At 70.6% G+C, this 113,490-nt stretch carries 98 protein-coding genes and 7 pseudogenes (2 of these 105 running past the window's edge); 61 read left to right on the top strand and 44 right to left on the bottom strand.

The window, feature by feature from the left end; genetic code table 11:
* Together ACFY2B_RS28505 and ACFY2B_RS28500 are read left to right on the top strand one after the other, a co-directional pair.
* A protein-coding gene (locus tag ACFY2B_RS28505) for a nitroreductase family protein (RefSeq protein WP_390765920.1) crosses the window boundary here: on the top strand, window positions 1–502 show its 3' portion. It extends 188 nt beyond the left edge of the window; only the last 502 of its 690 coding nucleotides appear in the window; its start codon lies off the left edge, out of view; the stop codon is at window positions 500–502.
* 343 nt (window positions 503–845) lie between these two features.
* Window positions 846–1,514, top strand: a complete 669-nt coding sequence (locus tag ACFY2B_RS28500) for a response regulator (RefSeq protein ID WP_390765919.1) — start codon at window positions 846–848, stop codon at window positions 1,512–1,514.
* Window positions 1,515–1,921: 407 nt separating this feature from the next.
* Here the strand turns inward: ACFY2B_RS28500 and ACFY2B_RS28495 are convergent, their stop codons facing one another.
* Complete coding sequence (locus tag ACFY2B_RS28495) at window positions 1,922–3,157, bottom strand: DUF418 domain-containing protein (protein WP_390765918.1); 1,236 nt, start codon at window positions 3,155–3,157, stop codon at window positions 1,922–1,924.
* A gap of 278 nt (window positions 3,158–3,435) precedes the next feature.
* On the opposite strand from ACFY2B_RS28495, the gene ACFY2B_RS28490 reads away from it, so the two are divergent.
* From ACFY2B_RS28490 to ACFY2B_RS28460, 7 genes and pseudogenes are all read left to right on the top strand, one after another.
* Window positions 3,436–4,536: a sensor histidine kinase gene (locus ACFY2B_RS28490; RefSeq protein WP_390765942.1), complete on the top strand. Its 1,101-nt coding sequence runs from the start codon at window positions 3,436–3,438 to the stop codon at window positions 4,534–4,536.
* A gap of 138 nt (window positions 4,537–4,674) precedes the next feature.
* A complete protein-coding gene (locus ACFY2B_RS28485; protein ID WP_390765917.1) occupies window positions 4,675–5,844 on the top strand; it encodes a flavin monoamine oxidase family protein in 1,170 nt (389 codons plus the stop codon).
* 16 nt (window positions 5,845–5,860) lie between these two features.
* A pseudogene (locus ACFY2B_RS28480) lies at window positions 5,861–6,127 on the top strand ((2Fe-2S)-binding protein); the annotation flags it as partial.
* A 13-nt stretch (window positions 6,128–6,140) separates the two neighbouring features.
* A pseudogene (locus tag ACFY2B_RS28475) lies at window positions 6,141–6,316 on the top strand (xanthine dehydrogenase family protein subunit M); the annotation flags it as partial.
* Between the two features lie 51 nt (window positions 6,317–6,367).
* Entirely contained in the window at window positions 6,368–7,000 is a 633-nt protein-coding gene (locus ACFY2B_RS28470; protein ID WP_390765941.1) for an FAD-dependent oxidoreductase, read from the top strand.
* Window positions 6,924–7,463: an FAD-dependent oxidoreductase gene (locus ACFY2B_RS28465; RefSeq protein WP_390765916.1), complete on the top strand. Its 540-nt coding sequence runs from the start codon at window positions 6,924–6,926 to the stop codon at window positions 7,461–7,463. The genes ACFY2B_RS28470 and ACFY2B_RS28465 overlap by 77 nt, the downstream gene beginning before the upstream one ends.
* Before the next feature lie 98 nt (window positions 7,464–7,561).
* The gene (locus tag ACFY2B_RS28460) at window positions 7,562–8,035 is read left to right on the top strand and encodes a hypothetical protein (protein WP_390765915.1); all 474 of its coding nucleotides are present in this window, start codon (window positions 7,562–7,564) and stop codon (window positions 8,033–8,035) included.
* Between the two features lie 138 nt (window positions 8,036–8,173).
* On the opposite strand, the gene ACFY2B_RS28455 is transcribed toward ACFY2B_RS28460, so the two are convergent.
* Complete coding sequence (locus ACFY2B_RS28455) at window positions 8,174–11,542, bottom strand: phosphodiester glycosidase family protein (RefSeq protein ID WP_390765914.1); 3,369 nt, start codon at window positions 11,540–11,542, stop codon at window positions 8,174–8,176.
* A gap of 756 nt (window positions 11,543–12,298) precedes the next feature.
* Here ACFY2B_RS28455 and ACFY2B_RS28450 point away from each other — a divergent pair.
* The 4 genes from ACFY2B_RS28450 (at window position 12,299) to ACFY2B_RS28435 (ending at window position 15,883) form a co-directional block, all read left to right on the top strand.
* Window positions 12,299–13,087, top strand: a complete 789-nt coding sequence (locus ACFY2B_RS28450) for a ribonuclease BN (protein WP_390765913.1) — start codon at window positions 12,299–12,301, stop codon at window positions 13,085–13,087.
* 145 nt (window positions 13,088–13,232) lie between these two features.
* Entirely contained in the window at window positions 13,233–13,637 is a 405-nt protein-coding gene (locus ACFY2B_RS28445; RefSeq protein WP_390765912.1) for a nuclear transport factor 2 family protein, read from the top strand.
* A 222-nt stretch (window positions 13,638–13,859) separates the two neighbouring features.
* Window positions 13,860–14,747 carry an NAD-dependent protein deacetylase gene (locus tag ACFY2B_RS28440; protein WP_390765911.1) on the top strand — a complete coding sequence of 296 codons (888 nt, stop codon included), beginning with the start codon at window positions 13,860–13,862 and terminating at the stop codon, window positions 14,745–14,747.
* Window positions 14,748–15,064: 317 nt separating this feature from the next.
* The gene (locus tag ACFY2B_RS28435; RefSeq protein ID WP_390765910.1) at window positions 15,065–15,883 is read left to right on the top strand and encodes an SDR family oxidoreductase; all 819 of its coding nucleotides are present in this window, start codon (window positions 15,065–15,067) and stop codon (window positions 15,881–15,883) included.
* A 434-nt stretch (window positions 15,884–16,317) separates the two neighbouring features.
* On the opposite strand, the gene ACFY2B_RS28430 is transcribed toward ACFY2B_RS28435, so the two are convergent.
* Window positions 16,318–17,229: an SDR family oxidoreductase gene (locus tag ACFY2B_RS28430; RefSeq protein ID WP_390765909.1), complete on the bottom strand. Its 912-nt coding sequence runs from the start codon at window positions 17,227–17,229 to the stop codon at window positions 16,318–16,320.
* A 109-nt stretch (window positions 17,230–17,338) separates the two neighbouring features.
* On the opposite strand from ACFY2B_RS28430, the gene ACFY2B_RS28425 reads away from it, so the two are divergent.
* From ACFY2B_RS28425 to ACFY2B_RS28410, 4 genes are read left to right on the top strand one after another with little or no spacing between them, the layout of a single operon-like run.
* Window positions 17,339–18,094 (top strand): enoyl-CoA hydratase family protein, encoded by a 756-nt coding sequence (locus ACFY2B_RS28425; protein ID WP_390765908.1) that lies wholly within the window; start codon window positions 17,339–17,341, stop codon window positions 18,092–18,094.
* Window positions 18,091–18,963 carry a CoA transferase subunit A gene (locus ACFY2B_RS28420; protein ID WP_390765907.1) on the top strand — a complete coding sequence of 291 codons (873 nt, stop codon included), beginning with the start codon at window positions 18,091–18,093 and terminating at the stop codon, window positions 18,961–18,963. The genes ACFY2B_RS28425 and ACFY2B_RS28420 overlap by 4 nt, the downstream gene beginning before the upstream one ends.
* On the top strand, window positions 18,960–19,730 hold the full coding sequence (locus ACFY2B_RS28415; protein WP_390765906.1) for a CoA-transferase subunit beta: 771 nt from the start codon (window positions 18,960–18,962) through the stop codon (window positions 19,728–19,730). The genes ACFY2B_RS28420 and ACFY2B_RS28415 overlap by 4 nt, the downstream gene beginning before the upstream one ends.
* Window positions 19,727–20,800 carry an NAD(P)H-dependent flavin oxidoreductase gene (locus ACFY2B_RS28410; protein WP_390765905.1) on the top strand — a complete coding sequence of 358 codons (1,074 nt, stop codon included), beginning with the start codon at window positions 19,727–19,729 and terminating at the stop codon, window positions 20,798–20,800. Before ACFY2B_RS28415 ends, ACFY2B_RS28410 begins: the two co-directional genes overlap by 4 nt.
* A gap of 65 nt (window positions 20,801–20,865) precedes the next feature.
* Here ACFY2B_RS28410 and ACFY2B_RS28405 read toward each other — a convergent pair whose 3' ends face one another.
* The 4 genes from ACFY2B_RS28405 to ACFY2B_RS28390 form a co-directional block, all read right to left on the bottom strand.
* Window positions 20,866–22,023 (bottom strand): acetyl-CoA C-acetyltransferase, encoded by a 1,158-nt coding sequence (locus ACFY2B_RS28405; RefSeq protein ID WP_390765904.1) that lies wholly within the window; start codon window positions 22,021–22,023, stop codon window positions 20,866–20,868.
* Window positions 22,024–22,054: 31 nt separating this feature from the next.
* On the bottom strand, window positions 22,055–22,675 hold the full coding sequence (locus ACFY2B_RS28400; protein WP_390765903.1) for a TetR/AcrR family transcriptional regulator: 621 nt from the start codon (window positions 22,673–22,675) through the stop codon (window positions 22,055–22,057).
* Between the two features lie 14 nt (window positions 22,676–22,689).
* Window positions 22,690–23,475 (bottom strand): SDR family oxidoreductase, encoded by a 786-nt coding sequence (locus tag ACFY2B_RS28395; RefSeq protein WP_390765902.1) that lies wholly within the window; start codon window positions 23,473–23,475, stop codon window positions 22,690–22,692.
* Between the two features lie 107 nt (window positions 23,476–23,582).
* Complete coding sequence (locus tag ACFY2B_RS28390) at window positions 23,583–23,822, bottom strand: hypothetical protein (RefSeq protein ID WP_390765901.1); 240 nt, start codon at window positions 23,820–23,822, stop codon at window positions 23,583–23,585.
* 46 nt (window positions 23,823–23,868) lie between these two features.
* Here ACFY2B_RS28390 and ACFY2B_RS28385 point away from each other — a divergent pair, with 46 nt between their 5' ends.
* Genes ACFY2B_RS28385 through ACFY2B_RS28375 form a run of 3 tightly spaced genes read left to right on the top strand, consistent with a single transcriptional unit; the run spans window position 23,869 to window position 26,233 of the window.
* Entirely contained in the window at window positions 23,869–23,991 is a 123-nt protein-coding gene (locus tag ACFY2B_RS28385) for a hypothetical protein (RefSeq protein ID WP_390765900.1), read from the top strand.
* Entirely contained in the window at window positions 23,991–25,160 is a 1,170-nt protein-coding gene (locus tag ACFY2B_RS28380; protein WP_390765899.1) for an acyl-CoA dehydrogenase family protein, read from the top strand. Before ACFY2B_RS28385 ends, ACFY2B_RS28380 begins: the two co-directional genes overlap by 1 nt.
* Window positions 25,160–26,233 (top strand): acyl-CoA dehydrogenase family protein, encoded by a 1,074-nt coding sequence (locus ACFY2B_RS28375; protein WP_390765898.1) that lies wholly within the window; start codon window positions 25,160–25,162, stop codon window positions 26,231–26,233. Before ACFY2B_RS28380 ends, ACFY2B_RS28375 begins: the two co-directional genes overlap by 1 nt.
* Before the next feature lie 34 nt (window positions 26,234–26,267).
* Here ACFY2B_RS28375 and ACFY2B_RS28370 read toward each other — a convergent pair whose 3' ends face one another.
* Entirely contained in the window at window positions 26,268–27,197 is a 930-nt protein-coding gene (locus tag ACFY2B_RS28370; protein WP_390765897.1) for a helix-turn-helix domain-containing protein, read from the bottom strand.
* Window positions 27,198–27,325: 128 nt separating this feature from the next.
* Between ACFY2B_RS28370 and ACFY2B_RS28365 the strand changes: the two genes are divergently transcribed.
* Window positions 27,326–27,865 (top strand): peptidoglycan-binding protein, encoded by a 540-nt coding sequence (locus tag ACFY2B_RS28365; protein WP_390765896.1) that lies wholly within the window; start codon window positions 27,326–27,328, stop codon window positions 27,863–27,865.
* On the opposite strand, the gene ACFY2B_RS28360 is transcribed toward ACFY2B_RS28365, so the two are convergent.
* Entirely contained in the window at window positions 27,790–28,755 is a 966-nt protein-coding gene (locus tag ACFY2B_RS28360; RefSeq protein ID WP_390765895.1) for a helix-turn-helix domain-containing protein, read from the bottom strand. The genes ACFY2B_RS28365 and ACFY2B_RS28360 overlap by 76 nt on opposite strands.
* A gap of 239 nt (window positions 28,756–28,994) precedes the next feature.
* Between ACFY2B_RS28360 and ACFY2B_RS28355 the strand changes: the two genes are divergently transcribed.
* Window positions 28,995–29,582 (top strand): hypothetical protein, encoded by a 588-nt coding sequence (locus tag ACFY2B_RS28355; RefSeq protein ID WP_390765894.1) that lies wholly within the window; start codon window positions 28,995–28,997, stop codon window positions 29,580–29,582.
* 193 nt (window positions 29,583–29,775) lie between these two features.
* Here the strand turns inward: ACFY2B_RS28355 and ACFY2B_RS28350 are convergent, their stop codons facing one another.
* Entirely contained in the window at window positions 29,776–30,396 is a 621-nt protein-coding gene (locus ACFY2B_RS28350) for a CGNR zinc finger domain-containing protein (RefSeq protein WP_390765893.1), read from the bottom strand.
* 136 nt (window positions 30,397–30,532) lie between these two features.
* On the opposite strand from ACFY2B_RS28350, the gene ACFY2B_RS28345 reads away from it, so the two are divergent.
* The 3 genes and pseudogenes from ACFY2B_RS28345 to ACFY2B_RS28335 all read left to right on the top strand — a co-directional run.
* Window positions 30,533–31,081 carry a carboxymuconolactone decarboxylase family protein gene (locus ACFY2B_RS28345; protein ID WP_390765892.1) on the top strand — a complete coding sequence of 183 codons (549 nt, stop codon included), beginning with the start codon at window positions 30,533–30,535 and terminating at the stop codon, window positions 31,079–31,081.
* Window positions 31,082–31,188: 107 nt separating this feature from the next.
* Complete coding sequence (locus ACFY2B_RS28340) at window positions 31,189–31,728, top strand: pyridoxamine 5'-phosphate oxidase family protein (protein WP_390765891.1); 540 nt, start codon at window positions 31,189–31,191, stop codon at window positions 31,726–31,728.
* A gap of 213 nt (window positions 31,729–31,941) precedes the next feature.
* Window positions 31,942–32,376, top strand: a pseudogene (locus ACFY2B_RS28335) (LysR substrate-binding domain-containing protein); the annotation flags it as partial.
* A 281-nt stretch (window positions 32,377–32,657) separates the two neighbouring features.
* Here ACFY2B_RS28335 and ACFY2B_RS28330 read toward each other — a convergent pair.
* Together ACFY2B_RS28330 and ACFY2B_RS28325 are read right to left on the bottom strand one after the other, a co-directional pair.
* Window positions 32,658–33,539: an alpha/beta fold hydrolase gene (locus ACFY2B_RS28330; RefSeq protein ID WP_390765890.1), complete on the bottom strand. Its 882-nt coding sequence runs from the start codon at window positions 33,537–33,539 to the stop codon at window positions 32,658–32,660.
* A 214-nt stretch (window positions 33,540–33,753) separates the two neighbouring features.
* Window positions 33,754–34,332 (bottom strand): TetR/AcrR family transcriptional regulator, encoded by a 579-nt coding sequence (locus ACFY2B_RS28325; protein ID WP_390765940.1) that lies wholly within the window; start codon window positions 34,330–34,332, stop codon window positions 33,754–33,756.
* Window positions 34,333–34,429: 97 nt separating this feature from the next.
* Between ACFY2B_RS28325 and ACFY2B_RS28320 the strand changes: the two genes are divergently transcribed.
* A complete protein-coding gene (locus tag ACFY2B_RS28320) occupies window positions 34,430–34,900 on the top strand; it encodes a DUF1348 family protein (RefSeq protein ID WP_390765889.1) in 471 nt (156 codons plus the stop codon).
* A 243-nt stretch (window positions 34,901–35,143) separates the two neighbouring features.
* On the opposite strand, the gene ACFY2B_RS28315 is transcribed toward ACFY2B_RS28320, so the two are convergent.
* The gene (locus tag ACFY2B_RS28315; protein WP_390765888.1) at window positions 35,144–36,052 is read right to left on the bottom strand and encodes an alpha/beta fold hydrolase; all 909 of its coding nucleotides are present in this window, start codon (window positions 36,050–36,052) and stop codon (window positions 35,144–35,146) included.
* Between the two features lie 164 nt (window positions 36,053–36,216).
* On the opposite strand from ACFY2B_RS28315, the gene ACFY2B_RS28310 reads away from it, so the two are divergent.
* Both ACFY2B_RS28310 and ACFY2B_RS28305 read left to right on the top strand, forming a co-directional pair.
* Complete coding sequence (locus tag ACFY2B_RS28310; RefSeq protein ID WP_390765887.1) at window positions 36,217–36,729, top strand: CGNR zinc finger domain-containing protein; 513 nt, start codon at window positions 36,217–36,219, stop codon at window positions 36,727–36,729.
* 397 nt (window positions 36,730–37,126) lie between these two features.
* Entirely contained in the window at window positions 37,127–37,813 is a 687-nt protein-coding gene (locus tag ACFY2B_RS28305) for a DJ-1/PfpI family protein (protein WP_390765886.1), read from the top strand.
* A gap of 312 nt (window positions 37,814–38,125) precedes the next feature.
* On the opposite strand, the gene ACFY2B_RS28300 is transcribed toward ACFY2B_RS28305, so the two are convergent.
* Both ACFY2B_RS28300 and arsM read right to left on the bottom strand, forming a co-directional pair.
* Window positions 38,126–38,347 carry a hypothetical protein gene (locus tag ACFY2B_RS28300; RefSeq protein ID WP_390765885.1) on the bottom strand — a complete coding sequence of 74 codons (222 nt, stop codon included), beginning with the start codon at window positions 38,345–38,347 and terminating at the stop codon, window positions 38,126–38,128.
* A gap of 142 nt (window positions 38,348–38,489) precedes the next feature.
* Window positions 38,490–39,314, bottom strand: a complete 825-nt coding sequence (gene arsM / locus ACFY2B_RS28295) for an arsenite methyltransferase (RefSeq protein ID WP_390765884.1) — start codon at window positions 39,312–39,314, stop codon at window positions 38,490–38,492.
* Between the two features lie 30 nt (window positions 39,315–39,344).
* Here arsM and ACFY2B_RS28290 point away from each other — a divergent pair, with 30 nt between their 5' ends.
* The 3 genes from ACFY2B_RS28290 to ACFY2B_RS28280 are packed head-to-tail and all read left to right on the top strand — an operon-like array spanning window position 39,345 to window position 41,243.
* Window positions 39,345–39,710, top strand: a complete 366-nt coding sequence (locus tag ACFY2B_RS28290) for an ArsR/SmtB family transcription factor (RefSeq protein WP_390765883.1) — start codon at window positions 39,345–39,347, stop codon at window positions 39,708–39,710.
* 2 nt (window positions 39,711–39,712) lie between these two features.
* A complete protein-coding gene (gene arsB / locus ACFY2B_RS28285; protein WP_390765939.1) occupies window positions 39,713–40,825 on the top strand; it encodes an ACR3 family arsenite efflux transporter in 1,113 nt (370 codons plus the stop codon).
* A gap of 10 nt (window positions 40,826–40,835) precedes the next feature.
* Complete coding sequence (locus ACFY2B_RS28280) at window positions 40,836–41,243, top strand: arsenate reductase ArsC (protein ID WP_390765938.1); 408 nt, start codon at window positions 40,836–40,838, stop codon at window positions 41,241–41,243.
* Window positions 41,244–41,513: 270 nt separating this feature from the next.
* Here ACFY2B_RS28280 and ACFY2B_RS28275 read toward each other — a convergent pair whose 3' ends face one another.
* Window positions 41,514–43,190: an FAD-binding oxidoreductase gene (locus ACFY2B_RS28275; RefSeq protein WP_390765882.1), complete on the bottom strand. Its 1,677-nt coding sequence runs from the start codon at window positions 43,188–43,190 to the stop codon at window positions 41,514–41,516.
* A gap of 266 nt (window positions 43,191–43,456) precedes the next feature.
* Here ACFY2B_RS28275 and ACFY2B_RS28270 point away from each other — a divergent pair, with 266 nt between their 5' ends.
* The 11 genes from ACFY2B_RS28270 (at window position 43,457) to ACFY2B_RS28220 (ending at window position 53,789) form a co-directional block, all read left to right on the top strand.
* The gene (locus ACFY2B_RS28270; RefSeq protein ID WP_390765881.1) at window positions 43,457–43,903 is read left to right on the top strand and encodes a flavin reductase family protein; all 447 of its coding nucleotides are present in this window, start codon (window positions 43,457–43,459) and stop codon (window positions 43,901–43,903) included.
* A complete protein-coding gene (aroH, locus tag ACFY2B_RS28265) occupies window positions 43,900–44,256 on the top strand; it encodes a chorismate mutase (protein ID WP_390765880.1) in 357 nt (118 codons plus the stop codon). The genes ACFY2B_RS28270 and aroH overlap by 4 nt, the downstream gene beginning before the upstream one ends.
* A 50-nt stretch (window positions 44,257–44,306) precedes the next feature.
* Entirely contained in the window at window positions 44,307–45,758 is a 1,452-nt protein-coding gene (locus ACFY2B_RS28260; RefSeq protein ID WP_390765879.1) for an FAD-binding oxidoreductase, read from the top strand.
* Between the two features lie 12 nt (window positions 45,759–45,770).
* Window positions 45,771–46,943, top strand: a complete 1,173-nt coding sequence (locus ACFY2B_RS28255) for an acyl-CoA dehydrogenase family protein (RefSeq protein WP_390765878.1) — start codon at window positions 45,771–45,773, stop codon at window positions 46,941–46,943.
* Window positions 46,944–46,993: 50 nt separating this feature from the next.
* Complete coding sequence (locus tag ACFY2B_RS28250; protein ID WP_390765877.1) at window positions 46,994–47,965, top strand: methionyl-tRNA formyltransferase; 972 nt, start codon at window positions 46,994–46,996, stop codon at window positions 47,963–47,965.
* Window positions 47,966–48,038: 73 nt separating this feature from the next.
* Window positions 48,039–48,542: a quercetin 2,3-dioxygenase gene (locus ACFY2B_RS28245; protein ID WP_390765876.1), complete on the top strand. Its 504-nt coding sequence runs from the start codon at window positions 48,039–48,041 to the stop codon at window positions 48,540–48,542.
* A gap of 37 nt (window positions 48,543–48,579) precedes the next feature.
* Window positions 48,580–49,332, top strand: a complete 753-nt coding sequence (locus ACFY2B_RS28240) for an SDR family NAD(P)-dependent oxidoreductase (RefSeq protein WP_390765875.1) — start codon at window positions 48,580–48,582, stop codon at window positions 49,330–49,332.
* A 362-nt stretch (window positions 49,333–49,694) separates the two neighbouring features.
* Complete coding sequence (locus ACFY2B_RS28235) at window positions 49,695–50,849, top strand: prephenate dehydrogenase (protein WP_390765874.1); 1,155 nt, start codon at window positions 49,695–49,697, stop codon at window positions 50,847–50,849.
* A 151-nt stretch (window positions 50,850–51,000) separates the two neighbouring features.
* A complete protein-coding gene (locus ACFY2B_RS28230) occupies window positions 51,001–51,561 on the top strand; it encodes a TetR/AcrR family transcriptional regulator (protein WP_390765873.1) in 561 nt (186 codons plus the stop codon).
* 81 nt (window positions 51,562–51,642) lie between these two features.
* Window positions 51,643–52,839: an MFS transporter gene (locus tag ACFY2B_RS28225; RefSeq protein WP_390765872.1), complete on the top strand. Its 1,197-nt coding sequence runs from the start codon at window positions 51,643–51,645 to the stop codon at window positions 52,837–52,839.
* A gap of 44 nt (window positions 52,840–52,883) precedes the next feature.
* Window positions 52,884–53,789, top strand: coding sequence for a zinc-binding dehydrogenase (locus ACFY2B_RS28220; protein WP_390765871.1), 906 nt, complete (start codon window positions 52,884–52,886; stop codon window positions 53,787–53,789).
* Window positions 53,790–53,935: 146 nt separating this feature from the next.
* On the opposite strand, the gene ACFY2B_RS28215 is transcribed toward ACFY2B_RS28220, so the two are convergent.
* From ACFY2B_RS28215 to ACFY2B_RS28195, 5 genes and pseudogenes are all read right to left on the bottom strand, one after another.
* Window positions 53,936–54,703, bottom strand: coding sequence for an SDR family NAD(P)-dependent oxidoreductase (locus tag ACFY2B_RS28215; RefSeq protein WP_390765870.1), 768 nt, complete (start codon window positions 54,701–54,703; stop codon window positions 53,936–53,938).
* Window positions 54,704–54,925: 222 nt separating this feature from the next.
* Window positions 54,926–56,341 carry an oxygenase MpaB family protein gene (locus ACFY2B_RS28210; RefSeq protein WP_390765937.1) on the bottom strand — a complete coding sequence of 472 codons (1,416 nt, stop codon included), beginning with the start codon at window positions 56,339–56,341 and terminating at the stop codon, window positions 54,926–54,928.
* A gap of 92 nt (window positions 56,342–56,433) precedes the next feature.
* Entirely contained in the window at window positions 56,434–57,147 is a 714-nt protein-coding gene (gene uppS / locus ACFY2B_RS28205) for a polyprenyl diphosphate synthase (protein ID WP_390765869.1), read from the bottom strand.
* A 328-nt stretch (window positions 57,148–57,475) separates the two neighbouring features.
* Window positions 57,476–57,595: pseudogene (locus ACFY2B_RS28200) on the bottom strand (SDR family oxidoreductase); the annotation flags it as partial.
* Between the two features lie 34 nt (window positions 57,596–57,629).
* Window positions 57,630–58,202: pseudogene (locus ACFY2B_RS28195) on the bottom strand (SDR family NAD(P)-dependent oxidoreductase); the annotation flags it as partial.
* Here ACFY2B_RS28195 and ACFY2B_RS28190 point away from each other — a divergent pair.
* Complete coding sequence (locus ACFY2B_RS28190; protein ID WP_390765868.1) at window positions 58,201–58,428, top strand: acyl-CoA thioesterase; 228 nt, start codon at window positions 58,201–58,203, stop codon at window positions 58,426–58,428. The pseudogene ACFY2B_RS28195 and the gene ACFY2B_RS28190 overlap by 2 nt on opposite strands.
* 94 nt (window positions 58,429–58,522) lie before the next feature.
* On the opposite strand, the gene ACFY2B_RS28185 is transcribed toward ACFY2B_RS28190, so the two are convergent.
* Window positions 58,523–59,233 (bottom strand): FadR/GntR family transcriptional regulator, encoded by a 711-nt coding sequence (locus ACFY2B_RS28185; RefSeq protein ID WP_390765867.1) that lies wholly within the window; start codon window positions 59,231–59,233, stop codon window positions 58,523–58,525.
* A 192-nt stretch (window positions 59,234–59,425) separates the two neighbouring features.
* Here ACFY2B_RS28185 and ACFY2B_RS28180 point away from each other — a divergent pair, with 192 nt between their 5' ends.
* Complete coding sequence (locus tag ACFY2B_RS28180) at window positions 59,426–59,998, top strand: TetR/AcrR family transcriptional regulator (RefSeq protein ID WP_390765866.1); 573 nt, start codon at window positions 59,426–59,428, stop codon at window positions 59,996–59,998.
* Between the two features lie 9 nt (window positions 59,999–60,007).
* On the opposite strand, the gene ACFY2B_RS28175 is transcribed toward ACFY2B_RS28180, so the two are convergent.
* Window positions 60,008–60,532: a CoA transferase gene (locus tag ACFY2B_RS28175; protein ID WP_390765865.1), complete on the bottom strand. Its 525-nt coding sequence runs from the start codon at window positions 60,530–60,532 to the stop codon at window positions 60,008–60,010.
* 95 nt (window positions 60,533–60,627) lie between these two features.
* A pseudogene (locus tag ACFY2B_RS28170) lies at window positions 60,628–60,795 on the bottom strand (CoA transferase); the annotation flags it as partial.
* Between the two features lie 166 nt (window positions 60,796–60,961).
* Between ACFY2B_RS28170 and ACFY2B_RS28165 the strand changes: the two are divergent.
* The 3 genes from ACFY2B_RS28165 (at window position 60,962) to ACFY2B_RS28155 (ending at window position 63,651) form a co-directional block, all read left to right on the top strand.
* The gene (locus ACFY2B_RS28165) at window positions 60,962–62,143 is read left to right on the top strand and encodes an acyl-CoA dehydrogenase family protein (RefSeq protein WP_390765864.1); all 1,182 of its coding nucleotides are present in this window, start codon (window positions 60,962–60,964) and stop codon (window positions 62,141–62,143) included.
* On the top strand, window positions 62,143–62,901 hold the full coding sequence (locus ACFY2B_RS28160; RefSeq protein ID WP_390765863.1) for an SDR family NAD(P)-dependent oxidoreductase: 759 nt from the start codon (window positions 62,143–62,145) through the stop codon (window positions 62,899–62,901). Before ACFY2B_RS28165 ends, ACFY2B_RS28160 begins: the two co-directional genes overlap by 1 nt.
* A 315-nt stretch (window positions 62,902–63,216) precedes the next feature.
* Window positions 63,217–63,651, top strand: a complete 435-nt coding sequence (locus ACFY2B_RS28155; RefSeq protein WP_390765862.1) for an NAD-binding protein — start codon at window positions 63,217–63,219, stop codon at window positions 63,649–63,651.
* Between the two features lie 41 nt (window positions 63,652–63,692).
* On the opposite strand, the gene ACFY2B_RS28150 is transcribed toward ACFY2B_RS28155, so the two are convergent.
* Window positions 63,693–64,544, bottom strand: a complete 852-nt coding sequence (locus ACFY2B_RS28150) for a LysR family transcriptional regulator (RefSeq protein WP_390765861.1) — start codon at window positions 64,542–64,544, stop codon at window positions 63,693–63,695.
* An 80-nt stretch (window positions 64,545–64,624) separates the two neighbouring features.
* Here ACFY2B_RS28150 and ACFY2B_RS28145 point away from each other — a divergent pair, with 80 nt between their 5' ends.
* The 3 genes from ACFY2B_RS28145 to ACFY2B_RS28135 all read left to right on the top strand — a co-directional run bounded on the left by ACFY2B_RS28145 (window position 64,625) and on the right by ACFY2B_RS28135 (window position 66,942).
* Window positions 64,625–65,119 carry a cupin domain-containing protein gene (locus ACFY2B_RS28145; RefSeq protein ID WP_390765860.1) on the top strand — a complete coding sequence of 165 codons (495 nt, stop codon included), beginning with the start codon at window positions 64,625–64,627 and terminating at the stop codon, window positions 65,117–65,119.
* A gap of 77 nt (window positions 65,120–65,196) precedes the next feature.
* On the top strand, window positions 65,197–65,559 hold the full coding sequence (locus ACFY2B_RS28140) for a DoxX family protein (protein WP_390765859.1): 363 nt from the start codon (window positions 65,197–65,199) through the stop codon (window positions 65,557–65,559).
* Between the two features lie 414 nt (window positions 65,560–65,973).
* Complete coding sequence (locus ACFY2B_RS28135; protein ID WP_390765858.1) at window positions 65,974–66,942, top strand: zinc-binding dehydrogenase; 969 nt, start codon at window positions 65,974–65,976, stop codon at window positions 66,940–66,942.
* A gap of 116 nt (window positions 66,943–67,058) precedes the next feature.
* On the opposite strand, the gene ACFY2B_RS28130 is transcribed toward ACFY2B_RS28135, so the two are convergent.
* Entirely contained in the window at window positions 67,059–68,375 is a 1,317-nt protein-coding gene (locus ACFY2B_RS28130; RefSeq protein ID WP_390765857.1) for an MFS transporter, read from the bottom strand.
* 41 nt (window positions 68,376–68,416) lie between these two features.
* Here ACFY2B_RS28130 and ACFY2B_RS28125 point away from each other — a divergent pair, with 41 nt between their 5' ends.
* The gene (locus tag ACFY2B_RS28125) at window positions 68,417–68,917 is read left to right on the top strand and encodes a citrate/2-methylcitrate synthase (RefSeq protein WP_390765856.1); all 501 of its coding nucleotides are present in this window, start codon (window positions 68,417–68,419) and stop codon (window positions 68,915–68,917) included.
* On the opposite strand, the gene ACFY2B_RS28120 is transcribed toward ACFY2B_RS28125, so the two are convergent.
* From ACFY2B_RS28120 to ACFY2B_RS28110, 3 genes are all read right to left on the bottom strand, one after another.
* On the bottom strand, window positions 68,893–69,015 hold the full coding sequence (locus ACFY2B_RS28120; protein WP_390765855.1) for a hypothetical protein: 123 nt from the start codon (window positions 69,013–69,015) through the stop codon (window positions 68,893–68,895). The two genes, ACFY2B_RS28125 and ACFY2B_RS28120, sit on opposite strands and share 25 nt — an antisense overlap.
* A gap of 88 nt (window positions 69,016–69,103) precedes the next feature.
* On the bottom strand, window positions 69,104–70,051 hold the full coding sequence (locus ACFY2B_RS28115) for a DUF5996 family protein (RefSeq protein ID WP_390765854.1): 948 nt from the start codon (window positions 70,049–70,051) through the stop codon (window positions 69,104–69,106).
* Between the two features lie 417 nt (window positions 70,052–70,468).
* Window positions 70,469–73,201 (bottom strand): AAA family ATPase, encoded by a 2,733-nt coding sequence (locus ACFY2B_RS28110; RefSeq protein ID WP_390765853.1) that lies wholly within the window; start codon window positions 73,199–73,201, stop codon window positions 70,469–70,471.
* 223 nt (window positions 73,202–73,424) lie between these two features.
* On the opposite strand from ACFY2B_RS28110, the gene budA reads away from it, so the two are divergent.
* From budA to ACFY2B_RS28095, 3 genes are all read left to right on the top strand, one after another.
* Window positions 73,425–74,228: an acetolactate decarboxylase gene (gene budA, locus ACFY2B_RS28105; protein WP_390765852.1), complete on the top strand. Its 804-nt coding sequence runs from the start codon at window positions 73,425–73,427 to the stop codon at window positions 74,226–74,228.
* A gap of 31 nt (window positions 74,229–74,259) precedes the next feature.
* Window positions 74,260–75,945 carry an acetolactate synthase AlsS gene (gene alsS / locus ACFY2B_RS28100; protein ID WP_390765851.1) on the top strand — a complete coding sequence of 562 codons (1,686 nt, stop codon included), beginning with the start codon at window positions 74,260–74,262 and terminating at the stop codon, window positions 75,943–75,945.
* Between the two features lie 384 nt (window positions 75,946–76,329).
* Window positions 76,330–76,470 (top strand): hypothetical protein, encoded by a 141-nt coding sequence (locus ACFY2B_RS28095; protein ID WP_390765850.1) that lies wholly within the window; start codon window positions 76,330–76,332, stop codon window positions 76,468–76,470.
* A gap of 132 nt (window positions 76,471–76,602) precedes the next feature.
* Here the strand turns inward: ACFY2B_RS28095 and ACFY2B_RS28090 are convergent, their stop codons facing one another.
* Window positions 76,603–77,040: a helix-turn-helix domain-containing protein gene (locus ACFY2B_RS28090; protein WP_390765849.1), complete on the bottom strand. Its 438-nt coding sequence runs from the start codon at window positions 77,038–77,040 to the stop codon at window positions 76,603–76,605.
* Window positions 77,041–77,615: 575 nt separating this feature from the next.
* Here ACFY2B_RS28090 and ACFY2B_RS28085 point away from each other — a divergent pair.
* From ACFY2B_RS28085 to npdG, 4 genes are all read left to right on the top strand, one after another.
* Window positions 77,616–78,119, top strand: a complete 504-nt coding sequence (locus ACFY2B_RS28085) for a MarR family winged helix-turn-helix transcriptional regulator (protein WP_390765848.1) — start codon at window positions 77,616–77,618, stop codon at window positions 78,117–78,119.
* Between the two features lie 344 nt (window positions 78,120–78,463).
* Window positions 78,464–79,003, top strand: a complete 540-nt coding sequence (locus ACFY2B_RS28080; protein ID WP_390765847.1) for a YbhB/YbcL family Raf kinase inhibitor-like protein — start codon at window positions 78,464–78,466, stop codon at window positions 79,001–79,003.
* Between the two features lie 137 nt (window positions 79,004–79,140).
* Entirely contained in the window at window positions 79,141–80,136 is a 996-nt protein-coding gene (locus ACFY2B_RS28075) for an LLM class flavin-dependent oxidoreductase (protein WP_390765846.1), read from the top strand.
* An 85-nt stretch (window positions 80,137–80,221) separates the two neighbouring features.
* A complete protein-coding gene (gene npdG / locus ACFY2B_RS28070) occupies window positions 80,222–80,947 on the top strand; it encodes an NADPH-dependent F420 reductase (RefSeq protein ID WP_390765845.1) in 726 nt (241 codons plus the stop codon).
* A gap of 194 nt (window positions 80,948–81,141) precedes the next feature.
* Here npdG and ACFY2B_RS28065 read toward each other — a convergent pair whose 3' ends face one another.
* A complete protein-coding gene (locus ACFY2B_RS28065; RefSeq protein ID WP_390765844.1) occupies window positions 81,142–81,915 on the bottom strand; it encodes an SDR family NAD(P)-dependent oxidoreductase in 774 nt (257 codons plus the stop codon).
* A 121-nt stretch (window positions 81,916–82,036) separates the two neighbouring features.
* Here ACFY2B_RS28065 and ACFY2B_RS28060 point away from each other — a divergent pair, with 121 nt between their 5' ends.
* Window positions 82,037–82,624 carry a TetR/AcrR family transcriptional regulator gene (locus ACFY2B_RS28060; protein WP_390765843.1) on the top strand — a complete coding sequence of 196 codons (588 nt, stop codon included), beginning with the start codon at window positions 82,037–82,039 and terminating at the stop codon, window positions 82,622–82,624.
* 340 nt (window positions 82,625–82,964) lie between these two features.
* Here ACFY2B_RS28060 and ACFY2B_RS28055 read toward each other — a convergent pair.
* A pseudogene (locus ACFY2B_RS28055) lies at window positions 82,965–83,318 on the bottom strand (transposase); the annotation flags it as partial.
* 26 nt (window positions 83,319–83,344) lie between these two features.
* On the bottom strand, window positions 83,345–83,992 hold the full coding sequence (locus tag ACFY2B_RS28050) for a hypothetical protein (RefSeq protein ID WP_390765842.1): 648 nt from the start codon (window positions 83,990–83,992) through the stop codon (window positions 83,345–83,347).
* Between the two features lie 96 nt (window positions 83,993–84,088).
* Here ACFY2B_RS28050 and ACFY2B_RS28045 point away from each other — a divergent pair, with 96 nt between their 5' ends.
* Window positions 84,089–84,655, top strand: coding sequence for a TetR/AcrR family transcriptional regulator (locus ACFY2B_RS28045; RefSeq protein WP_390765841.1), 567 nt, complete (start codon window positions 84,089–84,091; stop codon window positions 84,653–84,655).
* Between the two features lie 149 nt (window positions 84,656–84,804).
* On the opposite strand, the gene ACFY2B_RS28040 is transcribed toward ACFY2B_RS28045, so the two are convergent.
* The 6 genes from ACFY2B_RS28040 to ACFY2B_RS28015 form a co-directional block, all read right to left on the bottom strand.
* Window positions 84,805–86,793: a SpoIIE family protein phosphatase gene (locus ACFY2B_RS28040; protein WP_390765840.1), complete on the bottom strand. Its 1,989-nt coding sequence runs from the start codon at window positions 86,791–86,793 to the stop codon at window positions 84,805–84,807.
* Window positions 86,794–87,070: 277 nt separating this feature from the next.
* A complete protein-coding gene (locus ACFY2B_RS28035; RefSeq protein WP_390765839.1) occupies window positions 87,071–90,196 on the bottom strand; it encodes a discoidin domain-containing protein in 3,126 nt (1,041 codons plus the stop codon).
* 341 nt (window positions 90,197–90,537) lie between these two features.
* A complete protein-coding gene (locus ACFY2B_RS28030) occupies window positions 90,538–91,419 on the bottom strand; it encodes an alpha/beta fold hydrolase (RefSeq protein ID WP_390765936.1) in 882 nt (293 codons plus the stop codon).
* Between the two features lie 323 nt (window positions 91,420–91,742).
* The gene (locus tag ACFY2B_RS28025; RefSeq protein WP_390765838.1) at window positions 91,743–92,621 is read right to left on the bottom strand and encodes a TauD/TfdA dioxygenase family protein; all 879 of its coding nucleotides are present in this window, start codon (window positions 92,619–92,621) and stop codon (window positions 91,743–91,745) included.
* Window positions 92,622–92,825: 204 nt separating this feature from the next.
* Window positions 92,826–102,197, bottom strand: coding sequence for an amino acid adenylation domain-containing protein (locus ACFY2B_RS28020; RefSeq protein ID WP_390765837.1), 9,372 nt, complete (start codon window positions 102,195–102,197; stop codon window positions 92,826–92,828).
* A complete protein-coding gene (locus ACFY2B_RS28015; RefSeq protein WP_390765836.1) occupies window positions 102,197–106,177 on the bottom strand; it encodes an amino acid adenylation domain-containing protein in 3,981 nt (1,326 codons plus the stop codon). Before ACFY2B_RS28015 ends, ACFY2B_RS28020 begins: the two co-directional genes overlap by 1 nt.
* A 579-nt stretch (window positions 106,178–106,756) precedes the next feature.
* On the opposite strand from ACFY2B_RS28015, the gene ACFY2B_RS28010 reads away from it, so the two are divergent.
* Window positions 106,757–107,218 carry a hypothetical protein gene (locus ACFY2B_RS28010; protein WP_390765835.1) on the top strand — a complete coding sequence of 154 codons (462 nt, stop codon included), beginning with the start codon at window positions 106,757–106,759 and terminating at the stop codon, window positions 107,216–107,218.
* 10 nt (window positions 107,219–107,228) lie between these two features.
* On the opposite strand, the gene ACFY2B_RS28005 is transcribed toward ACFY2B_RS28010, so the two are convergent.
* From ACFY2B_RS28005 to ACFY2B_RS27985, 5 genes are all read right to left on the bottom strand, one after another.
* Window positions 107,229–108,494: a Zn-dependent hydrolase gene (locus ACFY2B_RS28005; protein ID WP_390765834.1), complete on the bottom strand. Its 1,266-nt coding sequence runs from the start codon at window positions 108,492–108,494 to the stop codon at window positions 107,229–107,231.
* 10 nt (window positions 108,495–108,504) lie between these two features.
* Window positions 108,505–110,370 carry a hypothetical protein gene (locus tag ACFY2B_RS28000; RefSeq protein WP_390765833.1) on the bottom strand — a complete coding sequence of 622 codons (1,866 nt, stop codon included), beginning with the start codon at window positions 110,368–110,370 and terminating at the stop codon, window positions 108,505–108,507.
* A complete protein-coding gene (locus ACFY2B_RS27995) occupies window positions 110,367–111,635 on the bottom strand; it encodes an ATP-dependent carboxylate-amine ligase (RefSeq protein WP_390765832.1) in 1,269 nt (422 codons plus the stop codon). Before ACFY2B_RS27995 ends, ACFY2B_RS28000 begins: the two co-directional genes overlap by 4 nt.
* A 61-nt stretch (window positions 111,636–111,696) precedes the next feature.
* Window positions 111,697–112,707 (bottom strand): TauD/TfdA family dioxygenase, encoded by a 1,011-nt coding sequence (locus ACFY2B_RS27990; protein WP_390765831.1) that lies wholly within the window; start codon window positions 112,705–112,707, stop codon window positions 111,697–111,699.
* Window positions 112,700–113,490, bottom strand: partial view of an amino acid adenylation domain-containing protein gene (locus tag ACFY2B_RS27985; protein ID WP_390765830.1) — the end only. 3,421 nt of this gene lie beyond the right edge of the window; only the last 791 of its 4,212 coding nucleotides appear in the window; its start codon lies off the right edge, out of view; the stop codon is at window positions 112,700–112,702. The genes ACFY2B_RS27990 and ACFY2B_RS27985 overlap by 8 nt, the downstream gene beginning before the upstream one ends.

Below are 113,490 nucleotides of genomic sequence, written 5' to 3'. Positions count from 1 at the left end.
CAGGCGCGAGCGCCTGGCGGATGCCTTGCAGGCGGCCCATGCGGAACAGCGCACCTCGGTCGACGTCCCGTACTCCGAGGGCATGTACGCACCCGTCCACCGGGAGCGGCGGGCGGCGTTCGGAGCCGACCTGTACGGAGCGCTGCGTATCGCTCCCGACGATCACCTGGCCCGCGCGGCCTACGTCGCCGAGAGCCTGCGCTTCTACGGCGCACCCCATGTCGCGTTCCTGTTCGTCACCGGCGACGGCGGGGTACGACTGGCCGCCGACGTCGGCGCCTACATGCAGACGCTGCTCCTCGCCATGGCCGCATACGGAGTGGCCAGTTGCCCGCAGGGCCTGCTCAGCTTCTACGCCGACACCGTCCGCACCGAACTCGGCGTGACCGGGGGAAAGCTGCTTGTGGGCATCTCCTTCGGCTACGCCGACGAGAGCGCGCCGGTGAACCGCGTCACGACCGAGCGGGCCGCTCTCGAAACAACCACCGCCTTCCACGCTTGAGGGCCGTGGTCCGGTTCAGCGAGTGAACCAAAGGGAGGCGCCCGCGGTGTGGGGTCCGTGCTCGGAGGCCAGGTCGGACAGTTCGCGGCGGCGGCCCTCAGCGAGGCCGGCCCGGCCGCCGAGCGGGCATTCCCTGAGACGAACCGGTGACGAGTCACGCCTCGGCCCGGTACAGCCCCGGCGGTCCCCGGTGGCCCATCGGCGGTCTCCCTTCCCCTTTTGGTCCCCCGGCTGGCTGGAGGGGCCCCGCCTACTGGCTGCCGCGCACCGTACGGTCACTGCCTCGTGTCCTGGGGCCATAGCCTTACGGGGACATCTCTCTGCAAGGTACGGAGGAACACCTGTGATCCGCGTAGTGGTCGTGGACGACGAGGCGCTTGTGCGGTCCGGGTTCGAGCTGATCCTCAACGCCGCTGACGACGTCGAGGTCGTCGCGACGGCGGTCGGCGCCGACGCGGTCGGCACGGTGCGCAAGGCATGCCCGGACGTCGTGCTGCTCGACATCCGTATGCCCGACGTCGACGGGCTCACCGTGCTGCGTGCCGTGCAGGCCCTGCCCGCCCCGCCGGTGGTCGCCATGCTGACCACGTTCGACACCGACGAATACGTACTGACGGCGCTGCGGTCCGGCGCGGCCGGGTTCCTGCTCAAGGACACCGATCCCGCGCAGTTGGCACAGCTCGTGCGTACCCTCGCGGCGGGCGGTGTGGTCATGTCACCCAGGGCGTCCCACGCGGTGCTGCGTGGTCACCCCGCGCTGGACACAGCCGCCGATGAGGACGTGGCCCGGATGGGCCGTCTCACGGGGCGCGAGCGCGACGTGCTGGTGCTGATCGCGGAGGGCCTGTCGAACGGGGAGATCGGCACCCGTATCCATCTGAGTGTGGGCACCGTCAAGGACCACGTCAGCGCGATCCTGAGCAAATTGCGGGTCGGCAGCCGCGTTCAGGCCGCGCTCCTGGCTCAACGGGCCGGGCTGCTGGAACCGGGCGGTGGCCGAGGCGGGCACTGACCCGCTGGAAGATGCCCCCTCGACGCCATCGGCACGGTGCCGGTGGCGTCGACGGTTTTCGACGTCCAGTGGAACCGGGACACGCAGGACATCGGCAGCGTCACGGACCGGATCGTCGCCGCCCTCGCCACAACGGCAGACCGAGGCCGAAGCCGACACCGAGGAGCCCGCGAGCCGCCCCCGGCGCCGGCACGCCCGTCCGTCACCTCACGGCGACGAGTCCGGCGTCATCCTCACCACCACCCTGTGTCCCCGCCTCCCCCGCTTCCGCTGCCCGGCTCGCGCGCCACGGCCTTGATCGGCATCGCCGAGCGCGCCGCGCTTCTGCGGGATTCCGTACGGCCCGCCCGGTACCCGACGGCGGATTCCGCGTCGTCCGCGGGTTTCCGCCCCGCACCGAGCGGGTGTCACCGGATGAGTTCGGCCGGCTTGGTGGCCAGGCCCAGCAGCCACTCCAGCGGGCCGCGTCGGAACAAGCGTGACCAGAGCATGGCGAAGACGGCCATCGCCACGACGAAGGCGAGGAGTACGTACAGCGGGGAGCCCGGCAGTTCCTCGATGCCCAGCATGCCGATGGCGATCACGTGCAGGACGTACGCGGTCAGTGACATCGAGCCGACCGCGATCACCGGGCGGGCGAGGCGGCGAAAGCGGGGGAAGGCGTCGACGGCGGCGAGGCAGCCGGCGAGGACGATGATCGCCACACCGGTGTTGGCCAGGATCGACAGGGTCGTCTCGCTGTGCGGAGAGGCCACCAGCAGGGTCCGCGGGGTGCCGACGACGGGGTACCCCCACGTGTCGGACCACCAGGCCGAGGCGACCGGGCCGCCCTCGGCGCCGTCCGACCAGGCGATCGCCGACATCGCGCCGGGAACCATGTGCAGCGCGAGCCAGGAGCCCCCATGGCCGAGCACGGCAAGGCCGAGGCCGGTGATCGCCAGGCGGATGCGGACCGCGGTGGCAGCCAGGTCGAGGCGGGCCACGGCCATGCCGGCGATGACGAAGGGAAGCCAGGCGAGGGCCGGGTAGCCGCCGGTGAAGAGGAGCGAGAGGATGCCGTCGGCACCGGCGGGCCAGGTCCAGATGCCGCCGGGCTCACGCGTGGCCAGGACATGCTGGACGGCGTAGAGGAGCTGGGGCAAGAGCAGCGCGCCCACACTCGCGATGACCATGAGCGGGCCTGCGCTCAACCGGTGCAACGGCAGGACGAGCAGGAAGAACAAGCCGTAGAACGCGAGGATCACCTCTACCGGGGTGCCGTAGAGCGTGAGCGCGGTGCCCACGGCCAGCAGTACCAGGGCCCGGATGACGATCTTGGCGACCGCCTGTCGGCCCGCGCGGCCCGATTTCGGGGTACGGCGGCCGGTGATCAGCATGATCGAGAAGCCGGCCAGGAAGGCGAACAGGGCGGAGGCGCGGCCGTGGCTGAGTTCCATGAGGAAGCCGGTCGTGCCGCCCTGGGCGGGGTCCGGTCCGACGTGTGCCGCGTACATGCCGAAGACCGCGAGGCCGCGGGCCAGGTCCACGCCGATCAGGCGTCCCGTGGAGGGCCGCTCGGTGTGCCGGCTCTCCGTTGCTCCAACGGGTTCCGGGCGGGCGCACGCCGCGATGGCGGACGTTGTCTCGTAAGCGTTCTGGCTCATGTCTCCACGCTGGGCAGGAGCCGGGACCGTGCATATCCGCCAGTCGTCCGGTTCTCCCCGCCACTTGGTTCGGGATCGCCCCCCGGCCGACGGTATGCCGCACCGCTCGGCCTGCTCGACAGGCTACAACATACGGTGGGAGCAGGCGTGCGGCCACAGACGCACTGCCGTGAGAGCGAGGCGGAACAGACGTGATCCGTGCCATGGGCGGCATGCGCCTGTCCACGCCCCGCGCGGAGCCGGGGCGATGGATCGCCCGCCGGCCGCGGTGGGTGCGGATTCCGGCCCCGGTCGTCGACGGCCTGGTCGTCGTGGTCGCCGCCGCGGATGTCGCGGTGAACCTGTGGGACGCGCACACACCCGTGACCACTGAGCTGGTGGCCGCGCTCGCCTGTGCCGTGCTCGTGGTCCGTCGGCGTCTCCCGCTCGCGGTGTTCCTGCTGACCCTGCCCGCGAGCCTGATGCTGGGCATCGTGTTCGCCCCGTTCGCGGCCCTGTTCACGCTGGCCGAACGGTCCCGCAACCGGTACCTGCTCGCCGTGTGCGCCCTGCTGTTCGCCGCTGCCTCCGCCGCGCCCTGGCCGTTGGACGGCAGCGAGTGGGACGGCCGTGCCTGGACAACGGTCTACTTCTGCTACACCCTCGCCACCGCGGCCGCCCCGGTCCTGTTGGGCCAACTCGTCCAGGCCCGCCGCGATCTGGGCCGCCGCCTGGCCGAGATCGAGGAGGCCCGCGAACACGAGCGCCTGCTCCACGCCCAGGCAGTCCTGGCCCGCGAACGCGCCCAGCTCGCCCGGGAGATGCACGACGTCGTCTCCCACCAGGTCAGCCTGATCGCCGTGCAGGCAGGCGCCCTCCAGGTCGCGGCGAAGGAGCCGGCCGCCCAGGACGGTGCCCGCACCATCCGCTCCCTGAGCGTGGACACCCTCAACGAGCTGCGCCACATGGTCACCCTGCTGCGCGCGTCCGGGGGCCACGCCACCGAACTCACCCCGCAGCCGACCCTGGCCGACCTGCACCGGCTCGTCGCGAGCAGCGGCATCGAGACCGAGCTGACCGGGGAACTGCCCCCGGACGTCAGCACACCTGCGCAGCGTGCCGTCTACCGCACCGTGCAGGAAGCCCTCACCAACGTCCGCAAACACGCCCCCGGCGCCACGGCCACCGTCCGCCTGTGGCACGCCCCGGACGCGTACGGCGTGACCGTCACCAACACGCCCCCGACCCGCCCGTCGCTCTCCTTGCCCGGCTCCCGTCATGGCCTGATCGGCCTGAGGGAACGCGCCGAACTCCTTGACGGCACCCTCGAATCCGCACGTACTCCCCAAGGCGGCTACGAGGTATGCCTGCGCATTCAGAACGGCGCTGTCGCACCCTGACGAGTGGCACGTCCAGCCGACCGGCGGGTGGCCGACCGCTGGCCGGGGGATGCCGGACGCCGTGCCGGAGCGGACATCGTGAATCGTGCGCAACTCACTGCGCGTACACACGATTCACGGAGGGAAGGCACAGGCAGCATGCACCACGCCAGTCCCCGCATCGGCCGTCGCGGCCTCCTCGCCACAGCCGCCGCGGGCCTCGTGACCGCTTCCCTCGCCTCCTGCGCGGCGAAGGAACGCCCGGCCGGCGCAGCGGCACCGAGCGGTACCCGGACGGGCTCGGCGGGCGAACCCGATGTCGTGGTCATCGGCGCCGGAGTCGCCGGGCTGACATGTGCCCGGCACCTCGCGGACGCCGGGAAGAAGGTCGTCGTGGTGGAGGCCCGGGGTCGGATCGGCGGCCGGATGTGGACCGACCGGACCGGGATGTCCATCCCGGTCGAGCGCGGTTGTGAGCTGGTGCACGGGCCGGAGGTCTCGACCTGGGAGGTGATCCGCCGTCGGCGCATCAAGACCCACGCGCTGACCGAGAACCTCTCCCGCTCCCGGCGCGGCGGTCCGTGGAGCCGGAGCAGGGACTTCGAGCCCGACTTCCGCGTCATCGGCGGATGCGACCAGGTCCTCGTCCCGCTCGCCCGAGCCCTGTCGATCGAACTCAACACCGTGGCGCGGCGCGTGGAGTACTCCGGGACCGGGGTCGTCGTCCACGCCGAACGACACGGGCGCGCGGTGACCTACCGGGCCCGTGCCGCGGTGGTGGCCCTGCCGGTCGCCGTTCTGGCCGCCGACACCGTCGAGTTCTCCCCCGCGCTGCCCGCCTCCAAGACGGAAGCCCTCAAGGCCGTCCCACCGACCCCGGTGTCCAAGGTCCTCATGGAGTTCGACCGGCGGGTGCTCCCGGAGCATGCCGACACCGTCGACAGCCCCGGCCTGCCGTCGTTCCTGTGGAACGCCTCCAAGGGCGTGCCCGGCTACTCGGGCGAGGTGGTGGTCTGCTGGGCGGACGGCGAGCAGGCCGAGGAACTGTTGGCCATGCCCGCCGTACAGCGGCATCGCCGAGTCCTGGACACCGTCCGGGACATCGCCGGCGACCGCAGGCTCGAACCCGTCAAGGTCAGCGAGCACGAATGGGCCAAGGACCCCTTTGCGCGCGCGGCCTACTCCGACGACACACCGGGCGAACAGCAGATCTACCAGCCGGTCGGCAACACCCTGTTCTGGGCCGGCGTCATCACCAATCAGGTCGACTACTCCTACACCAGCGGCAAGGAGACCGCCGCCGAACTGCTGACGCAGGTCGGCGCCTGACCGGCGGCACCGTTCGCGAAGGGAAGGGGCCGAGGTCACCACCATCGAGGGCCTGGCCGACGGCGAGCGGCTCCACCCGCTCCAGCAGGCGTTCATCGATCAGGACGCCTTCCAGTGCGGCTACTGCACGCCCGGCCGGATCCTGTCCGGCGTGGGCTGCCTTCAGTAGGGGCACACCGGCTCACCGGAGGAGATCCGGGAGGGGATGAGCGGCACCATCTGCCGCTGCGGCTGCTACGTGAAGATCGTGCGCGCGGTCGAGCGGGCCGCGGGCCGGACGTGAGGTGCGGCCCGCCGTGCATCCCTTCTGCTACCGCAAGGTCACCGATGTCCAGGAGGCGCTCGACGCGGGCCGCCGCAGTGGCCGCCACATCGCCGGCGGCTCCACGCTGGTCGACCTGATGCGGGAGACCGTCGAGCGCCCGAGACCCTGGTCGACATCGCGGCTCTGCCGCTGTGCGAGATCGGGATTCCCGACCCGGTTCACTGTCTGAGGACGTCGTGGTCCACCGATCCGTACGCCTTGTGTTCCTACTCCTACCTCGCCCCGAGCGAACTGGGGACCCGGGTGCGCCCCCTGCTGGCAGAGCCGGTGCAGCGGCTGCACTTCGCCGGCGAGGCCGCCTCCTCGGAGGCGCCCGCCACGGCACACGGCGCGCTGGAGAGCGGGCTGCGCACCGCGCAGGAGATCCTCGACTCCGGTGCGGCATCGGTCGTGGTCATCGGTTCCGGGTTCGCCGGAACCGCCTGTACGCGCAAGCTCGCTGCCAACGGCGTGGACGTGACGGTGCTGGAGGCCCGCGACCGCGTCGGCGGACGCATCTGGACCGAACACATCGGCGGCGTACCGGCCGAGTCGGGTGCGTCCTGGATCCACGGTCACAAGCAGAACCCGATGACCGATCTGCTCGACGCGACCGGCGACCACCGCTATCCGTTCGACTACGACGACGTCGCCGGACGCGACGAGGCCGCCCTCGACCGGATGGAGAAGTACCAGGACAAAGTCCTGGGACGTCGTGGATCCCTGCACCACGCCGGTGTCCGCGGTGTTCCCGATGCCGCTGCCGCCGGGCCTGATGTACGCGACCAACCTGACCTGCTCGATCGAGTTCGGGGCCGACATCGATCAGCTCGCGGCCTACGCGGACGATGAAGGCCGCGAGATGCTCGGCGGCGACCTGCTGCTGCCCGACGGCTACAACCGGCTGCTGGACCGTCTGCGCTGCGACATCGAGGTCCGCACCGGCACCGTGGTGACCGCCGTCCGCCAGGACGCCGACGGGGTCGGCGTCACCCTCCGCTCTGGCGAGACCGCGCGGGCCGGCCGGGTCGTGCTCACCGTTCCCATAGGCGTACTCAAAGCAGCCTCGATCGGCTTCGACCCGCCGCTCCCGCAGACCAAGAAGCAGACGATCGACGCACTGGGCGCCGCACTGCTGGACAAACCGTGGCTCGAATTCCCCAAGGTGTTCTGGGACAAGGACGTCCACGTCATCGAGTTCCACGACCCGCGCAAGCCCGGCCGTTGGTCCATGTGGGTCAACGGCTACAAGGTCTTCGGCAAACCCGTCCTGCTCGGCTTCAACGGCGATGTCCGTGGCGCGCTGGGTCAGTGAGTTCACCGGTCTCGGGCGGGCTCCTGGTGCGCCCTGGTCGACGAGGCGCAGGAGCTGTGGGCCTGGTCTGTCGGATGCGACCAGTAGCCTCGGCCACCATGGGCATTGAGATCACTGCAGTGGTGAGTTACCCGATCAACGACGAGATGGAGAGGGTGCTCGGGTTGGCCGAGGCGGTCGGCGAGCCCGTCACTGTCACGTTCATCTGGGAGCGGCGCGCACAGGCGGAACGCGCGGTACTGGTGCCCGCGGCCACGCTGGCGCTCTGGGAGCATTGGGCCCCCACCGCCTACCCGACGAGTGACGCCGAGGACGAGGACCAGGCCGCGGCGGAGGAGCCGGAACTGGCCCACCCGACGGAATTCGGCGCGTTCACGCTCCTTCGTCGTCGCGTGGGAGGGCGTACGGCGGTTGCGCGCGAAGGCGTGGTGGTCGCCGAACTCCTGGACCCCGACGAGGCGCACTGGCTCCAGGAGAAGGCCCGCAATGTCCGCCAGGGCTTCATGGATCCGAAGCAGAAGGCGGCGTTCGAGGAGTTCCTTGCCCGGCAGGCATCCGTGGGTGAGCAGTGAGGCCCGGGAACGGATTCCCCTGCCGCCCGGCCGTCCGGGTCGGGACCCGGACGGCCGGGATCGCCATCGGCGAGGCCGCCACGCGCGTCAGACCTCAGGAGCCGGCCTGAGCGGGCTTGGGGCCCACGCAGGCCACGGTCACTGTCCGCCGTGCTCGGGCGGCTTCGGGCCGTGTGCGGACGGTACGACTGTGATGGTCTTCGAGGTCGTGACCGGCGCGAGCGAACTGTCGTCGGTGTAGGCACGCATCGAGTCGTTCGTCACGGATACGGTCACCGAGCCGGGGCGCAGCGCGGTGAGCGTGCGGGTCCACGGGTCGAGGATGGCGACCTTGCCCTTGTGGCGGGCCTCGTCGACGGCTGCCTTGCCGCTGCCGACGGCCAGGTTGGACAAGCCGCCCCAGTCGACCGACATCGGGTACCGCAGCGGCACCGCACGCGTGCCGGTCGACACGCCCTCCGGCTGCACGATGCTGCCCGAGAGCTGCGCGGTCCTGCCGACCTCCAGCGAGTCCGGGGTGTCGAGCGTGATGGACTGCGCGAAGGCGCGCACGTCCGCCTCAACCCACTGCTGGTCGGCGCTACGGCGCGAGTCGACCGACCAGTCGACCCACCCGGTGAAACCGCCGCGGTCCGGCGTGCCGTACGGGTCCTTGCCCGACGAGGGCAGCACCGTGTACGGGACGCCCTCGATCCGGTGGACGTCGGCGATCTGGGCGTGGGATCCGACCATCGCCGCGCCCTTGCCCGTGGAGGTGCGGAAGTCCGTGAGCATCCTCTCGACGAGCGCGGCCTCGTCGCGGTCGCCGAGCCGGCTGGCCTTCCCCTCGCCGGGGTCGTCCACCGGGTGGTGCGCGAACACCATGACGTTGTGCACCGACCGGTCCTTCTCGGCGTCGGCCAGCGCCTTCTGCATCATCGGCAGTTGGTCCCACGCCGTCCCGCGCAGCGACCCGAGGGAGCTGACGAGCAGGATGAACCGGGTGCCCTTGTGGTCGAACGTACGGTACGGCCGGCCGAACTCCGCGGTGAAGTTCGTTAAGTCGCTCTGGACGTTGTTGAGGCCGTAGGACTCGTGGTTGCCCGGCACGTAGTAGCACGGGACCGAGCCGGCTTTCGGGTCCGGCGTGCTGTTCTCCGACGGCTCCTGACCCACCGGGACGAGGTCGCACCCGGCGTCGGTGAGCACCTTGCGGGCGAGAGCGAGGTCCTGGGGCAGGCCGCGGTCGGTGACGTCACCGTTGAGGACGATGAGGTCCGGACGGGTCTTGCGGATCCGCTGGAGGGCGGCCGTCGCGACCTGGGTCAGCGCCGGGTTGTCGGCGGTGAACTGCACATCCGACAGCGTGGCGAACTGCCATGTGTCACGCCCCTGGAGCAGTGAGCCGTCGTCCGAGACGAGCGGGTCGGGCCGCAGTGCGGGCTGGGCGGGCAGGTCGACCGGCGTCGGAATGTCAGCCTCGACACGGTCGAGGACGAACCGACCCGCCTTCTGATCGGCGACGTTCGTGTTGATGCCCTGGAAGCTCGTGAGCGAGATCGGGAACGCCGTGTTCGCCGGCAACGTGAAGGTCGCGTACTGCCGGTCGTCGCTCGCGGTCAGTCCGGTGCCGTAGATGCCGCCGCTCTTGCCGGCCGCATCGACGTAGCCGAGGTAGGTCAGGCCGCTCGGCACGCTGATGCTCGACTTGATCCGCACGCGCACCCGCAGCGGCTGGCCGGGCATCTGGATGCGCTGGGCCGACGAGGCCGCCGCGATTCCCACGTTGCGCATCGCGTTGAAGTCGATCCGCAGGCCGTCGGGGTCCACCGAGAACGACGTGGCCGCGGTGCTGTTGTTGCGCCAGCGGGCCAGCACGTCGTCGTCGAAGTCGTAGACCGTCTTGGTCTGCACGCCGACGGTGATCGGGAGCTGGATCGACTGGCCTGCGACCGACACCGTGAGGATCGTGCTTGAGCTGCGCAGCGGGGTGACCTTCAGTTTGCCGTCCGCGGACCGGATGTCGACGACGCTGTGGTCATAGTCCAGGGACAGGTCCCGCGGGTCGATCGGGGCCGTGAAGCCCTGCCCGTCGCGGCCGGTCACGGACACGGTGGCCGCGGCGCCGGGTGTCGCGTCAGGGATCGACAGGAGCCGGGAGGACAGTTCCACGCTGTTGAGCGGGCCGAGGACGGTGACCGTCTTCCGGGCCTTCTCGCGCCCTGCGTGCGCATCCACGGTGATCGTGCCGTGCGCCTTGGCCGACGTCCTGAGCGTGCCGTCCTTGACGGGCCCTCCCGGTGCGGACCAGCGCACGGACTTCGGGTCGACCGTCACCGGCGCCTCGTGGTCGTCGACGCCCTCAGCGACGAGCGTACGACTCAGTCCCGGGAAGACCTTCACCCCGCCGTCGGCCGCCGCCGCGCCCGGCGCGGGCTTGACGAGGAGTTGGTGCAGCCTGCCGTCGCCCTTCGCGACGAACACACCGACGCCGTTCGGGTCGTTGCGCTCGTGACCGTCGGAGGGGGCGTTGCGGAGGGTGGCGTCGTCCTCGCCGAGCGCGCGGGCGACCACCGTGGTCGAGCCGCCTCCGTCGAGGTTGACGGCCGTCTCCACGCCCATCGCCGCGAGGTCGCGCGCCTCCTTGTCGATCCCGACGCCGCCCTTTCCGGTACCGCCCGGTCCGTCCCAGGTGGCCAGCACCAGCGTCTTGCCGCCGTCCTTGAAGCCGAGAGCGGTACGCGGGGCGACCGAGGTGTCGAGGCCCTTGACGACCTGGCCGCCGGAGACGATGGTGCCGCCGTGGCCGAGCGCGAACTTCATCTTCTTGGCCGCCTGGTCGGCGAGCGCGTAGCTGAGCGCCGCCGGGTCGCCGGGCTGTAGCGCGCGCAGCGCGGTCGCCGCGGCGCCGCGCCCGACGAGCACGAAGCCGTCGTCCGGTACCGTCCCCGAACCGGCGGGGCCGTTCGCCTTCACGGACACGACCTTGCCGTTCTCGACGAGCGCCTCGGCGATCTGGTCGTCGGTCACGCCCGTCAGACCGCGGTTGCGGCTGTAGTCGCCCCAGGCGGACGTGAACGCGACCATGCCGTCCGCCGGGATCCCGCCGCCGTTCGCGGCGTTGATGGACAGCACCTTGTGGTCCGTGCCCGCGAACTTCGCGGTGGCGTCCACCGTGAGGTCCACGAGCTGGGCGATGCCGTTATCGCTGACGCCGACGTGCTGGCGGCCGCTGATGTCAGCGGTCTTGAGGAACTTCCCGTCCTGGACCTCGCCGCCCAGCGCCGCGTTGGAGTTGCCGATGTCGAAGAACTCGCCGTTGACGCCCGCGACGGCGCCGGCCCTCTCGGCGGCCGCGCTGAGCGGACCGCCGCACGCGACGGGTCCGGAGGTCAGCAGGTCCGTGCTGACCGCCCTGTTCGACAGGTCGACGGTCAGGAACCGCCCGTCGCTCCAGCCTTTCTGGTCGAGCGCCTTCACGTGCTGGAGGTTGATCCCGGGGCCGATCTTCTCAGTCGTGTCGATCAACGGGATTCCGCCGGTGGATGACTCCGTAACGAGCCTGTGGTAAATCTTCGTTGTCGTTTGCCTCTTGCTGTCCGGACCAGCGCGACAGTTGACCGTGTGCGCTGTGCCAGTGACGGCATGTCAGTTCTGGCCGGCGATCTGTGCGGCGCCGTCGTGATGCGGTTTCCGGGCTACGTGACGTCGCTGAGGTTCCCGTCGGGCGGCACACCTTTGCCCAAGCCACTCCGCGGCCCTTCCCTCCTCCGCGCGGATACGCCGGTCGTCACGCCCCAGCGGCGCGCTGCCGGGGTCTGCTGGGTCTGCCGGGGCGGCTCACCCAGGCCCCCGAGCCGCGCGATCGGCGCGGCCGGCCCCGTGCGCCCGTGGTCGTGCGCGTGCCGACGCCCACCCGATGCCACCGCGCCGAGGCCGACAAGCCCCGTCACTGCCCGCCGCTCGCCTCCGGAAGAGACGACCTCCGTCTCGTCGTGTCGCGGTGTGGCGCGACCCATGGGCCGTCGGTCGCTGATCAAATACAGGGGAAAAGTCGCACCGCCGGCACATCGATCCCCCGGAGTCTCCCGGAGCAAGTCCCTCACACCCATCTGTCAAGCCCAGGCCGAGCGGAGTAACAGCAGGAACCCCCGGGCGTCATCGCCCTGCCCCCTCACCGACCACAGGTGCACCGCCGATGCTGCACAACGCCAGCCGACCGCTGAGCCCTACCTTCGACGGCGCTGTTCACACGAACGTGCTCCGCCGCGCGCGGAGCCGGCCATGAGGCGCGTCCTGCTCGCTGCGCATCGCGGATGGGACCGGTTGAAAGCGTACGAGCTGATCCGGCGCGGCCGTGACATCGAACTGATGCACCGGGCACTCGGATTCGCCACCCTGTCCCTGGTGACCCTGGCCCCCCTGCTCATCGTGGTGGCCGCCGCGGACCCCCTCGGTGGCGGCGGTTTCGCGTCCTGGCTGGCCGACGGCATGGGACTGTCCGGACGGTCCGCCCACGCGGTCACCGACATCACCACCCCACCGCCCCGCGTCCTCAGTACCACCAGCGTGTGGGGCGGGGTCCTGCTCGCCGTGTTCGGGGTGGCCTTCGGCGGGAGCGTGCAGAACGGCTACGAACGGATCTGGAACCTTCCTCCCGGCCCATGGCACCGAGTCTGGCGCCAGGCCACCTGGCTGCTCGTGCTCACCACTTACCTGTACCAGGAGGTGCAGAACCATACCGCGCTGCACGGATGGCCGCGCGTCACCGTGTCGCTGGCCACCGGAGCGCTGTTCTTCTGGTGGGGGCAGCATTTTCTCCTCGGTGGTCACATCCGCTGGCGCGATCTGCTGCCCGGCGCGATCGCCACCATGGCGGGGCTGGTCGGCCTGCGGGTCTTCTCCTCCCTGGTCTTCATGCCGCTCATCGTCACCAACGCGGTCAGCTACGGAGCGGTCGGCGTCGTGCTCATCATCGAATCGTGGCTGACCGGGGTCGGGTTCGTGGTCTACGGCGGTGCGCTGTTCGGCCGCTGGATCTGTGCACACCATGTGCATCGGAAACCGGTGTAATGATGCCGAAGGCCGAGCCGCTGCATTGGGCGGTCTACGCTGCGGCCGTATCCCATTACGTTCAACGGCCCCGCGTACCGGGGAAACCTCGACGTGCTCCCGCCGTTCTCGATTCGCTCCTGCCGTCCACCGAAGGGACAACGCGATGGATTCTGATATCCGGATCAGGGCCGCACTGGAGGAACACTGGCGGGCATCGGAACGCGGCGACATCGAAGCCGAGCACGCCATCTACGCCGCGGACGCGATCCTCGACTACCCCCAGTCAGGTGAACGATTCCGGGGCCGCGCAAAGATTTCGGCGCAACGTGGCGGGCACCCTGCCAACCGGCACTTCACCGTCCACCGGATCGTCGGCAGCGGGGACCTATGGGTGAACGAGTGTGTCATCACGTACGACGGGGTGCCCACCTATTCAGTAAGCATCATGGAATTCACCCAGGGGCGTGTAGTGCACGAGACGCAGTACTTCGCGGACGCCTTCGGTGCGCCTGAATGGCGGACAGCACTCGCGGAACCGATGCCGGGCAGGGATATCACCAGGGCCTGACCCGGGCCGGCCTCGGTCGTTCATGAACCACCGGCGATGGCCCGCACCACGCTGATCACCGGCGAACGTTCCGGCAGCACTCGGTGAGACCGGTACCGTTCATGGCTCGGTACCGGTAATAGCTCGGTCGGCACCGGTAACGGCCCGGTCGGTACCGGTCACGGCTCCGTGCCGGTCGAGGGCGTCGAGCGGTGTCTCACCCGTACGCCGTAACCTGGCGGCATGCGCATGCGCCCCACGCTGAGCTGGACCCCCACCGACGACCTGCCGCCGGGCGGCACGGACCCGGGGCCGGTGGCCGACGCGCTGGGTGCCGGCGGTGTGCTGGTGCTCAGCGGGGCGGGAATCTCCACGGAATCGGGCATCCCCGACTACCGGGGCGAGGGCGGGAGCCTGAGCCGTCACTCCCCGATGACCTACCAGGACTTCACCGCCGACGCCCAGGCCCGGCGTCGGTACTGGGCGCGCAGCCACCTCGGCTGGCGCACCTTCGGCCGTGCCCGCCCCAACGCCGGGCACCGGACCGTGGCCGCGTTCGGCCGGCACGGCCTGCTCTCGGGTGTGATCACCCAGAACGTCGACGGCCTGCACCAGGCCGCCGGCAGCGAGGACGTCGTGGAACTCCACGGCAGTCTGGACCGGGTCGTCTGCCTTTCCTGTGGCGCCTTCAGCCCGCGCCGGGAACTCGCCCGGCGGCTGGCAGAGGCCAATGCGGACTTCGCTCCGGTGGCCGCCGGACTCAATCCGGACGGCGACGCGGACCTCACCGACGAACAGGTCGGAGACTTCCGTGTGATGCCCTGCGCGCTCTGCGGCGGCATCCTCAAACCGGACGTCGTGTTCTTCGGTGAGGCCGTACCGCCGGGGAGCGTCGAGCACTGCCGTCGCCTGGTCCGTGAGGCGGCCTCGCTCCTCGTCCTCGGCTCCTCCCTGACAGTGATGTCCGGGCTCCGGTTCGTCCGGCAGGCGGACCAGGCCGGAAAGCCGGTGCTGATCGTCAATCAGGGCCCGACCCGGGGTGACCGCCACGCCGCCACCCGGATCGCGCTCCCGCTGGGAGCAGCGCTCACCACCGTGGCCGACCGGTTGGGCATCCCCGTCGACAACTAGGGTCCTTCTTTCGGACGGCCGGCCGTAGCAGCCGGGGAACACGTGGAACCTGAAGGCGATCCCCGGGTCCTGCTCTCCAGCCGCTCGACCAGGGCGAGCGCCTCCGCGAGAACGGCCCGCGCGTGGAGCGTTCCTCCGGGGGCTGAGGGCCCACGCCCTTGCGGCCGACGAGTCCAGGCCCCTCGCCGAAACCGCGTCCTGCCCTGCCAGTTCCCCTCCCCGTGTTCGGGATCGTCCGTGCCCGCCCGTCGCCCGGCTGCTTCAATCGGGGCGGACGACGACGGGCGCCGGGCCCCTCCCGGCGGGGAGGGCGGATCATGAACATCGGCAATCCACTGGACTTCACGGGCCGGGTCGTGGTGGTGACCGGCGGGACGAAGGGCATCGGCTTCACGATCGCCGAGACGTTTCTCGCCGCCGGGGCGCACGTCGTGGTCTGCGGGCGGGGCGAGCCGCGCTCGCTGCCGTCCGCGAACTCAAGGCGGGCGGTGTTCCTCGCCGCCGACGTGCGTGACCCCGAAGCCGCGGGCGGGCTGGTCGACGGGGCGGTCGCCCGGTTCGGGCGCCTGGACGTGCTGATCAACAACGCGGGCGGCTCCCCCGACGCCGACGCGGCGACCGTCTCGCCGCGCTTCGTCGAGAAGATCGTCGCGTTGAACCTGCTCGCGCCCTTCTACACCGCCCAGGCCGCGAACCGTGTGATGCGGGACCAGGGCGAAGGCGGCTCGGTCATCAACATCGGCAGTGTCGCCGCGCACGACCCGCAGCCGGGCACCGCCGCCTACTCGGCCGCCAAGGCGGGGCTGCTCGGCCTCACCCGGGCCCTGGCCCTGGAGTGGGCGCCCAAGGTCCGCGTCAACCACATCACCACCGGTCTGATCCGCACCGAGAGCGCCGCCTCCGTGTACGGCGAGGACGGCGGGGCCGCCGTCGCGGGCGTGATCCCGATGGGGCGGATGGCCCTTCCCGAGGACGTCGCCCGGACCTGTCTGTACCTGGCCGGGGATCTGGCCCGCTACGTCAACGGCGCCGACGTGGCGGTGCACGGCGGCGGCGAGCTGCCCGCCCGTTACCTCGTGTCGAAGTCCTCCGCAGCGGTTCGGGATGCACCACGGGTCCGCCCGGCAGAGAAGTGATCAGGGCGATCCGCAACCGTCCGGGATCGTGCCATGCGCAGGCGGCGGCCGATCCCCGCTCGAACCGTCGCGCGAGTCCTCCGGGTTCCGGGGGTTGCGGGGGCCGGACCGTACGGCGTCGGCCCGGTACTGGCGTTGAGACCGAATTCGGGGCTGGTGGTGGTCCCGAGGACGACCATGCCGACGTGTCGGAAGCGCTTGACGAGTTCACTGCCGGCGTGTCGGTAGCGCTTGGCGAGTTCGCTGCCGCGCGCGGACTCACCGGGAGCGCCGAAGGCCGACGCCGGGACCGGGACCGGAAATTCGCCCCGGCGGTGGCCGGGCCGCGGGCCCAAAGGTCCGAACCCTGGGACACCGGAACACCGGGAGCCGGGGCCCGGGGCCGCCCGTGACCCCAGCGAAGGCCGGAGCCCGGGGCGGGCTCGGGCCGTCGGCTACCGGGCGCCGTACACCGGCTGCGGGGGCACGGCGTCCGCCAGGAGCTTCCGTGCGGCCTCACCCGCCTCGGCCGGGGACCAGCGGGCTTTCCTGTCGGCGGTCGGTCCGGGGCGCCACCCCTCCATGACGGTGATCCGGCCGCCCTCGGTCTCGAACACCCGGCCCGTCACCCCGGCCGAGGCGGCGGAGCCCAGCCAGACGACGAGCGGCGAGACGTTCTCCGGGGCCATCGCGTCGAATCCGCCGGGTCCGGGCGCGGCCATGGTGTCGGCGAAAGTCTGCTCGGTCATGCGGGTGCGGGCGGCCGGGGCGATGGCGTTGACCTGGACGCCGTAGCCGCCCAGTTCGGCAGCGGCAACGAGGGTCAGGCCCACGATCCCGGCCTTGGCCGCGGAGTAGTTGCCCTGGCCGACGCTGCCCAGCAGCCCGGCCCCAGAACTGGTGTTGATCACGCGGGCCTCGGGCGCGCGGCCGGCCTTCGCCTCGGCGCGCCAGTGTGCGGCGGCGTACTTGAGCGGGAGGAAGTGGCCCTTGAGGTGGACGCGCACGACGGCGTCCCAGTCGTCCTCGTCGAGGTTGACGAGCATCCGGTCGCGCAGGAACCCGGCGTTGTTGACGAGGGTGTCGAGGCGGCCGAACGCGCCGACGGCGGTGGCGACGAGGGAGGCCGCGCCGTCGGCGGTGGCGATGTCACCGGCGTGGGCGACGGCCTCTCCGCCGCGCGCCCGGATCTCGTCGACGACCTCATGGGCGGGTCCGGCGGCGCCGCCGGTGCCGTCCACTCCGACGCCGAGGTCGTTGACGACGACCTTGGCGCCCTCGGCCGCGAAGGCGAGCGCATGTGCGCGCCCGAGTCCGCGGCCCGCTCCGGTCACGACGGTGACGCGTCCGCTGCACAGTCCGGTCATGTGGGGTGGAGTCCCTTCTCGTCGAGGCATCGGGATGCCTTCCCGCGGTGTGTGCACCGCTGCTACATTCACCTAACAAACGTTTGGTGGAAAGGTAGCTGATCTGCTCATGGGTGTCTCCACCTCCGCCCCGGACAAGGGCGTCGCCGTCATCACCGTGGACTTCCCCCCGGTCAACGCCCTGCCCGTACAGGGCTGGTACGACCTGGCCGTCGCGGTCCGTGCCGCCGGAAGCGGCCAGGACGTGCGCTGCGTGGTGCTCACCGCCGCCGGCCGGGGGTTCAACGCGGGCGTCGACATCAAGGAGATGCAGCGCACGGCCGGACACGAGGCACTCATCGGCGCCAATCGCGGCTGCGCCGAGGCGTTCGCCGCGGTCTACGACTGCCAGGTCCCCGTGGTCGCCGCGGTGCACGGTTTCTGCCTGGGCGGGGGCATCGGCCTGGTCGGTAACGCGGACGCGATCGTCGCCGCCGACGACGCGACCTTCGGCCTGCCGGAGCTGGACCGGGGTGCGCTCGGCGCCGCCACCCATCTGGCCCGGCTGGTCCCGCAGCACCTGATGCGGACGCTGTACTACACCTCGCGCACCGTGACCGCACGGGAACTGCACCGGCACGGCTCGGTCTGGCAGGTGGTGCCGCGCGAACAGCTCCTCGACACCGCGGTGGAGCTGGCGCGCGAGATCGCCGCCAAGGACGGCTGTCTGATCCGCCTGGCCAAGGCCGCCATCAACGGCATCGACCCTGTGGACGTCCACCGCAGCTACCGCTTCGAACAGGGCTTCACCTTCGAGGCCAACCTCAGCGGTGTCGCCGACCGGGTGCGCGACACCTTCGGCACGGACCGGGAGAAGCAGTCATGAGCAGGGACAAGACCATGACCGTCGAGGAGGTCGTCGGCCGGCTGCGCAGCGGCATGACGATCGGCGTGGGCGGCTGGGGATCGCGGCGCAAGCCGATGGCCCTGGTACGGGCGCTGCTGCGCTCCGACGTCACCGACCTGACGGTGGTGTCGTACGGCGGTCCCGACGTGGGCCTGCTGGCGGCGGCCGGCAGGATCCGCAAGCTGGTGGCCGCGTTCGTCACGCTCGACTCGATCCCCCTGGAGCCGCACTTCCGCGCCGCCCGGCAGCGCGGCGAGCTGGAACTGGCGGAGCTGGACGAGGCGATGTTCATGTGGGGGCTGACCGCCGCCGCGCACCGGCTGCCGTTCATGCCGATCCGCGCGGGACTCGCCTCGGACGTCATGCGGGTCAATCCCCGCCTGCGGACGGTCACCTCGCCGTACGAGGACGGCGAGGAGCTCGTCGCCGTGCCCGCGCTGCGCCTGGACGCCGCCCTCGTCCACCTGAACCGCGCGGACGTGCACGGCAACGCCCAGTACCTCGGCCCCGACCCCTACTTCGACGACCTGTTCTGCGAGGCCGCCGACACCGCTTACGTCTCCTGCGAACGGATCGTGGACAGTGGCGAACTCCTCAAGGCGGCCGGCCCGCAGACCTTGCTCGTCAAGCGCGCGTTCGTCAACGGCGTGGTGGAGTCCCCGAACGGCGCGCACTTCACCTCCTGCTCCCCCGACCACGAGCGCGACGAGGCGTTCCAGCGCGCCTACGTCCGCGCCGCCGGCGACCCGGAGTCCTGGGCGGCTTTCACCGAGCGGTTCCTCTCGGGCGACGAACAGGCGTACCAGGACGCGGTGACGGCGTTCCACGAGAAGGAGACGGCGGCATGAGGGACACCGGCACGACGACGGTGACGCGGGCCGAGTACTGCGTGGTGGCCTGCGCCGAGGCATGGCGCGGCGCGGGTGAGGTGCTGGCCAGCCCGATGGGCACGGTCCCGACGGTCGGGGCCCGGCTGGCAAGGCTGACCTTCTCCCCCGACCTGCTGCTCACCGACGGAGAGGCGCTGCTCATGGCCGATGTGCCGGCAGTCGGCGCCCGCGCGGAGGTCGTGGAGGGCTGGCTCCCCTACCGGCAGCACCTGGCCCTGGTGGCGAGCGGGCGGCGGCACGTGATGATGGGCGCCTCCCAGATCGACCGCTGGGGCAACCAGAACATCTCCTGCATCGGCGACTGGGCCCGGCCCGAGCGGCAGTTGCTCGGGGTGCGCGGCGCGCCCGTCAACACCCTGAATAATCCGACGAGTTACTGGGTCCCCCGGCACTCGCCGCGGGTGTTCGTGGAGAAGGCCGACATGGTCTGCGGCGTCGGCTACGACCGCGCGGCCGCCGCCGGGCCCTCCGCCACCCGCTATCACCGTGTTCCCGAGGTCATCAGCGACCTCGGCGTCCTCGACTTCGAGACCCCCGACCACTCGATGCGGCTGCGCTCGGTGCACCCCGGCGTCACGGTGGAGCAGGTGGTGGCGGCCACCGGGTTCCCGCTCGTCGTCCCGGACGAGGTGCCCCTCACCCGCGACCCCACCGCCGAGGAACTGCGGTTGATCCGCGAAGTCGTCGACCCGGCGGGGGCCAGGGACCGCGAGGTCCGCTCATGAGCGGCGTCGACGGCGCCGCATTCACCACGCCGCTGACCGAACTGGTCGGCGTGCGGTACCCGATCGTGCAGACCGGCATGGGCTGGGTGGCCGGTCCCCGCCTGGTCTCGGCCGCGGCCGAGGCCGGCGCGCTCGGGATCCTGGCCTCGGCCACGATGCCGGTGGACCGGCTCCGCTCCGCCGTGCGCGAGGTCGCATCCCGAACCGACGCGCCGTTCGGCGTCAACCTGCGGGCCGACGCCTCCGATGCCGCCGAACGAGTGCGGGTCATCATCGAGGAGGGCGTGAAGGTCGCCTCGTTCGCCCTCGCGCCGTCCCGGGAGCTGATCGCCCGGCTCAAGGACGCGGGTGTCGTCGTCATCCCCTCGATCGGCGCCCGCCGGCACGCCGAGAAGGTCGCCGCGTGGGGTGTGGACGCCGTGCTCGTCCAGGGCGGCGAGGGCGGCGGCCACACCGGCAACGTGGCGACCTCCGTCCTGCTTCCCCAGGTCGTCGACGCCGTCGACATCCCCGTCGTCGCCGCCGGCGGTTTCCGCGACGGCCGCGGCCTGGTCGCGGCACTCGCCTACGGCGCCGCGGGCATCGCCATGGGCACCCGCTTCCTGCTCACCTCCGACAGCACCGTCCCCGACGCGGTCAAGGCGAGGTACCTGGCCGCGACCGTCAAGGACGTCACGCTCACCACCAAGGTGGACGGGCTGCCCCACCGGATGCTGCGCACCGAAATGGTCGACGGCCTGGAGCGCTCGGGCCGGGCGACCGCCCTGTTGCGGGCGGTGCGGCACGCCGCGGCCTTCCGACGGGAGTCCGGCATGAGCTGGGCGGGGATGATCCGTGACGGTCTCGCCATGAAGCACGGCAAGGACCTGACCTGGGGCCAGGTTCTGCTCGCCGCCAACACCCCCATGCTGTTACGGGCGTCCATGGTGGAGGGCCGCACCGACCTCGGGGTGATGGCCGCCGGGCAGGTCGCGGGAGTCATCGACGACCTGCCCTCCTGCGCCGAGCTGGTCGACCGCGTCATGGCCGAGGCGTGCGCCGCCCTGCGCACACTGCCGGCCGTGGGCTGAGCGCCCGTGCGCTCCGGGGAGCGGATCCGGGCTTTCCCTGTCGAAGAAGCATGCGTGACGGCGTGTCAGAGGCGTTCTATGACGGTGACGTTGGCCTGACCGCCGCCCTCGCACATCGTCTGCAGCCCGTACCGTCCGCCCGTGCGTTCCAGTTCGTGCAGCAGCGTGGTCATCAGCTTGGTCCCGGTGGCGCCCAGCGGATGCCCGAGGGCGATGGCACCGCCGTTGACGTTGACCTTCGCGGGGTCGGCGCCGGTCTCCTTCAGCCAGGCCAGGACGACGGAGGCGAACGCCTCGTTGATCTCGACCAGGTCGATGTCGTCGAGGGACATGCCGGCCTTCTTCAACGCGTACGCCGTGGCCGGGATCGGCGCCGACAGCATCCGGATGGGGTCCTCGCCGCGCGCCGAGAGGTGGTGGACGCGGGCCCGGGGGGTGAGCCCGTGCTCGCGCACGGCCCGCTCCGAGGCGAGCAGGACCACCGACGCTCCGTCGGACACCTGCGAGGAGACCGCGGCGGTCAGCCGACCGCCTTCGACGACGGGTTCGAGGGATGCCATCTTCTCCAGCGTGGTGTCGCGGCGCGGTCCCTCGTCGGCGGTCACGTCGCCGTAGGCGACCAGCTCGCGGTCGAAGCGGCCCTCGTCGACGGCCCGCACGGCCCGCTGGTGGGAGCGCAGCGCGAACTCCTCCATGTCCTCGCGGGTGATCCTCCACTTCTCGGCGATCATCTCGGCGCCGGCGAACTGGTTGACCGGCTGGTCCCCGTAGCGGGCGCGCCAGCCCTCGGAGCCGGCGAAGGGCCCCTGGGTGAGTCCCAGGGGCTCGGCGGCCTGCCGGGAGGCAAAGGCGATGGGAATCATCGACATGTTCTGCACGCCCCCGGCGACCACCAGGTCCTGGGTGCCCGAGAGGACTCCCTGGGCGGCGAAGTGCAGGGCCTGCTGGGACGAGCCGCACTGCCGGTCCACGGTCACCCCGGGCACCTCCTCCGGCAGACCCGCGGCCAGCCAGCAGGTGCGGGCGATGTCGCCGGCCTGCGGTCCCACGTTGTCCAGGCAGCCGAGGACGACGTCCTCGACCGCCGCCGGGTCGATGCCCGAGCGCGCCACGAGTTCCTTGAGCACGTGGGCGCCCAGGTCGGCCGGGTGGACGGCGGACAGTCCGCCGTTCCGGCGGGCGATCGGGGTGCGGACCGCTTCGACGATGTATGCCTCGGCCATGCCTGCTGCTCCTTCTGTGACGTCTACCGTGTCAGGTCCGCACGGCGATGCCCTCCAGCACCATCGACAGGTACTGGCGGGCGATCTCCTCCGGACTGTGCTGTCCGCCGGGCCGGTACCACGACGCGGCGACCCACACGGTGTCGCGCACGAAGCGGTAGGTGAGCCGTACGTCCAGGTCGGCGCGGAAAGTGTGGGTGGCCACACCACGTTCCAGCGTCCCGAGCCAGGCGCTCTCGAACTTCTGCTGGGAGTCGGCGAGATACGCGAACCGTGGCAGGCTCTGCAGGTGCTTGGACTCCTTCTGGTAGATGGCGACGGCGGCGCGGTGCCGGTCGATCTCCCGGAAGGACTCGGTGACCAGGGCTTCGATGGTCTCCCGCGGCCCCGACCCCGCGGCCAGGACGGCGTCGTAACGTTCCCAGAGTTCGCCCAGGAAGGTGGAGAGGATCTCGTCGACCATCGACTCCTTGGAGTCGAAGTGGTAGTACAGGCTGCCCGCGAGCATCCCCGCCGCGTCCGCGATCTTGCGTACGGTGGTGGCGTTGTAGCCCTGGGCGGCGAACACCTCGGCGGCGGTGGCGAGGATCTCCTGGCGCCGCTCGGGCGGCGGTGGTGTCGCCTTCTTCTTGCTGCTGTTGACTTTCGGCACCCGCTCATCCTCGCTCAGGCGTGCTGGCTGCTGACGGACAGGACCTCGCCCGTCAGGTACGAGGAGTAGCCGCTGGCGAGAAAGACGATCGTGTTCGCGACCTCCCAGGGCTCGGCGTGGCGTCCGAACGCTTCCCGGGAGGTCAGCTCGGCCAGCAGTTCGGGGGTGGTGACCTTCACCAGGTGGGGGTGCATGGCCAGGCTCGGCGCGACGGCGTTGACCCGCACCCCGTACTCGGCCGCCTCCAGTGCCGCACAGCGCGTGAGCGCCATCACCCCGGCTTTGGCCGCGGCGTAGTGGGACTGCCCCTTCTGCGCCCGCCAGCCGATCACCGAGGCGTTGTTGACGATCACACCGCCGCTGCCGGCGGCTCGCATCCGGCGCAGCGCGGCGCGGGTGCAGCGGAAGGTTCCGCCCAGGGTGACGTCGAGGACCCGGTCCCACTGTTCGTCGCTCATGTCGGCCAGGTCGGCGGTGCCGCCGAGCCCGGCGTTGTTGACGACGACGTCCAGCCGGCCGTGTCGCTCAGCGGCGAGGTCGAAGAGCGCGCCGACCTGGGACTCGTCGGTGACGTCGCAGGCCAGCGCCGTGACCCGGTCCGCACCGAACTCGTCGGCCAGCCGCGCCCGTGTCTCCCCCAGCCTGCGGGCGTGGGCGTCGGAGATCAGCACGTCGGCGCCTTCTTCGAGCAGCCGCCGGGCGGTGGCGCCGCCGATGCCCGCGCCCGCGGCGGCGGTGACGACGGCGGTCCGGCCCGCAAGGAGGGCGTGGCCGGGGACGTAGACGGGTTCGGTGGTCATGGTCGGGCCTCTTCCGGGAGACCGAGCACCCGCTCGGCGATGATGTCGCCGGACCCGAGGAGCCGCTCGCCGATGCGGCCGACCCGGTCGGGGACCTCCGCGAGGGCTTACTCCTCATGGAAGGCGACCTGCTGTTCGAGGGCGACCGCGCAACCGCCGTACTCCGTCGGCCGGTCCACGCGCCTCCAGCCGGCGGCGGCCGTGTGGCGCTCCCCGGCTAGCCGTTCGGGGAACGCCTCGTGCGCCCGGTGGGGCCCGCCGCGCCCTCGCAGGGCGGTGAACTCGCCGCTGAGGTCGGCCCGCAGCCGGCCGCGGGCCCCGGTGCGGAACTCCTCGACGCCGGTCATGCCCGTACGTTAACCTACCAAACACTTGTTAGGGAAGGAGGGGCGGATGTCCGTTGCCCACGAACAGGCGGCCGAGCGCCCGCAGGCACAGGACACACACCGCGCCGAGACCGCGGCCTCCCTGATCGGCGGCACGGACATACGCATGGTGAAGGAGGACTCGGCCTGATGGACCTCGACCTCACCGCCGCCGACGACGCCTTCCGTCGCGAGGCCCGCGACTGGCTGCGCGCGCACGTCCCCACCGAGCCGCTGCCCTCTCTGGAGACGGCGGAGGGCTTCGCCGATCACCGGGCGTGGGAGCGCACCCTGTTCACCGACCGCTGGTCGGTGGTCTCCTGGCCGGAGGCGCACGGCGGGCGGGGCAGCTCGCTCCTGCAGTGGCTGATCTTCGAGGAGGAGTACTACGCGGCCGGTGCGCCCGGCCGGGTCGGCCAGAACGGCATCAACCTCCTCGCCCCCACCCTCTTCGAGCACGGCACCGACGAGCAGCGCGCGCGGGTCCTGCCGCCCATGGCGAGCGGCGAGGTGATCTGGGCCCAGGCGTGGTCGGAACCAGAGTCGGGCTCCGACCTGGCCTCGCTGCGCTCCACGGCCGTCCGTACCGAGGGCGGCTGGCTGCTCAGCGGCCAGAAGACCTGGTCGTCGCGGGCCGCCTTCGCCGACCGCGCCTTCGGCCTGTTCCGCAGCGACCCGGACGCGGACAGGCCGCACCGGGGTCTGACATACCTGATGTTCCCGCTGGACGCCGATGGTGTGACCGTACGGCCCATCGGCCGGCTCGACGGCAAGCCCGCCTTCGCCGAACTCTTCCTCGACGAGGTCTTCGTGCCCGACGAGGACGTGATCGGCGAACCCGGTCAGGGCTGGCGGGTCGCGATGAGCACGGCCGGCAACGAACGCGGTCTGACCCTGCGCAGTCCGGGCCGCTTCACGGCCGCCGCCGAGCGGCTCACCGCGCTGTGGCGCTCCGCCGCGGACCCGGCCGACACCGCCCTGCGCGACCGGGTGGCCGACGCCGTCGTCGCGGCCCGCGCCTACCAGCTGTTCGCGTACGCGAGCGTCTCCAGGATCGCGGCGGGAGAGGCGATCGGCGCCGAGTCCAGCCTCAACAAGGTGTTCTGGTCGGAACTGGACATCGCGCTGCACGAGACCGCCCTCGACCTGCTGGGGTCCTACGGCGAGCTGTCCGACGGGGCCGCCGACGCCCCGGCGCACGGCGGCTGGGCCGAGGGACACGCCTTCTCCCTCGCGGGCCCCATCTACGCGGGCACCAACGAGATCCAGCGGGACATCATCGCCGAGCGGCTGCTCGGCCTGCCGAAGGGACGCCGGTGATGCGGTTCCTCCTGACCGACGAGCAGCGGGAGTTCACCCGGGCGCTGGACGGCATGCTGGCGGCGTCCGGGACTCCCACCGTCGTACGGGCCTGGGCCGCCGGTGACACCGCACCGGGGCGCGCGCTGTGCTCGAGGCTCGCCGCCGCGGGCGTCTTCGCCCTCGCCGTGCCGGAGCGGCACGGCGGTGTCGGCCCCCTGCCGGTCGAACTGGCCGTCGCCTTCACCGAACTGGGCCGTCACGCGGTGCCGGGCCCGCTGGTGGAGACGGTGGCCGCGGCGGCCTTCCTGGACCGGCTCGACGACGAGGCGGCGGCCGCCGCCTGGCTCCCGGCCATCGCCTCGGGACAGTCGGCCGTCTCCTTCGCCCTGCTCTCCCCCGACGCCCCCTACGCGCTGGACGCCGCAACGGCGGACGGCGTGTTCGCCGTAAACGGCGACACCGTCCGCCTCGCGGAGTCGGCGGGTGCCGTCCAACCGTCCACCGACCCGGCCCGCCGACTCGCCCGTCCGCTCGGCGGCGCCGTCCTCGCCCGGGGCCCGGCCGTGACGGCGGCCGCCCGGTACGCCACGCACATCGCCCGGCTGACGACCGCGGCGCAGTCCCTCGGAGTGGGACGCACGCTGCTCGCGCACACCGTCGACTACGTCGGACAGCGCACCCAGTTCGGGGCCGCGATCGGTTCTTTCCAGGCGGTCAAGCACCGACTGGCCGACACCCTGATCGCGCTGGAGTTCGCCCAGCCGCTGGTCCACTCCGCCGCGCTCGCCCTCGCCGCGGACGATCCGTCCGCCGACCGCGAGATCGCCGCGGCGAAGGTCGCCGCGGGGGAGGCGGCCTACGGCGCGGCGCGCACGGCGCTGCACCTGCACGGCGCTCTCGGCTACACCGACGAACTCGACCTCTCCCTGTGGATCCGCAAGGCGCGGCCCCTGCGGGACGCCTGGGGAACCCCCGCCGTGTGCCGCGGCCGGGTCCTCGCCGGACTCGCCCCGACGTCCGAACTCGAACCCGAACGCGCATCCGCATCCGCATCCGCATCCGCATCCGCATCCGAGCAAACCGAGTCGTGATCGGTCGGTTCCGATCACCCGTTCCGCCCTGGTCTCACCCGCCGGGTGAGGAAGGCGAAACGGAGACGGGCGGATCGGGAGGCGGGGTAAGCCGGATCGTGCCACCGGGCTTCGTGCAGCCGTGGGCGCCGGAGGTGAGGACTGTGCAGGCCCTGGCGTCGGACGGGGTGTCGGCCCCGACCATCGGGCTGTAGACGTCGGTGTCGTAGTGCACCCTGTCCTGCTCGGTCGTGCCGCTCGCACCCACGACTCGGGCGATGTCGCCCACGCCTGACCAACTGATCCGTGCCCAGGCCGCCTTGCAGGAGTCGCTGTAGCGCAGCTCCACGTAGACGCCGTCGATCCGGGTGAGGGCGGAGGTCCAGGGGTCACCGCACCCTTGTGCCTTGGGGTCCATGCCGGTGCAACTCTGCTCGAAACAACTGACGTGGAGCGGTTTCGTGCCGGAACCGCCCGTGGCTGCGGGCCGTTCGGAAACCGCCGAGGCGTTCGTACGGTGCGTCGTCCACAGCGCGATGGCGGCCCCACCGACGACGAGCACCAGGGCAGCGGCAAGCACGAGCCATCTGCGTGTGGGCCGGCCGGTCCACGGCTTGCGCGACCCGGCGGACCCGGGCGGTGCAACGGGGGCGGTGTCCTCCCCTCGCATCGGCCCTGTCCCTGTCCCTGTCCCTGTCCCTGTCCCTGGCGAGTCCTGTCGGCTCCAGGCCCGTGCCGCCAGTTCCCACTGCGCTGCGAGCCGGGCCGGATCCGCGCCGACCAGTCGGCCCAGGGCATCTACGGCCTGCCGGGGAGGCGCTGACTTGCCGTTGAGGTACCGCTCCCATGACGACTTGCTGTGCAATGTGCGTTCGGCCAGCGCCGCCAAGCTCAGGCCGCTGCGGTCCTTGAGCCGGCGCAACTGCTCGACGAGGGCCCGTGCGTCCGGTTCAAGAGTGTCGGGCAGCGGTTTCCACTCAGCCATGTTCTCCCTCGGTCACTCTCCCCACCCTGGCGGAGCCTTGAGCGCATCCGCCAGAGGTGGATCGCGCCAAAGCCGTAAGTAATGGCAAAACCGTGACGGAGGGCCGGGGATCGGGGTATTACACGTCCATGAAATCGTCCGGCGGCGCCAGCCGACGGAAGGCCCTGTCGGCCGTCGTCCGTCTGGTCGCCGTAGCCGCGACGTGTGCCGCGAGCGCGTCGCCCACCGCGAGCACACCACCACCCGCCGACCGCCCGGCGTACGTCACCGGCTCCGGTGCCTATGCCGACGACTGGAGTGACGAACCGCTCCTGGAGGCGGGCGGAACGCCGCACAGCGATCTGATCGGGCTGTGGCAGGCGATCCTCTGGGCGGACGGCTATCTGCCCGGTTCCGGGATCACGTGCGCGTTCGACGCCGCCACGGGCGGCGCCACCCAGACGTGGCAGGCGAACCACGGCCTGGGCGCCGACGGGATCGTCGGCGCGGCGACGTTCGGCTTCGCGGCCCGGCGGCTCGTCTCGACGCCGCCCTGGACGGCCTACCGCGGCGAGAAGTACACCCTGCCCCTGCGCCGTGGTCGAGGCGGGATCTACGAGGTGTACGACGCCGGCCGCTTCCACGGGTTGCGGACGGATGCGGTCACCCTGGCAAGTTGCCGCCGGTGACCGACCGCTTCCACCCAGCTGTCGTACTCCGTCACACAGAGCTGGTGACGGTTCGAGATGACCAGGCAGGCCAGCGCTCCCCCTGAAGGGGCCACGGTCATCGTGGTACGCGAGGCGCCGGGACGCGCCTGCTGGGGCGCGGCGCCCTGGGCGGTGACGAGCAGCCGCTCCGTTCCCCGGGCCGGTTCCGCCTCGGCCCACACCGCGTGGCAGGGCAGGCTCTGCCGGAGCGTGAGGACGGTGCCGTAGGCGCGTAGTGCGTGCACGACCGTGCTGAAGCGGTCGCACCCCTGCCGGTAGGGGTCCTGCCCCTGGCAGCCCTGGCCCCGGCAGCCCACGCCCACCGACGTGGCTTCCGACGACCGCAACGGCCAGGGCCACGTCGGCGCACCCGCCGGTGCCCCGCGTGGTACGGCCGCTCCCCCGTGGCCACCGGTCCACGGCTGGACGAGGGCCAGTACGACGAGCAGCGCGCCGGCCCCGAGGACGACACCGGCGATCACCGTCCTTCGACTCACGACGGTGACGGCCTCCCTCCGAAAAGCTCTGGGACCTCTCGCGCCCTGCGCCGGTCCGGCAGTGAGCACGTCCCCGTCGGCTGTCCCGCCCCGGTCACCGGTCCCGTCCTGCCAGGCGATCGCCGCCGACTCCCAGAGAACGCGCAGACGCCCACGGTCGGCCTCGGCGAGCCGGCCGAGCAGTTCGACCGCCCGCCACGGGGGCAGCTTGCGCCCGTTGAGGTAGCGGTGCCAGGAGGTCGTGCTGTAGGCGGTCTTGGCCGCGAGCGAGGCGAGGCTCAGTCCCGCGCGGTCCTTGTACAGTCGCAGTTCCTCGACCAACCTTTGTGACTGGGGCGGGAGTTCACCCGGCAGTGGCTGCCATCGGCTCATCATCGCCCCTCACCGGCTCCGACTTCCCAACCCCATCAATGTCCCACCCGGCGTCCCGCGCTGTCCCGGCACTTCACCAGACGGCTCGGCCTTCCCGCAGGTCGTCGCATGACACGTCCCGGGTTTTTCCCGCTGCCCCGGTCTCTGTGGCGGGGTCCAGGACGGGCCCCGCACTGTCGATGACGCAAGGACGCGACATCGCTCGACCGAAGAACGCAAACGGGGAGGTTCCAAGAATCATGAACACGCGCAAGAACACCGCCCGGAAGAGGGTCGTCCTCGCTGCTGCCGCCGTCGCGCTCGGCACGGGACTGGCCGTCGCCCCCTCGGCAACCGCCGCGACGAGCGGCATGAACCCCCATGCCGTCCCGCTCAGCGCGGCCCAGGCGTCCGCTGCGAACGCGCGCATCGCCGTGCAGGTCAAGGCGGGCAATCCGGCGGTCAAATCCCTGGCGGAGAAGCGCGGCTGGAAGTACAAGACCTACCAGGCCACGGCCTGCTACGGCTACAAACACCCCTTCTGGGGGAAGGTACGCCACACCGCCGGCTGCGACGTCGCCCACTTCTCCCTCTCCGGTGAGGTCGCCTACAACGGCAAGCAGGCATGGGGCCAGTGGATCAGCTACGGCACCGGCCACGCCTACGGCGTATCCGTCAAGAAGACCTGGCTCGGGTACTGGAACAACGGCGCGAAGAAGCATCCCTACTACATGGACCTCGGCGCCAACGGTCACGTGAGCGTCAAGTTCTGGGAGAGCCACGACTTCTATCTGCGCATCGACGTCCACCGCAACGGCACCGCGGGGCTGCGCGGCGGCAAGGCATAGGCCGACCGACCTCACGGTCCGGCAAACGGCGGAGCGGGAGAGGCAGATCACCCTGCCTCTCCCGCTCCGCCGCGCGAACGTAGGTTTGCAGCATTCCTACCGTCGGCGGCCGGCTCCGCTCGGTATCCGCCCACTGGCTGGTCGTCCGAGCCGGTGGCCGACGGCGGTACCGCGACGACGAAGAACAGAAAAGTCAGACGGTGGTCCGGCGGTGGCGCTGGTAGTGGCGGGCGGAACGGGCGCGGTTGCCGCAGCCCGCAGAGCACCACTCCCTGCGTGGATGATTCTTGAGGAAGTACAAGACGCATCCCGGCGCCAGGCAGGCGCGCAGTTCGTGCCGGGTGTCCTGGCTGAACATCGTGATGGATTCCTCGGCGATGGCGGAGACGGCAGCCGATGTCGTCTGCCCGCCGGTGCAGGCGTGACGTGAGGGTTCCTGGCCGGGTGTCCAGGACAGAGCCGACCAGCTTGATGTGTCGCCGGCCGCCCGGTTGAGCACGGCCACGGCTTCATCGAGTTCGCGGGTGTCGGACGCGGCTGATGGGCGGGGGTCCCCGGTGGCCTCCGCGGCGAGCCGGCGCAGTGCGTCACGCAGGCCGGTCAGGCGGCTTCCGAGACGGTCGAGGTCGGACCCGGAGAGGGCTTCGAGATCGCGTCGGACCAGCAGGTCCATCCGGGGAGAGACGGCGAGCAGCCACGCCCGGATGCCGTCAGGATCGCGCAGCGCGTCGTGCACGCCGCTCCGGTCGGCCCAGATGGTGTTCATCAGCTCCACCGGGAGCGGCTCGCCCAACAGGATGGCGTTCGTGTCCATGCCGTCGAGGCTACCGCACTTCTGACGGTTAGAGGTCTCCCCTTCCGTTGACTTGTGCAGCAGTACGCGCCATGGCGATTCTAACGGTTACTTTCACCGTTAGACATTAGAAATCGAGCTAAGGAGTGCTGCCCTGATGACCGGTTTCGCCCTCGTAGAGCCCGCCACCGCGACCGGCAAGGCCGCCGAACTGCTGGCCGACGTACAGAAGACGCTGGGCCTCACGCCGAACATGACCAAGGCGATGGCCAACAGCCCCGCGCTGCTCAAGGGCTATCTGGCCTTCTCCGGCGCGCTCGCCGGCGGCGTGCTGCCTGCCGGTGTCCGTGAGCGTCTCGCGGTCGCCACCGCCGAGTACAACGGCTGCGAGTACTGTCTGTCGGCCCACACCTACATCGGCGCGAACCTCGCCAAGGTCGACGCCGACGAGCTGGAGGCGGCCCGGGACGCCAAGGCTTCGGACCCTCACACCCAGGCGCTGCTGACCCTTTCCGACGCCGTGGCCCGCCGTCACGGCCAGGTCGACGAAGCCGACCTGCAGGCCGCGCGCGACGCGGGTGCCACCGACGCCGAGATCGGCGAGGTCGTCGGCCACCTGGCCCTGAACGTCCTCACCAACTACTTCAACATCCTCGCCAAGGTCGACAACGACTGGCCCGTGGTCACCCCCCGCACCACGGTCTGACCCGCGCCCACCCCGCCGGCCCGGCCCAAGCGGACCAGGGCCAGGCCGGCGGCCCCACCGCCACCGCCCGACGGTGACACGACCGGCGACGTGCGGAAGGAAAAACGATGACCGACCCGGCACGTCCCACTCCCGCGGGCTTCCACGGGGGCGAACTGACCGTGCAGCGCCGAGCGGGCGTAGCCAGGGAAGCGGCCCGGCTTTCGGGCATGCTGGCGCCCGCCCAGCTGCGCGGTGGCGTGGCACGGTTCCTGGCCGAGCAGACCTTCGCCGCGCTCACCGCTCGCGACCTGCACGGCACCCTGTGGGTCTCTCCCCTCACCGGCCCGCCCGGGTTCCTCCAGGTCACCTCTCCGGCCGGTCTCGACATACGGGCGGTGCCCGTCGAAAACGATCCGCTGCATCACCTGTCGGCGCCCCAGCAGGTCGGGTTGATCGTGATCGATTTCGCCATCCGAAGACGCCTGCGGATCAACGGCACCCTGTCGGCCACCGGAAGCGACGGGCTCGATGTCGACGTGAAGCAGGCGTACGGCAACTGCCCCAATACATCCGAAGCCGGCATCTGCGCGCCACGGCCACGGCCACCCCCTGCGCGGGGCCGGTCCGGCTCGGCGACGCCCTCGACACGAGCGACATCGGCCTGATCCGCCGGTCCGACACCTTCCTGATCGGCACCGCCCACCCCAGCCGCGGCAACGACGCATCCCACCGCGGCGGACCCCCTGGATTCGTACGTGTGGCGGACGGACGACTGTGGTGGCCCGACTACTGGGGGACCGCCCCGACAACCCGCCCCTGACCGACCGACCCAACGCACGCTGAAGGCCCCCGCCGACCATGAGCGGCGGCCCGCACCCTCCACAGCCCTGTTCACCGAGACCCTCGCCCTGGTCACCGGCACCAACCACGCCACCACCGACCGGCCCGGCCCGCTGCCCGCGCTAGAGCTCGCCACTCGACAACTGGCCCTGCTCAGCGGTGATTTCGCCACTCGCGGCCACATCGACGCCTATCTCCGGCAACACCGCGTCAGCCCACGCATTGCCGTCGAGGCCAACTCCATCCAGGCCCTCACCGAAGTCGTCCAACGCACCCCACTCGCCACCGTCCTCCCCGACGCCATCACCGACGGCCACCCCCGCCTCACCCCCATCCCGCTCGACCCCGCCTTCCCCACCCGCACCGTCATCCTCCTCCACCGCATCGACGCCCACCGAAGCGCCGCCACCCGCGCCTTCACACACCTCGCCCACGGCCTCGTCCGCACCCGCGGATACACCCCGGCCTCCTGAACACACCCTCGCCCGCCCAACGCCCAGCAGGCACGGGCCGAAGTGCTCCCCAGCGCTGGCCACACCGACCCACCGTCTCCGGGACGACCGGAAGAAGCAGGAAGCAGCCGGAAGCAGCCGGTCCAGCAGATCACCGACCCGTTCGGCGTGCGCCGCTCGACGGCGTACGGGCACCCCCGACCGCGGGAAGACCATGCCCGGAGCCGAAGAAGCCCACGTCAGCCGCGTCTTGTGCAGTAGGTCGGGCCGACCATCACCATCGGCTCGGACGGTACGGATGTCTAGCGCGGGGCGATGCGGTGCAGCAGCGAACGCAGGACGGTCTCCGTGTGCGTCCACAGCAGTGCGCTGCCCGCGTTCGGTACGACGAAGCGCCGCGCCGTGGGCATGCGCTGGGTAAGGAACGTTCCGAGGTCCGGGGAATGCAAAGGATTCACGTCCTGCTCCCCGTACCAGAGATCGACCGGGACCCGGATCGCTGACGGGTCGAACGGCCAGCGGCTCAGGGCGAGCACCGTCTCCCGCGCGTACCCGGCGCCGCCCTGCGCGAAGCCGTCCGCGAGTGCCCGCCGGTAGCTCCGATCGAACGCCGGGTCGGCGTACACGCGCCGGTCGGCGCCGTGGCTCGGGCCGACGACAGCTTCCCGGAGAGCGTCGGCGTCGGCCGCGCCCGCGAGGAGGAGTTCCAGACCCGAGGCGTTGGCCGCCGTTTGTTTCACCAGCATGGCGATCTCCGGCTCAAGCACGGGCGCCAGTGCAGGACAGGCCAGCTCGTCCGTGGCCGAGACCAACGAGACGCCGGTGACCACCCGCTCGGCCGCACATGCCAGCGCGAAAGGCGCACCCACCGAGAAGCCGACGGCCGCCATCCCCGCCAATGCCCGTGCCTGGGCGAACTCCTCCACGACGAGCGCCCAGTCGTGCAGGGTCCACCCGTCGGCCGCGCTGGACGCACCCAGCCCTGGGCGGTCGACAGTGATCAGCCGGACGCCGAGTCCGCTGATCGCATCGACCGGAAGTCCGAGCCATCGACTCGTCGCCGATCCGGAGCACAGCAGGACAGGCGTGCCTGAAGGCGACCCCCACTCCGCCCACCCGAGTCGGCGGCCACCCGCAAGACGCGTCTGCCCCAGCCGCTCCGGCGGAGTCACGTTGATGACCATGTGGGGATCTGTCCTTCCTCTCCTGCCTGGTCATGGCGTAGCACGGACGGCCCGCCGGGCGGGGTGGGCCGGGCGAGGGGTTCGGCTCGGCGCGTGCGCTGGTGTGCCGGCGGCGGGAACGTGCGCCGCACCGGGAGCGGGAGCGCAGGACTGGCCGCGCCGGCCGTCCCGCCCCGTCAGCCTCCCGCACCGCGACGGCGCCCACGGCTTGCGGCTACGGCAGGGAGGCAGGGCGAGTGCCGAGCGCCAGCAGAAGCTGCGCCGCCTGCTTGGCCTGGCGGGCCGACGCGGGTGTGCCGGAGATCGCGGCGGTGGTCATGGCTCCCTCGGCCAGCAGGGCGATCTGGGTACCGGTGTCCGCTGCCGCTCCCGCAGCCGCCGCGAGTTCCCGCAAGTAGGCGTGGAAGAGGTCCTTGTGATGGCGGGCCGCGGCAGCGACCTGGGGTGATGTGCCGCCCAACTCGCCGAAGGAATTGACGAAGGCGCACCCGTGGAAGTCTGGCTCGGAGAACCAACTCTCCAACCAGTCGAAGACGGCGAGCAGCCGCTCCTGTGGAGCTTCCGCGGCCGTGTCGACATGAGTCGTGAGGCTTTGGAGCCAGCGGGTGTCCCGGCGGGCCAGGTAGGCCGCAACGAGGTCGCCCTTGGAAGGGAACGTCTGATAGAGACGCCGCAGCGTGACGCCCGAGGCGTCACGGATCACGTCCAGGGGGACCGCCTGGATGCCTCGGGCGTAGAAGAGGTCTTCCGCGGCGTCCAGGATGCGCTCACGAATCAGATCGGTGTCCAAGATTTCTACCCCTTGCATGAGAACCATCGTTCTCCTAGTGTAGGAGACATCGCGAGAACGTTCGTTCTCACCGTCGCACAGCTTCCCTGAGGAGGGTGTCATGTCCGAGCAGCGTCCCCCGTTCCCGCCGTTCACCCGGGAAACGGCGATCACCAAGGTCCGTCAGGCCGAAGACGGCTGGAACAGCCGCGACCCCGAAAAGGTCGTCCTGGCCTACACCCCCGACTCACGCTGGCGCAACCGCGTGGATTTCGTCACCGGCCGCGACGAGATCGTGAAGTTCCTGACCCGCAAGTGGAACCGGGAACTGGACTACCGCCTCATCAAGGAACTGTGGGCGTTCGACGGGAACCGTATCGCGGTGCGGTTCGCCTACGAGTACCACGACGACTCCGGCCAGTGGTTCCGCACCTACGCCAACGAGAACTGGGAGTTCGAGGACAACGGCCTCATGCGCGCACGCCACGCGAGCATCAACGAAATGCCCATCGCCGAGGAAGACCGCAAGTTCCACTGGCCGCTGGGCCGCCGCCCCGACGACCACCCGGGCCTCTCCGACCTCGGACTGTGAAACCCCCAACCATCGGCCGGCCAGGAGCACGGTCACGTCCGGGCAACCAGGGCCGCGTGCCCGTCGGCCTCTCCCCCGGGGCCGTCTGACACAACCCGAGCGGACAACCGCACTGGAGCGGCCGGCGCCCCGCCCCGACCGCGAGCGACCGCCGATCACCGCCGCCCTGCCCCGGGGCGTGATCATCCCAGGGCGGGGCGGCGGTGCATACAGGAAGCCCAGCTCAGGGGCGCCCATGCCGCCTCAGACTTCTCGGCCGACGACCGTCCGACGTCCCGAACGTCCGGCGGTGACACGGGCGAGGAAGTCGCGGATGTACTCGGTGATGGTCTCAAGGTGGCTTTCCAGGGCGAAGTGCCCCGACTCGAGCAGGTGGATCTCGGCAGCCGGCAGGTCCTGGCCGAACGCCGTCGCTCCGTCGGGGCCGAAGATCTCGTCGCCCGCCCCCCAGACCGCCAGCAGCGGCACCTGGGAGTCACGGAAGTACTGGTGGACCTGCGGATAGAGGTCCACGTTGGTGACGTAGTCGCGGAACAGGCTGAGCTGGATCTCGGCGTTGCCGGGGCGATCCAGCAGCGCCTGGTCGTGAACCCAGTTGTCCGGGCTGACCAGGCTGGGGTCGGCGACGCCGTTCACGTACTGCCAGCGCGTGATCTCGGGCGTCAGGGCGGCGCGCAGCGGGGCTTCGGTGTCCGGTCCCGGTGACTTGGCGTACGCGAAGACACCGTCCCAGAAAGGTTTGACGAAGCCCTCTTCATAGGCGTTGCCGTTCTGGCTGATGATCGCGGTGATGCGGTCCGGTGCCTGAAGGGCCAGCCGCCAGCCGATGGGGGCGCCGTAGTCCTGCACGTACACGGCGAACCGGCCGATGCCCAGCTTCTTCAGCAGGCCGGAGGTGACCTCAGTGAGGGCGTCGAAGGTGTACGGAAAGTCCTCCGGAGCGGGCATCGCCGACTGGCCGAATCCAATGTGGTCGGGAGCGATCACATGGTAACTGTCGGCAAGCGCCGGGATCAGGTGGCGGAACATGTGTGAGCTGGTCGGGAAGCCGTGGAGAAGAACCACAGCGGGCGCTTTCGGATCGCCGGCCTCCCGGTAGAAGACCTCAAGACCGTTGACAGTGGCGGTGCGGTGATGGACTGCGTGGACCATGCCCCTAACCTCCTTCTCACTCTTTGGTGGTTATACATCCAGTCGAGCACACGCAATCTATCCAGTCAAGACGGATTTACTGGTTAGACATGAGCTACACGTGCCCAGGGAGAGGCGGCTGATGTAACCTGCCAGGCGAGGCGAATCGGTTAGGAGGTGCGAGGGTGAGCGGCCAGGAACGACAGGACACGCTGCTTGAACTCCTCAACAGCACGCCCGTGATCAACGGCGTCGTCCAGGATCAGCTGGCAGATCCAAAAGCGGCCAGGTCCTGGCAACAGACCCACGGCGGCACCGGAACCCCTGCCGAACTCCGCCATCTCATGCAAGCACGCACCGCCCTCCAGGACGTGATACGCGGAAGCCGACCCGCCACATCACTGGCCCCCCTCCTGAAAGATGTCACCTCCCGCCCATACCTCTCACCCACGGGGGTGTCGTGGGAACTGGATGCCCCCGCGGAGCGCCGGATGGCGATAGAGGCGGTCATGGCCTGGAGCGCGGTGCAGCAGACGACGCCCGGCCGACTACGGCCGTGCGCCAATGAGGAATGCCGCCTGTTCCTCATCGACCGCAGCAAGACGAATAAGGCCCGCTGGTGCTCGATGGCAGTCTGCGGCAATCGCATGAAAGCAAGGCGCCACTACCAGCGCACCCGCGACACCACAGGCGAGTAACTCGTACGACGGACGCCCGGGGGTCGGTGCACGCCGGTCCATGTGGCCTCGCGTCCACGGCGGAACACGCGACGAGCCACAAGGAACCGGCAGGACCTTCGACGCCCCCGGCTACCGACCGGGCGAGAACGTCGGCCGCGGCGATGTGAATCGGCCCGATGACTGAACTGTGGAGCCGCGGTCGTTCGCGCGCTTCCACTGGCGCCCACAGCCCCTCCCCTTGCTTGAGAACCATCGTTCTCCTGGAGTGGGAGTCAGCTTGAGAACGGTCGTTCTCACTGTCGTAGAGCTTAGTCACAGGCGGCTCCGACCATGGATGCCGCCACCGAAGAAATGGCCACCACGAACCTGGTTCCCGGGGGTTCGGGTACCGCTAAGTTCAAGAAAGGTACATGTCATGGAGTTGATGCCAAAGTTCGTGCCGAGCGGCGTGAAAACACTTGCCCTGGTGGGAGATTGGGTCGAGGACTATGAGGCCATGATCCCCATCCAGGCGCTGGAGACCATGAGGATCGAAGTGGATGTGGTCAGTCCGGGACGGCGTGCGGGCGACCTCGTGCTGTCCTGTGTCCACGACTTCGACCGGTCCGGCATCGATGGCGCTCAAGGCGCCGTGTTCCAGAACACCCTGGGAATTTTCGACGGCCAAGTCCGCCAGTTCCAGGCGGTGAGCGAACGGGTCGGACACGCGGTCCTGGTCACGAAGGATTTCGACGATGTCGATCCGGCTTCCTACGCCGGCCTGATCTGCCCTGGGGGCCGGTCACCGGAAACCCTTCAAATGGACGCGCACATCCTTGAGTGGGTCCGACACTTCTTCGATCACGACAAGCCGGTCGCGTCGATCTGCCATGGGATTCAGATCCTCGCCACGGCCGGTGTATTGTCCGGCCGCACATGCACCGGCCACCCCTGCTGCCGGCCTCAGGCGGAGTCCGCGGGGGCGACCTGGGAACCGACCAATCTGGTTGACACCGTCATGGACGGCAATCTCATCACGGCCGCCGAGTGGACGGGAACTCCAGGCACGCTCCGCGAGTTCGCGCTCGCCACGGGGCAGAAGGACATCGCGTCAGCTCGGTGAGCCCACCGCAGCGCTGGCGCCGCACGACGAGGCCGGACCGGTTTCGGTTTCCATGATCTGTTGAGCTGCTCGGGGAGGTCAGGGCAGCTCAACAGAACATGGCAAGCCCATTGCCTGGGTCGTGGGGTCGTATATGTGAAACGTTCCGTTACCGCCAGCGGCAGCGCCGTCGAATGGGACAGCCATGCCGCAGGCTCCCGGTCCGCCACTACGAGACGACTGGCCTCGTGGCGGCAATCAACGAACTACCACGAACAACGCGTGCGGACACGGCAGTTGGCCGCCCCGGTGAAGATGTGCCGAGTGGTGGGGCTATCCCTTGACCGGATCGGCGCCCGGCTGCTTGACGATTCGGTCACCGACCGCAATCGACTTCCAGAGCCGGCCGCCGATCCGGACCTTCGTGGACTGTCCGTCGGCGAGGCGGACTTCGATGAAGTGGTACAGGTTCGAGCCGTCGAGCATGCCCCGGGACTTGTCGGTCACGACACCTTCCCAGGATTCGTTCCGCCCTGCCTTGCGGGATTTGAACATGTTGTGGATTCTACGAGGATCGGCAGCCGACCCTGCAGTGCCTCGGCGCATGTCCTGGGGATGACAGTTGTCATGCCGGTGCACTCAATCCGCTTGGGTGCGCCTCCTCCGAACTGGGCGGCGGAACCCCCTGCCGGTGGAGTCAGGGCCTCGTGGTGTGCTCAGCCGGAACGCCGGCGCTCACCGCGGTCGACGGCTTCGCGGCACGCACGATCGCGGAGTGCATTCCATTGGCGACCGCGTGGGTCGGGGCGATCTCGACATCGGTGAACCCGGCGTCCGTCAGCCCCGCGCGGTATTCGGCGAAGGAGAGCGCGCCGGCGATGCAGCCGACGTAGTCGCCGCGCTCGGCCCGCTGTGCGGCGGTGAGGGTGTCGTCGGCGACGACGTCCGAGACGCCGATGCGGCCGCCGGGCGTGAGTACACGGAAGATCTCGGCGAACACCGCATGCTTGTCGACGGACAGATTGATCACGCAGTTGAAGATCACCACGTCGATCGTGTTCGCGGAGAGTGGGACGGCTTCGATGGTGCCCCTGAGGAACTCCACGTTCGTGGCGCCCGCCTTCGCCGCGTTGGCCAGGGCCAGGGCGAGCATCTCCTCGGTCATGTCCAGGCCGTATGCCTTGCCGGCCGGTCCGACGCGGCGCGCGGACAGGAGCACGTCGATGCCGCCGCCGGAGCCGAGGTCCAGGACGCGCTCCCCCTCGCGCAGGTCGGCGACCGCGGTGGGGTTGCCGCAGCCGAGGGAAGCGGCGACAGCAGCGGCCGGGAGGACGTCGCGCTCATCGGCAGCGTAGAGGGCGCTGCCGAAGACCTCGTCGACTTCGACCGGCGCCGGACCGCAGCACCCGCTCCCACCCTCGATGACCTGGAGGGCGGATGCCGCGTACCGCTGACGGACGGTCTCGCGCAGGTGGTTCTCGATCCAGCGCCCAGCCTTGCATTCTGCATCGATTGCCGTCAATATAGAAGTACGTCGAAACAAGGGTTGACGGTGCTCGGCCAGGATGACGGCGGGTGCTGCCCGACGCTTCTTGCCGCGCCCATGGACGAGGAACAGGCCGTCGAACTCGCCAGGGTGTTCAAGGCCCTGGGTGATCCGGTGCGGATCCGGTTGCTGTCGATGATCGCGTCGCGGTCCGGCGGGGAGATCTGCGTGTGCGACCTGCCCCCGGCCTTCGATCTGTCGCAGCCGACGATCTCCCACCATCTGAAGCTGCTGAAGCAGGCCGGGCTCATCGACTCCGAGCGGCGCGGCACTTGGGTGTACTACCGACTCGTCCCCGAGACCACCGACCGCCTCGCGGCCGTTCTGACCCGCCCCGCTGAGACAGCCGACGCCACCGGAGCCGCTTCGTGAACGTGGCGGCCGTCCCGGAGGCCGGGCCGGTCGCGGGCAGGCTGTCGTTCGTCGATCGCTACCTGGCAGTATGGATCCTTGCCGCGATGGCCGCCGGTCTCGGCCTGGGCCGTCTGGCCCCCGGGCCGGGAGACGCACTCGCGACATTCACGGTCGCCGGCGTCTCGCTGCCGATCGCGCTCGGCCTGCTCGTGATGATGTATCCGGTGCTGGCCAAGGTCCGTTACGACCGCCTCGGCACCATCACCAAGGACCGGCGTCTGCTGCTGCCTTCGCTCCTGCTGAACTGGGTCGTCGGCCCAGCCCTGATGTTCGCCCTCGCCTCGATCTTCCCGCCGGAACTGCCCGCCTACCGCACAGGTCTGATCGTCGTGGGCCTGGCCCGCTGCATGGCGATGGTCATCATCTGGAACGACCTGGCCTGCGGCGACCGCGAGGCCGCCGCCGTGCTGGTCGCCCTCAACAGTGTCTTCCAGGTCCTCGCGTTCGGCTTCCTCGGTTGGTTCTATCTCTCCGTCCTGCCCGGGTGGCTCGGCCTTGACCAGACCGTGCTGGACGTCTCCGTAGGGGAGATCAGCCGCTCGGTGCTGATCTTCCTCGGTATCCCGCTCGCCGCCGGGTTCCTCACGCGCCGCCTCGGCGAGAAGGCCAGGGGCCGCACCTGGTACGAGACGAAACTCGTCCCGCGCATCAGTCCGTTCGCCCTCTACGGACTGTTGTTCACCATCGTGCTGCTCTTCGCGCTCCAAGGCGACGCCATCACTTCCCGGCCGCTCGACGTCATCCGCATCGCACTGCCCCTGCTGGTGTACTTCGCCCTCATGTGGACGGGGTCCATGGCGCTGGGCCGGGCCGTCGGGCTGGGACACCCCCGCGCGACGACGCTGGCGTTCACCGCGGCGGGCAACAACTTCGAACTCGCCATCGCCGTCGCCATCGCCACCTTCGGCGCCGCTTCCGGCCAGGCCCTCGCCGGGGTCGTGGGCCCGCTCATCGAGGTACCGGTCCTGATCGGCCTCGTCCACGTCGCCCTCGCCACCGGCAGGTTCTTCCCCGCCGACTCCGTCCGGGCAGCCGGACGGTCCGCGGGCCAGAAGGGATCCGTCCGTGTCTGACTCCCCTGCCATGAAGCCATCGGTGCTGTTCGTCTGTGTCCACAACGCAGGCCGCTCGCAGATGGCCGCCGCCCGGCTCACCCACCTCGCCGGCGGCCTGGTCGAGGTCCGCTCGGCGGGCTCCGCGCCCGCCGGCTCCGTCAACCCGGCGGTCGTGGAGGCGATGCAGGAGGTCGGCATCGACATCTCCGCCGAGACCCCGAAGGTCCTGACCACGGATGCGGTGCGGTCCTCGGACGTGGTGATCACCATGGGCTGCGGGGACGCCTGCCCGGTCTTCTCCGGGAAGCGGTACCTCGACTGGCAGTTGGACGACCCGGCCGGGCTGGGTGTCGAGGCCGTCCGGCCAATCCGGGACGCCGTGGAGCGACAGGTGCGCGGTCTGCTCAGCGAGTTGGGCATCCCGTCCTCTGCCTGACCGTCGAGTCAGGCCCGTCGTCGCGCGGCGACAGGGGTGCGTGACGTGGTGTCAGGGCCTGGCGGGCGGGGCGGATCCGCGGCCTGGTAGGCCGCCCAGCGGGACCCGGTGGCCTGGCGAGGCACTGCGTGCCGCACGCCGAATCGGTGGCACCGTCGACGGTCAGTGCGCCGCGGCCGGCCCGCGCTGGAACACCGGGCCGGCCCGGAACCGGGCAGTGGAGCGGGGGCCGGGCACGGTCGGCCCCCTGGTGGTGCTAGCGGCCGGAAGTCATCGCCTGGGGACGATCGACATCGAGTGGTGGAACACGTTGGCCGGGTCGTAGGCCGCCTTGATCCGCTGGAGGCGGGCGTAGTTGTCCTTGTAGAACAGCTCGGTCCAGGGGATGCCCGAGGTGTTGAACTCGGGCTTGGTGAGGTCGACGTCCGGATAGTTGATGTAGCAGCCGTCGGTCACGCCATTGGTCGCGGGGACGCCCTTCGTCTCGGCGTAGAAGTCCGCGTACCAGTCGCGGAGGAACTTCAGGTAGTGCGCGTCGTCCTGCTCGTCGGACCAGATGCACTGGAACATCGCCTTGAAGCCCGAGTCCCGTTGCGGAATGGCCCTGGCGTCGGCGGCCAGTTCGTTGATCTTCCCGCCGAAGGAGAACAGCACCAGCGCGGTCTCGTCGTTCGTGAGGTCGTCACGGGAGAGGAACTTGAAGGCGCTGCGCAGTTGGTGCTCGGTGAAGTTCTCGCGGAAGTAGCCGTTCTTGAAGCCGATGCGTGCCGTGGGGTTCGCCCCGGTGGGGTCGGAGGCTCCGAGCATGCGCACCGCCCGCAGCCAGGGCAGCTCCGTCGGCTCGAAAATGCCGGGCATCGCGGCGAGTTCGCCGGACGGCTTCGTCATGGGTACCGGGGTGATCCCGGTGTCCTTCTGGAGCGCCGCGAGATACGTGTCGAGCTTCTCCCGGGCGTCGGGGACGGTCGCGTCCGTCTGGCTGTAGAGGGACAGACCCCCGTGGTGCTTGAAGTTTACGTTGAACAAAGAACAGATGTCCCGGTAGGGGGAGTCCGGGTGTTTGTTGGCCTCGTGCCAGGCCCCGTAGTTCAAAAGGAGCCTTACGAAACCGTCTTCCGTGATCTGGTCCCACGGGAAGTGCAGCGCGCTGACCAACACCGTGCCGGGCGGGGAAACGAGCTGGTCCGACGGATTGCTGCCCTTCGCACCCGGGGTGCGGAACCAGTATTTGGTCACAAGGCCGAAGTTTCCTCCGCCGCCGCCGGTGTGCGCCCACCACAGGTCCCGATGCGGATCGTCCGCTTCCCGGGTAGCGACAATGGTACGTACACCCTTGCGCGCGTCGACCGTGGTGATCTCCACGGCGTAGAGATGGTCGACGACCAGTCCGAGGGACCGGGAGAGCATTCCGTAGCCGCCGCCCGCGACATGTCCGCCGACGCCCACGGAATGGCAAACTCCACCCGGCAGCGTTACCCCCCAGCCCTTGTAAAGGGCCTGGTAGACGTTGGATAACTGGGCCCCGGGCTCGACAGAGAATGCCCGCATGCGCACGTCGTAGTCGACGTGGTTCATTTCGGAGAAGTCGAGGACGATCTGGACTTCGGGGTTGTAGGTGAAGTTCTCCAGGCAATGCCCACCGGAGCGAACGGATATTCGCTTGCCGGAGCGCACCGCGTGGGACAGGGCGTCTCTGGCGTCGGCCGCGGAGCGGATCATCTTGATGGCTTCCGGGCTGCCGAGAAAGCGCTGGTTGGAGCCCTTGATCAGGGCCGGGTAACGGGGGTCGCCGGGCGTGATCACGGGGCCCGCGGCAGGGAACGAGGGGGTTGCCCGGGCTTCGCCCGAGGCAGCCACGACGCCCGCGGTCGCGGCGGTCGTGACGCCCGCGGCAACCGCTGCGGAACGGATGAGGAGTTCTCGACGATCTACGTGGTTGCTGTTCACTCAAGTGATGCTAACAGCCTCGGAGTTGGAGACTAGGGGGAGAAAATAGGGGGTGGTGCCCATGCTTCGGGTCTGATAGGTTCGGCATTAGTGGACTGATTGTTTCAAAAAAATGACGGCACATTTCTTGATCACTCGGGAGACCGGGACTTGCCGTCACGCTGGTCGAACTCCAAGCATTTGGGTCCTCGGTACAGGAAGGAACGTTAAGGATGCCTGGGATTGCGCCTAGTCGCGCCCCCGCCGAACCCGACTTACGTTCTGTCATGCGGCTGTTCCCCACGGGAGTGGCCGTGCTCTCCACAGGTCGCGACGAAGCGGCCGTAGCGACGACCATCAACTCGCTCACCTCCGTCACCCTGGACCCTCCGACGGTTCTGGTGTCGTTGCAGGTGAATTCGCGAGCGCACACAGTGGCGTTCGCCACACGGGAGTTCTGTCTGAGCTTCCTCTCCGGCCGGCAGGCCGACCTCGCGGCTGTCTTCGCCGCCAAGAACAAGCCCACCGGCAGGGATCTGGCCCCGCACTTCACGGCGAACCGCCACGGGCATCTCATTCTCGACGGGGCGATCGCCAGCCTGCACTGTGCCGTGACCACCGTGCACCGCGAAGCAGACCACTGTTTGTTCCTCGGTCGTGTCACCGCCACTTATCCCGGCGAAACCACGCAAGGCACGTTGCTGTTTCATCAAGGCCGCATGGCCACGGCGTGAATCACATCCTCTCGCGTGCAATTCGCGGTGCCATCGGTGTCGCCAAGAATTCACCTGCCGATATCGCGCACGCCACCGTCACCCTCGTCGAAGCGGTGCTGCGGCAAAACACCCTGGAGCCGTCCGACGTCGAGGCTCTGATCTTCACGATGACCCCGGATCTGACGGCGAATATCCCACCCCTCGCCCTGGGCGAAAAAGGCGTGCTCGACGTGCCGTGCCTGTGCGTGGCGGAGCCGCGCTGGGACGGGGAGATGCCGCGGGTGATCAGGCTGATGGCCTTCGTCCACCGGGAACGGAACACACCCGTCGAGCACGTCTACCTGAACGGCGCGGCACCCACGAGGCCCTGACCCGGCCCCGGCTCGCGCCCGCATCCACTGTCCGAGGAGGAAGTCCTCACATGCCCGAAAACGCGCTGGCGACGGCGCTGCGGGAGTCCGCACGCCTCTTAGGCGAGGACAGCGCACGCATCCTGCGCCCGGACCAGCCGGGGGTGAACGTGTCCATGTTCGAGCCCCGGCGGGTTGCGGCCGTCATCCGCCCCGCCCGGGCCGACCAGGTCCCCGGCATCGTGCGCGCCTTCGCCCACCCCGACGCGCCGCCGCTGCATGCCGTCTCCACCGGCAGGAACTGGGGGCTCGGCTCCCGCGAAGCCGCCGACCACGGCACGGTCCGGGTCGAACTCGACGACCTCGACCGGATCCGGGACCTCGACACCGACCACGGATGGGCCGTCATCGAACCCGGTGTCACCCAACTCCACCTGTCGTCCCGGCTGGCGGGCAGCCCACGCATGCTCAACGTCACCGCCTCCTCCGGACACACCAGCGTCCTCGGCAACGCCCTCGACCGCGGCGTCGGCCTGCGCAGACAGCGCACCGCCGACCTGGCAGGTCTGGAAGTCGTACTGCCGGACGGTGAACTCCTCCACGTCGGCTGGTGGCCGCGCCGGGACACGGCCACCGCGCCCAATCCCCACGGCCTCGGGCCCTCGCTGCTCCACCTGTTCACCCAGTCGTCCCTGGGCATCGTCACCGCGGGTGTCGTACGGCTGCTGCCCCGCCCCGAGGTCCAGCGCGTCGTCCGCCTCACCTTCGGCCACGACCACCTCGGCCCCGCCGTCGACGAACTGCGCCGCTGGCACGCGCAGGGGCTCGTCCACGGCGTACTGAAGATCTACGACACCACCTCCGCCACCTCCTACGGGACCGACAGCGGCCGAGGCGGCTACCTGGCGCACCTCTCCCTCGGCGGCACCGCCACCGTCGTCGACGCGCTGACCGAGGGGGTTTTCGAACTGGCCGAGGCGTCAGGACTGTTCACGAGTGTCGCGCGCTCCGACAAGGAGCCGCCGGCCGAGGACGACGTCGTCTCCCGCGTCGTCCAGCACGGCTACGCGGGCAGCGTGGCCCACCACGAGGAGATGCTCCGCTCGGCGGTCGGACAGCACGCGGCGCGGGTCGACCAGGACGGCGGCGGCTGGCTCTTCTTCCTCCCGCTGGTCCCCTACAGCGGGGAGCACGTCACCGCCGCCCTGGGCCTGCTCGACCGCGTCCACGCCGAGACCGGCATCCGGCCCGGAGCCACCGTGAACGCGCTCGACCCCGACGTCATCGACCTCGTCGTCTCGCTCAGGTTCGCGCGGACACACGAGGAGACCGTCCGCGCCCACACCGCGCTCGATCTGCTCCACGAACTCTTCATCTCGGCCGGCTACCTGCCCTACCGCCTCGACATCGACCACGCGCGGTGGACCGAGCGCCTGCTCGACCCGGCCGCCCTCGCCCTCAGCCGCCGCCTGCGCGAAGTCGTCGACCCCCACCACGTCATCGCCCCCGGGCGCTACGCATAGACGGGACCAATCATGATCACCACAGCGGTACCCAACACCGCGGACGACATCATCCGACGGGCCGAGGAGATCCAGCCCCACCTCAGGGAGAGTTCCGCCCGGATCGAGGAGCACCGGCGGCTGCCCGGGGACATCGTCGAACTCCTGCGCAACACGGGCGTGTTCCGGGCCGCGATGCCCCGGGCCTGGGACGGTCCCGAGCTGACGTCCATCGAGCAGACCCGGCTGATCGAGACCATTTCCTACGGGGACGTCTCCGCCGGATGGTGCTCCATGATCGGCATGGACTCCGGGATCTACTCCGGGTTCATCGACCAGGACGCCGCCCGCAAGCTCTACCCCGTGCTGGACCTCGCCCAGTCGGGCTGGATCTACCCGCAGGGCACGGCCGAACGGGTCGACGGCGGCTACCTGGTCTCCGGGCGGTGGCGGTTCGGTTCCGGCGCCACCCACTGCGACATGCTCGCCGCCGGCTGCGTCGTCCACGAAGGAGGCGAACCGGTCACCGACGAGGCGACCGGGAAGGGCGAATGGCGGGTGATGCTCGCCACCCCCGACAAGTACCAGCACCTGGACACCTGGTACACCACCGGGCTCGCCGGCTCCGGCTCCATCGACTACGCGGTCGAGCAACTCTTCGTGCCGGCCGAACACTCCTTCTCCTTCACCGAGCCGGTACGCAGCGGCCCGCTGCACGACGCGCCCGACGCGATCCTGCGGAAGATGGCCGGCATCCCTCTCGGACTCGCCCGCGCCGCCCTCGACCACGTCCGCGAGCTGGCCGCGGACCGCGTCGACCGGGAGACGGGACTGCCCTGGCCGCGCGACCACCGGGTGCAGGAGACCATCGCCGAACTGGAGATGGAACTGCTGGCCGCCCGCTCCGCCGTGTACACGACCCTCGAACGCCAGTGGACCGCGCTGGAACAGGGTGCCGAACGCGGCGCCGACGAGCGCGTCGAGACGGCTCTCGCCCGCTACCACGCCTTCCGCACCTCCCGCCGCATCGTCCACCGCCTCTTCGACCTGGTGGGCGGCGCCTCGGTCTACCGGAAGAGGTCGCCGCTCGACCGCTGGCTGCGCGACGCCAACACCATGAACCAGCACGCGGTGGCCCAGAGCTCCATCCTCCAGCTCACCGGGAACGTGCTGCTCGGCGGCAGGTCCGCCTCTCCCTTCTTCTAGGTCCCCGGGGACCTTGCCATCCGCGGTACGTACGGAAGGAACCACCGCACATGACATCCCCGATACGGGTGGTGCTGTTCTCGGAGGTCAACTCCAAGCTCGGCGCCCCCTTCCTCGACATGCTCCACGGCCATCCGCTCGTGGACCTCGCCGCCGTCGTCACCAGCCCCGCCGGCCGCCTGTGCGACTACTTCGTCGCCGACGCCGAGCAGGTCGACCTGGAACAGCGGGGCAAGGCGCTCGGCGTTCCGGTACTGCGCCCCCAGAAGATCAACGACCCCGCCTTCGTCCGGCAGGTCCGGGATCTCGCACCCGACTACCTGATCGTGGGCAACTTCCAGCGCATCCTGAAGGAGGAACTGCTCGCCACGCCGAAGGTGACGTGCGTCAACTTCCACCCCAGCGCGCTGCCCCGCTACGCGGGCCTCGCGCCCTTCTACTGGATGGTCCGCAACGGCGAGCGGGACGGTGCCGTCACCGCGATCGAGATGGCCCCGGGCCTCGACACCGGCGCCATCATCACCCAGCACCGAACGCCCCTCACCGGCCGCGAGACCGCCCTCGAACTGCGCACGATCCAGGAGCGCGCCAACGTCCTGATGCTGCTGGACCTCATTCCGCAGCTGGTGTCGCGCCGCTTCCCCCGAATCCCGCAGGACCCCTCGGAGCGCACGTATTTCAGCCGTCCCGGCGAGAGCGACTTCCGACTGGACTTCGCGCACTCCACGCACAAGGTGGCCTGCCACATCCGCGCCGGCTACCGCAGTCCGGGCGCCTTCGCCGAGGCCCCCGGCGGCGAGCGCGTGACGATCCTCTCCTCGGACGACACCGTCCCTTCGGACACGCCCCTGGAGCCCGTCGGCACCGTACGGCACTTCGCGGACGGCGTCTTCGTCGCCTGCCGCGACGGCTGGCTGCGGCTGCTCACCGTCGAACGGGACGGCATCGAGGTGCCCGCGCAGGCGCATCCCGCGCTGCGTGACAGGACCCTCCTGTCCGCCACCGCACTCACCCCCGCGTGAAACCTCCGGGCCGCGCGCCCTCCCGGCGACGTGGGAAGCCGCAGCACACCCCCGACAGAAGGAGAACTGCCACGTGTCGCTGAGAGAACAACAGGCCACCGACAAGCCCCCGGTCGTACGGAAGGTGCTACACGTGCCCGCGGGCCAGGGACCCGCCGTGTGGCTCAACGGCGACGTGTACTCCGTGAAGGTCGGTCACGAGGAGTCCGCCGGCTCGCTGGCCGTCCTGGAGGCGTCGGTGCCGCCCGGCGGCGGACCGCCCCTGCATGACCACCAGCACGAGGACGAGGCGTTCTACCTCCTCGAAGGCGAGTTGGAGATCCATGCGGGCGGCGAGACCTATCAGGTACGGGCCGGGGACTTCGTCTTCGTGCCGCGCGGCACGGTGCACGGCTTCCGGAACACCGGTCTGCACACCGCGAAACAGCTGCTGCTGTTCACCCCGGGCGGGTTCGAGCGCTTCTTCCTGGAGGCCGGGGAGCGGGCGGTCAGCGGCGAGAACATCCCTCCCTTCGATCCCGCCGACAACCCCGCGGCCGCCCGGATCGCGGAGAAGTACGGCTCATTCCAGTTATGAACACCCCGAAATCACTTGAAAAGAGGCTGACGACATCATGAGTGGAAAGCTGAGCGGGAAAGCGGCCCTGGTCACCGGCGGCAGCAGGGGAATCGGCGCGGCCATCGCGCAGCGCCTCGCCGAGGAGGGCGCCGATGTCGCCATCACCTACCAGGGGAACAAGGACGCTGCCCAGGCCACCGTCGAGCGCATCACCGAGAGCACCGGCCGACGCGCGCTCGGCATCCAGGCCGACGCCGCCGACGCGGACGCCGTCGCCGCGTCAGTGGAGCAGGCCGTGCGGGAGCTGGGCCGGCTGGACATCCTGGTCAACAACGCCGGTGTCAACGACATGGCCCTGCCGAACATCGTGGACACCCCGGTGGAGACCATCGACTGGATTCTCGACGTGAACACCCGGGGATCGATCCTGGCGGCCCGCGCGGCGGCCCAGCACCTCCCGGAGGGCGGCCGGATCATCAACATCGGCTCCTGCCTCGGCGAGCACGTCCCGGCCGCGGGCTTCGCCACCTACGCCGCCAGCAAGGCCGCGATCACCGGGCTGACCAAGGGGCTCTCCCACGACCTCGGGCCGCGCGGCATCACGGTGAACGAGGTCGCGCCCGGCTCCACGGACACCGACATGAACCCTGAGGACGGCCCGGCCTCCGCGTACCAGAAGGGGCTCTCCCCTCTCGGCCGATTCGCCAAGCCGCAGGAGATCGCGGCGGCGGTGGCGTATCTCGCCTCCCCGGAGGCCGCGTTCACCACCGGCACCCGCATCGGCATCGACGGCGGCGTCAACGCCTGACGCGCCCGTTCCCGAACGGCCCCGGCCGGCCCTCCCTCGTGGAACGGGCGGGCCGAGGCCCCGGCCTCGCCCGGGAATGCATCATGCTCTCCCCCACCCCCGGCCTTCCTCACGCCCGCCCGACCGGGACCCTGCCCCGCATGACCGCCCCGCACAGGATCCCGGCCCCCGTCGCCACGGGCCCGCACCGAGCCGACGGGACGTACCCGCGCCACCGCCACCCGCTCGGCCTCCGCCCTTCGAGCCGACCCCCCGAGACCCACGCCCCCACTTCAGCCGGGCCCTCGGCGTCGGCTTCCCGGCCGGGGAGATCGCCCGTGGCCGGTGCCATGGCGCCCGCTTCCCAGAGCCACCGCCCACACATGAGACAACCCGAGTCGAACGAAGGGGACGACCCCGTGATCCGCACGATGGCAGTAGTCGGGACAGGGCTGATCGGCACGTCCGTGGCGCTGGCGGCGCGGCGCGGGGGCGTGGCGGTCCACCTGCTGGACGCCGACGAGGCGAACGCCGCCACGGCGGTGGCGCTCGGCGCGGGGGTGCTCGGCCCGCCGCGGGAACCCGTCGACCTGGCGGTGCTCGCGGTGCCGCCCAGCGCGGTCGTGACCGTCCTCGCCGAACAGCGCGCACGGCATCTGGCCGAGGTGTACACCGACGTGGCGAGCGTGAAAGGGGCGGTGGCGCGGGCCGGGGAAGCACCGGGCGACTTCATCGGCGGCCATCCGCTGGCCGGGCGGGAGCGGTCCGGGCCCCTGGCGTCCCGGGCCGACCTCTTCGAGGGGCGCCCCTGGGTGCTCGCCCCGTCCCCCGAGACACCCACGCCGGTCCTCAACCGCGTACTCGAACTCGTCTCGATGTGCGCGGCGATCCCCGTACTGATGGGGAGTCAGGACCATGACGCCGCCGTCGCCCTCACCTCCCACGTGCCCCATCTGGTCGCCTCGCTGACGGCGGCACGCCTCCAGGGCGGTTCGCACGACGCGCTTCGCCTGGCGGGACAGGGCCTGCGAGACGTGACCCGCATCGCGGCCGGCGACCCACGTCTGTGGGCCGACATCCTCCAGGCCAACGCCCTCGGTGTGGCGACGGTCCTGCGGGAGCTGACCGGTGACCTCGCCCGGGTCCTGGCCGCGCTCGACGAGTTGGCCGCCGTGGGTCCGACGGACGCGGAGGAGTCGGCCAAGACCCTGGTGGAGGTGCTGGAGCAGGGAGTGGCGGGCCTCGACCGGATCGGACCCCGCACGGCGCGGCCGGGACCGCACGTACAGCTGCGGGTCAGTGTGGGAGGGCGGCCGGGGGAACTCGCCCGGCTGCTCGCCGCGCTCACCGAGTCCGGCATCACGGCCGATGACCTGACACCGGTCCACTCGCAGCGGCAGGGGACGCTGGCCGTGCTGTTCGCGGTGCCTCTGGCCCCGGCCCGGCGCGTGATCGCCGGCCTCTCGGAAGAGGGATGGCAGGCCGAGATCTGGGACCCGCAGACCGCGCCGAGGACGCCGACGGGATGCGGCTCGTGACGTGTCGCCGCGTGCGCGGGCGCCGCTGCGGACGCCCGCGCGCCGCCGCCGAGCGGTCCTGACCGGCGCCGTTCTCGTATTGTTCTGACTGTTCCATAAGCTGTATGGTGGAGTTATGGGCCGACCGCGATTGTTCGACGAAGATCAGGCAGTGGAAGCTGCGTGTCGCGTCTTCTGGGCCAAGGGCTACGAGGGCGCGACCACCGAGGACCTCTGTGAGGCCACGGGACTCGGTCGCAGCAGCGTCTACAACACGTTCAAGTCGAAGTCGCACCTCTTCCGCAGGTCTCTCGATTACTACGTCCACATGATGACTGCCCGTCAGATCGCCGTGCTCGGCGAAGACGGTCCGAACGCCCTGGAGCGCGTCCGGGGGCTCCTCACGGTCGTCATCGACGGGGAGATGGAGAGCCGTCGGGAGGGGTACGGGTCCGGTTGCTTCACGGTGAACACCATCACCAGTCTGGCCTCGAAGGACCCGCTCGTCGCGAAGATCATCGACACCGACCTGGAGCGGCGGCTGTTCTCACTCCGGTCCGTGATCAAGAGCGGAAGACTGGACGGATCCATCTCCTCACCCCGGGACGCGCAGAGCCTGGCCTGGTATCTGGTGTCCGTGATCTACGGAATGCGCGTCGCCGCCCAGTCCGGCGTCGACCGGCAGATACTCGACGACATCGCCACCACCAGCCTGGACGCGCTGACCACCTGACCCCTTCCTCCGCCACCCCGGCGCTCACGCATGTCCAATTTTGGAATGCGCAATACAAAACATCGGGAGAGACCACATCTCATGCCGAAGTCCGTCTATCTCATGGCCCTCGGGATCTTCGCCATGGTCACCAGCGAGTTCCTCGTCGGTGGTCTCATGCCGCAGATCTCGGACGACCTGAACGTCTCAATCCCTCAAGTCGGATACCTCATCACGGCCTTCGCCGTGGCCATGGCCGTCGGAGGCCCGTTCGCCGCCGTGGCGGTCCTGAGGTTACGTCCGAAGCGCGCCCTGCTCGTGCTGTTCGTCGTCTTCCTCGCGGGCAACGTCCTCGCCGGGATCTCCACCACCTACTGGCTGATGGCGGTGGCCCGGGTCATCACCGGCACGGCGTCCTCGGCCTTCTTCGGCGTCTCGCTCTCCGTGGTCGCGCAGATCACCAAGCCCGAGATCCGGGGCCGCGCCATCGGACTCGCCATGCAGGGACTCATGGTCGGCACCCTGCTCGGCCTGCCCATCTCCACACTCGTGGGCGAACAGTGGGGCTGGCGGGCCGGGTTCGTCGCCGTCGGCGTCATCACCGTGCTCGCCGCCGTCGCCACCATGATCGTCCTGCCTCCGCTGGAGCACTCGGCGGACTCCGGGGACTTCCGCGAGGAGGTCCAGGTGTTCCGGGCGCCGAAGCTCTGGCTCGTGCTGTGCACCTCCACGCTCATCATCGGTGCCACCTTCGCCGCCTTCTCCTACTTCACACCGATCTTCACGGAGGTCACCGGATTCTCCCGTGGCATCGTCCCGCTCCTGCTGCTCGCCTACGGCGCGGCGACGGTCATCGGGAACGGGGTCGTCGCCCGGCTGGCCGACGCGCACACCATCCGCGTCCTCGTCACCGGCCTGACCCTGAACACCCTCTTCCTGGTGGCCTTCGCGACCCTCGCCGAGATCAAGATCCCGGCGGTCCTCGCCATGCTGGGCATCGGCTTCGTCGGCGTCACCATGAACCCCGCCATGATCAGCAGGGTGCAGCGCATCGCCAACGCCCGGCCGCTGGTCAACACCATCCACTCCTCCTTCATCACCCTCGGCGTGGTCATCGGTTCCTGGATCGGCGGCATCGGCATCAACCACTACGGGCTCACCGCGCCCCTCTGGCTGGGTGCGATCCTCGCCGTCCTCGCGCTGGTGGCCCTGATCCCCGACCTGGGGCAGCTGCGCCGTGCCGGCAAGCCCACCGAGACCGCGCTGCCCACCCCGGAGCACCAGATGGAAAGCGCCTGAGGGACCCGAGGAACCCGGCAACCCGTACCACTGGAGGCAACACCATGCGTGCCCTGGTCGTCGACCACAAGGAGCCCGGGCGGCTCGCGCTGGCCACCGTGCCCGACCCCGTCCCCGGTCCTGACGATGTCCTGGTCAGGATCTCCGCCATCTCGCTCAACTACGGAGAACTCCCCCGCTCCGACGACATCCCGGCCGGGACCGTGCCCGGCTGGGACGCGGCGGGGACCGTCGAACGGGCCGCGAGCAGCGGCCCGGGGCCGAGGCCGGGTGACCGCGTCGTCACCTGGGGCTGGGGCAGCGGCTGGGCGGAGTTGCGGGCGGTTCCCGTCGGCGAACTCGCCGTGCTGCCCGAGGAGGTGTCGTTCGTCGATGCCGCCACCCTGCCCGTCGCCGGCATCACCGCGCTGCGTGCCCTGCGCGTGGCACAGGTCCTGCCCGGCCGGCGGGTCGCCATCACCGGGGCGTCGGGGGGCGTGGGACGGTTCGCGGTCCAGCTCGCACACCTCGCCGGGGCGGAGGTCTACGCACTGGTGGGCCACACCGCCCGCGGCGAGGGTCTACGGGAGCTGGGGGCGGACCACGTCATCACCGGTGCGGACGAGATCGACGCCCCGTTGGACGTCGTCCTGGACAACGTGGCCGGGCCGCAACTGGCCGAGTTGCTCGACCACATGGCACGTGGCGGGGTGGTGGTCTCGATCGGGTCCGCCTCAGGGGCCCCGACGACCCTGCGCCCCTCCCACCTCCTGGCTCGGCGCCTCACCCTGATCGGCTACCAGGACGCCGGTGACTCCGCCGCCGACCTCGCGTACCTCGTGGGTCTGCTCGCCGAGGGCAGACTGCAGGCGAGCGTGGACCTCGTCGGTGACTGGAAGACGGCCGGCGACGCGGCGACGGCACTGCTGGACCGTCGTATCCGCGGCAAGGCGGTGCTCACGCTCGGCTGACGGGAGACCGGAAACGCACGACGCCCGGCCGGGAACTGCCTGTTCCCGGCCGGGCGTCCTGCGTCACGCGTCCTACTCGGCGTCATGACGCCGGTCCGCCCAAAATCGGCGGTGACGGTCGAGGTGGGTCCCGTGTCCCCGTCGCGTCAGGCCAGATAGCCGCCGTCGATGTTGAGGACCTCACCGGTGACGAAGGAGGCGGCGGGACTGGCCAAGAAGAGCACACCGGCCGCGATCTCCTCCGGACGGCCGTAGCGGCCGAGTGCGTTGGCCGCCCGCTGGGCATCCGCGGAGGGGCCGGTCGGCGGATTCATGTCGGTCGCGACGGCGCCGGCCTGGACAACGTTGACGGTGATGCCCCGGTGCGCCAGGTCACGCGCGGCCCCCTTGCTGTAGCCGACCACGGCCGCCTTGGTCGCCGCGTAGTCGGCCACCCCCAGAAAGCCCGCGCGGCTCGCCAGCGTGGAGCCGACGGTGATGATGCGGCCCCCGTCACCGAGCACCCGGACGGCGGCCCGGGTCGCGGCGAAGACGGCGTTCATGTTGACGGTGAGCTGCCGCTCGAAGGACACATCGTCACGCTCGGCGTCGTCGATCGAGCCGTTGATCGACACTGCCGCGTTGTTGACGAGGATGTCCAGGCCACCGTGTGCCCGCGCCACCGAGTCGATGAGGGCGACGACGCGTGTCGGCTCGCTCTGGTCCGCCTCGTGGGCGACCGCGTAACCGCCCGCGTTCTCGATGTCCTTGACGACGGACAGTGCCTTCTCCTTGGAGGCGGCGTACGAGAAGGCGACCCGTGCGCCCTCGGCGGCCAGTGCCCGCACAATGGCCGCCCCGATCCCCCGCGATCCACCCGTCACCAGGGCGACCTTGCCGCGCAGTGTCTTCTCCGATTTCCCCGTCCGGTCCATCAGCTCCCCAAGCGTGTGTGGTTGTCCTTGCTGTTTCGAGGGAGAGTATTGGATCTTCCAGTTCACAATTCGGTGGACAATCCGTGGGGTGAACGGACGGATTCCCGGTCCTGTGCGGGAAAACGAGGCTGCTCGCGCCCTCATCCCCACCGGAACGAGTGAGGACTTCCATTCGACGCGAGTTGACGCCGGTGGTCTGGCGGCGCTGCGCCGGGAAGCTGGTCAGGCTTCGGCCAGCAAGGGGTCGTACGGCGTCGAACGCCCGCGACCGGACATGAAGGCCAGGAAGTCCCGTACGAAGGCGCTGCGCGTGTAGGTGCCCTCGGCGCCGGTGATGTCGCGGTGAAACGCAGTCCGGAACAGCGCTCGGTATTCGTCCGCGTCGATGTGCTGGTTGCCGTCTTTGTCGGTGACGTCAAAGAGGACCTCGGAGAGCCTGATCAGTGCGGGACCCGCCATGGACGGAACTGCCGCCACGTATTCCGCGGCGCTGATCCGGCCGTCGCCGTCGGTGTCGCATTCCGCCTGGAGTTCGCGCCACCAGTCGGCGAAGGCGTTGTAGAGACTTGTTTCTTCCGGTTCGTCCAGGTCGAGGCGGCCGGACAGTTCGCGGGCCATGGCGGCGAGGTCCGGCCAGTCCAGGTAACGGTCGCCGGTCTGGTCCAGCACGTCCTGGAAGAATTCCTCCGCACTGCGCCGCGTACCGGTGCTTGCGGTGGGTTCCGGTGGCGGGGGAAGGGGGGTGACGAGCCTGAGCAGGGCACCGGCTCGCTGCATCCTGTCGCGCAGAGCGGTGATCTTCCGTGCGCGCGGGTCGTCGCTGTCGGGAGAGAGGGCCAGCAGTTCGGCGATGCCTTCTGCCTGGATCCAGTTGTCGGGGAGGAAGCGGGCCAGGCCGGCGGCCAGGTACGCGCTGTGCATCAGGGTCTGAGCGCCGGGCATGTCCGGCAGTCCGGCCCGTCTGCGAAACGACTCCGGGAGGGACGCCACGGTGATCGCCCCGATGACCGGGCCGGCGACGGCGCGGCCGGTCGCCCAGAGCGTGGGCAGGCCGTTCAGCAGAGGGGGAACGGGGAGGTGGTCGAAGAGCTTGTAGAGAATGATCCGCATCGCGTCCGTGTTCTCCAGTTCCTCCTCGACCACGCGGTCGTAGTACCGCCAGAAGTCATGGAGGGTGTGCGGCAGGTGACCGGGCTCGTCTCCCATGGCCGCGAGGAACGCCTGGAATTCCAGGTACAGGCGCTCCATGACGCTCTGTTCGAGGGGCTGTCCGCTGAGCCGGCACATGGTGACAGCGCTCTCGAACAGCGTCGCGACCACCCAGGCCCGGGCGCCGGGGTCCATGGCGTCGTACGGCCGGTGCTGTGCGTCGGTCCCGTTCAGCCGTGCGTGCAGGCGGTTGAGCCGTCCCGCCTCCTTGAGCCGTACCTGGTCGTCGGCGCCGAACATGCGCTGCATGCTCATGAAGGTGTTGCGCAGCCGCCGCCAGGGATGGGCGACGAAGGTGGAGTTCTCGATCAGTGCCGCGCCGATCTGTGGGTGGGCCGCCTCCAGTACGGTCGCCCGGACCATCGCCAGCGCCCAGCGCGGGTCGTCGAAGAACTCGTCGAACTGCGAGCCGGGGCCGAACAGGGGCATCGGCCCGCCTGCGGCGTCGGGCCGTCCGGAACCGCCGTCACGATCGGTGGCGCCTGCTCCGCCGCTGCTCGGGTGGCCGCCGTCTGCGTGGGTCAAGATCGGGATTCTCCGTTCCGGTCGGGCAGCACGCCGCCGAAGCGACGATCGCGTTGCTGATAGGCGTGCAGGCACTCGATGAAGTGCGGCGCGCGGAAGTCCGGCCACAGCACCGGCGGGAAGACCCACTCGGCGTAGGCGACCTGCCAGAGCATGAAGTTGGAGATGCGCTGTTCACCCGAGGTACGGATGACCAGGTCCACATCGGGGGTGTCGGGAAAGGGCAGGTGAGCCGCGAAGCTCTGCTCCGTCACCGCGTCGGCCGGCACTCCACTGCGGATCAGTGATCGCGCGGCCTCGACGATGTCCCTGCGCCCGCCGTGATCGAACGCGACCGTCAACGTCATGCCCCGGTTGCCACCGGTCACCGTCATCAGGTCGGCGAAGTCCCTGGCCAGTTCCGACGGAATCCGTGGGTCCGTCACGCCGAGGAAGCGGCAGCGAATCCCACGGGCGTGCAGGAGCGGGGCGTGCTTGCGCACCACACGGCGTACCAACTGCATGAGAAAGTCGACCTCGTCGCTCGGCCGACGCCAGTTCTCGGTGGAGAACGCGTACAGGCTCAGCCATTCGACCCCCGCGGTCCTCGCCGCCTCCATGACGTCGATCACCGTTGTCTCCGCGGCGCGGTGCCCCGAGGTCCGGGGCAACGACCGCTGCGCCGCCCAACGGCCGTTGCCGTCCATCACGCAGGCGACGTGACGCGGCACTCCGCGTGGACCCCGGTCGTCCCGGCAACGAGGAACAGGGGAAACTGCGGCACCGTCGGTGGCCTGCTCAACTGCCAAGTCCGCTCCCTCAGCACGCGTTGGACGCCTTGCCCTCTCGCACGAGTCCTGCCCCGACGGCCCGCCCGCCGCCGTTCACGGGCCGCCCGCTGCTCGACGTCACCGCCGTCGCGTTGGCTCCCCGGTGACCAGGTACCCCAGCAGGGTGACAGCACCGGATCCCGCGCAGCAGGCGAGTCACACAGGTTCACCCTTCGCGTGTATGTCGTATTTGATGTTCCCGCGGGCGAAAGGTCGCGTCGGGCTCGGTCTACATGAAGGCGCCGCCGTCGACGTGAATCGTCTGGCCGGTGATGTGACGGCTGGTCTCCTGGCACAGGAAGACCACCGCCTCCGCGATGTCGGTGGGTTCGCCGCCCGGTGCCCAGGGCGTTCGCCTGTGCGGAGTCGGAGACCGCCACCCGCATCTGTTCCCGGCTCCAACGTCGTCTGCTCATGGGGGTGTCGACGATGCCCGGCGAGATCACGTTGCAGGTCACTCCGTGTGGGCCGCCGTCGATCGCCAGCACCTTTCCCAGGGCGGTCACGGCGGCTTTGCTCGCGGCATAGCCGGCCCCGCCCGCCATCGGCCGGACGGCGGCGTCCGAGCTGATCAGGACGATGCGGCCGGACCGTCGCGCGCACATGGGTCCGAGGACGCGACGAGCGAACCGAAACGTTCCCGTCAGGTTCACTGCGAGCAGCCGGGCCCAGAGGTCATCGGGAAAGGCCGAGACCGGCGCTCCGCCGGAGGTGCCGGGCGGCGTGACCAGGATGTCGGCCGGTCCCAGCCTTCGTTCCGCTGCTGACGTGGCTGCCTCGACGTCCTCCGCCGACGTCACGTCGCACCTGATGACAGTGTCGAAGCCGTCCTCGACGGTGGCGTCGGAGGTGTCGAATACCGCCACCTGTGCCCCGGCGTCCCTCAGCGAGCGGGAGAGCGCACGTCCGATCCCGCTCGCACCACCGGTGACCCAGGGCCGTTTTCCCGTTGTGATGACGATACGGAGTGCTGGTATGACGACGCTGAGCCTGGACCACGGCGTCTGGTTCCATGCGGCGTTCCGGGTGGACCAGCGGCTGTACTACGAGCAGGAGAGTCACTGGGCCGGCCGAGCACGTGCGCTGTGCCGGGGCCGGTTCTACGACCGGGGCGGCACGCTCGTCGCCAGTGTCGTGCAAGAAGGGCTGGTCCGGCCGCTCGCCCGGGAGAGTGCCACGTGACGCAGCGGCCCACCGCCCCAGGAATGCGGCGGTGGGTCCGGGCGGATCGGTGGCCGATCGGTGGCGCCGCCGTGGACGACGGCACCGCACCGGCTCACTCCACCAGCTCGACGATGGAGAGTTCGTCTCTGCTGGAGAGCAGTTTCTTGCCGACCTCGGCCATGTGCTCGGCCCAGAACCGCTCAGCCTCCGCACCCGACCGCTTCTCCAGCAGGCCGACCAGCTTCTTGTGCGCGCGGTAGGCGCTGTCCCGCTGCCGGTCCCCGTCGGCCCACCGCAGCAACGCCGCCTGCGCGTGCCGCTTCGAAATGCGCTCAAGGGTCTCCGCGATCACCGTCATGGTGACATTGCCGGAGAGCCCGGCCAACGTGGTGTGCAAGCGCCAGGCGACGTCGGGGAACCGGCCGGCGTCGCCGCGCACCGCGTTCTCCTCGTCGAGCAGTTCCCGCAGCCGGGCGAAGTCGTCGTCGGTCGCCGTCTCCGCGGCCATCCGTACCGCCACCGGCTCGAAGAACATCCGAAACGCATAGATGTCGGCGAGCGTGCCCTGGCGCAGCTGCAACAGCATGCTGAAACTGCGCGCCGTCACCGAGGTGTCCGGGTGACTGACGACCGGCCCGCGGTGCGAGCCGCGCCGCACCGTGATGAGCTGCTGGGCCTCCAGCAGGCGCAGTGCCTCGCGCAACGTCGGCCGCGAGACGTCGTACTCCTCGACCAGCGAGGACTCAGACGACAACGAGTCACCCGGCTGCAGCTCACCACTGAGGATCTTCTGCCGCAGCTCCGAGGCGACGACCTCGGCCATCTTCGGCAGCCGTCGACGCCCTACGGGAGTTCGCTGATCGTTTCGTTGAGTGTCCGGCACGTGTTGCCCCATCTCCGGGATGTTCCGCTACAAACCCTGCACGATGAGCTGCGGCTTGTTATAGCGACATACTTGCCTTAGCCATCTTCACAGTGGTCACACCCCGCGAAGGGGAGAAGCTACGCTGAGATCATGCCATCGACACGTCGTACCGCGCGCCAGACCGATCTGCTGGAGCGACTGGTCGCGCTGTTGACGGCCGAGGGTTTCGCCTCGTTCACCCTCGACGAGCTGACCGAGCGGCTGCGGTGCTCGAAGACAACGTTGTACCAGCTGGCGGGGAGCCGACCGGAATTGGTCCGGGAAGCGGTCAAGCACTACTTCCGGAAAGCCACCGAGGCCATCGAGAAGCAGGTGGCGGACGCCTCGGAGCCGTCGGACCGAGTGGTGGTCTACCTGAACGCGGTTGCCGAGCAGCTCAAGCCGCTCTCCAGGCAATTCCTCGACGACATGGCCCATTTCGAACCGGCCCGCGAGGTGTACGAGGCCAATACGCGCATCGCCGCCGGCCGGATCAGGCAACTCATCACCGAGGGCGTCGCCGCCGGCGCCTTCCGTGACGTCCACGCGGCGTTCGTGGGCGAGGTCGTCGCCGCCACCATGCAGGAGATCCAGCGCGGCGAGATCTCCACCCGGACCGGGCTGTCCGACTCGGAGGCGTACGCCGAGCTGGCGTCGCTCATCGTCCACGCGGTGTCGCCCTGACCCGGCCGGTCACAGGTCGACGCCCCAGTCGCCCAGCACCTCCTCGGAGTCCGCGCCCGGCGCTCCCGGGGCCGACGGCCGTCCGCCGGGGGTGCGGGAGAAGCGCGAGGCCGGTGCCGCCTGGAGCACGCCGTCGGCCTCGACCAGGGTCCGGCGGGCCACCAGATGCGGGTGCGCGCCCGCCTCGGCGAAGGTGAGCACGGGGGTCACACAGGCGTCCGTGCCGACGAAGTGCGCGGCCCACGCGTCACGCGTGCGGGAGGCGAACAGCTCCGTGAACCGTGCCCGCAGCGCCGGCCAGCCGCTGCGGTCGCCCTGCGCGGGTACCCGGGCGGGGTCGACGCCCAGCCCGTCGAGCAGGGCCGCGAAGAAGTGCGGTTCGAGCGCCGCGACGGCGACGTACTTGCCGTCGGCGCACACATAGGTGTCATAGAAGGGTGCCGCTCCGTCGAGGAGGCTGGAGCCGCGCTCGTCCGACCACTCCCCCATGCCGCGCAGCGCGAGCGCGCCCGAGCCGGTGATCCGGGCGTACACGAGTCCCGGATTCCGTCTGCCGCACTCGTCGGGGCCGATCCCCAGCCGCTCGGCAAGGACGGCCGCAGCCCCTCGACGACGACGTCCGTGCGGGCGGCCAGGGCGAGTACGAGTGCCCGGCCCTCGGGCTGTTCGAGATCCGCGAAGACCGACCGGCGGCCTCTCAGCACTATGTCGGTCGCACCGGCCGGGCCGAGCTGGAGCGCGCGCCCGGCGGGCCGCTCGACGCGGACCACGTCGGCCCCGAGATCGGCCAGCACCATCGCCGCGTGCGGAGCGGGTCCGAGTTTGGCCAGTTCAAGAACGCGCAGGCCGGCTAGCGGACCAGCAGATCCACCCCTGGGAAGCATGGCATTACCGTACCCCAGACGATACTCTTGTATCGCTTGGCGTATCAAAAATCCGCAGTGCCAGGACCGAGGGGTTCACATGCCCGCTACCCGAACACTTCCCACAGCGGAAGCCGTCGACCTGATCGACCTGACCCGCGAACTCGCCGAGAAGGAGCTCACGCCCCGCGTCGGCGAGGCAGAAGCCGAGGAGCGGTTTCCCCGTGAGGTCTTCCGCACCCTCGGCCGTGCCGGGCTGCTGAGCCTGCCCTACACCGAGGAACACGGCGGCGGTGGCCAGCCGTACGAGACCTACTTGCAGGTTCTCGAAGAGATCGCGGCCGTGTGGTCCAGCGTCGCGGTCGGTGTCTCGGTCCACGCCCTGTCCTGCTTCGGGCTCGCCGCCTTCGGCACCGAGGAGCAGAAGAAGGAGTGGCTCCCCGACATGCTCGGCGGCGACCTGCTCGGCGCCTACTGCCTGTCCGAGGCGCACGCCGGTTCCGACCCCGGGGCGATGCGCACGCGGGCCGTCAGGGACGGCGACCACTACGTGCTCAACGGCGCCAAGGCGTGGACCACGCACGGCGGGTACGCGGACTTCTACACGGTCATGGCGCGCACGTCCGAGGACCGCTCGCACGGCATCTCGTGCTTCCTCGTACCGGCCGACACCCCCGGAGTGGTCGCCGACCCTCCCGAGCGGAAGATGGGCCTCACCGGTTCCGCCACCGCCACCGTCCGCCTGGAGGAGGTACGCGTCCCGGCGAACCGCAGGCTGGGCGAGGAAGGCCAAGGGCTCAAGATCGCCCTGGCCGCGCTGGACTGCGGACGGCTCGGCATCGCGGCGGTGGCCGTCGGACTCGCCCAGGGGGCGCTGGACCACGCCGTGCGCTACGCGCAGGAGCGGGAGACCTTCGGCCGGCCCATCATCGACCACCAGGGCCTGGCCTTCGTCCTCGCGGACATGGCCGCGGCGGTCCAGTCCGCCCGCGCCACCGTGCTCGCCGCCGCGCGGCTCAAGGACCAGGGGCTCCCGTTCGGCTGTGAGGCGTCCGTCGCCAAGCTGGTGGCCACCGACAACGCCATGAAGGTCACCACCGACGCGGTCCAGGTGCTCGGCGGCTATGGGTACACCCGTGATTTCCCGGTCGAGCGCTACATGCGCGAGGCCAAGGTCATGCAGATCTTTGAAGGCACCAACCAGATCCAGCGCCTGATCATCAGCCGTGCGCTGAAGAAGGACGACCGCGGCGCCCTCAGGGTGCGGAACCAGGAGAACTGATGCGCATCGACAACACCGCCGCGATCGTCACCGGTGGGGCTTCCGGCCTTGGCGCGGCGACCGCGGCAGCCCTCGCGAAGCAGGGCGCGCAGGTCTTCGTGCTGGATCTCGCGGCCGGCATCGAGCGCGCCGCGGACGTCGAGGGCGTCACCTACATCGCGACCGACATCACCGACGGCGCCGCGGTGCGGGCGGCCGTCACGACGGCCGCCGCCGGCGACGCGCCACTGCGCACCGTCGTGAGCTGCGCCGGTATCGGGCCCTCGATGCGGATCCTCGGCAAGAAAGGCGTGCACGACCTGGACCTCTACGCCAGGGTCGTACAGGTCAATCTCATCGGCACGTTCAATGTGCTCGCGCTGGCCGGTGAGGCCATCGCGCAGACCGAGGCCGACGAGCACGGCCAGCGCGGGGTGATCGTCAACACCGCCTCGGTCGCCGCGTACGAGGGCCAGATCGGGCAGGCCGCCTACGCCTCGGCCAAGGGCGGCATCGTCGGCCTGACCCTGCCCGCCGCCCGTGATCTCGCCCAGTACGGCATCCGGGTGTGCACCATCGCGCCCGGCATCGTGGAGACCCCGATGCTCGCGACCATCTCCGAGGAGTTCCGCGCCGGGCTCGCCGCCGGTGTCCCCTTTCCCCGGCGTCTGGGCCGCCCTGACGAATACGCCCGGCTCGCCCTGGCCATCATCGAGCACGACTACCTCAACGGCGAGACCATCCGCATGGACGGAGCCCTCCGCATGGCCCCGCGCTGACCCGGATCGGGTGACGGGGACGCCGGAGAACAGCCCGTCGGGCGCGGCCCGGTCCGCACCGAGCCTCTTCCCCGCCGCGTCCCCGCTGTGCCACCACCGCGGCCGATCGGCTCACGCGGCTCCGGGCGGCCGAAACGGCGCGAACCCGCGCCGCCTGCGGGACGGATGTGCCGGTGGCCGGAGCCGCGCGAGCCGCGGGTCTGCGCCTGCCGCGACCGGGGCCCTGGCTGAAACCCCTCTCGGTGCCTGGACCGGTCCCAAGCGCCCGCCCGATCCGCGTGTGGCTTCCCCGGTCCCCTCGCCAGCGGGCAGCGGATGAAGGCGCTGAACAACGCGCTGGGCAACGCGACCGGTCGGCTCGCGAGCATGGCGGTCGAGGTCGGTGTGCGACTCGGCCTGGACGCGGACCGGGTGATCGAGATCCTTCGGAGCGGCAGTGCGAGCAGCGCGCCGATGGCATCGATGGCCGACCGTCTGATGCGTGATCCGGAGTTCGCCGAGCTGGCCGCGCGACTGATCGTGAAGGAAACGGCGCTGTTGAAGACACCCGAGCAGGCCGCCGCTACGTCCTTGCTCCTGGCCCCCTGCCCGCTCACCGTGGGGGTCACCGACGCCTACTACGACAACTGCCGTCCGGCGCGCACGGTCACCGGCGACTCCGGGCCGGGTGGCGTGGCCGCCCACGCCGTGGACCCCGACAACACCGGCCGGCTCTGGGCCGTCACCCAGCAGTTGCCCGACGGCGCCTGAACACGGCGACGCGCGCCACGGCGGCGGGGCGGGTCAGGCGCTCAGTCGCGGTAGGCGGCGATCGCGAGCCGGACGAACGAGTGGAGCAATGGATTCGTGTCGCCCTCGTTCCAGGCCACCACCACGCGGCTCGGCGGCATGTCGGTCAGCGGCACCACGGTGAGCCCTTGTCCCGGCTTGTGGTCGAGGGGAGTCATCCCGACCGTGCCGTTCCAGAGGACGGCCTGCCGGCATTCCTCGACCGCGCGCACCACCGGGCCCTCGCGGGGTTCTCCGCCGTTCCAATAAGACTGCCAGTGGCGGTCGGTGCCCTCCGGGAACCGGAACCAGCGCCGGTCGGCCAGGTCGGTCAGCTTCAGCCTGTCGTGGCGGGCCAGCGGATCGTCCGCGCGCAGCAGAACTCCCACCGGGTCGGCGCGCAGCTCCCGCACGGCCAGGCCGGTCTGGTCGAACGGGCCTCGGGTCAGGGCGACGTCGACCGCTCCGGCGTGCAGCCCGCAGGTGGGGTCGGTCAGGTCGACGTCGCGGATGCGGGCCTCGACGCGCGGGTGCCGCTGGTGGTAGGCACGGGCCAGTCGGGTGGCGCCGGGATCGGAGCTGTCGCCCAGGATGCCGACGGTGAGGATGGTCGCGCCGGCTGCCGCGGCCACCCGGACCCGTGCCCGGTCGGCCTGGTCGAGCAGGGCGTGTGCCTCGTCGAGCAGTACCGCTCCCACCGGGGTGAGCGCGACACCGGCGGGCGACCGGTCGAAGAGGGCGGCTCCGACCTCGGTCTCCAGCTGCTTGATCGCCCGGCTCAGGGGAGGCTGGCTCATGTGCAGCCGGGCGGCGGCCCGCCCGAAGTGGAGTTCCTCGGCGACCGCCACGAAATAGCGCAGCGTGCGTAGCTCCATGGTGCGACGATACCTGCCCGGTATCGAGGTGCCGGAACGGGTCTTGGACAGTCGCGGTGCCCTGGCTGTGGGATCGGAGCATGACTGATGAACCGAAGGCCGCCGAGCCGATCGCCGATCCCGCCGTGTCAGTGGTCGGTCCGGACGACGGGGAGACGATCGTCCTGGGCACCACACGCATGCGCGTCCTGGAGGACGGCAGCACCACGGGGCACCGGCTCGGGTTCGCCGAGTCCGTGCTCGCTCCGCACACACCTGGCCCGCCGCAGCACCGTCACGCCCAGCACGACGAGGGTTTCTACATCGTCTCCGGCACGGTGCGGTTCACGGTCGGGGACCAGGACCACGACGCGGCGGCGGGCACGTTCGTGATGGTTCCGCCGGGAGCCCCGCACACGTTCGCCAACGTGACCGACCGACCCGCCGTCATGCTCAGCACGTTCACACCCGCCCAGTACGTGCAGTACTTCCGAGAGCTGCGGGACCTGATGGCCGACGGCCGGGCGCTGACCCCTCAGGCCAGCATCCGGACGATGAGCCGTTATGCCACCGAACCCGCCACCGACTTCGCCTGACGGTCAGGACGGCAACGCCGCTTGGCAACATCGCTGGTGACGGTGAGTCACCTGCGTCCGACCCGGAAAAGGGAATTGTGAACGTCGCTTATTGGATCGTCGCCGGGCTGCTCGCGCTGTTCTACCTCTACGGAGGCGGGATGAAAGTGGTGCAGAGCCGTGAGCGGCTCCGCCCGATGATGGCCTGGGTGGACAGCACGCCGATGCCGGCCGTCAGAGCCATCGGACTGATCGAGGTGCTCGGCGCGATCGGGCTGGTCCTTCCGCCGCTGACCGGCATCGCGCCCTGGCTGGCCCTGGCGGCGGCCATCGGGTTCGTGGTCCTGCAGATCGCCGCGACCGGGGTCCACCTGAGGCTCGGGGACCGCCGGATCGCCCTCAATCTCACGCTGGCTCTCTCCGCTGTCGTGACACTCTGGTTGGCGACGACGTGGACGTGATCACCCGACGCCCTCATCCTCAGGAATCTCACCGGACACCCGCTGGTCCTGGCCCACCGGCGCGGAGGGCGTGGACGACGGCACCCGACGGGCCATTCGGTGTCGGGCACCGGCCCGATCGGCACGAGGACCGCCTCGGCCTCATGGACGGATGGTCGAGCGGGAGTCAGTCGAAGTGAGTCGAAGGAGCCTTCACCACTCTCACTTCGCCTGGCCGGACAGGGCCGTCCGTTAGCGTCGCGGCGAAGACCTCGCACCTGCGCGGGACATCCCCTCCTGACAGCGGGACGTCCCCTCCTGGGACAGACCGGGCGGGGCGAGGACCGGCGGCGCGTATGCCGCCGCGGCTGCGGACGAGGGCTGTTCGTTCCCCCCTGGGCACGGCCGCCGGTCCGTCAGAGAGGATGAGAGCAGATGAAGGCAGTATCGGTCCGCGCCTACGGCAGTCCCGACGGGCTGGAGGTGGTGGACCTCCCCGTTCCGGTGCCCGTTACCGGACAGGTGCTGATCGCCGTCGAGGCGGCCGGCGTCGGCGGTGTCGACACCTTGGTCCGCAGCGGTGCCCTGGCCGCCTACGGCTACCAGGAGGGCCACATCCTGGGCGGTGAGGTGGCGGGCACCGTGACCGCGGTCGGCGACGGCGTCGACGCCACTTGGACAGGCCGTCGGGTCTGGGGCTTCACCGGCACCGGTGGAGGCTACGTCGAACAGGCCGTCGCGGCCGTCGAAGACATCGTCTCCCTCCCTTCCGGCCTCTCCGCCGTCGACGCGGTGACCCTCGGCAGTTCCGGAGTGGTCGCCCACTTCGGGCTCTCCCGCGCCCGCTTCGCACCCGGGGAGACCGTTCTGGTGCGGGGCGCGGCCGGCAGCATCGGGATCACGGCCGTACAGCTCGCGGTCCGCGGTGGCGCCGCCGCGGTGGCGGTCACGACCTCCTCGGCCGAGCGCGGCCGACGGTTGCGCGGGCTCGGTGCGACCCATGTGCTCGACCGCTCCGGCGAAGGCGGCGCGGACGCCCCCGTGGGCTATGACGTCATCATCGACGTGGCGGCAGGCCCCCACCTGCCCTCGTTCTTCGACCGCCTCGATCCCAACGGCCGCATGGTGGTCGTGGGAGCTGTCGCGGGCCGGCCCCCCGCGGACTTCGGCATGCGGATGATGACCGACTTCCAGAAGTCGCTCTCCTTCTCCGCCTTCAGCGCCGCCACCGTCACCGCGACCGACCGGAACGCCGTACGGAGCGAGCAGTTCGCCGCTGCCGCCCGGGGAGAGATCCAGACAGTGGTCCATGAGCTGCTGCCGCTCGACCAGGCGGCCGACGCCCACCGGAAGATGGACGCGGGCGAGGTCTTCGGGCGGATCGTGCTGACACCGCAGTCCTGAGGCTCGTGGCGCACGGTCGGCGCCGTCGGCTGCACGACGGTCTCGGGCACCCGAGTTCGGGGTGGTGGATCCACGTCGGCACCGACAGCCGCCGGCATGTGCTCGTCCGGACGGTTTCAGGCCACGGCGCGCCGTGAACGCGGCGCGATCGGCGGGACCCCGGCCCCGTCGTCGGGCCGCGGATCGCGGACGAGGGCGACACCGACGAGGCCGGCGAGGCTGGTGACGACGATCCACGCGGCCACGGCCCACCAGCCGCCGAAGACGTCGAGGAGCCAGGTCGCGATGAGCGGCGCGAGGCCGCCCCGATGATGGTGCCGCCCTCGCGTCCGATCGACATGCCGCTGTAGCGGATGTTGGCACCGAACAGCGAGGCGAAATAGCCGGGCTGGATGGCGTCGTTGGAGGCGTTCGCGACCGCGATGACGGCTGCGATGAACACGATGATGAGCGCGCTCTGCGTGGTTCTCAGGACCAGGAAGAGAGGGAACGCCGCGACGGCACCGGCAGTCAGGCTGAAGGCCATGACCTTGCCGAAGCCGACACGGTCGGCGAGCTGTCCCCACATGGGGCACAGCAGGGCCGCCGCTGCGGCACCGACCAGAAGGGCGGTGAGGGTGACCCGGCTGGCGATGCCGAGGTTTCCGGTGGCGTAGGAGAGGCAGAAGACGGAGACGATGTAGAAACACGTGTTCTGGCCGATACGCATCAGGAAGATCGCCGCTATGTTGCGCGGGTGTGAGCGCAGGGCGTCGAGCAGCGGGAACCGGGATCGGGTTCCCGCGTCCTTCATCTGCTCGAACCCCGGGGGTTTCGGAGACCCGGCGGCGCATGAAGACGCCGACGAAGACGATGAGGACGCTGAGCACGAAAGGAATCCTCCAGCCCCAGGCCAGCAGCTGGGTCTGGGACATGAGACCGCCGAGGATCACGAAGACGAGGTTGCCGATCAGCATGCCGACGTAGACGGCGGCGGAGAGGAAGCTCCCCCAGAACCCGTGCCGTCGGCCGGTGTGCTCAAGGGTCAGCAGGGAGGCCCCGCCCCACTCGCCGCCGGCGCCGAGTCCCTGCAAGAGCCGAATGGCGACGAGGAGGACGGGCGCGGTGACACCGATGGCCTGGTAGCTGGGCAGCAGGCCGATGGCGGTGGTCGCCAGACCCATGACCATGAGGGTGATCATGAGGACACGTTTGCGGCCGAGCCGGTCGCCGTAGTGTCCGCAGAGCACACCGCCGAGGGGCCTGGCGACGAAACCCGTGGCATAGACGGCGAACGACAGCAGTGTGCCGATGGCAGGGCTCTCGGACGGGAAGAACAACTTCGGGAAGACCAGTGCCGAGGCTGTTCCGTAGAGGAAGAAGTCGTACCAGTCGACGATCGTGCCGATCGAGGCGGAGGAGACGACGCGCCGCATGCCGGTCGTGTGCGCCACAGGGTTACTCCGTAAGTTGTCAGGCGGCCCGGGAGGGCCGGGTGCTCGGGGCCGGCTCCGTCATCCTCGGCAGCTCCGAGGACACCGCACACCTGCTGGCGTCCGTCGTCGCCGCCGCGGCCGACGGCGGCTCGATGGAAGCCTGTGCCCGAACGGCCGTGCAGGAGCTGCGGAGCACACACAGCCCGGTCCCGGGCGTGGGACATCCCCTGCACCGCGAGCGCGACCCCCGCGCCGAGGCACTGCTGGCGTACGCGGAGTCCCTGGGCCTGCGGGGGCCCCACACACGTGCCCTCGCCGCGGTCGTCGACGTGGTTCCGGAGATCTACGGACGACGTCTCGTGCTCAACGTGTCAGGGGCCATCCCTGCGGTGCTGCTCGACGCCGGCTTCCCGGCCCGGGCGATGAAGGGCATCCCGCTGATCGGAGGCACGATGAGTCTGGTGGCGCATCTGCTGGAAGAACAGGTCACGCCGATCGGGTTCGCCCTCGCGGACGCCGCCGAGAAGGAGGTGGACTACTCCGGGCCCACGCCGTCGTGAACCGGGCGCCGGGCGCCCAGCACCGAGTGCAGCACCTCCAGCCCCTTCGCCAGCGAGGCCACAAAATCGGTCTGCTTCGCCTTCACGTTTTGCGGCATGCGAAAACAATAGCCTGTCTCGGCACGACGTCGTCCAGCTCGATGCTCCCCGGCGTCCCGGCGGTCCCGAGCGGGCGCCGAAGTGTCGTCAGTGGTGCTCCCAGTGGCGGTGTGCGCGGACCTCCAGCGCCGTCCGGTCCCATCCGCCCAACCTGGCCGTCGCCCCATAGGTGCTGTGCAGGAATTCACTCAGCGTCCGATCCGGGTCGGCGGAGTCGGCGACCGTCTCGTAGGGCAGTACGAACTCACCGCTCTCCCTCAGGTATCTGGCCGCCGCGGGACGGACCGGGCAGTCGGCGAAGCCTGCCGGTTCGGGATAGGCGTAGGCGTAGAACGCGCCCTCCGCGCCGCCACCGGGCCAGAACCCGTAACTGGACAACTCGGCGGAGTACGCCTCCCGTGTCACCCAGTCCGGCATGTTCGGGACGCCGCCGCTGGGATGCGGTGGCGCGGGCCGCCCGGAGAAGCGGGTGTAGGCCAGGTCCATCGATCCCCAGAAGAAGTGCACGGGGCTGGTCTTGCCGACGAATTGGGACCGGAACTCGCCGAACACCCGGCTGGCCTGGACGAGTTGGCCCCAGAACAGCCGCGCGGCGTGTGGGTCGTAGGAGGCGTGCCGGTAATCGTCCGCGAACGGGATGGCCGGTTCCACCTCGTTCGGCCTCGGGTATATGCGCGTCCGAATGCCCAGCTCTCCCAGCGCGCCCATGGTCTCGGCGTAGAACTGGGCGACGGGCTTGGGCTCCAGCGCCAGCTCACGCCTGTTGCCGCCGCCTGCCCGGATGACCAGCCGCTGGTCGACGAAGTCGAACTCGATATCGAATGAGCCGGTCCGGTACGGGATCGCGGAAGTGGTGAGCCCCCGTGGCGTGACATACAGGGTGACCTGCCACCAGTGGTTCACCATGGGTGCGTGGGCCAGCCGGATCTTGCCGACGATCTGGGTCCACATGTGCAGTGTGTCCCGGGACTCGGCCCAGTCCGCCACCCGCAGCCGTGGCCAGCTCCCGACCCGCTGTGTTCTCTGCCTGGTCATCGTGCCTCCCACGGGTCTCGCCGCTCAGGCAACTCGCCATCGCCGATTTCCGGCGCCCCCAAATCCCTGACACCGCACCGACCATCGGACGAAAACATTCCAGTTCACCCCAGATTACCCCCGTACACCAGGGCTGACCAGGCAGAACCGATGCGGCGGACGCAAGCTGCGGACCAGCCCACCGGCGGATCCCAAGGACGTCATGAGCGGGTACGGGCTGAGTCCGGGAAGCGGTCACTGATCAACAGTCAGAGGTGATGTCCACGAGAGACGACGTCACATTCCGTCGACTGCCAGAAGAACGCGGAAATGCGACTGCGAACCCCGACGGATCGGGGAGGGAGCCCACGGCCGCCCGCTGCTCACCTCCGGCCCGTGCCCGAGTGAATCCGTGGTGGTGCCGTTCGCGGTGCCGGATCAGGGGGAGTTCTTGTCCTCGTGCTCGGGCAGGCGTCGGGCCAGCTGTGTACGGGAGGTGACTCCGAGTTTGTGGAACGCCTTGTGCAGGTGGTACTCGACGGTCCTGGGGCTGATGAACAGCCGGGTGGCGATCTCGTTGTTGGTCTCGCCCTGAGCCACCAGCCGGCAGATCCGCAGCTCCTGCGCCGTGAGGTCGCCCTGCGTGCCGGGGCCGGGCCTGCGGGTGCGCACCCCGGTGGCGGCCAGCTCGGTCCGGGTCCGCTGTGCGAATCCGGCCATGCCGGTCTGTGTGAACAGGTCGAGTGCCCGCTGCAGTTGGCCACGGGCGTCGGACTGCCGCCGCTGCCGCCTGAGCCATTCGCCGTACTGGAGGTGGGCGCGGGCCAGGTCCGGGCGAAGGCGGGTGCGGCCGAGGCGGTCCATCGCCTCCCGGTACAGGTCCTCGGCCCGGTCGTCGGCGGTCAGCAGTGCCCGGCAACGTGCTCTGATGCCCAAGGCCCAGTCGCTCGTGCCGCCGGCCGCGGCGAGCCGTTCGAGCGCGCTCGCCGCCTCGTCCGTCTCCCCGACGCGGGAGGCCGCTTCGATCAGTTCGGCCAGCCCCCAGTTCCGGAACCGCTGCGCCGGTTCGTCCCGGGCGGCGTCGCGGGCCGCTGCCAGGGCCTGGCCGTACTCCCCGGTCCCGTTGTGCAGCAGTGCCGTCGCCCACTGGATGAAGCTGAGTCCGACGCCCTCGCCACGGTCCAGCGCGTCCTTGGTCCCGGCGTCGGTCAGGGCGGCCGCCCTGTCCACCTGGCCGCGGAAGGCCGCCTCGCCCAGTGCGCCGTAGGGCGCGATGCCGCTGCCGGTCACCTCGGCGATGGCGGCCTGCTCGTCGGCGAGTACCGCGGCTTTCGCGAACTCGCCGGCGAACAGGTGCGCACCGGCGCGGGTGCTGAGCGCCACCGGCAGGATCGCGAGCATCCCGGCCTCGCGGCCGTAGCCTACGAAGCGCTCCGAGATGACCTCCCAGCTGTCGAAATCCCACAGCAGCCCGGCCGCGTGGCCCGCCAGCCAGAGCCAGCGCAGGCCCTCCTCCCGGCCGATGAGTTCGGTGCGGAAGGCGTGCACGGCCTGCGCGAGGATCGGCGCGCCGGCCGGGTAGCCGGCGGTGATCAGCCGTGCGAATCCGTCCAGCAACAGGTCGGCCGGGGCGGGTGGGCCCGGCGGCGGCGGTGCGGACAGCGCCGCTCGCGCCGCCTGGGCCAGTCCGGCACCGCCGCTCAGCCGGCCGGCGATCAGTGCGGCGCCCAGCGCTTCGAGGTAGGTCGATCGCGCCTGCACCGGGCTGGCTGCTCCGAATCCGGCCGCCGCCCTGAGCAGCAGGGCCGACGCCTGGCTGCCGAAGTCGCGGGCGAAGGCGATCCGCCCGCGCAGCAGGTCCGTCCGGGCGCGGTCGTCCGGTGCGAGCGGCCCCGCTTCCGCGGCCGCCGCCAGTTCCAGGGCCGCGTCGAAACCGCCGGCCTGCATCGTCGCCTCACCCGCGGCCAGCATGCGCCGGGCCCTGCGCGCCGGGTCGATCGTCAGGTGCGCGCTGCGGGTGAGGAAGGCGGCGGCCCCGGCCATGCCGCCGCGGGACCGGGCCCGCGTCGCACACCGCTCCAGTTCCTCCGCGACCCGTTCATCGGGGCCGAGTGTCGCCTTCGCGAGGTGCCAGGCCCGCCGATCCGGGTCCCGCTGCGGGTCGGTGGCCTCGGCCAGCGCTCTGTGCACAGCGCGCCGGTCGGCGTGCGGGGCCGTGTGGTAGACGGCCGAACGGACCAGCGGGTGACGGAAGGCCACATGGCCGGCGATCGCCAGCAGCCCGGCGGACTGGGCCGCGCCGGCCGCCTCGGGCCCGATGCCCAGCAGGGTGGCCGCCCGCCACACCAGCACCGGGTCACCCAGCGGCTCCGCGGCCGCGATCAGCACGAGCAGGCGTGAGTCCGCGGGGAGTGCAGCGAGCCGCCGGGCGTAGATCGTCTCGATCCGTGCGGCCGGCGTGGGCAGGTCGGGGACCGCGAAGCCGCCGGCCAGTTGGTCGGGTCCGGTCGCGCGGGCCAGTTCGAGCAGCGCCAGCGGGTTGCCGCGTGCCTCGGCGATGATCCGCGCGCGCACCTGCCGGTCCACCGGCGCGATCATCGCGGCATCGAGCAGTGCTTCCGCGTCCTCGTCGCGCAGCCCGCGCACGTGCAGTTGCGGCAGGCCGTCCAGGACGGCTTCCCCACCGCGGGTGGCGAACAGCATGGCGACCGGTTCCGCCTGCAGCCGCCGTGCCACGAAGGCGAGCACCTGGAGGGAGGCAGCGTCGACCCACTGTGCGTCGTCGATCAGGCACACCTGCGGCCGCTGCGCGCTCGCCTCCGAGAGCAGTCCCAGCACCGCCAGCCCGACCACGAAGCGGTCGGGCGCGGGACCCGTGGTCAGCCCGAGCGCCACGCCCAGCGCGTCGCGCTGCCGCCCGGGCAGGCGCCGGCTCAGGTCCAGCATCGGCGCGCAGAGCCGTTGCAGCGCGGCAAAGGCAAGCTGCTTCTCCGATTCCGCCCCGGAGAGCCGGACGATCCGTGCGTCCGTCGGCCGCTGTGCGGCGTAGTCGAGCAGGGCCGTCTTCCCGATACCGGCCTCACCACGCAGGACCAGGGTGCCGCCGCGGCCCGCGCGGACCACTTCGAGCAGGTCGCCGAGGGTGGCGCGCTCCCGCTGCCGACCGAGCACCGTCCGCTGCTCCCTTCAGCATCCTTACGCGTGAGGGTAACTGTCCGTGACTACGGCAGCCACTCGGCACCCAGCCGGCGAGTGTCGGAAGGGACTGGGGATTCCACGGATTCGTGCGGCACCTGGCCGCACCCACAATCGAAAGCACATTTCATGCTATTTGGCCTTAATGAACGACATTCTCCCCACTGCAGAGACTTCCCACCACAGAGAACGGCTGGCCATGAACACTTCACCCAACAAGAGTCCCCGTGCGGACTTCCGCCGCTGGGCCGGCGGCATCCTCGCCCACCACAGCGCCGGCACCGCCGCCGACGCCCCTCGTGAGGTGTTCCAGACGTCGACGATCGGCGCGCTCCTCGCCGGCGTCTACGACGGCGATGTCACCATCGGCGAACTTCTGGAACACGGCGACTTCGGCCTCGGCACCTTCAACCGCCTCGACGGCGAGATGCTCGTGCTGGACGGAGTCTGCTACCACCTGCGCGCCGACGGAAGCGTGCGCCCCGCCGGTGACGACGAGCTGACGCCGTTCGCCGCCGTCACACACTTCGCGCCCGACATCCGCCTGACGGTCACCACCCCCTGCTACCGGGAAGCGCTGGTCGAGCGGATCGACGAGGCGATCACGAGCGAGAACCTCCTGTATGCCGTCCGCGTGACCGGAGAGTTCAGCACCGTGCACACCCGGACCGTGATGGAGCAGGAACCCCCGTACCCGCCGCTGACCGAAGCCGCCGCCGGGCAGCAGGAGACCGTCCTGCACGACGTAGTGGGGACGATGGCCGGCTACCGCACCCCCGCCTACGAGCAGGGAATCTCGGTGGCCGGGTACCACCTGCACTTCATCGACGACACGCGGCGCCGCGGGGGCCACGCGCTCGACTTCCGGATGGAGCGCGGCACCGTCGAGATCAGCGCCGCCTCCGAATTCCATCTGAGCCTGCCCCGGACCGCGGAGTTCCTGGGTTCCCGGCTCTCGCAAGCCGATGCCGACCAACAGATCCGTCTGGCCGAAGGCTCCTGAAGCCCGGCCCACGCCCACAGGAGTGCCCACGATGAACACCTCCGACGTCCGCTCCGCCCAGGCGGCGATCGACACGCTCTCCGCCTACGGAGTCCAGTACATCTTCGGAGTGCCCGGAGCGAAGATCGACGCCCTCTACGACGTACTGGTCGACGGCGGGCCCCAGCTGGTCGTCTGCCGGCACGAGTGCAACGCCGCGCTCATGGCCGCGGCGGCCGGGCGGCTCACCGGAATCCCGGGAGCCACGATCGTCACCTCCGGCCCCGGCACGACCAACACCCTCACCGGCCTGATCACCGCCACCACGGAGCAGTACCCCGTGATCGCGCTGTGCGGCGCCGTGCCGCGCCGGGACAGGCTCAAGCGGACCCACCAGTCGATGGACGCCACCGCCGCGCTCAAACCGTTCACCAAGTACGTCGGGGAGGTCAACGACCCCGACAACGTCCCGGAGACCGTCGCCAACGCCCTGCGGGCCGCGGTCACCGAGCCGCGGGGCGCGACCGCCGTCGTCCTGCCCGCCGACATCGTGAGCGCCCCCACCTCCGCGAGCGTCAGCCGGCCGCAGCCGGTGCCCGCTCTCGGTCCCGCTCCGCAGTCCGGGATCCGCGAGGCCGCGGAGCTGGTCCGCAACGCCGAGCGCCCGGTGGTCCTCGTCGGTATGCGCGCGGCGGACGCCGAACCGTGTGCGGCGCTGCGGCAGCTGCTCGCCGAGACCGACCTGCCGGTCGTCGAGACCTTCCAGGCGGCCGGAGTCGTCTCCCGCGCGCTGGAGGACCACTTCGTCGGCAGGGTCGGGCTGTTCCGCAACCAGCCCGGCGACATTTTGATCGCGCACGCCGACGTGCTCGTCACCATCGGGTACGACGCGGTGGAGTACGACCCCGGGCTGTGGAACACCGACCCGGCGCGCACCGTCGTGCACATCGACTCCGTGCCGGCGGACATCGACAACCACTACCAGCCCACGGTCGAGCTGCGGGGCGACATCGCCGCCACCGTCACCGAACTGGCGGCGTCGCTCTCCGGCCTGCGCCTCGACGACGACGCGAAGGCGGCGGTCAGCGAACAGCGTGCCGCCCTCGAACGCATCGACCACGAGGCGCGCCACGCCGCGACGACCGAGGAGGGACTCAACCCCGCCGCCGTGGTCCTCAAGCTGCGCGAGCTGGTGGACGACGACGCCACGGTGGTCAGCGACGTCGGCTCGCACTACATCTACATGGCCCGGCACTTCCGCGGATACGAGCCGCAGCACCTGCTGTTCTCCGACGGCCAGCAGACCCTCGGCGTGGGCCTGCTGTGGGCAATGGTGGCCGCCCTGGTCAGGCCCGGTACCCAGGTGCTGTCCGTCTCCGGTGACGGCGGCTTCCTCTTCACCGCTCAGGAACTGGAGACCGCCACCCGCCTCGGCGTCCACCTCACGCACGTGATCATGCGCGACAACCGCTACGACATGGTGGCGTTCCAGGAGATGCTCAAGTACGGACGTACCTCCGGCGTCGACCTCGGCGACTACGACATCACCCAGTACGCGGGCGCGTTCGGCGCACGGGGCGTCAGGGTCGAGACGATGGAGGAGCTGGAGGCCGAACTCAAGCGCTCGCTCGCGCCCCCGGACCCCGGCGACAGCGGCGTCACGGTCATCGACGTCCGAGTCGACAGCAGCCGCAACGCCGAACTGTTCGCGCAGCTCCACGAAGGCGTACTGGAATAGGGCCGGGCCTGCCCCGGTGTTGCCGTGAGGCCGGGGCGGGGGCCGGGGCCTCTGCCCCCGGCCGGGCCGGTCGGACGGCGGGCACACACCGGCAGGCGGAGAGACCCGCCGTCCCACCACCGTGGCGCGTCACACGACGGCCAGGTACCGACCACCACCGCCCGGTACCGCACGACGCGCACGAACGCGTCCGCCGACAAGGCAACAGGCTCGTGTTCGACGACAGCATCACGCCCGTCCACCGAGCCGGGCAGGCAGTGCTGTGGGAAGGCACTCACCGCATCGACGGCAACCTGCTGCTCGAAGCGGCACCGGGACGCACTCCCGGGCTCGTCCGTACTCACCCTGCACTCGGGCACCGACCGTGCCGTCTTCGTCGGAGACATGCTGCACGGTCCCGTCCAGGTCCTGGAACCCAGCTGGAGCAGCTGCTTCTGCATCGACCCCCGGCTCGCGGCCAAGACCCGGCGCACCTACCTCTCCCACGCTGCCGAACTGCACGAACTCGTCATCCCGGCGCACTGACCGGGACACGGAGCCGCCACGATGCGGAGCGACGGCGAGGCATACGCCCTCGATGCCTGGGCCGACCCCCACGCCCGTGACCGGCCGTCCCGGAGCGCCCGGCTCGCGCCACAGTCCCCGGCGCGCTGACAGCTATCCCCCGCTCCGAGCGGGACGGTGGGCGGCTCGCCATCGGCCCGGCGGGAGGCCGTGGCTGCGGCGGAAGGCGGTGGCAAAGGCGAATTCGTTGTTGTAGCCGACGCTGTCGGCGATGACGGCCGGCGTGGCGTCGGTACGCAGCAGTGCGTCCTCGGCATGTCCCATCCGCAGCTCGGTCACATAGGTGCCGGGGCTCTGGCCGATGACTTCCTTGAAGGTGGCGCTGAAACCGGCCCGGGACATCCCCGCCGTGTGCGCCATGGCTTCCAGGATCCACTTGTGCTCGGGGCGTTCATTGACCGCCTGGATCACCCGTGCGAGTTTCGGATGGGTCAGCGCCCGGTACCAGCCGGGCGCCCGGTGCTCGTCCTGCTGCCACCAGGTGCGCAGCGCGTACACCAGAATGAGGTCCAACAGCAGGTCCAGCAGCACCTGTTGCCCGTACCCGTTCCCGTCTCCGCCGGGGCCCAGCGGGTTCTCGGCCGTACGGCCACCGGGTTCGCGGACTGGGCGGCGCGTGAAGTCCGCGACGCGTCATGGGCGGCCTCCGGAAGCGGGCACAGCTGAGGCGTGCGGTGCGGCATCCCCTCGTGCGCCCCTGCCCCCTGACACCTCTGACACGTATGACACGTATGACACGTCGAAGGGCGACTGCTGGGTGTCGGCAACGGGCAGGCCCCTTCCGACTGCTGTGGCTGCGCATGTCCCCGCACCGAGACGGAGAGCACCGCAGAACTGGTCCGGGATCCGCTGCGCGACCAGCACCCGGCCCAGGCCGGTCGTCCGACAGGGCGTGGCGTGCGCGGCTGGGACAACCAACTGTTGCGGTTCGGCGACGGCCTCGGCCCGGACCAGGCGCGTGCGGGGGTTGCCTTCGCGGGCTCGGTCAGTCGTGCCGCGTGGTGCAGGAGGTGCCGAGGTGGGGACTCACCCCTGCTGAAAGAGGGCTGCCAACCTTCAACTCAACACCTTTATATAAACTAGTTTGGTCGTGTAGAGTCACTCCCATGCACGGTGACCTGCAAGCCCTCGGCAGGGCGATCAAGCAGTCGCAGTACCGCCAGAACCGAGCCCTCGACGCCGCTCTGTCCACGGTGGGCACGACGCTCGCCCAGTGGGATGCTCTGTGCGCGATCAACACCTGGCCCGGGGCTTCGGCCCGCGCCCTGGCCGCGGCGACCTTCCAGAGCGAGCAGGCGTTCGGAACACCGGTGGGCCGCCTGTTGGCCCGTGGCACGGTGGAGCGCCGACCGGGCCACGGCCGTCGTAACGAGCACCGCCTCACACCTGAGGGCGAGCAGCTGCTGACCGCAGGTAACAAGATCGCCGACGATGTGCCGGCCACCCGTTTCTCTTCACTGTCCGGTGCCGAGCAGGCGACCCTGCTCGACCTGCTCCAGCGTCTTGCCCGGGACGAAGCCGGACTGCCCGAACCGCCGGGCGGATCCCCTATCAGCGCTCCGCCCCCGGCCGGGGATACCTCTGCACCCCTCACCCGTCGCAGACCCTGACGTCCAAGGTGGACGTACGCAGGGAAACCCAGGCGGCCGCCGACGCGCAGTGAACACGTAGAAGGCCCCCTCACGGCGTGCCGCAGGACCTGTCGGCGCCTCGGTGGACGACACGTCTCGTGGTCTGCGGTGCGGTGACTCCGGCCGGAACTCGGCCGCAGGACCGAACTCGGCCCCGCGCGGGAGACACCTCTCGTCCAGAAGGCCCCAAGGAATCATCCGGAGGGGGCAGTCCGGTACGCACGAGGCCGCCGCGTACACACCACAACACTCCACGTCGGCGGTTCCTGACCACCCTGACGGGTCACACAGAAGCGGCTAGTCAAAGGATTTGGAACGACGCGATGAGCACCGACAACCCTTTCACCCGTCTTCCCGAGGCGGCCTCCTTCACCGTCACCAGCACCACCGTCACCCAGGGCGCCGCATGGTCGCCCGAGCAGCTCTCCGGCCTCGCCGGTGTCCCCGGCGGCAAGGACATCTCTCCTCAGTTGTCCTGGCACGGCGCCCCGGCCGGCACCCAGAGCTACGCCGTCACCGTCTACGACCCCGACGCGCCCACCGGATCCGGCTTCTGGCACTGGGCCGTCGCCGACATCCCCGCCACCGTCGGCGAACTGCCCGAGGGCGCGGGCGACGACACCGGCTCCGGACTGCCCGAGGGCGCCTTCCAACTGCCCAACGACGCCCGCGCCGCCCGCTTCTTCGGCGCCGCCCCGCCGCCCGGACACGGCCCGCACCGCTACTTCGTCGTGGTGCACGCCCTCGACGTCGCGTCCATCGGCGTCCCGGCCGACGCCACCCCGGCCTTCCTCGGCTTCGCCATGTCCGGCCACACCCTCGGCCGCGCGGTCCTGACCGCCACCGCCGAAAACCCCGCCTGACGAGCTGCAAGTGCCGCGCCCACAGCGCTCGGTGAATCAATCGCCAGACGCCGGTCATGTGCTGACCGGCAGTCAGCACCACATCACGACCGGCCTGCTAACACCCGTTCGACGAACCAGGCACCCGAGGACGACTCATGAAAATTTCCTGCCAGTTCCCGACTTCCCTCGACACACCGAAGCACATCGCGCTTGCCGAACAATTGGGTTACCACCGTGCGTGGCTGTTCGACAGCCCGCAGCAGAGTCCGGACGTGTGGATGACGCTGGCGCTGGCCGCGGAACGCACCGAGCGCATCGGTCTCGGCCCGGGTGTGCTGGTGCCCGGTCTGCGCCATCCGATGGTCAACGCCTCGGGTGCCGCCGCGCTGTCCGCGCTGGCACCGGGGCGGGTCGCCGTCGCCTTCGGCACCGGATTCACCGGCGCCCGGGCCATGGGCGCCAAGTCCACGACCTGGGCCCATCTCGCGGAGTATGTCCGTACCTTCCGCGCCTTGCTACAGGGCGAGACCGTCGACTGGAAGGACGGCCGACTCCGCATGCTGCACCCGTTCGGCCACGCTCCGGCGCGTCCGATCGAGGTGCCCGTATTGATCTCGGCGGTGGGCCCCAAGGGCATCGCCGTCGCGAAGGAGCTGGCCGACGGGCTGTTCAGCATCAACGAGGAGACCAAGCACGCCAAGGAGTTCGACTGGGCCGCGCTCGGCCTGCACGGCACCGTGCTGGCGGAGGGCGAGGCCCTGGACTCGCCCCGGGTCCGTGACGCCGTCGGTCCGGGCAACGCGCTCGCCTACCACGTCGCCTACGAGTTCGGCGGCGACGTGACCGCCCTGCCCGGCGGACAGCAGTGGCTGGACGCGATCAACCGGGTGCCCGAGCGGGAACGGCACCTCGCGGTCCACGACCACCACCTGGTCGCCCTCAACGCCGCCGACCGGGCCGCCTGGGCGGCCGGCAGCTGGACTGCCGTCCCGACCACCACGGTCACCGGCTCGGCCGCACAGGTGGCCGACCGGCTGGCCGCGTACGGCGAGCAGGGCATCACCGAGATCCTCTACCAGCCCATGGGCCCGGACATCCCCCACGAGCTGGAGGCATTCATCACCGCGGCCCGCACGGGCACCGACGGCTGATCCCCTTCCCTGCATCGCATCCCGCCCGACCCGACCGGGTCCAGGCTCGGCCGTGCCGCGTTCGGCTCATCCGAAAGGACACATCGTGCGCTCAGAAACACCTTCTGCCGAGAGCGGCAGCGGCCGCGCCAAACCGTCCGCCAAGGACCCCTGGGACCTGCCCGATGTGTCCGGTCTCGTGGTGGGAATCCTAGGGGGAACCGGCGACCAGGGAAGTGGCCTCGCCTATCGGCTGGGGCGCGCCGGGCAGCGAGTGATCGTCGGTTCGCGGTCGGCCGAGCGCGCGCGGTCCGCCGCAGAATGCCTCGGCCACGGCGTGACGGGCACGTCCCATGCGGACTGTGCGCGGCGTAGTGACATCGTGATCGTCGCTGTGCCCTGGGACGGGCACCCGGCGACGTTGGCGTCCCTGCACAAGGAACTCGCGGGCAAGCTCGTCGTCGACTGCGTCAACCCGCTCGGCTTCGGGGCAAAGGACGCCTACGCGCTGAAGCCCGCGGAGGGCAGCGCGGCCGAGCAGGCCGCGGCGCTGCTGCCGGATTCCCGGGTGACCGCGGCCTTCCACCACCTCTCCGCGGTGCTGCCGCAGGACCCGGCCGTCGGCCGGATCGACACCGATGTGATGGTGCTGGGGGACAGCCGGGCGGACACCGATGCCGTGCAGGCCCTCGTCGGCCGCATCCCCGGTATGCGTGGCGTCTGTGCGGGCCGCCTGCGCGGTGCGCACCAGGTGGAGTCCCTGACGGCCAGCCTCATCTCGGTGAACCGGCGGTACAAGGCGCACGCAGGGTTGCGGCTCACCGACGTGTGACATCCGATGCGGAGCGCGTCGGCCGCGGGAACCTCCGTACCTGCCGGCCAGGCGCGTCGCCGGTCGCAAGCGCGTCGAACCGGACGGCAACGGGACGAGCACACGGCACTCACACTCGACCATGGTCCGGCTGGACGTGCTTCTTGGCCTGCGTCCCGCCGCTGCCGACGCCGACCCCACCCGCCGAACGGGCCCTAACGCCCGCCCGCCACCCGCAGTACCGCGCCGTTGGCGTACGAGGCGTCCGGGGACATCAGCCAGGAGACCGCGGCGGCGATCTCCTCCGCCCGCCCGAGGCGGCGCAGCGGAATCTCCTCGGCCAGCCGGCGCACGCGGTCGGTACCTCCCAGAGCCGAATTCATGTCCGTGTCGATCACTCCGGGGGACACCGCGTTCACCCGAATGCCGTCAGGACCGAGTTCCTTCGACAGGCCGACGGTGAGGGCATCGATGGCCGCCTTGGTCGCCGCGTAGTGGACAAGTTCACCGGGAGCGCCGTAAGTAGCCGTCCCGGACGAGATGTTCACGATCACGCCGCTCCCCCGCCCCGCCATGAGGCGGGCCGCCCGACGCGAGCACAGCAGCGTGCCGAGGAGATTCACCTCGACGACCTGCCGCAGATCGGCGGAGTCCTGGTCGGCCAGCCGCCCCGGTGAACCGGTCACCCCGGCGTTGTTGACCAGTCCGGTGATGGGCCCGAGACGCTCCTCCGCCGTGTCGAACAGCCGCTCCACATCGGCCTCCGCGGCAATGTCCACCTGCACGGTTGCACAGCGGGCCCCCGCTGCCCGCACCTCCTTCGCGACCGCCTCGGCAGCCGCCGCGTCCCGGACGTAGCCGACGGCCAGGTCATGGCCGTCCGCCGCCAGCCGCAGACAGGTCGCCGCGCCGATCCCGCGACTGCCGCCGGTGACGACGGTGACAGGACGTGTCGCCGCGTCGTTGTTGTCGATGCCGGTGCTTGTCATGGCCATCAGTCCTTCGCCATCAGTCCTTGCACACCCACGCCTATTGCACATCTCCTGTGCTCTAACACAGGCTAGTCCGCACTCAACTTAAACGCAAAGGATATGTGCGTTAAGGTGAGGTGTGAGCACCCCACAACGACGGCCAGGCGGTCGTACGGCGCGAGTACGCCGACAGATTCTGGAGGCGACTGCGGACATTCTGGCCGAGGAGGGGGCGGAGGCCGTCACCGTCTCGGCCGTGGCGGCACGGGCGGGCGTGCACCACACCACGATCTACCGGTCGTGGAAGGATCGCCGATCCCTGATCGAAGGGGTGATCGCCGGGGTCGTCGACCTGTCGGTCAGGCTGCCCGACAACGGCAACCTGCGGGACGACCTGACCGAGTTGCTCGAAAGCATCATCGCGCTCCTGCAGTCGCAGATGGGTCCGATCCTGGTCGCCCTCACGCGGTCGCCGGACGAGAGCCTCGCCAATCTGCCCCAGATCCACTGGAAGATGCGCGTCGAGCACTGCGCGGCCGTCCTCGCCCGCGCCCGCGCCCGCGGTGAGCTGGCCGCTGACGTCGATCCCCGTCTGGTCCTCGACCTTCTTACGGGACCGAACCATCGCCGCACTCAGATCACCCGCGAACCCCTGAACGACATCGACGTCGCCAGGACCGTCGACATCGTCGTCAGGGGCATCACCCAGCTCACCGCCGATGGCTGACTGCCCGCCCGGCGCAGACCACTGCGATCGCCGACGCCTCTCCGAGGGCTTGACGAAGGTGCGGTTCGAGTTCACGCGGCCGAGGGAGATGACCGGTCGTTCTCCGTGAGGAGGCGGCGCACAGCAGGGCGCACCGAGACCGACGAGGTGCACCGACTGCCGGAAAGCCGCAGGCTCTCACCTCGATCTGCCGTCACGGTATGCCGACGGAGTTGGCAGGCCGTTTCGCGTCAGTGTCTGATGGCGGGCAGGTCGGCTGCCCGGCTGTCGCGTCGGATGTGCGCCGGGCTCCACGGCTCCGATCGGGGTGGTTCTGTCCGCAGGGATGGGAAGGTGCCGGTCAGCCGGGATTCGGGAGGACGCGGAGCCGGTCCAGTCCATGGCGCCGGTGATCACATCGGTCCAGGGCCAGTGCTTCGCGAGGCGGAGGCAGCAGTCGGTGGTGACGAGCTGGGTCGCAGTGGAGAACAGCCGAATCCGCAGGCAGCGGGGCTCCCACAGACGGGCCTTGCCGGTCAGGACGAGCAGGAGCACCCAGGCCGGCAGGTCCAGCGCGATCTGGACGGTCGCCAGCCAGAGCTGGTTCTACGCGGCGTCGTGGAGGGGGGTTGCGCAGGCCGGTGGTACGGGCGGCGCGGATGCGAGTCCGGCGACCCAGGCGCCGTCGCGTATGCCGCCGTCGGGTTCGGCGGCCGGCGTCCGGACCGTGAAAGCGCGAGGCTAGAAGGTCATTCCGCCGAGTCCCACCAAGGCTCGCGCATGTTCGAGTTCACCCATGTGACGGATGCCGTGCTGGAACAGCCAGCACTCAATCGCGTCCCAGCGGGTGAGCCCATCGCTGTCGGCGACGCGGGCACTGAAGGTGCGCGCGAAGAGTTCGGGGAGCGGTCGGCTCAGAACCAGCTCGCCGAGCGATTCCGGTTCCAGGGAGCGCAGCCAGGTCTCCGTCGTGTCGAACACCGTGCGCTGGTACTCGCAGAAGGCTTCGTAGTTCCCGATGCGCTGCTGCATCATCTCGTCCACAGACCGATCTTTGCCGTGGTCCGGAACGCCGAGTCGGATGCGATCCGCCCACTCCTCATTCCAGACGGGCTGCGGGCCACCCAGCCTGACCAGGGTGATGTCCTGAAGGTTGGCCTGATGGAACAGGGAGAACGCGATGGGCAGGACGCCGTCGCGCTCCACGTGGTTCGTCTTCGTCGCATCCATGTCGTTGGACGCTTCGAGCCACAGGGAGTGCATCGCGCTCATCCTACGGACGAGCGAATTAAGAATGCTGTCAAAATCTCCTTTTGCGGCCACTTCGTCCTCAATTCTTTGATAGTCGGAGGCTTCGCTTGGCGGCGTCGTGGAGGGGGCGGCGAGCACCCGGCGAGCGGGAGCGCCGAGGAATCGGGCCAGGTTGACAACGTCAACCCTAGGTGGATGGGTTGTCACTGTCAACCTCATCGCTATGCTGCTGCCATGTCCCGGCCCACCCGAGAACGGTTGCTCGATGCTGCCCAGGCGTTGCTGGACGACGGCGGCATCGAGGCGGTCACGCTGCGCGAGGTCGGCGGTCGCGCAGGCGTTTCACACAACGCTCCGTACAAGCACTTCGCCAGTAAAGAAGCGCTCCTGGCCGCGGTGGCCGCCCGGGAGCTTCGCCGGAAGGCGGCATCGTTCCACGGCGACCGCGACCAGCCCGCAGCTGAGCGGTTGCGGGACAGCCTGCACTGGGCCATCGCCAGGGCCGTAGCCCATCCGAACCGTTTCCGGTTGATCTACGGCAGGTGGCCGACGGACGTGGCGGCCGAACTGGTCCACGCCGCGCAGGAAGCGGAACTTGCCCTCATCGGGCTCGTCGCCGAGGCGCAGGAGGCTGGAGCCCTTCCGGCAGGGGCCGAGCCGGAGAAGCTGACAGCGGTACTCCGGGCTGCTGTGCAAGGCGCAGCTGAGCTGGCGATCTCCGGTCACCTTTCGCTCGATGGACGGGCCAAGCCCGAGGCGGTGGTCGATGATCTGCTCACTCTCCTGCGCGGGCCCGAGTAGCTCGGCGGACGGGGCCACAGGACGTCGCCCTGGCCGCCGCCGCCAGCCGGGTTCTGTTCCCGTGCACCTCTGCACCCTCGCACCGCGCCGACGAGGCATCGGCCTGGCCCGCCCCCTGGCACATGGTCCGCGGCACGTCACGATGAGGGTCAGGTGAGTTCCGCCCAGATGGTCTTGCCCCTGCGGCCGTAGCGACAGCCCCAGCGTCGCGCCAGCTGAGCGACGATGTACAGGCCACGGCCGTTCTCCTCCGTCGAACGTGCACGACGCATCCGGGGTTGAGTGTTGCTGGCGTCAGTGACTTCGCAGATGACGATGCCGTCGTGGAGCAGACGCATGGCGATGGGCCCGTCGGCGTGGCGGATGGCGTTGGTGACCAGTTCACTAGCCACGATCTCCGCGGTGAACGCGAGATCCTCCAATCCCCACGCCGCCAGTTGGCCGACGACCAGGTTTCTTGCCTCCGCCACGACCGATTCGTCGGCCGCCAGATCCCTGTGGACCATGTCGGTCGCGGGTAGTTCCCTTGTACGTGCGAGGAGCAGTGCCGCGTCGTCCTCCGGGATGGTGGGCAGCATCGCCGCAACGATGTCGCGGCTTGCTTCTTGCAGGCCGACGCCCGCCACGGAGACCACCTGCGCGAGCTGACGCCGCAACACGTTGACGCCCTCTGACCCCTGTTCGTGTTCCCGCAGCAAGCCGTCGGTGTAGAGAGCGAGCACGCTGCCGGCAGCCAGCTCGACGTCCGTCATTTCGAAGGGCGCGCTACAGACGCCCAGCGGCGGACCCGGATCCAGGTCGATGAACTGGACGGTACCGTCCGGACGGACCACGGCCGGTGCCGGATGCCCCGCGCTGGCCATCAGACAGTGGCGGCTGACCGGATCATAGACAGCGTAGAGACACGTGGTCCCGGTGACCCCGTCGTCGGCTCGGCCACCGACGGACTCGCGCTCAGCAGACATGCGCCCTACCAGATCGTCGAGCCGCGAGAGCAGTTCCTGGGGATCCAGGTCCAGATCGGCGAAGCTCTGCACCGCGGTCCGCAGGCGCCCCATCAGTGCCGTCGCGCCCAGGCCGTGCCCCACCACGTCACCGACAACGAACGCGGTCCGGAACGACGACAGCGGAATGACGTCGTACCAGTCACCGCTGACACCACGTCCGGCGCCGGCCGCGACGTAAGTTCCCCCTATCTCCGCCGACGTGATCGTGGCAAAGGTCCGCGGCAGCAGACTTCTCTGGAGACTGACTGCCGTGCGGTATTCGCGCGCGTACCTCCAGGCATTATTCAGGTTCAGTGATGCCTTGGGCAGGATTTCCTGGACGAGCTTCAGGTCCTCCTCGTCGAAAGGTTGCGCGCCGGCCCGACGCGCCACGCTCAACACACCCATCAGCCCGTCGTTGGTGAACAACGGAGCCACGATCTCGGAGCGTGCCTCTTTCGGCAGAACAGTTCGCAGAAACTCGGCCTCTTCCGTCGCACCCCGAGTCAGCGCAGTCAGATCCGGCGTCAAAAAAGCTCTGTTCATACGCACTTGCCGACTTCGCCAGAATTCAGGAGTGCGGGAGATGGCCCGGTCCCGCGCCCTCAGATCAACGCGGAGGCCCCGTGCGGTACGCACCGCGCCCATCCGGCCGTGAGAGGGCCAGGGTCCCTCCAGAGTAGGCAGAGGATCCCCGCTGAACACTGCCTGGGCGAGATCGACGGCAGCCCAGTCCGCGAAATCGGGAACCAGCGCGCTGACGAGCGCATCGCACATCTGCTCCACTTCAAGTGAGTTTCCGAGGCTGCCCATGATCCTGTGAAGCAGATCGATACGGTCACCCGCACGGCCGCCGAACTCACCTGTGACGCCGGTCTTCTCATTCACGTCCGACGAGAACACGAGGAGCGTCATCGCCCGTCCCGGCTCGGCTGAGACCAGGCTCGAAACCCGGATCGATACGCCCAGGAGCTTGCCCGACTTCGCCCGCACTCGCGCATTCCCCCCGGTGGCGAGCAGTGCCTCCTCCCGTTCGGGGTCAGCCAGCACCGAACGGAAGGACTGGCCACACAGTTCTTCCACCTCGTACCCCAGCAGGGCTCCAGCGGTCGATGTGGCGAACACGATGATCGCGCATGGGTCCACGAGCACGGCTGCCTCGTCCAGGTCACCTACTGGAGCGCGGTGGACATCCGGACCGCCAGGGCCGTCCCTTGCTATATGTCCCGATGACGCCATACTCAATAAGTTTATCCCAAATGACTCTCTATCCGATCCGCCCCGATGATCCATCGACGAGTCATAGGGGATCCGAAGCGCGACCTTCTCCTTCCGCTCAAACACCCAGGGCGTTTATAGAATTGCGCAACGTAATCATTGGGCCGGGCCCCGGCCGGACGGCCGGGGCCCCTTAACGGACCGCAGGCCGTCAACGCACCGAGAAGCTGACGAGCCCGGCGTCGTTCCTGCCGCCCGCGTCGGTCGACAGAGCCACGTAACGTGCGGTGGCATCTGTGGTGAGCCCGCGAGCGCGGCCGTGACCGGTCAGCTCGCCTGCCGGTGTGTAGGCGAGGCCGTCGCTGCTGAATTCCGCCCGGAGGCCGGGCACCCGGCCACCGGTCCACTCCGTGCGCAGGTCGCGGACGCGGAACTGCGCACCAAGGTCGACGACCAGGCGGCCGTCGGGTCCGGGCGTCCACGCCGTCGCCGGATCGCCGTCCACGGCCGCTGCGGGAGCCGACATGCCGGGCGGGAGGGGGTTGGTCGGGAAGACGGTGCGTCCCAGCGCCAGGTCGTCCAGGGGGTAGGCCACAGCCCGGCTCAAGGTGACAGTCGTCGTACGTCCCCCGCGGATCGCCACAAGCTCGGTCTGGCCCTGGCCGGTCACCCGGATGCGGCAGGCCGGACCGGTGAGCCGCACGGTGGCGCCGTCGACGACCTCCGCCTGGAGACCGACGGGCAGCCGCCCACCGGACACCGGGCTCAGCGTCAGCCGCGGGGACAGCAGGCGTGCGGTGGCGGCGTCCAGTTCGGCGTCGTAGGCGCTGCCGGAGGCGGTCACCGTCTGCCGGCCCTCGAACAGAACCAGGCGGGAGGCAGGCTGCGGAATGTCGACGCGGGTCGTGACCTGCTGACCGGACAGGTTGAACAGGCTCAGGTGGTCGTCGGTGAGAGCGGTGCCGACGGAGCTACTGTCAGCCTGCGGGACTTCGGCGCGGGCGCGTTCGCGCAGGATGTCGGCCGACGCGCCGGGGAGTCCTTCGACCAGGAGAGGTGCGGCGGGGCCGTCGGCGAGGACGATGGTGTCGTCGTACACCGTGAGCGGCTGCTTCGAGCCCCGCACCAGCAGTCCCGCACGGCCGTCGACGTCGAGCCAGCCACCCCGGCTGGAGACATCGGGTACGGGCCAGGAGAGGAGGTCGCTCCACTGCTGCCCGTCCGTCGAGCCCTGCACCGTGTAGGCACGGCCTGCGGCCGCCTCCCAGCGCAGGGTGACGCGGTCCACCGTGTGCGTGGCCCCGAGATCGACGGCGAGCCAACTGTCCGCCCGGGGGCGGTCCGCCCGCGACACCGCCCACCGTGTCGTGGCGTTCCCGTCGACGGCCAGGGCCGGCTCCTTGCCGGGGTCGTAGGAGGAGGCGGTGGCCGTCCCGCCCTGAGCGAGGTCGGCGCCGTCTCCTCCGTCACGCGCTTCGAAGGCGTAGAGCGAATAGCCGTACGCCGGGTCGGGCCGGACGCCGAGCATGCGCAGGTGCCGGACGGCGGTGCGGGAGAAGGTCACTTCGTCCACGCGGGGCGCGGCGGCAGACGCCTGGGTGTCCTGGGCGGCCACGGTGGCGCTGCCCTCCGCGAATCGATAGGTCCGCGACCCCGTCAGGCCCGCCACGCCCGGCATGGTGAGGTTGTAAAGCTCCAGATGCCCTTCGCCTGCGGCTATGCCGGTCGTCGCGTAGACGACGGCGCCGGTGGGCAGGGTGGTGAAGCCCGCGTACCCTGACGCCGCCCCCAGCATCGTGGCGCTGCCGTCGAACCCGTCGCGGCGCTTGGTGTACGTGCGCGCCTCGCGGTTCGTCACCTGCGCCGCGGCGGTGGGAAGGAACATGGGCGTGGCCCCGCCGAGTTTGAACAGCCAGTTGTCGTGGGCCGGTTGCCAGGCGAACTTCACGAAATCCGGTTTGGTGACAGCACCCGCCCAGGCAGCTGCCGACTGGTGCGACACGAGGCCCGGCCCGGTGCCGAAGTCGGTCACTCCCGACGCCTGGCGGAACAGTTCGTCCTGGGACAGGGGACGGACCGTACGGCCCTGGCCCGCGGCCCACACGTGCAGGAGATAGCTGATGGCCAGTTCGGCACGGGCTTCCGGCTCGTACTTCGGCTCGCCGGAGAACTTCGCCAGCCGGTACTCCGGGGGGTACTTCTGGTACGCCTCCAGCCTTTCCGCCAGGGCCATCTCCGCTCGTGCCGCCGCCCGATCGCCGACGACCTGGGCGAGGAAGGCGAGCGGGATCACGTCACGGCCGTAGAGATGCTCACGGTCGTTGACCATGGGCATCAGCGGCTCGCCGGCGTCGCTCATCACGCCGAGGAGGGTGCGCCACAGCGCGTCGGCGTTCGGCTGATCGGTCAGCACCTGCGGCAACGCCCGGCCCGCGGTGATGAAGTGGGCGGCGTTCCGGCCTGAGGTGCGCCACAGTTCCTCTTGGTAGTGCGGCGCGAACGACCCGTGGTTCTCGACGATGAAGGTGTCGTACAGGTTGCGGGCGGTGTTGTCGCAGACGCGAACGCCGTCGACGACGGCCGGGTTCGCCCGGTCTGCCTGCGGCAGTCCGGTTTCGTTGCGCGACCAGGCACCGAACGCCTTGTCCCAGTCGGTGTGCCGCGGATCGTCCGTGGCCCAGGCGAGTCCGGGGGCCAGGGACTGCGCGTAGACACCCATCTCCTCCAGCTTGGTGTCTCCCTGATAGCCGCCGAGCAGACCGTGCGGGCTCCAGCTACCGGAGTTCGGATCGTCGCTCGTGCCCAGGTTCGTGGTGTAGGCGGCCTGTTCGCGGGCGATGGTGTCGACGTTGGTCCTGGTGGCCTCGTCGAGGTCGTCCCACAGCAGCCGGGCAGCGAGTACGAAGTACAACTGGAAGGTAGTGTCGAAGAACAGGGTCCGGCCCCATTGGGTACCACCGGTGAGGCGGTTGGAGGCGGCGAAGTGCTGGATCGTGGCTACGGTCCGGGCTTTGAGCGTCTCTTCGTCCGTCCCCGCTCGGTCGCTGTCGTAGCTTCCCCGGGTGAGCAGCACGGCGTTGCCCAGCACGACGGCGAAGCCGAAGTCCTTGTCCGTGTAGTAGCCGCGAGCCGAGTCCCATTGTGTCTCTGACCAGTGGGTGTGGTTCAGCAGGACGCGATAGTAGGTCTCCGCCACCGCGTCCCGCTCCGTGGGGGAGTTCCCTTGGGCACGGGCAGTACCGCTGCCGGCTGCGACGGGAAGCGTCGCCAGGGCGGTGGAGGCACCGAGGAGTTGGACGAAGCGGCGGCGGTTGATCTGCGGAGATCCTTGGAGCACTCTCGGCGCCTCTCTGAACACTTAAGACAACGTTGTCAATCGGACGGCGGCAATTCTTCGTCCCTGTTTATCGGTACGTCAAGGGGTGTGACACGGCTAAAAGCCTTGACAGGAGTGACTGGTGGGCGGATGGGGTCTGACGGGGGACCGGGATCGTCTCTCCTGGCCGCGGCCGGTCCTGGGCCCAGCCGCACCTGAACGGCCCAGGACACCACCCACAGGTCGATGACGCGACGAGCCGGGCGGATTACGGTGTTCTCCACGCCGGCGTCGCCGAGTGCCCGGCGCTCGCCGCGCCTGGCGCCGTACGTGCCACTTGCCACCTGCCACCCGCCACGTGCTCAGCTGGTGTGAGTCTCCACGGCATCGATGATCTCGGACCAGAGTTCGCGGGGGCGGTCGTGGCCCATGTCGGGGATCAGCAAGAGCTCGGCTCCGGGCACCAGATCCGCCGTGCGGTGCCCACCGCTGGGGTCGATCAGCGTGTCGTCCAGGCCATGGATCACGAGCGTCGGCACCCGAAGTTCCCGGAGCGCGTCCGCGCGTGAGCCGCTGAGGATCATCGCGGCGAGCTGACGTCCGACCCCGGCGGGGTAGTGGGCGCGGTCGTAGCTGCTGGCAGCCAGTTCCCGAAGGACCGCCGGGTCGCCGTAGCGCCGGGACGCCCACACCAGTTCCCGATCCGCCGCCGCGATGTACGCCTCGCGGTCCGACGGCTTCGGGCTGAACAGCACCGCCTGGGCCTCGGGGCTGGACCGGCCGTATTCACTTTCGCCGGTCGAGGACATCATCGACGTCAGCGTCAGCACGCGCTCCGGGTGGGTGATGGCCATCGTCTGGGCGATCATTCCGCCCATCGACGCTCCGACCACGTGGGCCCGCTCGATGCCGAGCGCGGCGAGCAGGCCGAGGCCGTCGTCGGCCATGTCCTGCAACCGGTAGGGGGCCATCGCGAGGGCGGAAGGGATGTCTCCCGAGCTCACAGCGTTGATGAACTGCCCGATGTCGACGGGGTGCTCGTCGAACCTGGTGGACAGGCCGCTGTCCCGGTTGTCGTATCGGACCACGTAGCGCCCACGATCCGCCAGCGCACGGCAGAAGTCCTCGTGCCAGGCGATCATCTGGGCACCAAAACCCATCACGAGCAGCACAGGGGGGTCACGGGGATCGCCAAAGCTCTCGTAGGCGATGGCCACTCCGGGCGAAACGTCGGTGATCGGCATCCTTTGATCCTGCCAGGGCCTACTGGCTGAGCGCACCCTGGTTTTCGCGCTGGCCTTGGCATCCCCCGTGCAGGTCACCGTGTCGACAGCCCACGTGGGTTCTTCGCGTGCCGGGCGGCGCCGCCCGGCACTCCGCAACGATTCCACCGCCGAGGGCACCGCCGCCGTCACCCCGCGGGACCCGGGGTGCGCTTCGGTGGGCACTTCGGCGAAGGCCCGGGCGTTGGCGTCGCTGCTCGGACGGAGGAACGCCTCCGGGCCGGCGGGCATCGTCACGGGGCTCCTTCGCGTCGGTCGGGGCGTCCGCCGTGACGGGACCCCGGTCAGGCGTGCAGGCTCGTACCGTCGATCGCCACCCGACGCCCCTCCCGGGTGTGTGGGAAGTAGTCCCACACGGCGTGGTGCTGGACGCTGCGGTTGTCCCAGAACACGAGGGTGCGTTCCTGCCAGCGGACCCGGCAGTGCAGCAGCGCGGTCCGGGCTATGTGCGCGTACAGCAGTTCCAGCAGGGCGTCGCTCTCGGCCCGGGACAGCTCGGTGATGTGCGACGTGTAGGGGGCGTTGACGAACAGCAGCTTGCGGCCGTTCTCCGGATGCCGGACGACCACGGGGTGCACGGTGCGCGGCACGTCGTACTCGAGGGGCGGGGTCTGCCCGGCGGCGGTCCACGGCAGGGCTCCGTCGTGGAGGGCGGTCAGACCTTCCAGGAAGCCGCGCAGGGCGGGTGAGAGCAGTTCGTAGGCGAGGTGCATGTTGGCGAAGAGGGTGTCACCGCCGCTGCCGCCCTCGGGGATCGTCGTGATGTACAGCATCGAGCCGAGCGACGGCTCGGTGTCGGCGGTGCCGTCGGCGTGCCAGCCGTTGCCCGCGACGGCCCGGGACTCCTTGTTCGCCTTGATCTCCAGGATGTGCGGGTCGGAACCCTCGGACGCGAGGGCGACGGGGTGCAGCGCGCCGAAGACGCCGGCGAACCGCTTGTGTTCCTCGGGCGTGATGTCCTGGTCACGGAAGACCAGGACATGGTGGGTGCGGAAGGCGTGCTTGAGTTCCTTCTCCTGCTGGGGCGTCAGCTCCTGCGCCAGGTCGAGGCCGGTGACCTCGGCGCCCAGCAGCGGCGTGACGGGGGTGACGGTGATGGTCTCGTAGGGCTCGGCGGGGCGGGTGGTGAGCCGTTCGACGGCCCGCAGTGCGTAGTCCTCCATGAGGGACCTCCTGGGGATCGAGTGGGCGAAGCGGAATCACAGACCGTGGTCGAGGAGTTCGGAGACGACGAGGCGGCCGCGGGCGAGGTTGCCGTGGATCGAGCCGTCGGCCTGGCGGAAGCCGCCCACGAAGGGCGGGTCGGCCCGGGTGACTCGTCCGACGCGGCCGGCGTGCGAGTCCCCCGGCAGACGGTGGGCGCCTCCTCAGGGCCGTCCGACGGGGTCCGGCCGGGCGTCGTCGGGCGGGGCCGCCGCGAGGGCGGCGGCGATGTCCCGGACGTGCGGCTGCGCCACGAGTTCGTAGTGGTCGGCGTCGACATGGTGGACGCGCAGCGGGCGGGGCAGATGGTCGTCCCAGTCGTCCGGTGCGGCCGGTTCCGGCGCGAGGAGCCCTTCGGCGGGGCGTTCGGCGTGCCACACGGTGGTCGGTGTGGCGTCGAGGCGGGGCAGCCGGTGCTCGGCCATGGCGGCGAGGTTGGCACGGCAGCAGCGCGCGAGGCGTTCGGCGTAGGCGCGGCCCGGCTCGGTCAGGCGCCCCGCGCCGCCGCCGCTCAACTCGCGGGCGAAGACGGCGTCCACCTGCTCCTCGTCGTAGGTGGCGAAACGTCGGCCCGCGTGGGGCGGGGGCGGGTCGAGCAGGTACAGGGCGCCCACCGGACGGTTCCCGGACTCGGCGAGCGCCGCCATGGACAGCGCGGTCCAGGCCCCGAACGACCAGCCGACGAGCCGCAACCGGCGGTCGGGGCCCGGAAACGCGTCCCGCACGGCGGCCAGGTAGCGTGCTGCGCGGTCGGTGATCGACCAGGAGAGCGGCGCGGGGTCGCGCAACGCCGGGTCGGCGATCAGGCAGACCGTCAGGTCGTCGGGCAGGGCCGCCACCAGGGGGCGATACGCCTGGATGTCTCCGCCGACCGGGTGCACCAGGCACAGCACGTCCCGGCCGATGCCGGGCTGCCACACCTCCACCTCCACCTCCACGACCACCTCCACCTCGACGTCCACGGCCTCCGGTGGCCGGGAACCGGTATCGAGATGGCCGAGGATCTCGGCGAGACTCACCCGGTGGCTGAGGCGCGACAGTTCGATGTCGGTGCCGAGGCGCCGCTTCACCTCGTCGAGGAGTTCCAGGAGGGTCAGCGAGTCGGCGCCCAGGTCGTACAGCGCGGTCTGCGGAGCGATGGTGTCCACGCCGAGCAGATCGAGGAGGATGCCGGTGAGTTCGGCGGTCGGATCGGTGGCGGGGGCGGCGACCTCGGCGGCCGTGTGCTCGTCGGGCAGTGGTTCGTAGAAGATCCGTGCCGCGGCCAGGTCCGTGGTGTTGACCATCAGGTGCGGCAGTTGCAGGTGCAGTGCCCGCTCGAACACCGCCGCGCCCTCCTCGGGCGTGAGCGCGACCTTCAGGTGTGCCTGGTGGCGGGCGTCGGCGCGCAACGTGTTCGCTGCCATACCGACGCCCTGCCATGCGTCCCAGCCGATGCTCATCCGCGCGGTGGCGTCGCCGGCCCGGGACGCGTAGTGGGCGTAGGCGTCCAGGCAGGCGTTCGCCGCCGCGTAGTCGAACTGGCCGACTCCGCCGAATCTGGCGGCCATCGACGAGCAGGAGAGCGCGTAGGCGGGAGCGTGCTCGGCGATGAGCAGTTCGACGAGCAGGGCGCCGCGCAGCCGGGCCGCCGTGGCGCGGCGGGCGGCCGCGGGCTCACGCCGGCTGAGGAGCCCGCCCGCGGCGGTTCCGGCGGCGTGGACGATGCCGACGAGACCGCCGAGATACGGGGCGATCCGGTCGGCGACCTTCTCCGGTTCCTCGGTGGCGAGGTCGGCGGGGACCAGGGTGACGCGGTCGGTGAACGCCCGGAGTACGGCCGGGACGTCGGTACCGCGCGCGACCAGGACCACACGGTTGCCGGGGTGGTCCAGCAGGTGAGCGGCCAGGGTGCTGCCGATGCCGCCGGTGCCGCCGAGTACGAGGTGGGTGCCCGGGCCGGCGGGACGAACGGCGGCCGCAACGGCTTGCGGCGCGGGGACGGGCTGGATGGCGCGGTGCCACCAGAAGCCGTCGCGCAGCGCCATGGCCGTGGCCGTGGCCAGGGCAGTGGACGCCGTGCCGGCCGTCGCCGTGGCTGTCCCTACCGTTGTCCCTGCCGCGCTCCCTGCTTCTGTCCCTGCCGCTGCCCGTGTCGCCGCCGCACCCGCCGTCGCCGAGAGGGCGGTGTCCAGGAGCAGGTCGGACAGTTGGGCCGCCCAGTCGGCCGGACGGGGGCCGGGCAGGTCGGCCCAGTGCAGGAGCACGCCCAGTTCCTGCCGGGGGACTTCGAGGGCCGCGGCGAGCAGGCCCGCCTCAGGGACGCGGACGGCACCGGTGACGGGTTGCGCCTGATGGGACAGCAGCCATGCGCGCGGCCGTTGCTCGTCCGGGAGGCCGGCCAGCGCCAGGGCGAGGGCGGCCACCGTGTCGAGGCAGGCCCACTGGGCCGTTTCCAGGTCGGACGTGCGCAGGCCGCCGTTCAGAGCGAGCGGCAGCGCGTGGAGCCAGTCGACGGCGGGCGCGGTGGGGCCCGTGACGCGGGCGAACAGGGCGGCGAGGTGCTCGGGATCGGCGGGGTCGGCCGCGTAGCGGTCCTCGTCGAGACGGGTGAAGGAACCGCCGGCGCGGACGGTCACGACCCGGCCGTAGTACTGCTCCAGGCGGCGCCACGACTCGCCGTCCGCATCGGGGGCCGTGACCACCACGGCGGTACGCCGGGTTTCGTGGCCGTCGGCGCGGGCGCGGCGCAGTCGCGACCACAGCGGCTGGTGCAGCCACTGGGCCGCGGGCAGTCGGGCCGCCCGCTCGGCCTCGGCCGGCGCGCCCGCCGGTGCCGGGGTCTGTGGCGGGCCGGGTGGGCGCGGGAAGTCGAACTCGGCCGTCTCGAAGGCGGGCGGCGGGAAGTCCCAGGGTGCGGGGGCCGGACCCGCGGGCCATACGAGGGTGTGTCCGGCCGTCCATGCCTCGGCGAGGGTGTGCGGGTCGAGGACGTCGGCGGGCAGCCGGGTCCGGGACGGTGGTGGTGCGGTCGGCGTGAGGGCGCGCAGCCACTCGACGGCGGAGGCGGCGTCCGGGCAGACCGCCGCCGCACGGTGTCCGAGCGCGGGCCGGCCGGCCTGGAGGTGACGCAGCACCCGCGGATAGGTGTCGGGGTGCGCGTCCAGGTAGTCGGCGATACGACGGCCGTCGGCGCGTACGGCGGATACGGAACAGCCCGACAGCGTGAGGCACGGCACCGTCTCCGGCACGCGCGGGGCCGGGCTGTACTGCGGCTGCTCCAGCAGCACATGGGCGTTGGTCCCGCCGATTCCGAAGGAGCTCACGGCGGCCACCCTGGGAACGGCCGTCGGCCAGGGCTCGGCCGTGACCGGTATGCGGAACGGGCCGTCGTCGATCTCCGGGTTGAGCCGGTCGAAGTCGGCCGTGGGCGGAATGACCCCGTGGTGCACGGCGAGCACGGCCCGCACCAGGCCGACCACACCGGCCGCGGCCCCGAGGTGTCCGATCTGGCTCTTCACGGACGACAGGGGCACGCGCGCGTCGTCCGCCAGTCCGTAAGCCTGGCGCAGCGCGGCGGCCTCCACGGGGTCACCGAGCCGGGTTCCGGTGCCGTGTGCCTCGATGTATCCGAGGTCGGCGCCACGACGACCGCTGCGGGTCAGGGCGGCGCGGATGGCGGCGCGTTGTCCCGCGAGGGCCGGCGCGCTGTAACCGAGTTTGTCCGAGCCGTCGTTGGTGATGCCGGACCCCGTGACGACGGCGTACACGGTGTCGCCGTCCCGGCGGGCGGCTGCGAGCGGTTTGAGGACGACGACGGCGGTGCCGCTGGCTCCGACGGTGCCCTCCGCGTCCGCGCTGAAGGGCCGGCAGTGTCCGTCCGGCGAGAAGATGTGCTGGGGCAGGTAGGTGTAGCCGTCGGTCAGTTCGGTGTCGATGAGGACTCCGCCGACGAGCATCACGTCGGCGTCGCCCTGCCGCAGCATCCCGGCGGCGAGGTGCACGCCGACGAGGGAACTGGAGCAAGCGGTCTGCACCGTCAGCGCCGGACCGGTGAGCCCGAGCCGGTAGGCGGCCTTGGTCGCGAGGAAGTCCTTCTCGTGGTGCTGACCGAGGCGGAAGGTGTCGGGCAGTGCGTCCTGGTCGCCCTCGCGCAGCATGCGCTGGAAGTAGGTGTTCTCGCCGCAGGAGGCGACGATTCCCACCCGCTGGGCGGTCGGGTCGCCGAGGCCGGCGTGGGCGAGTGCCTCGACGCAGTTCATCAGCAGGTGGCGCTGCTGTGGATCCATGTACCGGGCTTCGTGCGGGCTGATCGTGAATCGGCCCGGGTCGAAGGCGAGGGGGCCCGCCAACTGGCTGCGGGCGCCGATCCGGCCGTCGGTCGTCGGGAAGTGCTCGATGCCTCGGCGGCCGGTGGTGACCAGGTCCCAGAAGGCGGCCAGGTCGGCCGCGCCGGGCAGGCGCACGGCCATCCCGACGACGGCGACGGGTTCATCGGCGGCGGCACGTGCGTCGGAGGCGGCACGTCGGTCGACGGTGACAGGTTCACCAGAGGCGGCCTGGCCCTCGACGGCCACCGCCTCTTCCGGTCGTCCCGCGGCCGTCTCACCAGTTGTGTCACCGGCTGTACCAGCGGCGGTATCACCGGCCGATTCGTCGGCTGCGGGACCGTCCGAGACGGCTCGGGCCAGCGCGCGCAGGCTGACGTGCTCGAACAGGTCGGGGACGGAGAAGGGGAGGTCGCCCTCTCCCGCGCATCTCAGATGGAAGCGCATGAGGTCCAGGCTGGTGGCCCCGGCGTCGAAGAACCGCTGGTCCACCCCGACCACTTTGCCGGTCGCCGTCTCGAACAGGCCGGTCAGACGTCGTTCGAGGGGCGACAAGGTGTCGGACGTCGCAGGGGCGGGCAGCAGTTCCCGGCCCGGTGCGGTGAGTGCCGCCCGGCGGTCCAGTTTGCCGCTCGGTGTGCGCGGCAGGTCCGTGAGCAGGCGGCAGCGGGCGACGCGTACGTAGGCCGGGAGCAGGCCGGCGAGGTGTGCGGCGAGGCCGGTCGGGTCGGGGTCCGCGCCGTGGCACTGGAGGACGGCCAGCAGCCTGCCGTCCTGCACGGCGGCGACGGCACCCGTCACCCCGGGATACTGGAGCAGTGCGGCCTCGACCTGTCCCAGCTCCAGCCGGTGACCGCCGAGTTTGACCTGGTCGTCGTCACGGCCCGCGTAGTGCAGCAGGCCCTGCCGGTCGAAGTGGGCCCGGTCGCCGGTGCGGTAGCAGGTGCCGAGGTCGGGGTCCTCCACGAACCGGTCCCGGTGTACGTCGTCGTCGCCGAGGTAGCAGCGTCCGGCCATGGGGCCGCCGATGAGCAGTTCGCCGGTGACGCCGGGCGGGACAGGGAGGCCGGTCTCGTCGACCACGCGCAGGACGGCGCCCGTCACCGGGCGTCCGATCGCGGGACGGGCCGGCCAGTCGGCTGGGTTGCCTTCGAGGCACAGGCCGCTGACGACATGGGTCTCGGTCGGGCCGTAGTGGTTGAACAGCCGGGCATCCGGAAGTCCCGCGAACCAGCGGCGGACGGCGTCGGTGCACACCAGTTGCTCGCCCGCGGTCACGACGTCGCGGAGCCTGGACGGGAACCGCCCCAGGCGTACGCCGTGTTCGGCGAGGAGTTGCAGGGCCACGTACGGCAGGAAGATCCGTTCCACCGCCCCGCTCTCCAACTGTTCGAGCAGGGCCGGAACGTCCTGCCGCCAGGCCGGTTTCACCAGGCGCAGCTCGCCGCCGGAGCACAGCGTGGTCAGGATCTCCTGGAAGGAGACGTCGAAGGACAGCATGGAGAACTGCTGGGTGACGGCGGGTCCGTTCAGTGCACCCTCGGTCCGCTGCCAGGTCAGCAGGTTGCACAGGGTCCGGTCGGGGACCTGGACGCCCTTCGGGACGCCGGTGGAGCCGGAGGTGAACAGGGTGTACAGCGGACGCGGCCCCTGGTGCCGGTGGGATACGCGGCCGGCTCGGGGCGAGTCGGTGAGGGTGACGGTGTGCCGTGGCAGGTGGGGCGGTGCGATGGCGTCGAGGACGGCGATGTCCTCGGGGGCGACCACGACGCACAGCGGTTGGGCCTGGTCGAGTACGTGTCGCAGCAGCGGCGGCGGATAGGCGGGGTCGAGGGGGACGACGGTCAGGTTGAGCCGGGCCGCCGCCAGCAGCGCGACTACGTGTTCGACGGAGGGCTGGAGGTAGAGGGCGACGGTCGCCGGTGCGGTGGGATCGGCCGGGCGGAAGGCGCTCAGGGCGAACGCGGCCTCGTCGGCCTGCGCGTCGAGGTCGGCGTACGTGAGGGTGGTCCCGTCGAGGGTGACGGCGGGGGCCTCGGGGGTGCGGCTGACCTGGCGGGCGAACCCGTCGGCCACGGTGGTGAAGTCCGGCTCCCGCTCGGTGCCGCGGCCGGTGCCCGGGCCGGCGAGGGAGCGGCGGTGGGGTGCGACCAGTTCGCGCAGGGTGATCCGGGTGCCGGCGGTCAGGTGGTCGAGGGCGTCGCGGAAGATCCGGGCCGCGGCGGCGGCGCGCTCGGCGCCGATGTCGTCGCGGTACTCCCACAGGCAGTCGAGGCCGGAGTCGTGCTCGACCACCGACAGGGTGAGGGCGCACTTGGCGCCCGTCGGCTCCAGCGGGCGTGGCTGCGTCTCACAGCCTTCCAGACGCAGTCGGGAGAACTCGGTGTTCTCCAGCACGAACAGGTAGTCGAAGAGCGGGGTGCGGTCGCGGAACGCCCGGTCGGTGAGGACGTCGGCGAGGGCGACCTCCTGCCCGTCCAGGACGGCGCGCACGGTACCGGCGTGTTCGGCGAGCTGGGTGCTCAGGATGTCATGGGGTCGGGCGGTCAGGTCCAGCAGCACGGTGTTGGCGAACATGCCGACGGCGTCGGCGAATTCGGGACGGGGGCGGTGCGCCACCGGGGTGGCGACCAGCGGGCGGGGCTGTCCCGTCACTCCGTACAGGCTCGCGGTGAACGCGGACACCAGGAGCTGGAACCTCGTCAGGCCGGCTTCGGCGGCACGCCGGTCCAGGGCGGCGCGGCGGACCAGGTCGAGGGAGGTGCGCAGCAGCCTCGCCCGCGGTCGGTCCGTTCGGGCGGGGGCGGGCAGGGCGGGTGACGGCGGGGCCTCGCCGTCGTAGTGGGCGAGCAGGCGGGTGCGGCGGCGTGCGTAGGCGTCGCTCGTGTGCCAGTCGCGTTGCCAGCGCGCGAAGTCGAGGAGTGTGGTGGCCGGTGCCGGACGGTGGGCCGCGCCGGTGTACGCCTCGCTGAGGTCGTGGAAGAGCAGGTTGAGGGACCAGCCGTCCACGGCGGCGTGGTGCAGGTGGAGCAGCAGGAGGCCGCCGTCGGCCCGCTCCGTCCAGGCGGCGCGGAGCATCCGGGGTTCGGTGAGGTCGAAGCGGTGGGCGAAGAAGCGGTCGGCGGTGTCCTGCCACCGCTCCCCCGGTCGGCGATCGAGCGGCTGCCAGGGATCGTAGGGCCCTTCGACGTGCTGGAGCAGTCCTTCCGCGGCGGGGACCAGTCGGGTACGGAGGGCGGGGTGCCGCTCCACCAGCGAGCGCGCCGCGCGGTGGAGTGCTTCGGTGTCGACGCTGCCCTTGATCCGGAAGGCGAGCGGCACGTCGTAGGAGCGGTCTTCCGGGTCTCGTACGTGCAGGAGCCAGAGGCGTTCCTGCTCGCCGGTGGCCGGTGCGACCGGGTCGTGCGAGGCCGGCGGCACCGGCGGGTGCTCGCCCGTGCGGGGGCCGGATGTGTGCACCGCGTCCGCGAGGGCGGCGAAGTCGGCGTGCAGCACCAGGTCCTGGGGCAGGTCGACGGCGAAGCGGTGGTGGATCTCGAAGCGGAACAGCAGCGCCGTCAGGGAGTCACCGCCGTTCGGGATCCAGCGGTCGTCGGGGCGCAGGCCGTGGACGTCGAGGATGCGCTCGGCGATCTCCAGTACCGGCCGCTGCTCGGCGTTGACGGGCACGGCACCGTCGCGCGTGCCGCGCCACGGTGTTCCGGCGGCCCGGAGGAGGGCGGCCCGGTCGACCTTTCCGTTGGCGGTCAGCGGGAGTTCGGTGACCAGGTGGGTGTGGTGGGGGCGCATGTACGACGGCAGGGCGGTGGTGAGGTGGCGTTCGTAGGCGTCGAAGGCGAGGTCGTCACCGGGGACGAGGAAGGCCAGCAGTTCGTGGCGGTCCGCCGCGTCGCGGCGGGTGCACACGTACGCCCGGCGCACCGCGGGCAGGGTCAGGATCTGCCGTTCGACCTCGCCGGGTTCGATGCGGAAGCCGCGCACCTTGACCTGCCGGTCGGCCCGGCCGACGTAGGTCACGCGCCCTTCGGCGTCCTGCCGCACGAGGTCGCCGGTGCGGTACCAGCGGCGCGTGGTGCCGTCATCGTCCGGCAGCTCGACGAAGCTGCGTGCGGTCTGTTCGGGGAGGTTGCGGTAGCCGCGGGCCAGCGCTGTTCCGCAGAGCAGCAGTTCGGCCAGTTCGCCCGGCTCCGCGGTGCGGCCGTCCTGGGTGCGCAGCCGCAGTCCGGTCCCCGGCAGCGCGGTGCCGATCGGGATCGAGTCGTCGTCGAAGTCACGCGGGATGGGGTGGCACAGGGCGAACGTCGTCGCCTCCGTCGGCCCGTACACGTTGTGCAGGACGGTGCCGGCGTCGGGGTTGGCCTCGTACCAGCGGTGTATCGCGCGCGGGTCGAGCTGTTCGCCGCCGACGAGGACCTGGGTGGCGCCGGCGAAGCAGTCGGGGGCCTCGTCGACGACCGCGTTGAACAGGGCCACGGTGATGAACACGGTGTCGACGCGGCGTTCGCGCAGCACGGCCGCGAGGCGGTGCGGGCTGTGTGCCTGTGTGTCGTCGAGCACGACGCAGACACCGCCGGTCAGCAGCGGGGTCCACACCTCGAAGTTGAGGGCGTCGAAGGCCGGATTGGCCAGGCAGGCGTAGCGGCTGCCCGGCCTCAGGTCGAGGTAGCCGGGGCGGGCCAGCCGCAGCACGCCCGCGTCGGTGACCTCCACGCCCTTGGGGCGGCCCGTGCTGCCGGAGGTGTAGATGACGAAGGCGGTCCCGGCGGTGGTGGCGTCGCCCGCCGGTGCCGTCCTCGTGGTGCCGTGGGCCGTCGACGTCGTCCCGGCTGCCGGTTCCGGGGAGAGGAGCAGGTCGGCGTGGAGTCCACCGGGGTGAGCGGTCTGTCCGTCGTGGACCACGGCCACGGCTCCGGAGTCCTCCAGGATGTGCCGTTGCCGCTCGTACGGGCTGAGCCGGTCGAGGGGGACGACGGTGGCGCCGGCGCGGCGGACGCCGAGCATCACGCAGACCAGTTGCCAGCAGCGCGGCAGGCAGACGGCGACGGCCTGTCCGGGGGCCACTCCGCGATGGCGCAGGTGGGCGGCCACCCGGCCGCTGAGCCGGTCGAGTTCCGCGTAGTCCAGGGCGTGGGTGCCGTCCTCGACGGCAACGGCCGTGGGTGTGCGGCGGGCCCGGTCGAGCACGGCCCCGGCGAGCGAGGCGGACGCCGGGAGGGCGGGGGTGTCCATCAGACCTCCCGCACCGGCGCGGCGACGGCGTAGGGCTGTGCTGCCTGGCCGTGGTGGGCCAGTTCGGCGGCCAGCAGCGCGGCGACCCGGGCGGCTTCGGCCCCCTCCAGGATCTCCCAGTGGTCGCACCTCATCGTCTCGACCCGGAACTCGCCCTGTGCGCGCCGCCGCCAGAAGTCGCGGACCTCGGCGTGGAAGGGGGTGTCGGTGCCGTCCGGCACGGCCTGGGCGAGGACGAGGCGGGCCGGGGAGACGGCGGGGAGGTGGTCCCGGGCGGTGAGCCGGTTGTGGTTGTAGAGCCGGAAGTACCGGTCGACCTGGGCGTCGTCGATGCCGGGGTACATCCCGTTGAACCGCACGAGCTTCTCGCGGAACTCGGCCGCGTCGACGGCGGTGATCGTTTCGCGGGCCGAGGCGTCGTCGGTCGCCTGCGTGTCGAGCAAGACGACGCTGACGTCGTCGCGGCCGGCGAGGCTCAGCAGGCGTCCCATCTCGTGGGCGACGAGGCCGCCGTAGGACAGGCCGGTCAGTACGAGCGGGCCCGCGCCTGGGGGTTCGAGCAGGCGCAGGTAGGCCGCGGCCATCGCCTCCACGGTGGGCAGCAGGTCCTCGCCGGGGTTCACGCCCGGGGACTGGATGCCGTACAGCCCGGTGTCCACGGGGAGGAGCGCGGCCAGCGGCAGGTAGCAGAAGGCGGTGCCTCCGGCGGGGTGTACGCAGATCACCCGGGGGCCGGTGCCCCGGCGGAACTCGATGAGGCTGCCCGGCGCGCGGTGGGGGGCGTCCGCCCGCAGCAGCGCCGCGAGCTGCTCGATGGTGGGGCGCAGCATGACCTCGGCGACCGGCAGCCGGCGGCCGAAGGTCTCGGTGACGTGGTGGGCCATCTTGATGGCGGAGAGGGACGTGCCGCCGAGGTCGAAGAAGTTGTCGCCGACCCCGATGGCGGGATGGAGCAGGATGCGCTGCCATATCCGGTACAGGGCGTGTTCGACGTGGTCGCGCGGGCTGGCGGTGTTGACCTGGTCGGACGCCTGCGCGCGGGCGAGCCGCAGGAGGGCGGGGCGGTCGAGTTTGCCGTTGCGGTTCAGCGGCAGGCTCTCCAGGTCCAGCAGCACGGCGGGGATCATGTAGTCGGGCAGACTGCGGGCGAGTGCGGTGCGCCAGTCGCTGCGGAACGGCGCGGTCCCCCGGGCCACGCCGGCGATCAGCCGGGGCCCGCCCGCCGTGTCGTGGTCGGCGAGGACGACGGCCTCGTGGACACCCGGCAGCCGCGTCAACGCCGCCTCGATCTCTGCGGGTTCGATCCGGAAGCCGCGGAGTTTGACCTGGTCGTCGGCGCGTCCGGCGTAGTGGGCCTGGCCGTCGTCGTCCCAGCGGGCGAGGTCTCCGGTGCGGTAGACGCGGGCGCCGGGGACGAACGGGTCGGGCAGGAAGCGTTCCTCGGTGAGGTCGGGGTGGTTCAGGTAGCCGCGGGCCAGGGACGCGCCACCGAGGTAGACCTCGCCGACGACGCCGGGCGGGATGGGCTGCAGGTGGGCGTCGAGCACGTAGAAACGGGTGCCGGGCAGCGGCCGTCCGATGGGGCAGGGGCGTTCCAGCGGGCGGGGCCGGTAGTAGGCGGTGCTGTACAGCGTGGCCTCGGTGGGGCCGTACCCGAAGCAGATGTGCAGGCCCGGCAGGTGCTCGGTCATGCGGTGCAGTGCGGCCTCGGTCAGCGACTCGACACCGGTCAGCAGCTTGCGCAGGGTCAGGCCGCGGAGCCGTACGGCGGGGTCCTCGTCGATCCATCGGACGTAGGCGGGCGGCAGGAACGCCTGGGTGACCCGGTGTTCGCGCATCCAGGCCAGCACGGCGTCCGGGTCGCCGCGCAGTTCCTCGGGCACGATGTGCAGTTCGCCGCCGGTGGTCAGGGGCAGCAGCAGTTCGTGGATCGAGGCGTCGAAGGCGATGCTCGACCAGGCCGAGCCGACCTCCCCGGGAGCGGTGCCCATCCGCCGGTGCCAGGCGGTGAAGAGGTTGAGGACGCTGCGGTGCTCCACGGCGACGCCCTTGGGCCGTCCTGTGGATCCGGACGTGAAGATCACGTAGGCGAGCTGGTCCGGGGTGCGGGCGATGCCGGGCGCCGGACGCTCCCCTGTCGCTCCTTCGGCCTCCACGGCGTGCAGGTCACGCCACTCCTCGGGGCGGTCCTCGGTGGCGTGGTCGCTCAGCACGATCGGGCAGCCGGCGTCCTCGACCATGGCGGCGAGGCGTCCCGGCGGTTGTCCGGGGTCGAGCGGGAGGTAGGCGGCGCCCGCTTTGAGGATACCCAGGATGCCGACGACCAGGTCGCCGGTCCGCCGCGCATGGAGCCCCACCGCGTCGCCGGGTCGAACGGAGCGGGCGACGAGGGCGTGGGCGAGGCGGTTGGCGCGTCGGTCGAGGGTCGCGTAGTCCAGCGTGCGCGCGTCGTCGACGACCGCGGTACGGGCGGGGTGCTCGCGGGCCCGGGCCTCGAAGAGTCCGGTGATTCCGGTGGCCGTGCGCAGTGCGGTCGTCATCGGGTCGGCCGGTGCGGCCTCGTCGGGGTCCTGTGTGGCGTCCCCCTCGCCGATCAGTCGCAGGCGCTCCCGTGGGTCCATCAGTTCCAGGGTGCGGATGTCCCGGTCCGGGTGCTGGGCCATGTCGGTGAGCAGGTGGCGCAGGTGTCCGGCCCAGCGCTCGGCGGTTGCCGCGTCGAAGAGGGCGGTCGCGTAGTCGAGGTGTCCGGTCACGCGTCCCCCGGACTCGGCCGCCGACAGAGCGAGGTCGAACTTGGCGGGGGCGTGGGCGACCGGGAGCGGCACGGCCGCCACTTGGGGCAGACGCAGCAGGTCGTTCCGGTCCGGTACCCACGCCAGCATGGTCTGGAACAGCGGGGTGTGGGAGGCGCTGCGCGGTGGGTTCACCAGCTCGACGATGCGCTCGAAGGGCAGGTTCTGGTGGTCCAGGGCCGCACGGACGACGGCGCGGGTGCGGGCCAGCGCCTCGGCGGCGGTGGGCGCGCCGGACAGGTCGATGCGCAAGGGGAGGGAGTTGACGAGGAAGCCGATGAGACCGGCGGCGCCCGGTCCGCGCCGGCCGGCGACCGGGCTTCCGACAACGATGTCCTCCTGCCCCGACAGACGGGACAGCAGGACGGCCCAGCCGGTCAGGACGGCGACGAACAGGGTGGCCCCCTGAGAACGGGCGAGATCGCGGAGCGCGGCCGTGTCGTCGGTGTCCAGAGCGAATTCGACACGCCCGCCCGCATATCGCTGTTCCGCCGGGCGGGGCCCCCGGGTGGGCAGTTCCAGCACCGGTGGAACATCACCCAGGACGCGTTTCCAGTAATCCTCCTCGGCGGCGAGGGAGCCGCCGAGAACGGCTTCGCGCTGGACTTGTGCGTGATCCGCGTACTGCATCCGGAGTTCCGGCAGTTGCGCCGCCCGACCGGTCAGGGACGCCGTATACAGAAGGGAGACTTCTTTCATCATCACGTGCATCGACACACCGTCGTAGACACTGTGATGGAACGTCAGGAGGAGGGCATGGCGTTCGGCGTCCAGCGCGATCAGCCGGCCACGCCCGAGCGGCCCGGCCGCCAGGTCGAACGGCCGCTCCGCTTCGTCCCGTTGGCACCGGGCCACCAGTTCGTCGGGGTCGGTGGCGGCGGTGCAGTCCTCGAAGGTGAGGGCGAACCCAGCACCCGGAGGGTCGATGTGCTGACTCATGCCGCCGGCCTCGGCCACCAGCCGCGTCCGCAGCGTCTCGTGCCGGTCGGTCAGCGCGTCGAAGGCTCTCATCAGGGCGGTGCGGTCGAGCGGGCCGGTGAGCGTGAAGGCGACGGTCTCGTTGTACGCGGCGCCGGCGCCGGGGAGTTGGGCCAGGAACCACAGGCGCTGCTGGGCGAAGGAGGCTGGACGGACGCGGAGGGGCCCAGCTGCGCGGACGGGGTGGTGGGGTGTGTTCTGCACCGGCAAGGTCTGGCCTTCCTGTCGGGGGGACCGGGGGCGGAACGAAGGCGCAGCGAACGACGGCACCACGCGAAGTGCCGTAATCGGGAAAATCGTCAATCGGCGGGCGGGGGAATGTGCCGGGGAATTCGATTGATGTGCCTGGTCACAGTGAAGCGCTAGTCATACGGAGTTACTCAGGAGATTCCGTGACATGCCTGGGATCATCAGCCACGCATCAAGTACCTGTCAATACTTGACTTGTGCAAGCGAATCCACAGGGATACGGGACCACGAATGCCCGCAGAACGGTCAATTGAGTAAAGAGAGCGCCATGTCTGACCCTGCGGCCGCAGTAAATGTTTGGAGTTCCCGTCAGGCGCGCAGAGATGGTCCGCGGCTGCCTGGACGCCGCGGACCGGGGCGGTGGAGGGTCGGCCGGTGCACGACTGGAAGGCAGGGGCCGGAGTTCGGAGCGGAGCTGTCGGGTGCGCCGGGGGCGGCGGACTTGACCGCGTCCGTTCCCGCCGTCGTACATGGTCCGGCTCTCCGGTCGACATCCGCCGGAGCGCGGCTGCTTACCTGCCGGACGGGGACGACCTGCTGGTGGTGCACGACTACAAGCGGGAGGGAGAGAAGCGTGTCTCCCGTGTCCGCCTCGCCGACGGCGTGCCGGTGCAGGTGGACGTGGTGCCGTGGCAAGGGGCCGCCCTCCCCGTGGATCTGGAGTCGATCAGCGCGGTTCCCGGGCGCCCAGGCGAGTACACCGCGCTGGAAAGCCCGGGCCACGGCTACCACCTCGGCGTCGCAGGGGACACGGCGCGGGTGCTGCGGGAGTTCACGGTTCCGGGCGTGAGGGCACCGGCGACAACTACGAAGGCTTCGCGCTCACGCCCGGTGCCGCTCCCCCTGCTGACCGTGCGGCCCGAGCCGGTCGAACTCGCCCGCTTCGAAGGGCACAGGGTCGAGGCCCTCGCCTGCCCGTCCACCGCGCGAACGGGTGTCCTCGGCACCGACGACGAGAACCTCGGTGGTGCGATCCGCACTGCGGACATCTGCCTGGCCTGAACCGGCCGTGTCACCTCTTGAGGCGTTCGTCGATCAAGCGGAGCGCTCTCAGCAGCACGTCCGCGCCTTGCGTCAGGTGGTGGTCGTGGGAGTTCTCCTGCGGGGCATGGCTCACTCCCCCGATGCTCGGAACGAAGATCATCGCGGTGGGTGCCGTCCGGGCGACCAATTGGGCGTCGTGGCCCGCTCCGCTCGGCATGCGCAGCGACGGCAGTGACAGTTGACCGGCGGCGTCGCTGATGCAGTCCGCCAGTTCGGCGTCCATGGCCACGGGCAGCACCTCAGGCCCCTGCCGCACGTCGACGACGGCTCCGGTCGTCGCGCTCAGGTCGCCCGCAAGGCGGCGGATGTGCGCGGTCGCCGCGGTGATGCGGCTCCGGTCCTCGTCCCGGAGGTCCACGGTGAGGTGCACCGATCCGGGCACGACGTTCCACACGTTCGGCGAGCAGGTGATGCGGCCCGTCGTGGCGACCCGGACAGCGCCCTTCTGGGCCAGCGCGTCCACCTCGCCGATGATGCGCGCCGCCACGACGAGCGCGTCGCAGCGGTTCGTCATCGGGGTGGTGCCGGCGTGCTGCTGCTGTCCGGTGATCTCGACGACCAGGTTGGACCGGCCGGTGATGGAGGTGACGACGCCGATGTCGGCCCCCTCGTCCTCCAGCACCGGGCCTTGCTCGATGTGCATCTCGACGAACGCGGCGACGCTGTCGTCCGCCCAGACGGCCTCGTCCAGTGCCGAGGCGTCGCCTCCCACGTCGGCGAGGCGCCTCCACAGCGGGACACCCGTGTGATCGAGCTGGTCGACGTCGACCGGGACGCCGGACACGATGTGCGAGCCGACCATCCCAGGAGTGCCGTTCGCTCCCTCTTCGTTGGAGAAGACGACCAGGGACACGTCGTACCACAGCGGCGTCCCCGACTCCGCGATCCGGATCATGGCTTCCAGTGACGCCATGACGCCGTAGGCCCCGTCGAATCTGCCGCCCTGGACCACGGTGTCGAGGTGGCTGCCGGTCGCCAGGACGCGTCGCGAGCCGCCCCGGCCCGCGAGCCGTGCGATCAGGTTGCCTGCCGCGTCCACCCTTGACGGGATGCCCGCCTCCGCGAGCCAGTCCGCGACGGCCGAACGCGCCCGTATGTCATCCTCCGAGTAGGCGAGCCTGGTGACTCCGCCGTCGCCGGTGGCTCCGAACTTCGCGAGTTCCTCGATCCGGCGCAGCAGTCGCTCACTGTTCACCCGCTCCGCCGCGAAGTTGTTGGAAGACGCCTTCGGCACGCTCGGCACCTCACTTCGTATCGGGTTCTACGAGCAAGTGGAATCGTCCGACGTTGACGGCCAGGTCGTTGACGGCGAACGGCAGCAGGTACTCGGCCTGCGCCCGGGTGTCGGACGACACGGCCAGCTCGAAGTGCGCAGTGCCGCGGCCCTGTTGGTCGATCGCCACCCGGCAGGCGGTCGGTCGGACCTGTGCCCGCAGCGACGCCCGTAGGCCCAGTCCCGCGATGGGCACCGTCCCGGGCGTCGCGGTCAGCTCCACCGCGATCTCCGCCGTTTCGCCCTTCCGCATCCGCCGGGGGCCCCGCACCCGGACCTCCGGAGCGCCCAGCATGGCGTTCTCGATGTCGCCGCACCTGTCACACACCGTCTGCGAGACGGGCACCAGCGGGGCCGGTACGGGGAGCCGTACGAAGACGGAGGCGGGCTCGCCGCACGGGCAGGGCGGTGCCTGTTTCATCGGGCCCGGCTGGACCGTGCTGCGGTCGCCGAAGAAGGTCGGAAAGCGGGAGATCGCGCTCTCGGTGAACAGGCTGCGGGCGATCCGCGCGTCCAGAGCGGCCGTCTTGGCATCGCATTGTTCGCGGTGGAGTCGGGTCAGGTCCGGATCGCGCAGGGCGTCACGGACCGAGATGGCGGACAGGAACCGGTCGAGATCCGCCAGTTCGGTGGCGATGGGATGGTTCTCCGGTACCAGCCCTGACCGGCCGATGGCGATCGAACGGGCCGACAGCGTCCGGATCCGCTCGGCGAGTGAACCGGACTGTCCGGTCTCTCCCGCCGCGGGGGTCTTGTGCGACGGGCCGGCCGGCCCCGGGTTCGCCGCCCCCGTGGGTACCGTGGCCGGCGTCGTCTCGGTGCCGCACTGGAAGAACACCGGGTACGGGTTCGCGTCCGTCACGCTCTGGTTCATGGCGGTGGCGGGATCGCCGGGGTGGTCGAGCCACGCCTGGATCTCCGGGCGCCCCGCGTCGCAGGCGGTGGAGGTGACGACGATGGAACGGGCCGGGCCGTCGACGGCGGCCAGGAGCAGTTGGTAGTCGTCGTGATAGGTGGCGAGCCGTCCCGACGGTCCGCTGAAGCAGTTCAGCAGTGTCAGGGACCCCGCGGGGATGCTACCGACCGGGATCAGGCCCCGTTCGGGTTTGTAGCAGCCCTGACCGAAGTGGCAGGACGGCCCGTACCCGTTCGGCTCGTAGGCTCCCTGGCGTCTGCCACAGATGGTGTGCCGGCCGAGGTTCAGGCTGTCGTCCTGGCCGTTGCCGTGCAGCAGCACCCTGCGCCAGGGCCCCTCGCGCAGGATCTGGATGCGGTCGCCGCGGGCGATGTCGTCGGGGTCGACCCACTCGGCGCCGCCCAGCGCCGGGCGGTGGTCGAGGTCGGTCACCACCAGTTCACCTGACAACTCGTCAGGTTCCGCCCACTGCTTGGCCACCATCCAGCTGAGCGAGTGCACGTCCCGGCCGGTGAGGAACACGGCCGGTTCCGCGCCCGACGCCTGAGCCTGGTCGCGTCCCCAAGCGGTGCGGTCGCCGAACCGCAGGTCCTGGTAGAGCCCCACGGTCGTCGGGGAACGCCGGCCGGGGGCGGACGGCAGCGCGTGGATCATGTCCCGGAGCGCGTCGGGGAACTGTTGCGGCCGCACGATGTGGACGTCGGCCGCCGTGGCGGCGTGCGGGGAGATCCGATACAGCCGCTCGGCCGCGCCGATCGAGGCCGTCAGGTCGGTGCGGTCACCCACCCACACCGGAATGGGCGTCGGCCCGTCACCGGACAGGAAGCGGGCGACTGCCGCGGCGTAGTCGGAGGCGTCCCGGTGGCCCGCGAACGTGGCGTCCGGCCGGCGGGGGGCGCCGGGGTCGTGCCTCCCCGTCATCGTGCCTCCCGGGCCGTGTCGGGCGTCTCGGTCGTGAACCGGTAGGCACTGAGGATCTTCCGCATCCGGTCCGTCACTTCGGCGGAGTCCTGCCCGGTGACCTGGACCACGCCGCTGCAGGCGAAGGAGGCACGCGGCGGATCCACCAGATCGCCGACGGCGGCGCGCATACGGCAGGAGATCACCCCTTCCTGCGCGAGCAGTTCCTCCGCGGGCGTGATCTCGGTGACCACTCCGGGCGCGGTGGGCAGGAGCAGGTCGCCGACCGCACGGTCGCGTGTGTACTCCAGCACCGGGGTCCTGCCCACGTACAGGTCGGTGATGGCCTGCATGATGTCGAAGCCGTACGACAGACCGTGGTTGAGGGGGACCTCGCAGCCGCTGAGCCGAGCGGCCAGTTCGCCCATGACGAACTCCCCGGCCTCGGTCATCCAGAACTCCGCGTGCAGGTAGCCGCTGCCGTACTCCACACCGTCCACCAGATGCTGGCACAGCTCGACCGCGTCGATCGGCTTTGGTTCGGACGGGGCGAGCGTGATGTTGGCGTTGATCGCACCCTCCAGGACGTCGAGGATCGGCGCGGGATTGCTGGAGACGTAGGCGTCGAGCACGCGGCCGTCCGCGACGAGAGCGCACAGCTGGTGCTCGTGGCCCTTGATGTACTCCTCCACCATCCAGCGGTGGCCGTCCCGCAGGAGCTGTTCGGCGTGTGGCAGGTCCGCCTCACGCAGCTTCCAGGTCCCGATGCACGAGTCGGAGTCCACCGGCTTCAGGATCAGCGGCCAGCCGTGGACGGCCGCGAACCGCTCGATCTCCCCCACACCGTCGACGAGTTCGTACGCCGCCGAGCGCAGCCCGATGCGGTGGTACAGCTTCTTCATCGCGGGTTTCTCGTGGACGAGCAGCACCTGCTCCTGGGTGAGGTGCGGCAGCCCGACGGCGGCCGCGAACGCCTGGGCCTGGGGCTGGACGGCCTCGTTCGGATTGCAGAAGTACTCGGGGACGACGCCGATGTGCCCGACCCACTCCCGGTAGCGGGCCGCCTCCTGGTCGATCGACCGCGAGGAGTCCAGGACGAACATGTGCCGGGAGTTCTCCGCGTCCTGGCCGTCCGGTCCCGAGCCGTGCGAGCGGGTGGAGCTGTCGCCCAGGCGCAACAGCACCGTGGTCACGTCGGGCCTCGCCAGGAGGCTCTCGTTGAAGGTCGCGCGGCGGCTTTCCACCAGGAGGAGCCTGCGCCGCCCGGCGTCCGTGGAACTGTTCATGGTGAGATTCCCCTTCCTCGGCGGGATGCGGGTGTGAACGCGTCCGTGCAGGGATCTGTGGTCACAGGCTGCGCAGGACGCGGCTGCTTCCGCTGATCCGGCCGGGGCGCGTCCGGCGGATGTCCCTGACCACGTTGATGCGCTTGAGCCAGCGTTCGGCGGGCGAGTAGGTCGCCTGGAAGGAGCGCCTGCCGTGTACGAAGACGTTGTTGTCGATGAAGGCCATGTCCCCCGGTCCCAGGACGACGTCGGTCAGCCGGTCGTCGAGATGGTGGATCAGTTGCTTCAGCGCTTGGGCCGCTTCGTCGTCGTCGGGGACGGCCCGCATGTAGTCCCGGTCGGCGCGCAGCGTCGGGGCGTCCGGCGGGCCCGTCAGGAGCGCGACGGGCCCGCTGTCCGGCTCGGGGCCGTCGTCCAGTTCGTGGGCCGGATCCGCGTCCAGGACGAACCGGGTTTCCCGCAGCACCCGTTCGGCGGGTTCGGGTAACTCCCCCACTGCCAGCCGGGACACGGTGGTGGCCACGGCGTGCGGATTGCGCAGGCACAGCAGGCCGACCCAGTCGGCACGGTAAGGGGAGAAGGCGTCCTCGGTGTGCCAGCTCAGCTCTCTCGCGCTGGAGGCGCTGATGTCGCTCTGCTCCATGCCCGGCGAGGGCAGCACGTCGGTGACCACGCGGCCGCTCTGCTGGGCGGACCATCCGATGGGATCGCCGAGGAGCGATCCGAGCAGCAACGCGGTGAAGGCGTCCGGTCGGCTCTCCTGGGTGTCCGCGCCGCGCCAGCTCCGCGGGGTGGGCCCGACGTTCTCGGCCACGGTGAGATTGCTGAGCACCGTGACACCGCTCGGTGATTCCGTCAGGCGCTCCCGGTGGAGGAAGGCGCGCAGGCTCAGCGGGAGATCACCCGCCAGGGCGGCCAGCGCGCCGAGGGTGTCGTCGTCGTTCGGATCGCCGTGATCCCGGCTGGCCCGCTCGGACAAGTGCCGTACCTGCTCGGCCTCATCGGGTGTGAGGATGTGCTGTGACATCCCGGAGGACTGGAAGACGTCGTTCGAGGGCGCCGTTTCACTCATCTGTGGACTCCATACGTCGGTCGGACTCACCGGGTGCGGGGTCGCGTCCAGGGGTCAGCTGCTTCAGAGCCGCTGTCCTGGACGTGGGGGCGATGTGGGCCGCCCAGCCCGCCGGCACGGCGATACTCATGGGCCACAGTGATCTCTCGCCGGTCCTGTTCACGAGGACGGTGAACATTTCCAGCTCGTCGTCGAACACATCCGGCCCGGCCGGAGGCTGGTGCAGGTCTGATTCCCCGGCGGCCTCGGCCTCGGCCGCCGCCCGGGGCGCCAGGAGTTCCGCCCCGGCGCCTCGATGCCACCGGGCCGTCGAGGCGGTACGTACCATGACGGCCCCGGCCCGCAGCGGGTCCGCGATCAGCCGGTCCGCCGCCCGCTGAGCGTCCTGTGCGACGGGGCCCGTGGTGTCGAGGGAGGCCATGGGCACGTGCAGCCGCCCGTACCGGCCCTCCGGGACCGGCTGGTTGGCCTCGTCCAGGACGTACACGGGCACGGCGTCGCCGGCGGCCGGCCGCATTCCGCTGGGAAGCAGCGGGGCAAGGGTCTCGGTCCGCATGACGAGCCGTTGCCCCACCATCACCTCCCGCACCTCCGGCAAAAACGATTCACTCGCGGTTGCAGGACGCTCCGGGTCACGCAGACCCGCTCGGATCCACGCGTTCCAGTCGGTCGCCAGACGTTCCGTCGTCAGTCCGGAGCAGGCGGGCCGGCCGTCGTGCCACAGGCGCGCTGAGGCGCCGTGCCCGGTGTGGGACGCCATCACCAGCAGGCCCGTCCCGTAGG

This window comes from Streptomyces sp. NPDC001270 (assembly GCF_042896695.1).
GTDB lineage: Bacteria > Actinomycetota > Actinomycetes > Streptomycetales > Streptomycetaceae > Streptomyces.
The sequence above is the reverse complement of the archived record's forward strand: the minus strand, read 5'-3'. Positions and strand labels throughout refer to the sequence as shown.

Coding starts and splice junctions, on each gene's coding strand:
- ACFY2B_RS28495 (WP_390765918.1), bottom strand. CDS start 3,157: ATGAGCCAGAACGCTTACGAGACAACGTCCGCCATCGCGGCGTGCGCC.
- ACFY2B_RS28485 (WP_390765917.1), top strand. CDS start 4,675: ATGCACCACGCCAGTCCCCGCATCGGCCGTCGCGGCCTCCTCGCCACA.
- ACFY2B_RS28465 (WP_390765916.1), top strand. CDS start 6,924: ATGTACGCGACCAACCTGACCTGCTCGATCGAGTTCGGGGCCGACATC.
- ACFY2B_RS28460 (WP_390765915.1), top strand. CDS start 7,562: ATGGGCATTGAGATCACTGCAGTGGTGAGTTACCCGATCAACGACGAG.
- ACFY2B_RS28450 (WP_390765913.1), top strand. CDS start 12,299: ATGAGGCGCGTCCTGCTCGCTGCGCATCGCGGATGGGACCGGTTGAAA.
- ACFY2B_RS28445 (WP_390765912.1), top strand. CDS start 13,233: ATGGATTCTGATATCCGGATCAGGGCCGCACTGGAGGAACACTGGCGG.
- ACFY2B_RS28440 (WP_390765911.1), top strand. CDS start 13,860: ATGCGCATGCGCCCCACGCTGAGCTGGACCCCCACCGACGACCTGCCG.
- ACFY2B_RS28435 (WP_390765910.1), top strand. CDS start 15,065: ATGAACATCGGCAATCCACTGGACTTCACGGGCCGGGTCGTGGTGGTG.
- ACFY2B_RS28430 (WP_390765909.1), bottom strand. CDS start 17,229: ATGACCGGACTGTGCAGCGGACGCGTCACCGTCGTGACCGGAGCGGGC.
- ACFY2B_RS28425 (WP_390765908.1), top strand. CDS start 17,339: ATGGGTGTCTCCACCTCCGCCCCGGACAAGGGCGTCGCCGTCATCACC.
- ACFY2B_RS28420 (WP_390765907.1), top strand. CDS start 18,091: ATGAGCAGGGACAAGACCATGACCGTCGAGGAGGTCGTCGGCCGGCTG.
- ACFY2B_RS28415 (WP_390765906.1), top strand. CDS start 18,960: ATGAGGGACACCGGCACGACGACGGTGACGCGGGCCGAGTACTGCGTG.
- ACFY2B_RS28410 (WP_390765905.1), top strand. CDS start 19,727: ATGAGCGGCGTCGACGGCGCCGCATTCACCACGCCGCTGACCGAACTG.
- ACFY2B_RS28405 (WP_390765904.1), bottom strand. CDS start 22,023: ATGGCCGAGGCATACATCGTCGAAGCGGTCCGCACCCCGATCGCCCGC.
- ACFY2B_RS28395 (WP_390765902.1), bottom strand. CDS start 23,475: ATGACCACCGAACCCGTCTACGTCCCCGGCCACGCCCTCCTTGCGGGC.
- ACFY2B_RS28390 (WP_390765901.1), bottom strand. CDS start 23,822: ATGACCGGCGTCGAGGAGTTCCGCACCGGGGCCCGCGGCCGGCTGCGG.
- ACFY2B_RS28385 (WP_390765900.1), top strand. CDS start 23,869: ATGTCCGTTGCCCACGAACAGGCGGCCGAGCGCCCGCAGGCACAGGAC.
- ACFY2B_RS28380 (WP_390765899.1), top strand. CDS start 23,991: ATGGACCTCGACCTCACCGCCGCCGACGACGCCTTCCGTCGCGAGGCC.
- ACFY2B_RS28375 (WP_390765898.1), top strand. CDS start 25,160: ATGCGGTTCCTCCTGACCGACGAGCAGCGGGAGTTCACCCGGGCGCTG.
- ACFY2B_RS28370 (WP_390765897.1), bottom strand. CDS start 27,197: ATGGCTGAGTGGAAACCGCTGCCCGACACTCTTGAACCGGACGCACGG.
- ACFY2B_RS28365 (WP_390765896.1), top strand. CDS start 27,326: ATGAAATCGTCCGGCGGCGCCAGCCGACGGAAGGCCCTGTCGGCCGTC.
- ACFY2B_RS28360 (WP_390765895.1), bottom strand. CDS start 28,755: ATGAGCCGATGGCAGCCACTGCCGGGTGAACTCCCGCCCCAGTCACAA.
- ACFY2B_RS28355 (WP_390765894.1), top strand. CDS start 28,995: ATGAACACGCGCAAGAACACCGCCCGGAAGAGGGTCGTCCTCGCTGCT.
- ACFY2B_RS28350 (WP_390765893.1), bottom strand. CDS start 30,396: ATGGACACGAACGCCATCCTGTTGGGCGAGCCGCTCCCGGTGGAGCTG.
- ACFY2B_RS28345 (WP_390765892.1), top strand. CDS start 30,533: ATGACCGGTTTCGCCCTCGTAGAGCCCGCCACCGCGACCGGCAAGGCC.
- ACFY2B_RS28340 (WP_390765891.1), top strand. CDS start 31,189: ATGACCGACCCGGCACGTCCCACTCCCGCGGGCTTCCACGGGGGCGAA.
- ACFY2B_RS28330 (WP_390765890.1), bottom strand. CDS start 33,539: ATGGTCATCAACGTGACTCCGCCGGAGCGGCTGGGGCAGACGCGTCTT.
- ACFY2B_RS28320 (WP_390765889.1), top strand. CDS start 34,430: ATGTCCGAGCAGCGTCCCCCGTTCCCGCCGTTCACCCGGGAAACGGCG.
- ACFY2B_RS28315 (WP_390765888.1), bottom strand. CDS start 36,052: ATGGTCCACGCAGTCCATCACCGCACCGCCACTGTCAACGGTCTTGAG.
- ACFY2B_RS28305 (WP_390765886.1), top strand. CDS start 37,127: ATGGAGTTGATGCCAAAGTTCGTGCCGAGCGGCGTGAAAACACTTGCC.
- ACFY2B_RS28300 (WP_390765885.1), bottom strand. CDS start 38,347: ATGTTCAAATCCCGCAAGGCAGGGCGGAACGAATCCTGGGAAGGTGTC.
- ACFY2B_RS28280 (WP_390765938.1), top strand. CDS start 40,836: ATGAAGCCATCGGTGCTGTTCGTCTGTGTCCACAACGCAGGCCGCTCG.
- ACFY2B_RS28270 (WP_390765881.1), top strand. CDS start 43,457: ATGCGGCTGTTCCCCACGGGAGTGGCCGTGCTCTCCACAGGTCGCGAC.
- ACFY2B_RS28260 (WP_390765879.1), top strand. CDS start 44,307: ATGCCCGAAAACGCGCTGGCGACGGCGCTGCGGGAGTCCGCACGCCTC.
- ACFY2B_RS28255 (WP_390765878.1), top strand. CDS start 45,771: ATGATCACCACAGCGGTACCCAACACCGCGGACGACATCATCCGACGG.
- ACFY2B_RS28250 (WP_390765877.1), top strand. CDS start 46,994: ATGACATCCCCGATACGGGTGGTGCTGTTCTCGGAGGTCAACTCCAAG.
- ACFY2B_RS28240 (WP_390765875.1), top strand. CDS start 48,580: ATGAGTGGAAAGCTGAGCGGGAAAGCGGCCCTGGTCACCGGCGGCAGC.
- ACFY2B_RS28235 (WP_390765874.1), top strand. CDS start 49,695: ATGAGACAACCCGAGTCGAACGAAGGGGACGACCCCGTGATCCGCACG.
- ACFY2B_RS28225 (WP_390765872.1), top strand. CDS start 51,643: ATGCCGAAGTCCGTCTATCTCATGGCCCTCGGGATCTTCGCCATGGTC.
- ACFY2B_RS28220 (WP_390765871.1), top strand. CDS start 52,884: ATGCGTGCCCTGGTCGTCGACCACAAGGAGCCCGGGCGGCTCGCGCTG.
- ACFY2B_RS28215 (WP_390765870.1), bottom strand. CDS start 54,703: ATGGACCGGACGGGGAAATCGGAGAAGACACTGCGCGGCAAGGTCGCC.
- ACFY2B_RS28210 (WP_390765937.1), bottom strand. CDS start 56,341: ATGCCCCTGTTCGGCCCCGGCTCGCAGTTCGACGAGTTCTTCGACGAC.
- ACFY2B_RS28190 (WP_390765868.1), top strand. CDS start 58,201: ATGACGATACGGAGTGCTGGTATGACGACGCTGAGCCTGGACCACGGC.
- ACFY2B_RS28185 (WP_390765867.1), bottom strand. CDS start 59,233: ATGGCCGAGGTCGTCGCCTCGGAGCTGCGGCAGAAGATCCTCAGTGGT.
- ACFY2B_RS28180 (WP_390765866.1), top strand. CDS start 59,426: ATGCCATCGACACGTCGTACCGCGCGCCAGACCGATCTGCTGGAGCGA.
- ACFY2B_RS28165 (WP_390765864.1), top strand. CDS start 60,962: ATGCCCGCTACCCGAACACTTCCCACAGCGGAAGCCGTCGACCTGATC.
- ACFY2B_RS28160 (WP_390765863.1), top strand. CDS start 62,143: ATGCGCATCGACAACACCGCCGCGATCGTCACCGGTGGGGCTTCCGGC.
- ACFY2B_RS28155 (WP_390765862.1), top strand. CDS start 63,217: ATGAAGGCGCTGAACAACGCGCTGGGCAACGCGACCGGTCGGCTCGCG.
- ACFY2B_RS28150 (WP_390765861.1), bottom strand. CDS start 64,544: ATGGAGCTACGCACGCTGCGCTATTTCGTGGCGGTCGCCGAGGAACTC.
- ACFY2B_RS28145 (WP_390765860.1), top strand. CDS start 64,625: ATGACTGATGAACCGAAGGCCGCCGAGCCGATCGCCGATCCCGCCGTG.
- ACFY2B_RS28135 (WP_390765858.1), top strand. CDS start 65,974: ATGAAGGCAGTATCGGTCCGCGCCTACGGCAGTCCCGACGGGCTGGAG.
- ACFY2B_RS28120 (WP_390765855.1), bottom strand. CDS start 69,015: ATGCCGCAAAACGTGAAGGCGAAGCAGACCGATTTTGTGGCCTCGCTG.
- ACFY2B_RS28115 (WP_390765854.1), bottom strand. CDS start 70,051: ATGACCAGGCAGAGAACACAGCGGGTCGGGAGCTGGCCACGGCTGCGG.
- budA (WP_390765852.1), top strand. CDS start 73,425: ATGAACACTTCACCCAACAAGAGTCCCCGTGCGGACTTCCGCCGCTGG.
- alsS (WP_390765851.1), top strand. CDS start 74,260: ATGAACACCTCCGACGTCCGCTCCGCCCAGGCGGCGATCGACACGCTC.
- ACFY2B_RS28095 (WP_390765850.1), top strand. CDS start 76,330: ATGCTGCACGGTCCCGTCCAGGTCCTGGAACCCAGCTGGAGCAGCTGC.
- ACFY2B_RS28085 (WP_390765848.1), top strand. CDS start 77,616: ATGCACGGTGACCTGCAAGCCCTCGGCAGGGCGATCAAGCAGTCGCAG.
- ACFY2B_RS28080 (WP_390765847.1), top strand. CDS start 78,464: ATGAGCACCGACAACCCTTTCACCCGTCTTCCCGAGGCGGCCTCCTTC.
- ACFY2B_RS28075 (WP_390765846.1), top strand. CDS start 79,141: ATGAAAATTTCCTGCCAGTTCCCGACTTCCCTCGACACACCGAAGCAC.
- ACFY2B_RS28065 (WP_390765844.1), bottom strand. CDS start 81,915: ATGACAAGCACCGGCATCGACAACAACGACGCGGCGACACGTCCTGTC.
- ACFY2B_RS28045 (WP_390765841.1), top strand. CDS start 84,089: ATGTCCCGGCCCACCCGAGAACGGTTGCTCGATGCTGCCCAGGCGTTG.
- ACFY2B_RS28030 (WP_390765936.1), bottom strand. CDS start 91,419: ATGCCGATCACCGACGTTTCGCCCGGAGTGGCCATCGCCTACGAGAGC.
- ACFY2B_RS28025 (WP_390765838.1), bottom strand. CDS start 92,621: ATGGAGGACTACGCACTGCGGGCCGTCGAACGGCTCACCACCCGCCCC.
- ACFY2B_RS28020 (WP_390765837.1), bottom strand. CDS start 102,197: ATGGACACCCCCGCCCTCCCGGCGTCCGCCTCGCTCGCCGGGGCCGTG.
- ACFY2B_RS28000 (WP_390765833.1), bottom strand. CDS start 110,370: ATGACGGGGAGGCACGACCCCGGCGCCCCCCGCCGGCCGGACGCCACG.
- ACFY2B_RS27995 (WP_390765832.1), bottom strand. CDS start 111,635: ATGAACAGTTCCACGGACGCCGGGCGGCGCAGGCTCCTCCTGGTGGAA.
- ACFY2B_RS27990 (WP_390765831.1), bottom strand. CDS start 112,707: ATGAGTGAAACGGCGCCCTCGAACGACGTCTTCCAGTCCTCCGGGATG.